The organism is Nonomuraea sp. C10 (assembly GCF_008017515.1).
In the GTDB taxonomy this organism is placed as follows: Bacteria; Actinomycetota; Actinomycetes; order Streptosporangiales; family Streptosporangiaceae; genus Nonomuraea; species Nonomuraea ferruginea.
The window spans coordinates 1,132,148-1,220,000 of record NZ_VPFF01000001.1 but is presented as its reverse complement, the minus strand read 5'-3'; the positions used below and the strand labels follow the sequence as shown (position 1 = coordinate 1,220,000).

General features: G+C 71.3%; 96 protein-coding genes, 2 tRNA genes, 1 pseudogene and 1 riboswitch (2 of these 100 cut by a window edge). Of the genes and pseudogenes, 49 read left to right on the top strand and 50 right to left on the bottom strand.

All coding sequences use genetic code 11. The features are described from left to right. The 6 genes from FR742_RS05750 to FR742_RS05725 form a co-directional block, all read right to left on the bottom strand. Positions 1-2,485, bottom strand: the 5' portion of a protein-coding gene (locus FR742_RS05750) for a valine--tRNA ligase (protein WP_148029966.1). It extends 89 nt beyond the left edge of the window; 2,485 of the gene's 2,574 nt are visible here — the first part of the coding sequence; the start codon lies at positions 2,483-2,485; its stop codon lies beyond the left edge, outside the window. A gap of 70 nt (positions 2,486-2,555) precedes the next feature. Then, positions 2,556-3,839 (bottom strand): ATP-dependent Clp protease ATP-binding subunit ClpX, encoded by a 1,284-nt coding sequence (gene clpX, locus FR742_RS05745; protein ID WP_148029965.1) that lies wholly within the window; start codon positions 3,837-3,839, stop codon positions 2,556-2,558. Positions 3,840-4,015: 176 nt separating this feature from the next. Then, positions 4,016-4,639 carry an ATP-dependent Clp protease proteolytic subunit gene (locus FR742_RS05740; RefSeq protein WP_148029964.1) on the bottom strand — a complete coding sequence of 208 codons (624 nt, stop codon included), beginning with the start codon at positions 4,637-4,639 and terminating at the stop codon, positions 4,016-4,018. 9 nt (positions 4,640-4,648) lie between these two features. Further along, positions 4,649-5,281 (bottom strand): ClpP family protease, encoded by a 633-nt coding sequence (locus tag FR742_RS05735; RefSeq protein ID WP_148029963.1) that lies wholly within the window; start codon positions 5,279-5,281, stop codon positions 4,649-4,651. Positions 5,282-5,464: 183 nt separating this feature from the next. Next, positions 5,465-6,847, bottom strand: a complete 1,383-nt coding sequence (gene tig, locus FR742_RS05730) for a trigger factor (protein WP_148029962.1) — start codon at positions 6,845-6,847, stop codon at positions 5,465-5,467. A gap of 149 nt (positions 6,848-6,996) precedes the next feature. After that, positions 6,997-7,863 (bottom strand): helix-turn-helix transcriptional regulator, encoded by an 867-nt coding sequence (locus FR742_RS05725; RefSeq protein ID WP_148029961.1) that lies wholly within the window; start codon positions 7,861-7,863, stop codon positions 6,997-6,999. A gap of 233 nt (positions 7,864-8,096) precedes the next feature. On the opposite strand from FR742_RS05725, the gene FR742_RS05720 reads away from it, so the two are divergent. Further along, positions 8,097-8,573 (top strand): ATP-binding protein, encoded by a 477-nt coding sequence (locus FR742_RS05720; RefSeq protein ID WP_148029960.1) that lies wholly within the window; start codon positions 8,097-8,099, stop codon positions 8,571-8,573. Positions 8,574-8,583: 10 nt separating this feature from the next. On the opposite strand, the gene FR742_RS44340 is transcribed toward FR742_RS05720, so the two are convergent. Continuing rightward, complete coding sequence (locus tag FR742_RS44340; protein WP_187281012.1) at positions 8,584-8,736, bottom strand: hypothetical protein; 153 nt, start codon at positions 8,734-8,736, stop codon at positions 8,584-8,586. Positions 8,737-8,989: 253 nt separating this feature from the next. Further along, positions 8,990-9,691: a hypothetical protein gene (locus FR742_RS05715; protein ID WP_148029959.1), complete on the bottom strand. Its 702-nt coding sequence runs from the start codon at positions 9,689-9,691 to the stop codon at positions 8,990-8,992. Positions 9,692-9,816: 125 nt separating this feature from the next. Here FR742_RS05715 and FR742_RS05710 point away from each other — a divergent pair, with 125 nt between their 5' ends. Continuing rightward, positions 9,817-10,218: a tyrosine-type recombinase/integrase gene (locus FR742_RS05710; RefSeq protein ID WP_315970594.1), complete on the top strand. Its 402-nt coding sequence runs from the start codon at positions 9,817-9,819 to the stop codon at positions 10,216-10,218. A 54-nt stretch (positions 10,219-10,272) separates the two neighbouring features. Here FR742_RS05710 and FR742_RS05705 read toward each other — a convergent pair. After that, positions 10,273-10,349: transfer RNA gene (locus FR742_RS05705), tRNA-Pro, on the bottom strand. A 90-nt stretch (positions 10,350-10,439) separates the two neighbouring features. Here FR742_RS05705 and FR742_RS05700 point away from each other — a divergent pair. From FR742_RS05700 to FR742_RS05685, 5 genes are all read left to right on the top strand, one after another. After that, positions 10,440-10,513: transfer RNA gene (locus FR742_RS05700), tRNA-Gly, on the top strand. A gap of 103 nt (positions 10,514-10,616) precedes the next feature. Then, a complete protein-coding gene (locus tag FR742_RS44335; protein WP_187281011.1) occupies positions 10,617-10,772 on the top strand; it encodes a hypothetical protein in 156 nt (51 codons plus the stop codon). Between the two features lie 89 nt (positions 10,773-10,861). After that, the gene (locus tag FR742_RS05695) at positions 10,862-11,494 is read left to right on the top strand and encodes a uridine kinase (RefSeq protein ID WP_148029957.1); all 633 of its coding nucleotides are present in this window, start codon (positions 10,862-10,864) and stop codon (positions 11,492-11,494) included. 9 nt (positions 11,495-11,503) lie between these two features. After that, positions 11,504-12,394 carry an LLM class flavin-dependent oxidoreductase gene (locus tag FR742_RS05690; RefSeq protein ID WP_148029956.1) on the top strand — a complete coding sequence of 297 codons (891 nt, stop codon included), beginning with the start codon at positions 11,504-11,506 and terminating at the stop codon, positions 12,392-12,394. A gap of 41 nt (positions 12,395-12,435) precedes the next feature. Next, positions 12,436-13,746: a TrpB-like pyridoxal phosphate-dependent enzyme gene (locus FR742_RS05685; protein WP_148029955.1), complete on the top strand. Its 1,311-nt coding sequence runs from the start codon at positions 12,436-12,438 to the stop codon at positions 13,744-13,746. Between the two features lie 39 nt (positions 13,747-13,785). On the opposite strand, the gene FR742_RS46490 is transcribed toward FR742_RS05685, so the two are convergent. Next, positions 13,786-13,863, bottom strand: a complete 78-nt coding sequence (locus FR742_RS46490; protein ID WP_371252575.1) for a 50S ribosomal protein bL37 — start codon at positions 13,861-13,863, stop codon at positions 13,786-13,788. A 142-nt stretch (positions 13,864-14,005) separates the two neighbouring features. On the opposite strand from FR742_RS46490, the gene FR742_RS05680 reads away from it, so the two are divergent. The 3 genes from FR742_RS05680 to FR742_RS05670 all read left to right on the top strand — a co-directional run bounded on the left by FR742_RS05680 (position 14,006) and on the right by FR742_RS05670 (position 17,042). Beyond that, positions 14,006-14,785, top strand: a complete 780-nt coding sequence (locus tag FR742_RS05680) for a DeoR/GlpR family DNA-binding transcription regulator (RefSeq protein WP_148029954.1) — start codon at positions 14,006-14,008, stop codon at positions 14,783-14,785. Continuing rightward, the gene (gene galT / locus FR742_RS05675; protein ID WP_148029953.1) at positions 14,782-15,864 is read left to right on the top strand and encodes a galactose-1-phosphate uridylyltransferase; all 1,083 of its coding nucleotides are present in this window, start codon (positions 14,782-14,784) and stop codon (positions 15,862-15,864) included. The genes FR742_RS05680 and galT overlap by 4 nt, the downstream gene beginning before the upstream one ends. Before the next feature lie 70 nt (positions 15,865-15,934). Next, positions 15,935-16,074: riboswitch (cyclic di-AMP (ydaO/yuaA leader) on the top strand. 5 nt (positions 16,075-16,079) lie between these two features. Further along, the gene (locus FR742_RS05670) at positions 16,080-17,042 is read left to right on the top strand and encodes a hypothetical protein (RefSeq protein ID WP_148029952.1); all 963 of its coding nucleotides are present in this window, start codon (positions 16,080-16,082) and stop codon (positions 17,040-17,042) included. A gap of 17 nt (positions 17,043-17,059) precedes the next feature. On the opposite strand, the gene FR742_RS05665 is transcribed toward FR742_RS05670, so the two are convergent. The 5 genes from FR742_RS05665 to FR742_RS05645 all read right to left on the bottom strand — a co-directional run bounded on the left by FR742_RS05665 (position 17,060) and on the right by FR742_RS05645 (position 21,180). Then, positions 17,060-17,704, bottom strand: coding sequence for a response regulator transcription factor (locus FR742_RS05665; RefSeq protein ID WP_148029951.1), 645 nt, complete (start codon positions 17,702-17,704; stop codon positions 17,060-17,062). Continuing rightward, positions 17,701-18,957, bottom strand: coding sequence for a sensor histidine kinase (locus tag FR742_RS05660; RefSeq protein ID WP_222708847.1), 1,257 nt, complete (start codon positions 18,955-18,957; stop codon positions 17,701-17,703). The genes FR742_RS05665 and FR742_RS05660 overlap by 4 nt, the downstream gene beginning before the upstream one ends. Before the next feature lie 36 nt (positions 18,958-18,993). Beyond that, positions 18,994-19,767, bottom strand: a complete 774-nt coding sequence (locus FR742_RS05655; protein WP_148029950.1) for an ABC transporter permease — start codon at positions 19,765-19,767, stop codon at positions 18,994-18,996. 20 nt (positions 19,768-19,787) lie between these two features. Next, positions 19,788-20,702: an ABC transporter ATP-binding protein gene (locus tag FR742_RS05650; protein WP_148029949.1), complete on the bottom strand. Its 915-nt coding sequence runs from the start codon at positions 20,700-20,702 to the stop codon at positions 19,788-19,790. Positions 20,703-20,856: 154 nt separating this feature from the next. Further along, positions 20,857-21,180 (bottom strand): hypothetical protein, encoded by a 324-nt coding sequence (locus FR742_RS05645; RefSeq protein WP_148029948.1) that lies wholly within the window; start codon positions 21,178-21,180, stop codon positions 20,857-20,859. Between the two features lie 115 nt (positions 21,181-21,295). Between FR742_RS05645 and FR742_RS05640 the strand changes: the two genes are divergently transcribed. Next, positions 21,296-21,949 carry a response regulator transcription factor gene (locus tag FR742_RS05640; protein WP_148029947.1) on the top strand — a complete coding sequence of 218 codons (654 nt, stop codon included), beginning with the start codon at positions 21,296-21,298 and terminating at the stop codon, positions 21,947-21,949. After that, entirely contained in the window at positions 21,946-23,043 is a 1,098-nt protein-coding gene (locus tag FR742_RS05635) for a cell wall metabolism sensor histidine kinase WalK (protein ID WP_148029946.1), read from the top strand. The genes FR742_RS05640 and FR742_RS05635 overlap by 4 nt, the downstream gene beginning before the upstream one ends. A gap of 9 nt (positions 23,044-23,052) precedes the next feature. Here FR742_RS05635 and FR742_RS05630 read toward each other — a convergent pair whose 3' ends face one another. From FR742_RS05630 to FR742_RS05620, 3 genes are all read right to left on the bottom strand, one after another. After that, the gene (locus FR742_RS05630; RefSeq protein WP_148029945.1) at positions 23,053-23,406 is read right to left on the bottom strand and encodes an MmcQ/YjbR family DNA-binding protein; all 354 of its coding nucleotides are present in this window, start codon (positions 23,404-23,406) and stop codon (positions 23,053-23,055) included. Positions 23,407-23,411: 5 nt separating this feature from the next. Continuing rightward, complete coding sequence (locus FR742_RS05625) at positions 23,412-24,716, bottom strand: RIP metalloprotease (protein ID WP_148029944.1); 1,305 nt, start codon at positions 24,714-24,716, stop codon at positions 23,412-23,414. Positions 24,717-24,813: 97 nt separating this feature from the next. After that, on the bottom strand, positions 24,814-25,926 hold the full coding sequence (locus tag FR742_RS05620) for a PP2C family protein-serine/threonine phosphatase (RefSeq protein WP_148029943.1): 1,113 nt from the start codon (positions 25,924-25,926) through the stop codon (positions 24,814-24,816). A 117-nt stretch (positions 25,927-26,043) separates the two neighbouring features. On the opposite strand from FR742_RS05620, the gene FR742_RS05615 reads away from it, so the two are divergent. Then, positions 26,044-27,273, top strand: a complete 1,230-nt coding sequence (locus FR742_RS05615; protein ID WP_148029942.1) for a GNAT family N-acetyltransferase — start codon at positions 26,044-26,046, stop codon at positions 27,271-27,273. Between the two features lie 14 nt (positions 27,274-27,287). Then, the gene (locus tag FR742_RS44330; RefSeq protein WP_187281010.1) at positions 27,288-27,434 is read left to right on the top strand and encodes a hypothetical protein; all 147 of its coding nucleotides are present in this window, start codon (positions 27,288-27,290) and stop codon (positions 27,432-27,434) included. On the opposite strand, the gene FR742_RS05610 is transcribed toward FR742_RS44330, so the two are convergent. After that, on the bottom strand, positions 27,431-27,901 hold the full coding sequence (locus FR742_RS05610) for a ribose-5-phosphate isomerase (protein WP_148029941.1): 471 nt from the start codon (positions 27,899-27,901) through the stop codon (positions 27,431-27,433). The genes FR742_RS44330 and FR742_RS05610 overlap by 4 nt on opposite strands. A gap of 105 nt (positions 27,902-28,006) precedes the next feature. Between FR742_RS05610 and def the strand changes: the two genes are divergently transcribed. After that, complete coding sequence (gene def / locus FR742_RS05605; RefSeq protein WP_148029940.1) at positions 28,007-28,492, top strand: peptide deformylase; 486 nt, start codon at positions 28,007-28,009, stop codon at positions 28,490-28,492. Positions 28,493-28,501: 9 nt separating this feature from the next. Beyond that, entirely contained in the window at positions 28,502-29,230 is a 729-nt protein-coding gene (locus FR742_RS05600) for an SDR family oxidoreductase (RefSeq protein WP_148029939.1), read from the top strand. Positions 29,231-29,233: 3 nt separating this feature from the next. Here the strand turns inward: FR742_RS05600 and FR742_RS05595 are convergent, their stop codons facing one another. Both FR742_RS05595 and FR742_RS05590 read right to left on the bottom strand, forming a co-directional pair. Beyond that, the gene (locus FR742_RS05595) at positions 29,234-30,637 is read right to left on the bottom strand and encodes an aldehyde dehydrogenase family protein (protein WP_148029938.1); all 1,404 of its coding nucleotides are present in this window, start codon (positions 30,635-30,637) and stop codon (positions 29,234-29,236) included. 106 nt (positions 30,638-30,743) lie between these two features. Continuing rightward, a complete protein-coding gene (locus FR742_RS05590) occupies positions 30,744-31,364 on the bottom strand; it encodes a DsbA family protein (protein ID WP_148029937.1) in 621 nt (206 codons plus the stop codon). A gap of 81 nt (positions 31,365-31,445) precedes the next feature. Between FR742_RS05590 and pepN the strand changes: the two genes are divergently transcribed. The 9 genes from pepN to FR742_RS05545 all read left to right on the top strand — a co-directional run bounded on the left by pepN (position 31,446) and on the right by FR742_RS05545 (position 44,082). Further along, positions 31,446-33,974: an aminopeptidase N gene (gene pepN, locus FR742_RS05585; protein ID WP_148029936.1), complete on the top strand. Its 2,529-nt coding sequence runs from the start codon at positions 31,446-31,448 to the stop codon at positions 33,972-33,974. A 202-nt stretch (positions 33,975-34,176) separates the two neighbouring features. Next, positions 34,177-35,400, top strand: coding sequence for an ROK family transcriptional regulator (locus FR742_RS05580; protein WP_148029935.1), 1,224 nt, complete (start codon positions 34,177-34,179; stop codon positions 35,398-35,400). Then, positions 35,397-36,344 (top strand): carbohydrate ABC transporter permease, encoded by a 948-nt coding sequence (locus tag FR742_RS05575; RefSeq protein WP_222708846.1) that lies wholly within the window; start codon positions 35,397-35,399, stop codon positions 36,342-36,344. The genes FR742_RS05580 and FR742_RS05575 overlap by 4 nt, the downstream gene beginning before the upstream one ends. Further along, positions 36,337-37,143, top strand: a complete 807-nt coding sequence (locus tag FR742_RS05570) for a carbohydrate ABC transporter permease (RefSeq protein WP_148029934.1) — start codon at positions 36,337-36,339, stop codon at positions 37,141-37,143. Before FR742_RS05575 ends, FR742_RS05570 begins: the two co-directional genes overlap by 8 nt. A 12-nt stretch (positions 37,144-37,155) precedes the next feature. Then, complete coding sequence (locus tag FR742_RS05565; protein WP_148029933.1) at positions 37,156-38,415, top strand: sugar ABC transporter substrate-binding protein; 1,260 nt, start codon at positions 37,156-37,158, stop codon at positions 38,413-38,415. A gap of 28 nt (positions 38,416-38,443) precedes the next feature. Then, positions 38,444-39,541, top strand: coding sequence for a glycoside hydrolase family 15 protein (locus tag FR742_RS05560; protein WP_222708845.1), 1,098 nt, complete (start codon positions 38,444-38,446; stop codon positions 39,539-39,541). After that, positions 39,538-41,748 (top strand): TIM-barrel domain-containing protein, encoded by a 2,211-nt coding sequence (locus FR742_RS05555; protein WP_148029931.1) that lies wholly within the window; start codon positions 39,538-39,540, stop codon positions 41,746-41,748. Before FR742_RS05560 ends, FR742_RS05555 begins: the two co-directional genes overlap by 4 nt. A 104-nt stretch (positions 41,749-41,852) precedes the next feature. Next, positions 41,853-43,145: a serine/threonine-protein kinase gene (locus FR742_RS05550; RefSeq protein WP_148029930.1), complete on the top strand. Its 1,293-nt coding sequence runs from the start codon at positions 41,853-41,855 to the stop codon at positions 43,143-43,145. 73 nt (positions 43,146-43,218) lie between these two features. Beyond that, the gene (locus FR742_RS05545; protein WP_148029929.1) at positions 43,219-44,082 is read left to right on the top strand and encodes a hypothetical protein; all 864 of its coding nucleotides are present in this window, start codon (positions 43,219-43,221) and stop codon (positions 44,080-44,082) included. On the opposite strand, the gene rarD is transcribed toward FR742_RS05545, so the two are convergent. Further along, entirely contained in the window at positions 43,976-44,938 is a 963-nt protein-coding gene (rarD, locus tag FR742_RS05540) for an EamA family transporter RarD (RefSeq protein ID WP_148029928.1), read from the bottom strand. The two genes, FR742_RS05545 and rarD, sit on opposite strands and share 107 nt — an antisense overlap. 69 nt (positions 44,939-45,007) lie before the next feature. Between rarD and FR742_RS05535 the strand changes: the two genes are divergently transcribed. Then, on the top strand, positions 45,008-45,955 hold the full coding sequence (locus tag FR742_RS05535; RefSeq protein ID WP_148029927.1) for a hypothetical protein: 948 nt from the start codon (positions 45,008-45,010) through the stop codon (positions 45,953-45,955). Here FR742_RS05535 and FR742_RS05530 read toward each other — a convergent pair. Together FR742_RS05530 and FR742_RS05525 are read right to left on the bottom strand one after the other, a co-directional pair. Further along, a complete protein-coding gene (locus FR742_RS05530) occupies positions 45,952-46,314 on the bottom strand; it encodes a DUF5130 family protein (protein ID WP_187281009.1) in 363 nt (120 codons plus the stop codon). The genes FR742_RS05535 and FR742_RS05530 overlap by 4 nt on opposite strands. Positions 46,315-46,319: 5 nt before the next feature. Continuing rightward, on the bottom strand, positions 46,320-46,610 hold the full coding sequence (locus FR742_RS05525; protein WP_148029925.1) for a hypothetical protein: 291 nt from the start codon (positions 46,608-46,610) through the stop codon (positions 46,320-46,322). 257 nt (positions 46,611-46,867) lie between these two features. Between FR742_RS05525 and FR742_RS05520 the strand changes: the two genes are divergently transcribed. The 3 genes and pseudogenes from FR742_RS05520 to FR742_RS46485 form a co-directional block, all read left to right on the top strand. Further along, positions 46,868-47,689: a nuclease-related domain-containing protein gene (locus FR742_RS05520; protein WP_148029924.1), complete on the top strand. Its 822-nt coding sequence runs from the start codon at positions 46,868-46,870 to the stop codon at positions 47,687-47,689. A gap of 187 nt (positions 47,690-47,876) precedes the next feature. Beyond that, on the top strand, positions 47,877-48,845 hold the full coding sequence (locus FR742_RS05515) for a TIGR03885 family FMN-dependent LLM class oxidoreductase (protein WP_148029923.1): 969 nt from the start codon (positions 47,877-47,879) through the stop codon (positions 48,843-48,845). 35 nt (positions 48,846-48,880) lie between these two features. Then, positions 48,881-49,072: pseudogene (locus FR742_RS46485) on the top strand (trehalase-like domain-containing protein); the annotation flags it as partial. Here FR742_RS46485 and FR742_RS45590 read toward each other — a convergent pair. Next, positions 49,045-49,167, bottom strand: coding sequence for a hypothetical protein (locus FR742_RS45590; RefSeq protein WP_261808371.1), 123 nt, complete (start codon positions 49,165-49,167; stop codon positions 49,045-49,047). The pseudogene FR742_RS46485 and the gene FR742_RS45590 sit on opposite strands and share 28 nt — an antisense overlap. 12 nt (positions 49,168-49,179) lie before the next feature. Between FR742_RS45590 and FR742_RS45585 the strand changes: the two genes are divergently transcribed. Together FR742_RS45585 and FR742_RS45580 are read left to right on the top strand one after the other, a co-directional pair. Beyond that, positions 49,180-49,311, top strand: coding sequence for a hypothetical protein (locus FR742_RS45585; protein WP_261808370.1), 132 nt, complete (start codon positions 49,180-49,182; stop codon positions 49,309-49,311). Positions 49,312-49,566: 255 nt separating this feature from the next. Next, positions 49,567-49,794: a hypothetical protein gene (locus FR742_RS45580; RefSeq protein WP_148029922.1), complete on the top strand. Its 228-nt coding sequence runs from the start codon at positions 49,567-49,569 to the stop codon at positions 49,792-49,794. Here the strand turns inward: FR742_RS45580 and FR742_RS05505 are convergent. Then, positions 49,773-50,462: a TetR/AcrR family transcriptional regulator gene (locus FR742_RS05505; RefSeq protein WP_148029921.1), complete on the bottom strand. Its 690-nt coding sequence runs from the start codon at positions 50,460-50,462 to the stop codon at positions 49,773-49,775. The two genes, FR742_RS45580 and FR742_RS05505, sit on opposite strands and share 22 nt — an antisense overlap. Before the next feature lie 61 nt (positions 50,463-50,523). Between FR742_RS05505 and FR742_RS05500 the strand changes: the two genes are divergently transcribed. The 4 genes from FR742_RS05500 (at position 50,524) to FR742_RS05485 (ending at position 54,321) form a co-directional block, all read left to right on the top strand. Further along, positions 50,524-51,333 (top strand): thioesterase family protein, encoded by an 810-nt coding sequence (locus FR742_RS05500; protein ID WP_148029920.1) that lies wholly within the window; start codon positions 50,524-50,526, stop codon positions 51,331-51,333. Positions 51,334-51,418: 85 nt separating this feature from the next. Then, positions 51,419-53,257: a dihydroxy-acid dehydratase gene (ilvD, locus tag FR742_RS05495; protein WP_148029919.1), complete on the top strand. Its 1,839-nt coding sequence runs from the start codon at positions 51,419-51,421 to the stop codon at positions 53,255-53,257. 79 nt (positions 53,258-53,336) lie between these two features. After that, positions 53,337-53,831: a YafY family protein gene (locus tag FR742_RS05490; protein WP_148029918.1), complete on the top strand. Its 495-nt coding sequence runs from the start codon at positions 53,337-53,339 to the stop codon at positions 53,829-53,831. A gap of 151 nt (positions 53,832-53,982) precedes the next feature. Then, a complete protein-coding gene (locus FR742_RS05485; RefSeq protein ID WP_148029917.1) occupies positions 53,983-54,321 on the top strand; it encodes a hypothetical protein in 339 nt (112 codons plus the stop codon). Here the strand turns inward: FR742_RS05485 and FR742_RS05480 are convergent. Both FR742_RS05480 and FR742_RS05475 read right to left on the bottom strand, forming a co-directional pair. Further along, a complete protein-coding gene (locus FR742_RS05480; protein ID WP_148029916.1) occupies positions 54,318-54,524 on the bottom strand; it encodes a zinc ribbon domain-containing protein in 207 nt (68 codons plus the stop codon). The genes FR742_RS05485 and FR742_RS05480 overlap by 4 nt on opposite strands. A gap of 141 nt (positions 54,525-54,665) precedes the next feature. Beyond that, positions 54,666-55,172 carry an HNH endonuclease gene (locus FR742_RS05475; protein WP_148034362.1) on the bottom strand — a complete coding sequence of 169 codons (507 nt, stop codon included), beginning with the start codon at positions 55,170-55,172 and terminating at the stop codon, positions 54,666-54,668. A gap of 294 nt (positions 55,173-55,466) precedes the next feature. Here FR742_RS05475 and FR742_RS05470 point away from each other — a divergent pair, with 294 nt between their 5' ends. The 3 genes from FR742_RS05470 to FR742_RS05460 are packed head-to-tail and all read left to right on the top strand — an operon-like array spanning position 55,467 to position 58,680. After that, positions 55,467-57,530 carry a prolyl oligopeptidase family protein gene (locus FR742_RS05470; protein WP_148029915.1) on the top strand — a complete coding sequence of 688 codons (2,064 nt, stop codon included), beginning with the start codon at positions 55,467-55,469 and terminating at the stop codon, positions 57,528-57,530. Positions 57,531-57,538: 8 nt separating this feature from the next. Then, positions 57,539-58,339 carry an AraC family transcriptional regulator gene (locus tag FR742_RS05465; RefSeq protein WP_148029914.1) on the top strand — a complete coding sequence of 267 codons (801 nt, stop codon included), beginning with the start codon at positions 57,539-57,541 and terminating at the stop codon, positions 58,337-58,339. After that, positions 58,336-58,680 carry a VOC family protein gene (locus FR742_RS05460; RefSeq protein ID WP_148029913.1) on the top strand — a complete coding sequence of 115 codons (345 nt, stop codon included), beginning with the start codon at positions 58,336-58,338 and terminating at the stop codon, positions 58,678-58,680. Before FR742_RS05465 ends, FR742_RS05460 begins: the two co-directional genes overlap by 4 nt. Before the next feature lie 237 nt (positions 58,681-58,917). Here FR742_RS05460 and FR742_RS05455 read toward each other — a convergent pair whose 3' ends face one another. The 9 genes from FR742_RS05455 to purU form a co-directional block, all read right to left on the bottom strand. Next, complete coding sequence (locus FR742_RS05455) at positions 58,918-59,718, bottom strand: polyphosphate polymerase domain-containing protein (RefSeq protein WP_148029912.1); 801 nt, start codon at positions 59,716-59,718, stop codon at positions 58,918-58,920. Then, positions 59,715-60,260 (bottom strand): DUF4956 domain-containing protein, encoded by a 546-nt coding sequence (locus FR742_RS05450; protein WP_148034361.1) that lies wholly within the window; start codon positions 60,258-60,260, stop codon positions 59,715-59,717. The genes FR742_RS05455 and FR742_RS05450 overlap by 4 nt, the downstream gene beginning before the upstream one ends. A 155-nt stretch (positions 60,261-60,415) precedes the next feature. Continuing rightward, on the bottom strand, positions 60,416-60,904 hold the full coding sequence (locus tag FR742_RS05445; RefSeq protein WP_261808369.1) for a class F sortase: 489 nt from the start codon (positions 60,902-60,904) through the stop codon (positions 60,416-60,418). Between the two features lie 113 nt (positions 60,905-61,017). Then, complete coding sequence (locus tag FR742_RS05440) at positions 61,018-61,659, bottom strand: hypothetical protein (RefSeq protein ID WP_148029910.1); 642 nt, start codon at positions 61,657-61,659, stop codon at positions 61,018-61,020. 95 nt (positions 61,660-61,754) lie between these two features. Then, positions 61,755-62,429, bottom strand: coding sequence for a response regulator transcription factor (locus tag FR742_RS05435; RefSeq protein ID WP_148029909.1), 675 nt, complete (start codon positions 62,427-62,429; stop codon positions 61,755-61,757). Further along, positions 62,426-63,808 carry a HAMP domain-containing sensor histidine kinase gene (locus FR742_RS05430; protein ID WP_222708843.1) on the bottom strand — a complete coding sequence of 461 codons (1,383 nt, stop codon included), beginning with the start codon at positions 63,806-63,808 and terminating at the stop codon, positions 62,426-62,428. The genes FR742_RS05435 and FR742_RS05430 overlap by 4 nt, the downstream gene beginning before the upstream one ends. Before the next feature lie 12 nt (positions 63,809-63,820). Beyond that, positions 63,821-64,168, bottom strand: coding sequence for a hypothetical protein (locus tag FR742_RS05425; protein WP_148029908.1), 348 nt, complete (start codon positions 64,166-64,168; stop codon positions 63,821-63,823). A gap of 70 nt (positions 64,169-64,238) precedes the next feature. After that, the gene (locus tag FR742_RS05420; protein WP_148029907.1) at positions 64,239-65,102 is read right to left on the bottom strand and encodes an SDR family oxidoreductase; all 864 of its coding nucleotides are present in this window, start codon (positions 65,100-65,102) and stop codon (positions 64,239-64,241) included. Between the two features lie 41 nt (positions 65,103-65,143). Next, positions 65,144-65,995 (bottom strand): formyltetrahydrofolate deformylase, encoded by an 852-nt coding sequence (gene purU, locus FR742_RS05415; RefSeq protein ID WP_148029906.1) that lies wholly within the window; start codon positions 65,993-65,995, stop codon positions 65,144-65,146. A gap of 133 nt (positions 65,996-66,128) precedes the next feature. Here purU and FR742_RS05410 point away from each other — a divergent pair, with 133 nt between their 5' ends. Beyond that, positions 66,129-67,073, top strand: coding sequence for an inorganic phosphate transporter (locus FR742_RS05410; protein WP_148029905.1), 945 nt, complete (start codon positions 66,129-66,131; stop codon positions 67,071-67,073). Beyond that, positions 67,070-67,720 carry a DUF47 domain-containing protein gene (locus tag FR742_RS05405; RefSeq protein ID WP_261808368.1) on the top strand — a complete coding sequence of 217 codons (651 nt, stop codon included), beginning with the start codon at positions 67,070-67,072 and terminating at the stop codon, positions 67,718-67,720. The genes FR742_RS05410 and FR742_RS05405 overlap by 4 nt, the downstream gene beginning before the upstream one ends. 61 nt (positions 67,721-67,781) lie before the next feature. Here FR742_RS05405 and FR742_RS05400 read toward each other — a convergent pair whose 3' ends face one another. After that, the gene (locus FR742_RS05400; protein ID WP_148029904.1) at positions 67,782-68,666 is read right to left on the bottom strand and encodes a TIGR03620 family F420-dependent LLM class oxidoreductase; all 885 of its coding nucleotides are present in this window, start codon (positions 68,664-68,666) and stop codon (positions 67,782-67,784) included. 34 nt (positions 68,667-68,700) lie between these two features. Here FR742_RS05400 and FR742_RS05395 point away from each other — a divergent pair, with 34 nt between their 5' ends. Both FR742_RS05395 and FR742_RS05390 read left to right on the top strand, forming a co-directional pair. Then, positions 68,701-69,054 carry a helix-turn-helix transcriptional regulator gene (locus FR742_RS05395; protein WP_148029903.1) on the top strand — a complete coding sequence of 118 codons (354 nt, stop codon included), beginning with the start codon at positions 68,701-68,703 and terminating at the stop codon, positions 69,052-69,054. Beyond that, a complete protein-coding gene (locus FR742_RS05390; protein ID WP_148029902.1) occupies positions 69,051-69,515 on the top strand; it encodes an NUDIX hydrolase in 465 nt (154 codons plus the stop codon). Before FR742_RS05395 ends, FR742_RS05390 begins: the two co-directional genes overlap by 4 nt. Here the strand turns inward: FR742_RS05390 and FR742_RS05385 are convergent. Together FR742_RS05385 and FR742_RS05380 are read right to left on the bottom strand one after the other, a co-directional pair. After that, entirely contained in the window at positions 69,503-70,279 is a 777-nt protein-coding gene (locus FR742_RS05385) for a hypothetical protein (RefSeq protein ID WP_148029901.1), read from the bottom strand. The genes FR742_RS05390 and FR742_RS05385 overlap by 13 nt on opposite strands. A 49-nt stretch (positions 70,280-70,328) precedes the next feature. Next, positions 70,329-70,958: a TetR/AcrR family transcriptional regulator gene (locus FR742_RS05380; protein ID WP_261808367.1), complete on the bottom strand. Its 630-nt coding sequence runs from the start codon at positions 70,956-70,958 to the stop codon at positions 70,329-70,331. 89 nt (positions 70,959-71,047) lie between these two features. On the opposite strand from FR742_RS05380, the gene FR742_RS05375 reads away from it, so the two are divergent. Beyond that, entirely contained in the window at positions 71,048-71,992 is a 945-nt protein-coding gene (locus FR742_RS05375; RefSeq protein WP_148029900.1) for a zinc-binding dehydrogenase, read from the top strand. Positions 71,993-72,059: 67 nt separating this feature from the next. Here FR742_RS05375 and FR742_RS05370 read toward each other — a convergent pair whose 3' ends face one another. The 4 genes from FR742_RS05370 to FR742_RS05355 form a co-directional block, all read right to left on the bottom strand. After that, complete coding sequence (locus FR742_RS05370; RefSeq protein WP_261808366.1) at positions 72,060-73,766, bottom strand: tetratricopeptide repeat protein; 1,707 nt, start codon at positions 73,764-73,766, stop codon at positions 72,060-72,062. Between the two features lie 193 nt (positions 73,767-73,959). Beyond that, complete coding sequence (locus FR742_RS05365; protein ID WP_187281008.1) at positions 73,960-75,183, bottom strand: DMT family transporter; 1,224 nt, start codon at positions 75,181-75,183, stop codon at positions 73,960-73,962. 279 nt (positions 75,184-75,462) lie between these two features. Further along, on the bottom strand, positions 75,463-75,942 hold the full coding sequence (locus FR742_RS05360; RefSeq protein WP_148029898.1) for a GNAT family N-acetyltransferase: 480 nt from the start codon (positions 75,940-75,942) through the stop codon (positions 75,463-75,465). Next, complete coding sequence (locus FR742_RS05355) at positions 75,939-77,483, bottom strand: XRE family transcriptional regulator (RefSeq protein ID WP_261808365.1); 1,545 nt, start codon at positions 77,481-77,483, stop codon at positions 75,939-75,941. Before FR742_RS05355 ends, FR742_RS05360 begins: the two co-directional genes overlap by 4 nt. A 306-nt stretch (positions 77,484-77,789) precedes the next feature. Here FR742_RS05355 and FR742_RS05350 point away from each other — a divergent pair, with 306 nt between their 5' ends. The 4 genes from FR742_RS05350 (at position 77,790) to FR742_RS05335 (ending at position 81,372) form a co-directional block, all read left to right on the top strand. Next, positions 77,790-78,068, top strand: coding sequence for a hypothetical protein (locus FR742_RS05350; RefSeq protein WP_148029896.1), 279 nt, complete (start codon positions 77,790-77,792; stop codon positions 78,066-78,068). Positions 78,069-78,472: 404 nt separating this feature from the next. Next, the gene (locus tag FR742_RS05345) at positions 78,473-79,450 is read left to right on the top strand and encodes a mechanosensitive ion channel family protein (protein ID WP_148029895.1); all 978 of its coding nucleotides are present in this window, start codon (positions 78,473-78,475) and stop codon (positions 79,448-79,450) included. A 15-nt stretch (positions 79,451-79,465) separates the two neighbouring features. Continuing rightward, a complete protein-coding gene (locus FR742_RS05340; protein ID WP_148029894.1) occupies positions 79,466-79,846 on the top strand; it encodes a globin in 381 nt (126 codons plus the stop codon). Between the two features lie 5 nt (positions 79,847-79,851). Then, positions 79,852-81,372 carry a glycoside hydrolase family 13 protein gene (locus FR742_RS05335; RefSeq protein WP_261808364.1) on the top strand — a complete coding sequence of 507 codons (1,521 nt, stop codon included), beginning with the start codon at positions 79,852-79,854 and terminating at the stop codon, positions 81,370-81,372. Here the strand turns inward: FR742_RS05335 and FR742_RS05330 are convergent. Next, complete coding sequence (locus tag FR742_RS05330) at positions 81,365-82,546, bottom strand: MFS transporter (RefSeq protein ID WP_148029893.1); 1,182 nt, start codon at positions 82,544-82,546, stop codon at positions 81,365-81,367. The genes FR742_RS05335 and FR742_RS05330 overlap by 8 nt on opposite strands. Then, on the bottom strand, positions 82,543-82,959 hold the full coding sequence (locus tag FR742_RS05325; protein ID WP_261808363.1) for a thioesterase family protein: 417 nt from the start codon (positions 82,957-82,959) through the stop codon (positions 82,543-82,545). Before FR742_RS05325 ends, FR742_RS05330 begins: the two co-directional genes overlap by 4 nt. A gap of 109 nt (positions 82,960-83,068) precedes the next feature. On the opposite strand from FR742_RS05325, the gene FR742_RS05320 reads away from it, so the two are divergent. Beyond that, positions 83,069-83,974 (top strand): SDR family oxidoreductase, encoded by a 906-nt coding sequence (locus FR742_RS05320; protein WP_148029891.1) that lies wholly within the window; start codon positions 83,069-83,071, stop codon positions 83,972-83,974. Here the strand turns inward: FR742_RS05320 and FR742_RS05315 are convergent. Continuing rightward, positions 83,961-84,563 (bottom strand): TetR/AcrR family transcriptional regulator, encoded by a 603-nt coding sequence (locus FR742_RS05315; RefSeq protein WP_148029890.1) that lies wholly within the window; start codon positions 84,561-84,563, stop codon positions 83,961-83,963. The genes FR742_RS05320 and FR742_RS05315 overlap by 14 nt on opposite strands. 104 nt (positions 84,564-84,667) lie before the next feature. Between FR742_RS05315 and FR742_RS05310 the strand changes: the two genes are divergently transcribed. After that, a complete protein-coding gene (locus FR742_RS05310) occupies positions 84,668-85,822 on the top strand; it encodes an acyl-CoA dehydrogenase family protein (protein ID WP_148029889.1) in 1,155 nt (384 codons plus the stop codon). A gap of 43 nt (positions 85,823-85,865) precedes the next feature. On the opposite strand, the gene FR742_RS05305 is transcribed toward FR742_RS05310, so the two are convergent. The 3 genes in view from FR742_RS05305 to FR742_RS05295 are tightly spaced (at most 56 nt apart) and all read right to left on the bottom strand, a layout consistent with a single transcriptional unit that may run on beyond the window. Continuing rightward, positions 85,866-86,996, bottom strand: a complete 1,131-nt coding sequence (locus FR742_RS05305; protein WP_148029888.1) for a thiolase C-terminal domain-containing protein — start codon at positions 86,994-86,996, stop codon at positions 85,866-85,868. Next, on the bottom strand, positions 86,993-87,394 hold the full coding sequence (locus FR742_RS05300; RefSeq protein WP_148029887.1) for a Zn-ribbon domain-containing OB-fold protein: 402 nt from the start codon (positions 87,392-87,394) through the stop codon (positions 86,993-86,995). Before FR742_RS05300 ends, FR742_RS05305 begins: the two co-directional genes overlap by 4 nt. A gap of 56 nt (positions 87,395-87,450) precedes the next feature. Further along, positions 87,451-87,853, bottom strand: partial view of a VOC family protein gene (locus tag FR742_RS05295; protein WP_148029886.1) — the 3' portion only. Its footprint extends 107 nt past the window's final position; the window shows 403 of its 510 coding nt (coding positions 108-510); its start codon lies off the right edge, out of view; its stop codon occupies positions 87,451-87,453.

Here is an 87,853-nt window from a genome sequence, read left to right as displayed (position 1 = left end):
CGTCGGGCGCCTTGGCCATGAATTGCTCGTTGCCCAGCTTGGCGGCCGCCTGAGCAGCCTCTTTGCGCGCGACCGCGAGGTCCTTCTCCAGGCGCTTGCGCTCGGCGGCCACGTCGATGGCGCCGGCGGTGTCGATCTCCACGGTCACGCCGCCCACGGTCAGCCGGGCCGTCGCCGAGAACGTCTCAGCCGGCTCGGTGAGGCGGAGCAGCGAGCGGATCGCCGCCTCCTGCCGCTCCACGGCGCTGCCGGCCAGCCCCAGCCTGGCGGCCACCTTCTGGCCGGGCTTGAGACCCTGGTCGGAGCGGAACCTGCGGACCTCCGTGACGACCTCCTGGAGGGCGGCGACCTCCGCCTCCGCCCGCGGATCGGCGTAGCGGGGGTCGGCCTGGGGCCAGGGGGCGACGACGATGGACTCGGCGCCGGTCAAGGCCCGCCACAGCTCCTCGGAGACGAACGGCACCAGCGGATGGAGCAGCCGCAGCAGCGCGTCGAGCACCTGGCCGAGCACCAGCCGGGTGTGGTCGAGGCCCTCACCGAGCTGGATCTTGGCCAACTCCAGGTACCAGTCGCAGACCTCGTCCCAGGCGAAGTGGTAGAGCAGCTCGGAGGCCTTGGCGAACTCGTAGTCCTCCAGGGCGGCGTCGGCCGCCGTGATGACGCTCTGCAGCCGGGAGAGGATCCACCGGTCCGCCGCGGTGAGCTCGGCGTCGTCGAGCGGGCCCACGGCCGCGCCGTTCATCAGCGCGAAGCGGGTCGCATTCCAGATTTTGTTGCAGAAGTTGCGCGAGCCGGCCGCCCATTCCTCGCTGATCGCCACGTCGGCGCCGGGGTTGGCGCCGCGCAGGAGCGTGAAGCGGGTGGCGTCGGCGCCGAAGCGCTCGATCCAGTCGAGCGGGTCGACGACGTTGCCGAACGACTTCGACATCTTCTTGCCGTACTGGTCGCGCACCATGCCGTGCAGGGCGACGACGCGGAACGGCGGCTCGCCGTCCATCGCGTACAGGCCGAACATCATCATCCGGGCGACCCAGAAGAACAGGATGTCGTAGCCCGTCACCAGGACGGAGGTCGGGTAGAAGCGCTCCAGCTCGGGGGTGCGCTCGGGCCAGCCCAGGGTGGAGAACGGCCACAGCCCGGAGGAGAACCAGGTGTCGAGGACGTCAGGATCCTGGATGTAGCCCTCGGGCGGCGTCTCGTCGGGGCCGACGCAGACGACCTCGCCGTTGGGGCCGTACCAGACCGGGATGCGGTGGCCCCACCAGAGCTGGCGGGAGATGCACCAGTCGTGCATGTCGTCGACCCAGTCGAAGTAGCGCTTGGCCATCTCCGGCGGGTGGATGCTGGTGCGACCGTCACGCACCGCGTCGCCGGCCTCCTTGGCCAGCGGGCCCACGTTGACGAACCACTGCAGCGACAGCCTCGGCTCGACCACGGTCTTGCAGCGCGAGCAGTGGCCGACCGAGTGGACGTACGGGCGCTTCTCCTCGACGATGCGGCCCTCGGCGCGCAGCGCGGCGACCACGGCCGGGCGCGCCTCGAACCGGTCGAGGCCCTGGAACGGGCCGTGGGCGGTGATGACGCCGCGCTCGTCCATGACGGTCATGGACGGCAGCGAGTGGCGGCGGCCGATCTCGAAGTCGTTGGGGTCGTGGGCGGGGGTCACCTTGACCGCGCCGGTGCCGAACTCGGGGTCGACGTGCTCGTCGGCCACGACGGGGATGCGGCGGCCGGTCAGCGGCAGCTCGACGGTCGTGCCGACGAGGTGCGCGTAGCGCTCGTCGGACGGGTGGACGGCCACGGCGGTGTCGCCGAGCATCGTCTCGGCCCGGGTGGTGGCCACCACGATCTCGTCGGAGTAGCGGATCGAGACCAGCTCGCCGTCGTCCTCGCTGTGCTCCACCTCGATGTCGGACAGCGCCGTCAGGCAGCGCGGGCACCAGTTGATGATGCGCTCGGCGCGGTAGACCAGCCCGTCGTCGTACAGCTTCTTGAACATGGTGAGGACGGCCCGCGACAGGCCCTCGTCCATGGTGAAGCGCTCGCGCGACCAGTCGACGCCGTCGCCGAGCTTGCGCATCTGGCCGAGGATCTTGCCGCCGGACTCTTCCTTCCACTCCCAGACCCGCTCGACGAACGCCTCGCGGCCCAGGTCGTGGCGCGACATGCCCTGCTTGGCGAGCTCACGCTCGACGACGTTCTGGGTGGCGATGCCGGCGTGGTCCATGCCGGGCAGCCAGAGCGTCTCGTGGCCGCGCATCCGGGCGCGGCGGGTCAGCGCGTCCTGGACCGAGTGGTCGAGCGCGTGGCCGATGTGGAGCGAGCCGGTGACGTTGGGCGGCGGCAGGACGATGCTGTAAGGCGTGCGCGAGCTGCCCGGGTCGGCGTGGAAGTAGCCTTCGGTTACCCACCGCTCGTAGCTGCGGGTCTCGACGTCGGCCGGGGTGTACTGGGTGGGCAGCTCTGGCGTTGTCACGGTGACCAATTCTAGGGAGACGGGAAAGGGAAACGCCCCATGGAGGGTGTCCACGGGGCGCTGGCCTTGCTTGGGAGGCTCAGGCCGACTTCTCTCGTGGAGTGCGTTGCTGCTTGGCGGCGAGCTGGTCGCGGGGTACGAGGGTCGGGATCGCGTGTTCGAGCACGGACTCGCGGGTGATGACGACCCGGGCGACGTCCTGCCTGGAGGGCACCTCGTACATGACGGACTGGAGCACCTCCTCCAGGATCGCGCGCAGCCCGCGGGCGCCGGTGCCGCGCAGGATGGCCTGGTCGGCGATGGCCTCCAGGGCGCCGTCGGTGAACTCCAGCTCCACCCCGTCGAGTTCGAGCAGCTTGCGGTACTGCTTGACCAGCGCGTTGCGCGGCTCGGTGAGGATCTGGATGAGGGCCTCGCGGTCGAGGTTGTGGACCGAGGTGATGACCGGCAGGCGCCCGACGAACTCGGGGATCATGCCGAACTTCAGCAGGTCCTCGGGCATCACGTCGGCGAAGATGTCGGCCGTGTCGGCCTCTTCCTTCGACCGGATGATGGCGTTGAAGCCGATGCCCTTCTGGCCGACCCGCGACTCGATGATCTTTTCGAGGCCGGCGAACGCGCCACCGCAGATGAACAGCACGTTGGTGGTGTCGATCTGGATGAACTCCTGGTGCGGGTGCTTACGGCCGCCCTGCGGCGGCACCGAGGCCGTCGTGCCTTCGAGGATCTTCAGCAGCGCCTGCTGCACGCCCTCGCCGGAGACGTCACGCGTTATCGACGGGTTTTCGCTCTTGCGGGCGATCTTGTCGACCTCGTCGATGTAGATGATGCCGGTCTCGGCCTTCTTGACGTCGTAGTCGGCGGCCTGGATGAGCTTCAGAAGGATGTTCTCGACATCCTCGCCGACGTAGCCGGCCTCGGTGAGGGCCGTCGCGTCGGCGATGGCGAAGGGCACGTTGAGCATCTTCGCCAGGGTCTGCGCGAGCAGCGTCTTGCCCGAGCCTGTCGGTCCGAGCAGCAAGATGTTGCTCTTGGCCAGCTCAAGGCCGTCGTCTCTGCCCCGGTCGCCGGACTGCACCCGCTTGTAGTGGTTGTAGACCGCCACCGAGAGCGCCTTCTTCGCCTTGTCCTGACCGATGACGTAGGCGTCGAGGAACTCGTAGATCTCCCTCGGCTTGGGCAGGTTGTCCCACTTGAGCTCGGAGGACTCGGAGAGCTCCTCCTCGATGATCTCGTTGCAGAGATCGATGCACTCATCGCAGATGTAGACGCCTGGACCGGCGATGAGCTTCTTGACTTGCTTCTGGCTCTTTCCACAGAACGAGCACTTCAGCAGGTCTCCCCCGTCGCCGATGCGTGCCACCCCAGATACTCCTTTGCGTGGGACCGCCCTGCTCTCCGCGATCCGTATCCTCCGGACCCGGTCCGAACCGCTCAGGTTTCGACGTTACCGTCTTCTGGGCCCTCAGTGAGCCCCCTAGCGGCGAGTCGCACCGGAACGTGCCCTCTTGGGCAGCGCTCCGGTGCCTCACGTCTCGTCTAGGAAGCTACGGGCTGAGCTCGCTTCTTCCTTGACGGGATTATGTCATCGATCAGACCATACGCCTTCGCCTCATCGGCGTTGAGAATTTTGTCGCGTTCGATGTCCTTTCGGACCTCGGCGGCGGACCGTCCGGCATGCCGCGCCACGATCTCCTCGAGGAGCGAGCGCATGCGGAGGATCTCCCTGGCCTGGATCTCGATGTCACTGCCCTGGCCGCCGCCCTCGGTGGACGGCTGGTGGATCAGCATCCGGGCGTTGGGCAGCGCGAACCGCTTGCCCGGCGTGCCGCCGGCCAGCAGCACAGCCGCGGCGGAGGCGGCCTGGCCGAGGCAGACGGTCTGGATTTCCGGCCGGACGAACTGCATCGTGTCGTAGATCGCCGTCATGGCGGTGAAGGACCCGCCGGGCGAGTTGATGTAGATGCTGATGTCACGGTCGGGATCGAGCGACTCCAGCGTCAGCAGCTGGGCCATGACGTCGTTGGCCGACGCGTCGTCGATCTGCACTCCGAGGAAGATGATGCGGTCCTCGAAGAGCTTGTTGTACGGGTTCATCTCCTTCACGCCGTAGGACGTGCGTTCGACGAAGGAGGGGAGAACGTAACGGCTCTGGATGTTCACTTGCTCCCCCTAGGAGACGGGGCCCTGCGAGGGCACCTGCCGAGCGCTGCGCACGACGTGGTCGATGAAGCCGTAGTCCTTGGCCTCGTCGGCCGTGAACCAGCGGTCGCGATCGGAGTCGCGCTCGATGACCTCGAGCGGCTGCCCGGTGTGGGCGGCGATCCGCTCGGCCAGCATCTTCTTCACGTAGAGCATCTGCTCGGCCTGGATGGCGATGTCGGCGGCCGTGCCGCCGATGCCGCCGGACGGCTGGTGCATCATGACCCGCGCGTGCGGCAGCGAGTAGCGCTTGCCCCTGGCGCCCGCCGACAGCAGGAACTGCCCCATCGAGGCGGCCATGCCCATGACGACCGTGGAGACGTCGTTGGGCACGTATTCCATCATGTCATAGATCGCCATGCCGGCGCTGACAGAGCCGCCCGGCGAGTTGATGTAGAGAGTGATGTCGCGCTCCGGATCGTCAGCGGCCAGGAGCAGCAGCTCGGCGCAGATCCGGTTGGCGATCTCGTCGTTGACCTCCTGACCGAGCACGATGATGCGCTCGCGCAGCAGGCGCTGGTAAAGCTGATCCTCAAGCCGGAAGGCCGAGCCGTTTTCACGGCCTCGCGACTCAGGCTGGAAGAAGGTCGGCGGGCTGCTCACAGCTTCACCTTCCGATGCGTCGTAATCGATGGGCTTTGCTTGTGACCCTAACGCGCGCCGCCCACAGGTCATGCCCGGTCCACGGGGTGTTCGCTGACGGCGCATGCCGCCGGGAACGCACGGAGCCTCCGGCCCGCCCGCGACATCGGGCCGGCCGGAGGCTCCGGACGGGCGTGTGCGTGGCTACGCCTCGGCCTTCTGCTCCTCGGACTCCTCAGCCGGCTCCTCGGAGGCCTCTTCGCCGTTGATCTCGGTGTAGATGGCCTTGAGGTCGACCTCGCCGCCCTCGCTGTCGACGACTTTGGCGGCATCGCCGAGCACGGCCTTGGCCTTGTCGCGGACGATCTCGACCATGGCCAGCGTCAGCTGGTCGTTGTCGGCGAGGTGCTGGGCCAGCTGGTTGGGCTGGACGCCCATCTCCATGGCGCGGCGGACCACGAAGTTGGTGAGCTCCTGCTCGGAGACGCCGAGCTCCTCCGCCTTGACGATCTTGTCGAGCACGAAGCCGACCTTGATGGCGCGGGCCGAGGCGGTCTCGAACTCGGCGAAGCGCTCCTCCTCGGTCGTCTGGTAGAGCCGGAAGTAGGCGTCGCGGCTCAGGCCGCTCTCGGCGATCTGGTGCTCGAGGTTGTGCTTGCGGGCGTCGATCTCGGCCTTGAGCGCGCTCTCGGGGATCGGGACGTCGATCTTCTCCAGGAGCGTGTCGAGCGCCTTGTCGCGGGCCTGCACCACCTGGTCGATGAGCTTGGTGCGGCGGACCTGCTCGCGGATGCTGCCCTTGAGCTCGTCGAGCGTGTCGAACTCGCTGGCGAGCTGCGCGAACTCGTCGTCGAGCTCCGGAAGCACCTTCTCCTTGACCGACTTGACGTTGATGATGACGTCGGCCTCCTGGCCGGCGTTCTCACCGCCGACGAGCTCGGTGCGGAAGCTCTTCTCCTCGTCGGCGGACATGCCCACGAGGGCGTCGTCGAGGCCCTGGAGCACGGAACCGGCGCCCACCTCGTAGGAGACCTCGCTGGCCTGCTGCTCCTCGATGTTCTCGCCGTCGATCTCGGCCCGCAGGTCCATGACGACGTAGTCGCCGACGGCGGCCGGGCGCTCGACGCCGGTCAGCGTGGCGAAACGCTGGCGGAGCGCGTCGAGCTGCTCGTCGACGTCGGAGTCGGCGACCTCGGCGGAGTCGACGGTGATCTCGACGCCCTGGTAGTCGGGGACGTCGAAGTTGGGACGGATGTCGACCTCGGCGGTGAACTCGATCTGCTCACCGTCCTCGATCTTCGTGACCTCGATGTCCGGCTGGCTGACCGGGAACACGTCGACCTCGTCGACGGCCTGGCCGTAGAGCTTGGGCACCGCTTCGTTGAGGGTCTCCTCCAGGACGACCGCCCGGCCGAAGCGCTGCTCGATGATGCGCGCCGGGACCTTGCCAGGGCGGAACCCGGGGACCCGCACCTGCTGCGCGACCTTCTTGTACGCCGCATCCATGCTCGGGCGCAGCTCGTCGAACGGCACCTCGACAGTGAGCTTCACCCGGGTCGGGCTGAGCTCCTCGACAGCGGTCTTCACGGGGTGGTCTCCTTGATCAAGCTTCGAGTGTTCGCAGGCGCGTCCATTCGGTACGGCTCGCGCGCCGCGCCCACGTAATCGGTGCTGGGCATGCTCCGCAACGGCGGCATCCAAGCGCCACGGTCAGTCTAGGGCAGACCCAGCAGCTCTCAGAACTCATCCGCGATGGCGCGCAGCAGCTCCACAGTCTCGTCAGGCGTGGTGCTGACGGCGCACAACCGTTCCATGACCTCGGTGTAACGATCGACGTCCTCACGCTTGTCCAGGTAGAGGGCGCCGGCGAGCTGCTCGACGTAGATGACGTCGGGCAGGTCGTTGTCCGGGAAGCGCAAGATGGCGAACGCGCCGCCCTCCGCGCTGTGACCGCCGAAGCTGAACGGCATGACCTGAATCGTGATGCTCGGCTGGCGCATCAGATCGATCAGATGCTCGATCTGGGCGCGCATGACCTCGGCGCCGCCGATGGGCCGGCGCAGCGCCGCCTCGTCGATGACCGCCCAGAACACCGGGCCGTCGGGCTTGTCGAACAGCCGCTGACGTTCCAGCCGGAGGTCGACGCGCCGGGAGATCTCGTCGGGGCTGAGCCCGGCGGAACCGGCGGTGACGACCGCGCGCGCGTACTCCTTGGTCTGGAGGAGGCCGGGGACGAACTGGACCTCGTACGTCCTGATCCGGGCGGCCGCCTCTTCGAGGCCGACGTACGCCTGGAACCAGGTGGGGAGGATGTCGTTGAAGCGGTGCCACCAGCCCGGCTCGTTGGCCGTGGCCACCAGGTCGAGCACGGCGCCGCGCGCCTGGTCGTCGGTCACCCCGTACAGCGTCAGCAGGTCGGCGACGTCGCGCTCCTTGAAGCCGACCCGGCCGAGCTCCATGCGGCTGATCTTGGATTCGGAGCCTCTGATGAGGTGCCCCGCCTCCTCGCGGGTGACGCCCTTGCTCTCCCTGAGCTTGCGGAGTTGGGAGCCCAGAAGGATGCGCAGCGCCGTAGGGCCGGAACCCGGCTGGTTCTGCGTCACTTTGCCTCCTATCAAGGTCCGCACCACACAGTGACACCACATCGCCGGGTATGACAAGGTCTCAGCTCGGTGTCCGATTCGGATATGTTCCGGTACATCGACCATGCTGCTGCACCTTGCGAATGCACGTGCATTCGGGTCTTGCAGCGACGCCCGGTCGTGACCCATGATGGCTTAGTGCATTTTGGGCCAAACATGCACTAAGCCGATGGCAACTGGGAGGTAACGGCGGGATGGTGGAGGATCCTCTGGCCACTGCCGACTGCCTCCAGATCACCCGTGAAGTGGGGTTCGACCAGTTGCTCACGTCGGCCAAGCCGTACACCACCGCGTGCCCCCTCCCGTTCCAGGCCGACTCGGTCAAGACGGCCAGAGACGTCACCCGCTCCACCCTCGCCCGCTGGGGCCTGTCCGAGCTGGGCGACGACGCCGCCCTCGTGGTCTCCGAGCTCGTCACGAACGCCGTCAGGTACGGCATGTACGCGCACGGCAGCAACGAGATCACCCTGCTGCTGATGAGGGTGGCGCCGCACGTGCTGCTGGCGGTCGCCGACCCCAGCGACGACGTGCCGCGGCGCAAGGAGCCCGACTTCATCTCGGAGAACGGCCGCGGGCTCTACATCGTGGAGACGTACAGCCAGTGCTGGGGCTGGGACCCGCTGAGGCGCGGCGGCAAGGCCGTCTGGGCGCTCTTCCACGCCGGCCCCTGACAGACCGGCCCTAGGAGCCGCGGCGGTCCAGGAAGAACCACGCGCCCAGGCAGAGCAGCGCCATCACGCAGAGGAACGCCACCAGCCCTCGCCCTTCCACGACGAAGGCGGTCACCACGAACACCGCGGCCGCGCCGGCGGCCAAGGAGGAAGTGCGTATCACAGGGGCATTGTGCCGCACCGGGCGAACCATGCGACCCCCCGCACCGCTCCACCGGTCACCCGGGAGGCTGCTCCCGGTCTCGGGAAGCGGCTTTCACGCTGGTCGGGGCGACAGGATTCGAACCTGCGACTTCTTGCTCCCAAACCACCTCGAACACCCGCCTTGAGGGTGAAAGGCCAGTTCAACGGGCTGGCGACGTCCGCTGACGTACGCCTGCGTTCGAGATCATTCACTGCGATCGTCAAGCAGAGCCTCAAGCAGGAGAGGGACCGCTACCAGGGCTGTTTGGAGCTTCGCCCGCCGATTCAGGCCGTGCTTCGCACGGGAGAGGCGCTGCAACATGTTTCAGCAGCTCTCCCAGGCTCACCGAGCGTGGACGAGGCCGCTCCGAGTCAGTCCTTCTACGCGTTATGCAGGTGTGTTCTCGCGCCAGCCACTGCTCATCCATGGGCGCGCCCATGATGGCCTCCGCCGTCCTCAGCGACGCTATGCCGTAATTGGCCCGCCACGCCTCCAGCCCGCCGGGGGTGGTGCTCATCCATCGCTCCACCGTCTCCTGGTCGGGCGTGGCGTCGTACTCCCACCCGGTGCCCTCGAAGCTCACCACGACCTGCCCCTTCTCCCTGTACGTGACGAAGGGCGGACCGAAGTCACTCCAGCCGACGTCCAGGCACACACCTGCCTGAGAGAGGCGAACCCGTTCGTCGGTCCACACGAAGGGCAGCCCTGGCTCCAGAAGGACGACGCCATGGCCGAGCGCACCGGCGAGGAGCAGCGGTATGTCCTCATCGAGATAGAAGTGCGCGTCCTTATGGGCCTCGCTGAGCGTGGCGGCCGTCACCAGGTGATGGCTCCCGCCGTAGAGGGCGAGGACATCGGCCAGGGTCACGCCCGTGCACCAGGTGATCCAGGTGGTGTTCCTCAAGGCGTCGGCCACCTGCTTGTGGTCAGTCACGGCGTGATCTTGCCGTTCACGACCAGGGTCATCAAGAGCTGGGCCTTCATCGAGGGACATCGGGGACAACCTTCATCCCATTTATCCCTCATCATCGCCCACGTCTGTGCAGGTCAACATGGGGGGTGGGACAGCGGAGACAGCTGAGACACCCCTCGGTCCTCTCCTGGATCACACAGGAGCCCACCGCCGCGCCGGCTCTCCGCCATGTGATCTTCGTTTCCATGAGCGCTCAGCGATTGTCTTCGCTACACCAGCACCGCCAGCCGACCTTCCATCGCAGGAGGACCGTGATCAACCATGTAGCGAGGCACACTGGCACCGAAGACTGGACTCCCCGGGAGTTGCGGCACAGCTTCGTGTCCCTGCTCTCGGACAACGGGCTACCTCTGGAAGAGATCTCCCGGCTCGTGGGCCACAGCAGCACGGCGACGACCGGGGCCGTCTACCGGAAGCAGATCCGTCCCGTCGTTCAGTCCGGGGCCGTGGCCATGGATCGCATCTTTGGGACGCTCCGGGCGTCATAGACAAGCAGATAGACAAGCAGAAGGCCCCACCCGGATCGGGAGGGACCTTTGAGCTGGTCGGGGCGACAGGATTTGAACCTGCGACTTCTTGCTCCCAAAGCAAGCGCGCTGCCAAGCTGCGCCACGCCCCGTGGCGCCGGGGTACGCACGCGCTCCGGGACTCCGGTACGCTTACGCCCTGACGACCGGATGCAGTCTAGACCAGACTTCGACCGGTTCGCGCGGACGTAGCTCAATGGTAGAGCCCTAGTCTTCCAAACTAGCTACGCGGGTTCGATTCCCGTCGTCCGCTCCACCTACGAAGGCCCAGGCCAGGGAGACGATCCCGCCGCCTGGGCCTTGCTGTTGTCTGATGGAACCTCGGGTCGCCTATGATCAGCACGACGGCAGGAGGCCCCGTGATCTTCCATCCGTACGCGCTCTGCGCCCTCGTCATCATGCTCGGCGGAGTCGCCCTGTTCGTCGTGATGAGCATCCATCTCTGGAAGCTGTTCTGCGGAAGCGCCCCCGGCGGGGACACCCGGCTCTCGGACGATCGCGAAGACTCCGGGTAGTCAGTGGCCGGGGTGAAGCCAGTGCGATCTATCACAAGGCACTCGGTGAGGCCCGCCGTCCTGGAGCGGGCGGCTCGTAGGCTCGGGTGATGGGTGTACGACCGATCTCGGCCGAGGGGCTGGCCGAGGAGCTCGCCGACAGGGTCGCGGGGTGGCCGCGCGAGGCGTGGGTGCGGGTGGTGGTCGACGGGGCGCCGGCGGCCGGGCCGGGTGAGCTGGCCGATCGGCTCGCGGGGCCGTTGCGGGTGCGCGGGCGGGAGGTGCTGCGGGTGTCCGCGGACGACTTCCTGCGGCCCGCGTCGCTGCGGCTGGAGTTCGGGCGCACGGATCCGGACGTGTTCTACGACGAGTGGCTCGACACCGGGGCGCTGCTGCGCGAGGTGCTGGAGCCGCTGGGGCCGGGGCGGTCGGGGAGGGTGCTGCCCGCGCTGTGGGACAGCGGGGCCGACCGCGCCTACCGCGTGCCGTACCGGACGCTGCCGCCCGGCGGGGTGCTGCTGCTCGACGGCACGCTGCTGCTGGGCCGGGGGCTGCCGGTCGAGCTGGCCGTGCACGTGTGGCTGTCCCGGGGCGCGCTGGAGCGCCGCACGCCCGCGGAGGAGCGGTGGCGGTTGCCGGCGTACGAGCGGTACGAGCGCGAGGTGCGGCCGCAGGAGGCCGCGGATGTGGTGGTACGGGCGGACCATCCGGATCGGCTGGCGATCCGGGCCGTGAACGGGTAGGTGACGGTTATGGCTGATTATGGACGTCCGCTGGAGTTCGGCTACTTCCTGGTGCCCTATGCCGATGATCCGCTGGTCGAGTACGCGCGGCTGGCCGACGGACTGGGGCTGGACCTGATCGGCGTGCAGGATCACCCGTACCAGCGGCGCTACGTGGAGACCTGGACGCTGCTGAGCGTGATCGCCACGGCCACCGAGCGGGTGCGGGTGTTCCCTGACGTGGCCAGCCTGCCGATGCGGCAGCCGGCCGTGCTCGCCAAGGCGGCGGCCAGCCTCGACCTGCTCAGCGGCGGCCGGGTGGAGCTCGGGCTGGGCGCCGGGGCGTTCTGGGACGCGATCGAGGCGTACGGAGGAGCGCGGCGCACGCCCGGGCAGGCGATCGGCGCGCTGGAGGAGGCCGTCGCGGTCGTCAGGGCGATCTGGAGCGGCGAGCGCAACCGGCGGTTCGACGGCGAGCACTACCGGCTCAGCGGCGCCCAGGCGGGGCCTGAGCCCGCGCACCCGATGGAGATCTGGCTCGGCGTCGGCGGGCCGCGGGCGCTCGCGCTCACCGGCAGGGCCGCCGACGGGTGGCTGCCGTCCTCGTCGTGGGCGCCGCCGGAGCGGCTGCCCGAGCTGCAGGCGCGCATCGACGAGGCCGCGGAGAAGGCGGATCGCCGGCCGCGGGACGTGCGCAGGCTCTACAACGTCAACGGCACCATCACCGGAGGCCCGAGCGAGGGCTTCCTCAAGGGCCCGGCCGGGCAGTGGGTGGACGAGCTGACCGACCTGGCGGTGGCCTACGGGATGGACACGTTCATCCTGTGGCCGGAGGGCGACCAGCGGGAGCAGCTGACCAGGTTCGCCGAGGAGGTCGTGCCGGAGGTGCGCCGCCAGGTCGACGCGGAGCGACGCGCCTGACGGGACTGGATCGTGACCGGCGGCGGGAGCAGACTGGGACGATGATCCCCAGCAACTGGTACAACATCGTTCCCGATCTGCCCGTCCCGCCTCCTCCGCCGCTGCACCCGGCGACCAGGCAGCCGATCGGTCCCGATGACCTGGCGCCGCTGTTCCCGATGGAGCTCATCCGTCAGGAGGTCGGCCAGGAGCGGTTCGTGCCCATTCCCCAGGAAGTGCTCGACGTCTACCGGCTGTGGCGGCCGACCCCGCTCATGCGGGCCCGCAACCTGGAGAAGTCGCTGGGCACGCCGGCGCGCATCTACTACAAGTACGAGGGCGTCTCCCCGGCCGGCTCGCACAAGCCGAACACGGCCGTCCCGCAGGCGTTCTACAACGCCCAGGAGGGCGTGCGCAGGCTCACCACCGAGACGGGCGCCGGGCAGTGGGGCAGCTCGCTGGCCTTCGCCTGCGCCCAGTTCGGCCTCGACTGCGAGATCTGGATGGTGCGGGCCTCCTACGACCAGAAGCCGTACCGTTCGGCGCTGATGCGCGTGTACGGGGCGAGCGTGCACGCCAGCCCGTCGCCCGTGACGCAGGCCGGCAGCAAGGTGCTGGCCGAGTACCCCGGCTCCCCCGGCAGCCTGGGCATCGCGATCAGCGAGGCGGTCGAGGTCGCCGCGTCGGCCGACGACACCCGGTACGCGCTCGGGTCGGTGCTCAACCACGTGCTCATGCACCAGACGGTGATCGGCGAGGAGGCGCTGGGGCAGCTGGAGGAGATGCCGGACGTCATCGTCGGCTGCACCGGCGGCGGGTCGAACTTCGGCGGCCTGGTCTTCCCGTTCCTGCGCGAGAAGCTGGCCGGGAAGATCGACCCGGTCATCCGGGCCGTCGAGCCGGAGGCGTGCCCGTCGTTCACGCGCGGCCGCTACGCGTACGACTTCGGCGACACGGCGGGCCTGACCCCGCTGATGAAGATGCACACGCTGGGCCACGACTTCGTGCCCGACCCCATCCACGCGGGCGGGCTGCGCTACCACGGCATGTCGCCGCTGCTGTCGCACATGTACGAGCTGGGGATGTTCGAGGCGGTCACCCGCTCGCAGAGGGAGTGTTTCGAGGCGGGGGTGCGCTTCGCCAGGACGGAGGGCATCCTGCCCGCGCCGGAGCCGACGCACGCGCTGGCCGAGACCATCGCGGAGGCGCTGCGCTGCAAGGAGAGCGGGGAGGAGAAGATGATCCTGACCGCGCTGTGCGGGCACGGCCACTTCGACCTGGCCGCCTACGAGCGCTACCTGTCGGGCGAGATGGAGGACTTCGCGCTGCCGCAGGAGCGCATCGACGAGGCGCTGAGCGGGCTGCCGGCGTGAACGAGGACCCGCCGCCCGCCGGGCGGGCGGCGGTGTCCGTCAGCGCGCGGTGGGGCGCTTGCCGTGGTTGGCCTTCTTCTTCTTGCGTGCCTTGCCTTTGCGTGCGCGCCTGGCCATATGGTCACCTCCCGGTGGTCGGGGTACGGGATCCGACCCAACGTCCCTCTTCACCGGCTTCCCGGCAAGGCCTGGGGTTACCTAACATTCCCCAACATATTCGTGTCATAATTTGGTGGAATCTGTTGGAAGGAGCGGGGGCGTGCTCGCACAGCAGCGCCAGCAGGCGATCCTCGAACGCGTGCGCAGCAAGGGCGGTGTCCGGGTGGCCGACCTCGTGCGCGAGCTCGGCGTCTCCGACATGACCATCCGCCGGGACCTGGAGGTGCTCGCCGACCGGGGGCTGCTGGAGAAGGTCCACGGCGGCGCCACCGCGGTCGGTCCCGGCTCCACCGAGGAGCCCGGCTTCACCGCCAAGTCGGCCAGGCAGCAGCAGGAGAAGGAGGCCATCGCGCGCCGCGCGGCCCAGCTCGTGCGCCCCGGCACCGCGGTCGCCCTGTCCGCCGGCACCACCACCTGGGCGCTGGCCCACCATCTGATCGGCGTGCCCGAGCTCACCGTGATCACCAACTCGATCCCGGTGGCCGACGTCTTCCACCGCAACGCCCGCGCCGACCGCACGGTCGTGCTCACCGGCGGCGTGCGCACCCCCTCCGACGCGCTCGTCGGCCCGGTCGCGGTGGCCGCGATCCGCCGCCTGCACGTCGACACGCTCTTCCTCGGGGTGCACGGGATGAGCCTGCGCGCCGGGTTCACCACTCCCAACCTGCTGGAGTCCGAGACCGACCGTGAGCTGGTCAGCGCCGCGCACCGGCTCGTGGTGCCGGCCGACCACACCAAGTGGAACACGGTCGGCATCAGCACCATCGCCGAGCTGACGGAGGCCGACGTGGTCATCAGCGACGCGGGGCTGCCCGAGGAGGCACGCAGGGAGCTGGCCGACAGGGCCGGAGAGTTGATCATCGCAGAGGGGGCGGCGTGAAGCGCACCATCACCGAGCTGGCCGACGGCCGGGAGCTCATCTACTTCGACCGGAGCGACGGCGCCGACCGCAGCGCGATCGACCGGCGGCCGCTGGACCCGCGGCCGGTGGCGTCGGAGCTGCGCTACGACCCGCTGACCGAGGAGTGGATCGCGATGGCGGGCCACCGGCAGACCCGGACGTTCCTGCCGCCGCCCGACGAGTGCCCGCTGTGCCCGTCGTCCGACACGCGGGCGTCGGAGATCCCGGCGTACGACTACGACGTGGTCGTGTTCGAGAACCGCTTCCCCTCCTTCTCCGGCAATCTCGGGACATATCAGGATGTCGGAGGGCTGAGCGAGGTCCGGCCGGGCATGGGGCGGTGCGAGGTGGTGTGCTTCACCTCGACGCACGACTCGTCCTTCTCCCGGCTCTCCGACGACCGGGTGGAGCTGGTCATGGAGGCCTGGGCCGACCGTACGGCCGAGCTGTCCGCGCTGGAGGGCGTCGAGCAGGTCTTCTGCTTCGAGAACCGGGGCGAGGAGATCGGCATCACGCTCTTCCACCCGCACGGGCAGATCTACGCGTACCCGTACGTGACGCCGCGCACCAAGCTGCAGCTCGGGGCGGCCCGGCGGTACGCGGAGCGGCGACAGGGCCGCAACCTGTACGCGGACGTGCTGGCCGCCGAGCGGGAGGCCGGGGTCCGGGTGGTGGCGGCCAACGAGCTGTGGACGGCGTTCGTGCCGGCGGCCGCGCGCTGGCCGTTCGAGGTGCACCTCTACCCGCACCGGCAGGTGCCCGACCTGGCGGCGCTGTCGGAGGCCGAGCGGTCCGCGTTCGCCCCGCTCTACACCTCGGTGCTGCGCGCCCTGGACGGGCTGTTCGGGGTGCCGATGCCGTACATCTCGGCCTGGCACCAGGCGCCGGTCCGGCAGGACCGCGAGCTGGGCTACCTGCACCTGGAGCTGTTCTCCATCAGGCGGGCCCCGGGCAAGCTGAAGTATCTGGCAGGATCCGAGTCGGCCATGGGCGCGTTCGTCAACGACGTGCTCCCCGAAGAAGCCGCACGCATGCTTCGATCACAGGTAGATCACTAAGAGATTTCCGTTTGACTCGCATTACTTGTGATCTACCACTACTATCCCTTCCAGCACGACCGTAAAGCGCCGTGTGAACATGCCTAATCCTGGGCGAGGTGCCCAGGAGCCGGGGACCCAATTGCACTTGGGGTGAATCCACTTCGGTGGTAGGGAGCGCTCCCGTACCCGAACCCGTCAGCTAACCCGGCCGGCAGAGGGAGAGGACCCATCACGTGGCGGCAGCGTCCCCCGCGCACCTTGCCATCGGTTTCGTCACCGCCGCGGCGGTGCTTTTCACCCCGGCCCTGACCACGTCCGCGGCGGCGGACCCCAAGCCCGGCGAGCAGCAGCTCCGCAAGGAGCTGAAGCAGCTCAACGCCAAGGTCGACAAGCTGATCGAGCGCTACAACCTCAAGCGCGTCGAGCTGGCCGAGGCCCGCAAGGCGGCGGAGGAGGCCGACAAACGGCTGGCCACCGCCGAGCAGACCCTGAGCTCCGCCGAGGACCGGGTCGCCGAGCTGGCCCTGCTGCAGTACCAGAGCGGTGGCATGCAGCTGCCGAGCCTGATCCAGTTGCCCGACGGCCGCAACGCCGCCCTGCTGGCGCAGCTCACGGCCGAGCAGCAGGCGCTGGTCGACAAGGTGGCCGAGGCCCGCGACGAGACGAAGAAGGCGGCCGACGAGGCCACGGCGCTGACCAAGGAGATCGAGTCCGACGCCGCCGAGGTGGCCGGCCAGCGCGAGGAGGCCGAGGGCGTCATCAAGGACATCGAGAAGAAGCTGGAAGATCTGGTGCCGATCGCCACCGGCCGCCGTTCCGACGGCACCTGGGCGCCGCAGCTCCCGTCGGGCGCCGACAACATCACGCCCCGCACCCGGCTGATGAAGACCGAGATCGCGAAGAACTTCGCCCTGCCGTTCAGCGTGGGCTGCTTCCGCTCCGGGTCGAGCGGCGAGCATCCGCTGGGCCGGGCCTGCGACTTCATGATGAGCACCGGCGGCTCGATGCCGTCAGGGACCAACACGGCCCTCGGCGACCGCATCGCCGAATGGGCCGTGCAGAACCGCGGCAAGCTGGGCGTGAAGTACGTGATCTGGAAGCAGCGGATCAACCACGGCTCGGGCTGGAGCGGCATGTCCGACCGGGGCAGCATCACCGAGAACCACTTCGACCACGTGCACATCTCGATGCACTGAGAAGGGGATCTCCAGCGTCATCGCGGGACGAGCAGCCCTCGGTGGAACGCCTCGGTGACGGCGGCGGCGCGGTCCCCCACGCCCAGCTTGGCGTAGATGTTCAGAAGGTGACTCTTGACCGTGGCCTCGGTGATGAACAGCCGGGCGGCCGCCTCACGGTTGGTGTTCCCGGCCGCCACGAGTTCGAGGACCTCGAGCTCACGACGGCTGAGCAGTTGCGGCGCGGGGGTCCTGACCCGGTTCATCAGCCGTGCCGCCACCGAGGGGGACAGCACGCTCTCGCCCTTGGCGGCGGCCCGCGCGCCTCGCAGCAACTCCTCCCGGGGAGAGTCCTTGAGCAGGTAGCCGGTCGCCCCCGCCTCGATCGCCGGGAGGACATGGGTGTCGGTGTCGTAGGTCGTCAGGACCAGCACGCGCGCGGTGACGCCCAGCCTGGTCAGCTCGTTGATCGCGGTCAACCCGTCCATGCCCGGCATGCGCAGGTCCATCAGGATCACGTCGGGCCGGAGCTCCTGGGCGAGCCGTACGGCCGCGGCGCCGTCCGCCGCTTCGCCCAGCACCTCGAATCCCGGCGCGGAGGCGAACATGCTGCTCAGCCCGTCCCTGACGACGGGATGGTCGTCCGCGATCAACAACCGGACCGTGGCCGCGTGATCGGTCATGCGTGGCTCCCGGCCGGCAGGGTGGGGACGCAGGCCGAGATCCCGGTGCCGGCTCCGGGCTCGGACTCGATCCGCAGCGTGCCGGACAGTCCTTCGACGCGCTGACGCATGATGGTCAGGCCGAATCCGCCGCCGCGGGGCGGCGGTGACCCGCCGTCCGTGTCGAGACCCGCGGGGTCGAAGCCCCTGCCGTCGTCACGTACGTCCAGCGCGACCTCGTGGTCCAGGTAGGACAGGGTCACGCCGACCCTGGTGGCGTGCGCGTGCTTGGCCACGTTGGCCAGTGCCTCCTGGGCCGTGCGCAGCAGCGCGAACTCGGCCTCCGGTGTCATCGGCAGCGCCGTGCCGGTCGTCGTGACCTGAACGGCGAGCCCGTGCAGCCTCGACCACCGGCCGGCGACGTCGGCGAGGGCGTCGCTCAGGCGCGCGGTCCGCAGCGGCTCGGGCCGGAGCGCGTCGACCGAGCGCCGCGCCTCGGCCAGGCTCTCCCTCGCCAGGTTCTTGACGGCGTCGAAGGGCCGGCGCCACGGCGCCGGGACCTCGTGCATCTGCTCGGCCGCCTGGAGCTGCGCGATGATGCCGGTGAGCCCCTGCGCCAGGGTGTCATGGATCTCGCGGGCCATCCGCCGGCGCTCGTCGAGCACGCCCGCCTCCCTCGCCTGGGCGAGCAGCTGGGCGTGCAGGCCGGCGTTCTCGGCGAGCGACGCCTCCAGCAGCCGGTTCGTCCGGCTCAGCTCTCCGAGGGTCTGCTCGCGCCGCTCCTCCTCCTTCTCGGCGAGCCACAGGCCCCAGGCGCAGGCGCACATCATGGCGATGTTGAAGGCGATGACGATCACGGCCAGCGTCAGGCCGAGGACGTCGGTCGTGGGGATGTTGGACGCCTGCGCCGTACCGGCCAGGACCGCGGTGGCGGCCACCCCCAGCAGTCGCCACGGCCAGCGCAGGACCGTGAAGGAGTAGATGTAGGCGGCGGGGGTGAAGAGCCCGAAGAGGGGATGACGGATCACCAGGACCGCGGTGATCACGAGCAGCCCCGCGACGAACACCCCCATGGTCCGTGGCCGGCCCCACCAGCCGGGACGCAGGGTGAACATGCCGAGCATCCACGCGGCGGCCAGGGCGCACAGGCCGAGGTCGACGAGCAAGGAGCCCGTCCAGTCCTCCACGACCAGCAGGATCGCGACGAGGAGCGCCAGCAGCGCGTAGGGCACCACGTTGACCAGAAGGAACGGCGGCTGTGGCGAAGTCTTCAAGGCTCCCTCTCCCTTGCGGGATTCTATTCCGGGCGGCTATTCCCAGCGGAACCAGCGGATCGCGACGGACGCGCACACCACCGCGTAGGCCGCCAGGGTCAGCAGCGGCACGGCGGACGGGAAGTGACCCTGGTACGCGTCCTGGAACGCCCCCATGCCCGCGCCGAGCGGGGTGTAGTGGGCGATGTCCCGCAGCAGCGGCGGCATCTGCGAGATCGGCACCCACAGTCCGGCGAAGAACATCATCGGGAAGAACAGCACCGTGCCGATCGCCGTGGCCGGGCCGCGCCCGGGCGCGAGCGCGGTGATCAACAGGCCGATCGCGAGCAGCGCGGCCGCCGCGAGCAGCCAGGCGAGGGCGAAACCGGGAAGGTGCTCCGGCAGGCCGACGCCGAAGCCGAACCCGGCCACCGCGAGGAACAGGACCATCGCGACGACCGCGATGGCGAAGTTGGCCACGAGCTGGGCGGCGAGCACGCGGGCCGGGCCGACCGGCGTGGTGCGCATGCGCCGCAGCACGCCGTTCTCCCGGTATCCCGCGAGCGTGGTCGGCAGGGAGGCCGTGGCCAGGATGGCCAGGTTGAACAGAACCAGAACAGGGACGTAAAGGTCGAAGTACGTCAGGCCGCCGCCGCCTTCCACGGGCGTCCGCAGATCGGAGACGCTGCCGAGGATGACCAGCAGGATCAGCGGGAAGCCGATGCCCCACAGGGGGCCGACCTTGTCCCGGACGCACAGCGTGCTCTCGGCCTTGATGAGCCGCCAGGTCGCGGAACCCCGCTCGGCGGTCTTCGATGCTGACATGGGCATGGGGGCCTCTCTCTGATGTGTCACCGGGGGTCGGGGCGCTTGCCGGTCAGCCGGACGAACGCGTCCTCCAGGCTCGCCTGCTCGACGCGCAGTTGATGGGCCACGATCCGGTTACGGGCCAGCACGGTGGTGACGGCGTTGAGCGCGTTGTCGTTGCCGTTGACGATGACCAGGTCTCCCCGGCGGGTGACGCCGGAGACGTCGGGCAGGCTCGTCAGCAGGCGGTCGTCCATCGGCCTGGACGGGCGGAACTGGATCCGCTGCCCGGCGCACGCCCGCTCGGTCAGACCGGCCGGGGTGTCCACCATGACGACGCGGCCGGCGTCGATCAGCGCGAGCCGGTCGCACAGCCGCTCGGCCTCCTCCATGAAGTGGGTGACCAGCACGATCGTCACCCCGCGAGAGCGCACGCCCTCGATCAGGTCCCAGGTGTCGCGCCGGGCCTGCGGGTCGAGGCCGGTGGTGAGCTCGTCGAGGATCGCCACCCTGGGGCTGCCGACGAGCGCCAGCGCGATCGAGAGCCGTTGTTTCTGGCCGCCGGACAGCTTGGCGTACTTGGTCTTCGCCTTGTCCGCCAGGCCGAGGCCGTCCAGCAGTCCGCGCCAGTCGGCGGGCTCGGGATAGAAGGAGCTGTAGAGCTCCAGGGCCTCGGCGACCTGGAGCCGCTCGGGGAGGTGGCCGGCCTGCAACTGGACGCCGAGCCGCCGGGTCAGCTCGGTGCGGTCACGGAGAGGGTCCAGCCCGAGCACCTTGATCTCACCGCGATCCGGGGTGCGGAGGCCCTCGACGCACTCCACGGTCGTCGTCTTGCCGGCGCCGTTCGGGCCGAGGATCCCGAAGATCTCACCCTCCTGGACGGTGAGCGAGACGTCGTCGACCGCGATCTTGTCGTCATAGCGTTTGTGGAGGTCGCGTACCTCGATCACTGGTGGCATGCGCGCGTCCCTTCGGTGGTTGGCGCATTCAGCCTGCTACGACCGGCACTTCCGCCGACACCGACCAGGAGACGGGACCTGGCCGCCGGACGGTGGAGGCGGCGATCCACCGATCGGTGGATCGCCGCCCGGACGTAGCCCAGTGCCCTGCGGGTCAGGACGGGAACGGCGGCGCTGTCGGCGCTGCCGGCGCGCCCGGCAACCGGGAACCCGCGGGCAGCAGTGAATCGCACGCTTCGACCGCCGCCCCGTACTTCCCCGACAGGACGTCGACGCGCTCACCCTTGATGTCGAGGTTGACCAGCCCGTCCGAGGAGAGCGCGACCTCGGGGAAGCCGGGCAGCCCGTGAGCGCGCATGCACGCGGTGAACTGCTCGCCGTCCCTGACGGGCTCCTCTTCCGAGCCGGCCATCCAGCCCACGCCGGCGGCGAGGACGACGGCGGCCAGGACCAACCTGCTGATCTTCGAGCCGAACATGATGTCTCCGTTTCGGTCGGCCGTGTGTGCCTCCAGAAAAGCCGGGGGCCGGTTACAGGGCCGGAACGGTGACGGTTACCCCGCTGTAACCGGCGATGGGGGCATTCTGGGGATCATGAGGGTGTTGGTGGTCGAAGATCATGAGGAGCTGGCCCTGACGGTCGCGGCGGGGCTGCGCCGCGAGGGCATGGCCGTCGACGTGGTCCTGGACGGCCGGAGCGCGCTCGACCGCACCTCGGTGACCCGTTACGACGTGATCGTGCTCGACCGGGATCTGCCTGGCCTGCACGGTGACGAGGTGTGCGGGTCGCTGGCCGGCGCCGGCTATCCGGCGCGGGTGCTGATGCTCACCGCCGCCGGGACGATCGACGACAGGGTGACGGGGCTCGGCGCGGGCGCCGACGACTACCTGCCCAAGCCGTTCGCCTTCGCCGAGCTGGTCGCCCGGATCAGGGCGCTGGCCAGGCGGTCGCACCGCGCTCTCCCGCCGGTGCTCGTCCACGGCGACCTGCGGCTCGACCCGTCCACCCGGATCGCCGTCCGCGACGGGCGCCGGCTGCCGCTGAGTCCCAAGGAGTTCGCCGTCCTGGAACTGCTGCTGACCGCTGGGGGCGCGGTGGTCTCCGCCGAGGAGTTGCTGGAGCGCGGCTGGGACGAGTTCGCCGACCCGTTCACCCACACCGTGAAGGTCACGATCAGCCGGCTGCGCCGCAAGCTCGGCGATCCGCCGCTGATCGAGACGGTCCCGCAGGCGGGATATCGCATATGAGGCGGACCGTACGGCTTCGCCTGACCCTGCTCTACGGTGGCCTGTTCGCGCTGGCCGGGGTCGTGCTGGTCGCGCTCATCTACCTGCTGGTCCAGTACTCGCCCTTCCCTGCACCGCCCGCCGCGCCGGCGCCGCCCGGCGGGTTCGACGTGTCCGTCCGGACGCCCACGGTGGAGCGGGCGGCGGACCCGCTCCGGCTGCTGGTCAACTCCCTGATCGCGCTGGCCTTCATGACGTGCGCGGCGATGGTGCTCGGCTGGCTCATGGCCGGGCGGGTGCTGCGGCCGCTGGGCGAGATGACGGACACCGTCAGGCGCATCACGGCCGACCGGCTCGACCGGCGGCTGGCCGCCTCCGGGCCCGACGACGAGCTGAAAAGGCTGGCCGACACCTTCGACGCGCTGCTGGACCGGCTGGAGGCGGCCTTCACCGCGCAGCGCCGGTTCGTCGCCAACGCCTCCCACGAGCTGCGCACGCCGCTGACGCTGCAGCGCGCCATGGCCGAGGTCGCGCTCGCCGACCCGGAGGCCGACGCCCGGGCTCTGCGGACCGTGCTGGAACGCGTCGTCGCCGCGGGGAAGCATCAGGAACGGCTCATCGAGGCTCTGCTCGTGCTGGCCCGCAGCCAGCAGGGGCTGGACCACCGCCGCCCCCTCGACCTGGCCGCGATCACCGGACAGGCACTCGGGCGATACGAGGACGCGGAGATCCGCGTCGACTCCTCCCTCCGCCCGGCGCCCGCCTCCGGTGACCCCGCCCTGATCGAGCGCCTGGTCACGAACCTGCTGGACAACGCCGTACGCTACAACGTGCCCGATGGGTGGATCACGGTGGAGACGGCCGGGCGTTCCGGCCGCTCCACCCTCCGGGTCTCCAACAGCGGCCCGCTGATCCCGCCCGAACGGGCACACCTGCTCACGCGGCCCTTCCAGCGCCTGGAGAGCGGCAGGAAGGCCGGCGGCGACGGGTCGGGGCTCGGGCTGTCGATCGTGGCCGCCGTCGTCGAGGCCCACCGCGGCACGCTGGAGGTCCGGCCGCTGCCGGACGGCGGGCTCGACGTCACCGTCACCTTGGTGACACCCGGCCCAGCATGAGGGCCGCCGTCAGGGCAGGCGGGCGAGGAGCGACTTGGGCGCCGTCTGCCGGTAGGCGTCGGTGACGAGTTCGGCGATCTCGTCCCAGTCGACGCCCTCGACGTCCAGGTAGACGCCCAGCCAGCCGCGGTGTCCCACGTACGGCGGGCGGAAGAAACGGGCCGGGTCGTGCGCCACCAGCTCCTCCTGGGCGCCGGGCGGGGCCGCGCACCAGAAGGCCAGCCGGTCGTCGTGGTGGTGGTCGGCGTACATGACGAACGTCTTCTTGCCGCGCACGAACCAGGTGGGCTCGCCGTGGCTGAGCCGCTCGGTGACCTCGGGCAGGGCCAGGCAGACGGCGCGCAGCCGCTCCAGCGGGTCCATGCGGGTCAGCCGGTGAGGCGCAGCGGGTTGATCAGGTCGGCGTAGACGAGCAGCCCGGCCATGACGATCATGACGATGGCCAGCGCGTACGTCAGCGGCAGCACCTTGGCGATGTCGACGTAGGACGGCTCGGGGCGGCGCAGGATGCGCGCCCAGGCGCGCTTGAGGCCCTCCCACAGCCCGCCGGCGATGTGGCCGCCGTCGAGCGGCAGCAGCGGGATCAGGTTGAACATGCCGATCGCCAGGTTGAAGCCGGCCAGCAGGTTGACGAACACGAACAGCTTCTGCACGCCGGTCAGGTCGGAGGCGAGGATCTCGCCGCCCATGCGGCCCGCGCCGACGACGCCCACCGGGCCCTCGGGATCGCGTTCGGCCCCGGAGAACGCGGCGTCCCAGACGCCGACCATCTTCTCCGGCAGGTTGACCAGCGAGACCGCGACGCGGCCGGTCAGTTCGGCCATGTAGGGGAACACCGCGCCGAAGCTCTGCTGCTGCATGACCTCGGTCGGCAGCACGCCGAGGAAGCCGACGTTCTTCTCGATCACGTCGGGCTCGCCGGGCTTGGGCCGGTCCTGGGCGATGAGCGTGGTCTGCAGCGTCATGGGACGGCCGTCGCGAATGATGGCCAGCTCGGCGGGGCCGGCGCCGTGGGAGCGGATGACCCGGGTGGCGTCCTCCCACGTCTCGATCTTGTGGCCGTCGAGGGCGACGAGCTTGTCACCGGCCTTGAGCCCGGCCTGCGAGGCGGGCGTGGGCTGGTCGCCGGGACGGCACTCGGTGCGGTGCTCGCTGATCGGGATGACGCAGGTGTTGGTGTCGGGCGAGACCACCGGCGCGTAGGTGGGCACGCCGATGCCGACCAGCAGGAGGGCGTAAAGGATGAAGGCCAGCACGAAGTTCATCGCGGGGCCGCCGGACATGACGATGACCTTCTGCCACCACTTCTTGCGGTAGAAGACGCGGTTCTCGTCGCCGGGCCTGACCTCCTCCAGGGCCACTTCCCTGGCCTGCTCGATCAGGGCCTGGAACGGCCCGGTGGAGCCGCCGCGCAGCTTGCCGGGATCCTCGCCCGGCTTGGGCGGCAGCATGCCGATCATCCGGATGTAGCCGCCGAGCGGGATCCACTTGACGCCGTACTCGGTCTCGCCCTTGCGGCGGGACCACATCGTGGGCCCGAAGCCGACCATGTACTGGGTCACCTTGATGCCGAAGAGCTTGGCGGGCACCAGGTGGCCGATCTCGTGCAACCCGATGGACGCCATCAGCCCGATGAAGAAGATGGCGATCCCCAGGAGGAAGAGCCAGTCCATATACGCGCGCTCCAGACCGGACGATTCGACGTCCCAAGCGTAGTCGAACTCGACGGGCCCGGACGCTTACGTGACATACGGGGTATGCGAAGGACGGCTACGGGCGCCAGATCAGCACCAGCGCGCAGTCGTCGCTGTGGCCCGAGGCCATGGCGTTGACCAGGGCGCGCGCCCCGTCGCGGAACCCGGAGGGCAGCAGCCGCTCGGCCTCGCCGAGCAGCCGGTCGAGCCCGGCGTCGATGTCGCGCCCCGGCTGCTCGATCAGGCCGTCGGTGTAGAGCAGCAGCGCGTCGCCCTTGTGGAGGGTGCCGGTCTCGGGCTCGCAGTGGAGGTCGGGCACCACGCCGAGGACCACGCCCTTGGCGGAGGCGACCTCCCAGTTGCCGGTGCCGGCGTCGAACTTCACGACCGGCGGGTGGCCGGCGGAGGTGATGGTGTAGTCGCCGGTGGCCAGGTCGAGCCGGACGTGCACGGCGGTGACGAACCCCTCGTCGCCGCGCTGGCGGTGGAGGTAGGCGTTGCAGGCGGGCAGGAAGTCGTCGACGGAGCCGAGCAGCCCGCCGAACGTGCCCGACAGCAGCAGCGCTCTGGTGCCGGCGTCGACGCCCTTGCCCGAGACGTCGACCAGCGCGATGTCGACCCGGTCGCCGTCGCGCATGGACACCAGGAAGTCGCCGCCGAAGGAGGAGCCGCCGGCCTGCTTGAGCACGACCTTGCCGCCCCAGTCCTTGGGCAGCGGGGGCAGCTCGCCCTGGCTCTTGAGCCGGTCGCGCAGCTCCAGCAGCATGGCGTCGCCGCGCAGCCCCTGGACGCCGAGCTTGCCGCGGGTGCGGGCCATGAGCAGCGCCAGCACGGCGGTGAACCCGATCGTCACGGCGAGGCCGACGCCGACCCTGCCCGCGCCGAGCGTGACGGCGATGTAGCCCAGCGAGACGGCCACCGCGACCAGCAGCGTGACCAGGCTGCGCACCCGCAGCTGCAGGCCGCCGACCAGGGTGACGAGGATGAGCAGCGAGGGCGAGAACCACTCGGTGGAGACCTGGGCCGCGAGCAGCCCGACGACGAGCGTGACCACGGTCAGCGCGACCAGCAGGTTGCGGTCCCTGGCCGCCCCGCGCCTGAGGAACCGGACGAGCTGCACCAGGAACGGCACCCGCACCAGGATCGCGCGGAGCCGTGGCGGGATCAGCGGCGCCGGTCGGGTACTCATGATGCGCTCGACTGTATCGGTCTGGCTCGCGTTTGGGCAGCCGACTTGACCAGAGCCTTGATCGTCTACCAGGGATATTCGGTGGCCCCGGCGAGGGCTCGCTCGTACCGTGGACGGATGACGTATCCGATCCGTCCGATCGCCGAGAGCGAATGGCCGGCGTTCGCCGGCGTGCTCTCCGAGGGCTTCAACTGGACGCCGCATCCGCGGCAGACCGAGCGGTGGAAGGCGCAGACGGAGTTCGACCGCACGCTCGCCGTCTTCGACGGTGACACGATGGTGGCCTCCACGTCGGTGCACAGCTTCACCATGACGGTGCCGGGCGGGCGGCTTCCCGTCGCGGGCGTGACGGCCGTCGCCGTGCTCTCCTCGCATCGCCGCCGCGGCATCCTGTCGTCGCTGATGCGCAGGCAGCTCGCCGACGTGCGCGAGCGCGGCGAGCCTGTGGCGGCGCTGTACGCGTCCGAGGCGCCGATCTACGGGCGGTTCGGTTACGGGCGCGCGGCGGGGCAGATGTCGTTCACGATCGCCAGGCACGGCGCGGCGTTCGTCCCCGGCGCCCCGGTGGACCCGTCGCTGCGGCTGCGGGTGGTCAGGCCGGCCGAGGTCCGCGGCGAGTACGAGCGGCTGTTCGGCTCCGTCGCCGGCTCGCGGCCCGGCCTGTACGACCGGAACGCGGCGTTCTGGGACGCCATCCTGGCCGACGAGGAGTTCGACCAGAACGGCGCCGGCCCGCTGCGGTCGCTGCTGGCCGAGGACGACGACGGGGTGCGCGGTTACGCGCTGTTCCGGATCAAGAGCGGCTGGGACGGCGACGGCATGCCCGACGGCGAGGTGCGGCTGCAGGAGCTGTTCGCCGCCGATCCGGCCGCGTACGCGCTGCTGTGGCGCGGGGTGCTCGACCGTGACCTGGTGACGCGGATCGTGGCCCACGCCAGGCCGGTGGACGACCCGCTGTTCGCGCTGATGGCCAACCCCCGCCAGCTCCGCCCCAGCTGGTCGGACGAGCTGTGGGTACGCCTCGTGGAGGTCGACAGGGCGCTGGAGTCGCGCGCCTACGCGGCGCCGGTGGACCTGGTGCTGGAGGTCGCCGACGAGGTGTGCCCGTGGAACGCGGGCCGCCGGCGCCTGCGCGCCGACACCACGGGGGCGGAGTGCAAGCGGGTGGACGAGGAGCCGGACGTCACGCTGGACGTGGCGGCGCTGGGCTCGGCCTACCTCGGCGACGGCGATCTGGGCGCGCTGCACGCGGCCGGGATGCTGGGCGAGCGGACGCCCGGCTCGGTGCGGGCGCTGGCCACGGCCATGGCCTGGCAGCCGAAGCCGTTCGCCGGTCTCGTCTTCTGACGTACAGTCGCCGTATGGCCCTGCAGAGCTTGCAGATCACCGCGATCACGGCGATGCGCGCGCGTGACGTGTCGCGCCCGTCGAAGGAACAGCAGGAGACCGCCGACCGGCGGCCCCTGCGTGACGAGACGCCCAGGCGCGAGGGCAAACGGCGGGGTTAGCCCGGGAGCGAGGGCAGCTGCCCTATGGTCTCGTAGGCCTCGACCTGGGCGATGCGGCGGCTGTGGCGCTCGCTGCCGGAGAACGCGGTGGTGAGGAAGACCTCGACGAACCTCGTCGCGTCCTCGGTGGAGTGCATGCGCGCGCCGATGGAGACGACGTTGGCGTTGTTGTGCTCGCGGGCCAGGGAGGCGGTCTCCTCGCTCCAGGCCAGCGCGGCCCGGATGCCGCGCACCTTGTTGGCGGCCATCTGCTCGCCGTTGCCGGAGCCGCCGATGACCACGCCGAGGCTGCCGGGGTCGCCCGCGACGCCCTCGGCGGCGCGCAGGCAGAAGACGGGATAGTCGTCCTCGGCGTCGTAGACGAAGGGACCGCAGTCGGTCACCTCGTGACCGTGGTCCTTCAGCCACGACGCCAGGTGGTTCTTCAGCTCATAGCCGGCATGGTCGGCACCGATGTAGACACGCACCTCACCAGTCTTCCACAGCGGGGCCGAGGCGGCTCCGACCGCGGCCCCGATCGCTAGAGTAAGGAACTCCTATGGCCACTGGTCCTTACTGAGAGGGGAGCCTCCATGCGCGAGATCCGCGTGCTCGGCGATCCGGTCCTGCGCACGCCCGCCGAGCCCGTCGGGAGCTTCGACCGCGAGCTGCGCCGGCTGATCGACGAGATGTTCGAGGCGATGTACGCGGTCGGCGGGGTGGGCCTGGCGGGCCCGCAGATCGGGGTCGCGCGGCGGCTGTTCGTCTACGACATCAGCGGGCGCAAGGGCCACGTGGTCAACCCGGTGCTGACCGTCGACGACCCCGCGGAGGTCGTCGACGAGGAGGGCTGCCTGTCGGTGCCCGACCGGCGGACGAAGCTGCCGGCCTACGCGCCGGTGGCCCGCGCCGCGGGGGTGACGGTCGCGGGCGTCGACCGGCTGGAGCGGCCCGTACGGATCAGCGCGCGCGGCTCGCTGGCCCGCTGCTTCCAGCACGAGACCGACCACCTCGACGGCCGGCTGTTCGTGGACCGGCTGCCGAAGAACGACGCGCGCGAGATCATGCTCCGAACCTAGGGTGGGCGCATGACTGTGCTTACCGGAAAGGGCGCTCTGGTGACCGGGGGCTCGCGCGGCATCGGCAGAGCCGTGGTGGAGCGGCTGACGTCCGACGGGGCCGAGGTGGTCTTCAGCTACCGGCAGGACGCGGCGGCCGCCGAGCGGGTCGCCAAGGAGACGGGCGCCCTCGCCGTGCGCTGCGACCAGGGCAGCGAGGACGACCTCGCCCGGCTGCTCGCCACGGCCGAGGACCGGCTGCCGGGCATCGACATCCTGGTCAGCAACGCCGCCGAGACCGGGCCGGCGCTGATCGCCGACGTGACGCCGGAGCTGTACGAGCGGATGTTCGCGGTCAACACCCGGGCCGTCTTCCTGGCCGTCCAGTGGGCGGGCAGGGTGATGCGCGACGGCGGCCGGATCATCAACGTCTCGACGCTCAACACCGAGGTCCCCGCGCCCGCCATCGCGCTCTACGCCGCCACCAAGGCCGCTGTGGAGCAGTTCGCCAAGGTGGCGGCGCGGGAGCTGGGCGGGCGCGGCATCACGGCCAACAACGTGCTGCCGGGCGCGACCGACACCGACATGCTGCGCGCCGCCAACCCGCCGGAGGCGCTGGAGCAGGCGCCGCAGTTCACCGCGCTGCGTCGGCTGGGCACGCCCGGCGACGTGGCGGCCGTGGTGGCGTTCCTGGCCGGCCCCGACGGGCGATGGATCACCGGGCAGAGCATCCGGGCCACCGGCGGGATGGTGCTGTAGCGGCTAGAGCTGCAGCGCCTTGATCTCGAAGAACTCCTCCAGCCCGTACTCCCCCAGCTCGCGGCCGACGCCGGAGCGCTTGTAGCCGCCGAAGGGGGCCATCGGGTTGAAGTTGCCGCCGTTGACGGCGACCTGCCCGGTGCGCAGCCTGCGCGCCACCGCGACGGCGCGCTCCTCGGTGGCCGCCCACACCGCGCCCGCGAGCCCGTACGGGGTGCCGTTGGCGATCTCGACGGCCTGGTCCTCGGTGGTGTAGGGGATGATCGACAGCACCGGGCCGAAGATCTCCTCCTGCTCGATCACCATGCCGGGCTCGACCCCGGCGAACACGGTCGGCTCGACGTAGTAGCCGCGCGGCAGCGGCCGGTCGGTGCCGCCGGCCACGAGCCTGGCGCCCTCCTCCTGGCCGCGGTTGATGTAGCGGACCACCCGGTCGCGCTGCGCCGCCGACACCAGCGGGCCGACCCTGGTCGTCTCGTCGAACGGGTCGCCGACGGTGTACTTGGCGGTCGCCTCGACGGCCAGGCGGACGGCCTCGTCGTAGCGGTCGCGGTGCACGATCATGCGGGTCAGCGCAGAGCAGGTCTGGCCGGCGTTGATGAAGCAGTTGGCGACGCCCACCTTGACGGCCGCGCCGAGGTCGGCGTCGGGCAGGATGACGTTCGCGGACTTGCCGCCGAGCTCCAGCGCGACCCGCTTGACGCCGTCGGAGGCCAGGGCGGCGACCCGCCGCCCGGCGACGGTGGAGCCGGTGAAGGAGACCAGGTCGACGTCGGAGTGGCCGGCCATGGCCTCGCCGACGACCGGGCCGCGCCCGCTGACCAGGTTGAACACCCCGGCGGGCAGGCCCACCTCGTGGAAGATCTCGGCCAGCGCGTACGCGGCCAGCGGCGCCACCTCGCTGGGCTTGAGCACGACCGTGCAGCCGGCGGCGAGCGCGGGGGCCACCTTGGCGACGATCTGGTGCAGCGGGTAGTTCCACGGCGTGATCGCGGCCACCACGCCCACCGGCTCCTTGACCACCAGCGAGTTGCCCACGCGGGTCTCGAGCGGATGGCTGTCGGCCAGCTGGGCGTAGGAGGCCAGCACCCCGGCGGGCATGAGCGTCTGCACCTTCAGCGCGAACCCGAGCGGCGAGCCCATGTCGGTGGCGATCGTCCTGGCCACCTCGTCGGCCCGCTGCTTCAGCAGCTCGGCGGCGGCGGCCAGCAGCTTGCCCCGCTCGGCGGGCGGCATGGCCGACCAGCCGGGGAAGGCGCGCCGCGCGGCCGCCACCGCGGCCTGGACGTCGGCCGGCGCACCCGCCGGCACCCGGTCGATGATCTCCTCGGTGGCCGGATTGACGACATCGATGGCCTCTCCCGAGGCGGAGGCGGCCCACGAACCGCCGATGTATAGCTGACGCATGACTTCATCCTGGCGTGCCGCGGGTCACATGGCGAGACCGCGGCTCACCACGGAGTGAGCTGTATCAACCGGCTTGTCACGTTCTCCTACCGAGTGGAGTCGAAAATCAGTCGAAGCGGGGCTCGCTCGTACGGGAGCGCTTGAGCTCGAAGAACTCGTCGAAGCCGGTGACGAGCAGGACGCCGTCCCACATGCGTCCGGCGTCCTCGCCGCGCGGGATGGAGGTGATGACGGGGCCGAAGAACGCGTTGTCGCCGACGCGGATGACGGGCGTGCCGACCTCCTGGCCGACGAGGCCGATGCCCTCGTCGTGGGAGCGGCGCACGGCCTCGTCGTGTTCGGTGGAGTCCATGGCGTCGGCGAGGGCGGTGTCGAGGCCGGCGGCGGCGAGAGCGTCCTGGACCGTGTCGCGCAGGTCGCCGAGGCGCCTGATCGCGCGCTGGTTGTGGAAGCGGGTGCCGAGCTCGGTGTAGAGGGGGCCGACGACGTGGTCGCCGTACTTGGCGGCGGCCGCGGCCACCACCCGGACCGGGCCGATGGCGCGGACGATCTGCTCGCGGTAGGCCTCGGGGACGTCCTTGCCCTCGTTGAGCACGTTGAGGCTCATGATGTGCCAGCGCGGCTCGATGGGGCGAACCTTCTCCACTTCGAGAAGCCATCGTGACGTCACCCAGGCGAACGGGCAGAAAGGATCGAACCACAAATCCACAGGAGTCTTCTCGCTCATGTGGGCCATAACCTGGGGAGGCTCGAATCCTATTCCAGGGATCCGGCTGACCCCGACGAAGTGGTTGAAAAGGAGCGCAACTTGGCAGGCAACCTGACCCGGGACGAGGCACGCGAGCGGGCCCGCCTGTTGAAGGTCGAATCTTACGCGGTGGCGCTCGACCTGACAGCGGGCGAGGAGCGCTTCGACAGCGTGACCACGGTGCGTTTCGCCTGTACCAGGCCTGGCGCCGACACGTTCATCGACCTGCACGGCGCGCGCGTGCGCAAGGTGACGCTCAACGGCGCGGACCTCGACGTGTCCGCCTACGACGCCGACCAGGGCCGCTTCCCGCTGCCCTCGCTGGCCGAGTCCAACGAGCTGGTCGTCGACGCCGACTGCGTCTACATGCGCACCGGCGAGGGCCTGCACCGTTTCGTCGACCCGGTCGACCAGAAGGTCTACCTGCACAGCCAGTTCGAGACGGCCGACGCCCACCGCATGTACGCCTGCTTCGACCAGCCGGACCTCAAGGCGGCCTTCCAGCTGACGGTGCTCGCGCCGGGCGACTGGGAGGTGGTCTCCAACGCGGCGGCCTCCGCCGTGGACGAGCAGGGCGCCACCAAGCGGTGGACGTTCCCGCCCACAGCGGTGATGTCCACCTACATCACCGCCCTGGTGGCCGGGCCGTACCACAAGGTGACGTCCGAGCACGACGGCATCCCGCTGGGCGTCTACTGCCGGGCCTCGCTGGCCGAGCACCTCGACGCGGACAACATCCTGGAGGTCACCCGCCAGGGGTTCGACTTCTTCCACAAGGTGTTCGGGGTCCGTTACCCGTTCGGCAAGTACGACCAGCTGTTCGTGCCGGAGTTCAACGCGGGCGCGATGGAGAACGCGGGCTGCGTGACGTTCCTGGAGGACTACGTCTTCCGGTCCCGGGTCACCGACGCGGTGGTGGAGCGGCGCGCCGAGACGATCCTGCACGAGATGGCCCACATGTGGTTCGGCGATTTGGTCACCATGCGCTGGTGGGACGACCTGTGGCTGAACGAGTCGTTCGCCACCTACATGTCCGTGCTCGCCCAGGCCGAGGCCACCCGGTGGGGCAAGGGCGCGTGGACCACGTTCGCGAACGTCGAGAAGGCCTGGGCCTACCGGCAGGACCAGCTCCCGTCCACCCACCCGATCGCCGCCGACATCCCCGACATGCAGGCGGTCGAGGTCAACTTCGACGGCATCACGTACGCCAAGGGCGCCTCGGTGCTCAAGCAGCTCGTCGCCTACGTCGGGCTGGACAACTTCCTGGCGGGCGTGCGCGACTACTTCAACGAGCACGCCTGGGGCAACACCGAGCTGAAGGACCTGCTCACCGCCCTGGAGCGGACCTCGGGGCGTGACCTGTCCGCGTGGTCGAAGGAGTGGCTGGAGACCGCCTGGGTCAACACGCTGCGGCCGTCGTTCGAGGTGGCCGACGGCAGGTTCACCCGGTTCGAGGTGCTCCAGGAAGCGCCGGCCGACTACCCGACGCTGCGCTCCCACCGGGTCGCGATCGGCCTCTACTCGCTGGCCGGCGGGGAGCTGACCCGGACCAAGCGGGTCGAGCTGGACGTGGTGGGCGCCCGCACCGTCGTGGCCGAGCTGGCCGGCGAGGAGCAGCCCGACCTCGTGCTGATCAACGACGACGATCTCACGTACGCGAAGATCCGGCTGGACGAGCGGTCGCTGCGCACGCTCGTCGACGGCGGCATCGCGAAATTCACCGAGTCGCTGCCGCGGGCGCTGTGCTGGTCGGCGGCGTGGGACATGACGCGCGACGGCGAGATGTCCACCCGCGACTACGTCAAGCTGGTGGCCTCCGGCGTGGGCACGGTCAAGGACCTGACCGTCCTCCAGACCGTGCTGCGGCAGGCGCGGCAGGCCGTCCAGCAGTACGCCGACCCGGCGTGGCGGCCCGAGGGGATGGCGCTGCTGGCCCGCGAGCTGCGCGCGCTGCTGGCGGCGGCCGAGCCCGGCTCCGACCACCAGCTCGCCTACCTGCAGGCGTTCGCGCCCGTCGCTACCTCGGCCGAGGACCTGGCCGTGCTGCGGGCCATCCTCGACGGCACCGACGTGCCCGACGGGCTGAGCGTCGACGCCGACCTGCGCTGGACCCTCACCTCCGCGCTGGTCAGCGGCGGCGAGCTGGGCCCGGACGACATCGAGGCCGAGCTGCGGCGCGACCCCACGGCCACCGGCGAGCGGTCGGCGGCGCTGTGCCGGGCCGTCGTGCCCACGGCCGAGGCCAAGGCCGCGGCGTGGGAGCGGATCGTCGGCGGCGAGCTGCCCAACCACATCGCCCGCACCACGATCACCGGGTTCCAGGACCCGCACCACCCCGAGCTCCTGGCGCCCTACCGGGAGAAGTACTTCGCCGAGGTGGGGCGGATCTACCGGGAGTGGACGTTCGACCAGGCCTCCACGTTCGCGGTCGGGTGCTTCCCGTCGCTGCTGATCGAGGAGGAGACGGTCCGGGCGGCGCAGGCGTACCTGGACGCGGAGCGGCCGCCGCAGGCGCTGCGCCGGCTCATACTGGAGGGCGCCGACGGCGTGAGCCGCGCGCTGCGCAACCGCGCGCGCGACGCGGCCTAGCGACCCTCCGTAACGGCCCTCTCCCCCACCGGGAGGGGGCCGTCACTCTTGCGCCCAGCCCCTCCCGGCGAGTGGCTGGGCCTCACATGTCTCGCCCCTTTCCCTGATGGGAGAGGGGCTTTCGTGTTTCCGGGGGTTGACAGGGGTGTTGCGCGGGGCTCATATTTTCAGCACTAACTTTATTGCTGAAGAAAGTGAGCTCATGGCCGGTAGCGACCGCGGAGATCTCACCCGTACGGCGATCCTCGCCCTGCTCGGCACGGTGGGGCCGCTCAGCCGCAGCGAGATCGCCCGCGAGCTGGACGTCAGCCCGGCGACCGTCACGCAGCTGACGCGCGAGCTGATGGGACACGGCATGGTCGAGGAGCTCGACCTCAAGCCGTCGCGCGGCGGACGGCCCGCCCAGCGGCTGGGGCTCGTCGGCGGCGCCGGGCACGCGCTGGGCGTGAAGGTGACCGCCGACCACCTCGTGCTGGTGGACGTGCGGCTGGACGGCGAGGTGCTCGGGTCGTGGGTGCGGCCGTTCGACCCCGGCGCGGCCGACGCGCCCGGCGACCTGGCGGACGCCATCGAGTCGGTGCTGTCGGCGATCACCGACGGGCCGCCGCTGCTCGGGGTGGGCGTCGGGGTGCCCGGCGGGGTGGACGACCAGGGCGTGGGCACGGTCAACGCGCCCACGCTGGGATGGCAGGCCATGCCCGTCGGGGAGCGGCTGCGGCGGCGGCTCAACCTGCCGGTGCTGGTGGAGAACGACGTGAACGCGCTGGCGGCGGCCCAGCGGCTGTACGGCAGGGGGCGTACGCACCGGGACTTCCTCGTCCTGACCATCGGGCGCGGGGTCGGCGCGGCGATCGTGGCCGACGGGCGGGTGTACCGGGGGGCGCGCGGCGGCGCGGGCGAGTTCGGCCACCTGTGCGTGGACCCGCGGGGGCCGGCGTGCGGGTGCGGGGCCCGCGGATGCCTGGAGGCGTTCGTGGGGTCCGCGGGGCTGCTGGCGGCGGCCCGCGCCCGGTCGGGTGACGCGCCGGCCCCGGACGGCGTGGCGGATCCGCTGGGGGCCGTGGCCGCGCTGGGCCGGGCGGCCGTGGGCGGTGACCCGGTGGCGTGCGAGGTGTTCGCCGAGGCCGGGGAGATCCTGGGACGGGCCACCGCCGGGCTGGTCAACGTGGTGGATCCGGAGGTCGTGGTGGTGCTCGGCGAGGGCACCGCCGACTGGCCGTTCTGGCAGGTGGGGTTCGACCGGGCGCTGCGGGCCCAGCTCTACCCGGGGCGGCGCGACATCTCGGTCGAGGTCGAGAGCTGGGACGAGACGAGCTGGGCGCAGGGGGCGGCGGCGCTGGTGCTGGCGACCCCGTTCGACGCGGCGGGGGCGGCCGGTGAGCAGGGCCGCCTGGTCCGCGCCCGCCTGATCGGGACGACACCGTGACCGCAAGGTCCCCCGCCACGGGCGTGACGCTGACGGCGAGCCCGCCGGAGGTGGAGACACGGCGGGAGCCGCGGCGGCGGTGGCGGTACGCCGCGACCGTGGCCGTGTTCCTGCTGCCCAGCCTGGTCCCGCTGACGCTCTACACGCTGGTGCCGATGGTCGCGTCGCTGTGGACGAGCCTGCACGAGTGGGACCTGATCACCGAGATGCGCTGGGTCGGCCTGGACAACTACGCCGAGCTGCTGGGCGACCCGGGGACGAGGGCGGCGTTCGGCCACACGCTGTACTTCATCGCGGGCTACCTGCCGCTCGTCTACGCGGGCGGTCTCGGCCTGGCGCTGCTGCTCAACAGGGCCATGCCCGCCAGGAGCCTGCTGCGCGGCGTCTACTTCCTGCCGGTGATCACGAGCTGGGTCGTGGTCGCGCTGATGTGGAAGTGGCTGCTCAACCCGGCCTCCGGCATCGTCAACTGGGTGCTCGGGCTGGTCGGGGTCAGCGGGCCCGGCTGGTGGACCGACCCGGACTGGGCGATGCCGTCGATCATCCTCGCCTCGGCCTGGAAGGACCTGGGCTTCGTGATGATCATCCTGCTGGCGGGCCTGCAGGCGATCCCCCGCGAGTACCAGGAGGCCGCCATGGTCGACGGGGCGGGGGCGGTGCGCCGGTTCCGGCACATCACGCTGCCGCTGTTGTCGCCCTCGACGTTCTTCGTCGTGGTGATCTCGCTGATCAACGGCTTCCAGGTGTTCGACCAGGTGCAGATCATGACCGGCGGCGGGCCCGGCGGGGCGACGCAGGTGGTGGTGTCGCAGATCTACGACCTGACCTTCCGGTACGGGCGCGCGGGGGCGGCCTCGGCGCTGTCGTGGCTGCTGTTCGCGCTCGTCCTGCTGGTGACGATCGTCCAGATCCGCGGCCAGAAGCGGTGGGTGACCTATGGGTAAGGCGCTGCGTCACCTGGTGGTCGGGCTGGGCGCGGTGGTGATGCTGTTCCCGTTCGCGTGGGCGGTGATCACCTCGCTGACGCCCGGCGACGCCGTGCTGGCCGTGCCGCCCGACCTCACCCCCGAAGGGGCGAGCCTGGACGCGTACGGGAAGCTGCTGGAGACGCTGCCGTTCTGGCGGATCGTGGCCAACAGCGCGTGGATCGGCGCCGCGTCCACGACGATGCAGCTGGTCACCAGCGCGATGGCCGCCTACGCGTTCGCGCGGCTGCCGTTCCCCGGCCGGGGCGCGCTGTTCGCCGTCTATCTCGCGACGCTGATGATGCCGCTGCCCGTGCTGGTGGTGCCGCTCTTCATCGAGATGCGGATGTTCAACCTGGTCGACACCTACTTCGCGCTGCTGGCGCCGACGATCGCCTCGGCTTTCGGGGTGTTCCTGCTGCGGCAGGCGATCAACCAGGTGCCGAAGGAGTTCGACGAGGCCGCCGTGCTCGACGGCGCCGGACATTTCAGGATTTTTCTGTACGTGGTGCTCCCGCTGATCAGGCCGGCCCTCGCGACCTTCGCCATCTTCGGCTTCATGGCCAGCTGGAACAGCTACCTGTGGCCGCTGATCATCATCCGCTCCCCCGAGTTCATGACGCTCCCGCTGGGCCTGGCCACGCTGCACGGCCAGTTCACCACCGAGTGGGACGTCGTCATGGCGGGCTCGGTGATCAGCGTCGTCCCGATCCTCATCCTCTACGTCTTCGCACAGAAACACGTGATCGCCAGCGTCGCGCAAAGCGGGCTCAAGTAAAGGAATCCCCCCATGCTCAGTAGAACCAAGGTCGCCGCCCTCTTCGCGACCGCGCTGCTCGCCTCCGCCTGCTCCCAGGGCTCGGCCACCCGGGCCCCCGCCGCCGGTGACGACAGGACGACGCTGCGGTACTTCACGTTCTCGGCGGCGCCGGACCACGTGGAGGACCTGGACGCCATCGTGGCCGCGTTCGAGAAGGAGAACCCGAAGATCGACGTGGTGGTGGAGACCGCGCCGTTCGACGAGTACTTCACCAAACTGCAGACCAGCATCGCGGGCGGCACCGCGCCCGACACCTTCGAGCTGAACTACGAGAACTTCGTCACGTACGCGAGCGCCGGGTCGCTGCTCGATCTCGGCACGGTCGCGGGCGACGGCGACACCTCGGTGTACGCCGGGGAGTCGCTCGCCGCCTTCCAGCGCGACGGCAAGCAGTACGCGCTGCCGGCCTCGTTCTCGACCGTGGTGCTCTTCTACAACAAGGACCTGTTCGAGGCCGCCGGGGTCGAACCGCCCACGAGCGACTGGACGTGGGCCGACGAGAAGGCGGCCGCGGCCAAGCTGACGGACCGGAAGAAGGGCGTGTTCGGCGACTTCCAGCCGGTGCAGTTCTTCGAGTTCTACAAGACGCTCAAGCAGGCGGGCGGCGAGTTCCTGTCGGCGGACGGCAAGAAAGCCGCGTTCGACAGCCCCGAGGGCGCGCGGGCGGCCGAGTGGCTGGTGTCCAAGGTGGGCGAGGTCATGCCGACCGAGGCCGAGATCGGCGGCACCGCCGACTACGACACGAACCTGTTCAAGTCCGGCAAGCTCGCCATGTGGCACAACGGCATCTGGCAGTTCGCGGGCATGAAGGACGCGCCGTTCCAGTGGGACGTGGTCGTCGAACCCGGTGACAAGGCCAAGGCCAGCGCCGTCTTCCACAACGCGGTCGCGGTCTCGGCCGGCGCCAAGGCGGGCAAGGAGGCGTACGCCTGGGCCCGGTTCCTGTCGTCGTCGGACGTCGCGGCGCGGACCCGTATCAAGAGCTCGTGGGAGCTCCCGCCGGTGTCCGACCAGCAGCTCCTGTCCGGCTATCTGCAGGACCCGGTGCCGGCCAACCGGCAGGCGGTGTTCGACTCGCTGGAGTCGATCGCGCTGCCGCCGGTCATCGAGCGCCAGCAGGAGATGCAGGACGCGGTGACCAAGGAGCTGACCGAGGCCGCGTCCGGCCGCAAGTCCGTGGCGGACGCGCTCAAGGCGGCCGCCGCCGAGGTCGACGCCCTGCTCGGCTGAACCACTCAACATCCAGGAGACAGATCCCGTGACGCTCGTGTCGCACAGCCTCGACCTCATCCGCCGGCTGCAGGCTCCCACCGGGGCCTACCCGGCCTCGCCCACCTTCTCCGCCTACCGGGGTTACTCCTGGCTGCGTGACGGCGCGTTCATCGCCGAAGGAGTGAGCAGGCACGGGGACGCGTCCGGCGCGGACGCCTTCCACGCGTGGTGCGCCCGCGTGGTGGGCGACCGGGCCGGGCAGGTGGACGCCCTGGTCTCCCGCGCCGCCCGGGGTGAGACCGTCTCGCCGGCGGAGATGCTGCCGACCCGGTTCACTCTGGAGGGGGCGGACGGGACCGAGGAGTGGTGGGACTTCCAGCTCGACGGGTACGGGACGTGGCTGTGGGCGCTGCTGGAGCACGCGCGCAGGCACGGGCGGACGGTGGCGGGGACCGACAAGGGGGTGCGGGCGGCGGCCCGCTACCTGACGGCGTTCTGGCACCTGCCCTGTTACGACTGGTGGGAGGAGCACCTCGACCGGCGGCACGTCGCCACCCTGGGCTCGGTGCACGCGGGCCTGCGCGCGGCGATCGGCCTGGGCGTGCTGAGCCGGCCGGAGACGGAGGCGGCCGAGGGCGCGGTGGCGGGCATCGCCGCCCTGGTCGCCGCCGAAGGCGTCACCCGGCCGGTGGAGGGTCGCCCGCATCTCACCAAGTGGCTCGGCACGGACGCCGTGGACGCCAGTCTGCTGGCGTGCGTGACGCCGTTCGGGCTGTACGGGACCGACGACCCGGTGGGCGCGGGCACCGTGGCCGAGGTGGAGCGGCGGCTCGCCAGGGACGGCGGGGTGTACCGCTACCTGGACGACACCTTCTACGGCGGCGGCCGGTGGGTGCTGCTGGCCGGGTTCCTCGGCTGGAACCACGCGCGGGCCGGGCGGCCCGGGGAGGCGCGGCGGTATCTGCGGTGGATGGAGGCGCAGGCGACCCCCGCGGGCGACCTGCCGGAGCAGGTGTCCGACCTGCTGCTCGATCCCGGGCGGCGGCAGGAGTGGCTGGACCGGTGGGGGCCGGTGGCGACGCCGCTGCTCTGGTCGCACGGCATGTACCTGATCCTCGCGGACGAGCTGGAGGTGGGGGCATGATCCGGCACCGCCCCTTCGGGTCCGGGCACCCGTACGCGGAGACCGAGGACCAGCGCGTCCCGGCGCGGCCCCTGGACGGCGAGCCGGTGGAGCTGCGCGTCCGGGCGGCGCCGGGGGTGACGTCGGTGGTGTGCGAGTGGGTGACGGACGGCGGCCCGCCCGTGGAGCTCCCGCTCACCAGAGCAGGGTCCGCCGGGGCGGAGGCGTCCGTCGGGGACGGCGGGCATCTGGCGGCGGCGCACGCGCGGGCGACGAGGGCCGCCGCCGGTGCGTGGGCCGTCAGGACTCCCGCGCTGGAAGCGGGCCGCCGGTACTCCTACCGGTTCCGGGCCGCCGACGGGCGGGGCGGGATCCGTACCGGCAGGTGGTTCCACGTGACGGCGGCGCGGTGGTCCGGCGGCGGCGGGAAGCTGGTCGTGCGCGGGAGGGACCGGGTGGTGCCGGGGAGCGTGCGGTGGCTGGCCGACGGGGACGGGCCGCTGCGGGTCCGGTTCGCGCTGGAGCTCGGCCGGGAGGCGCACGTGGTCGGGTTCGGGGAGCGGTTCGACGCGGTGGACCAGCGCGGGCGCACGCTCGACGCGGTCGTGTTCGAGCAGTACAAGAGCCAGGGCGCGCACGGCAGGACGTATCTGCCGATGCCGTTCGCCCTGGTGGTGGACGCCGGGGCGGCCTGGGGGTTCCGGATCGACACCTCGCGCAGGACCTGGTACGACGTCGGCGCGTCCGAGAGCGACCGGATCGCGGTCGAGGCCGAGGTGGGGCCGGACGGCGAGGTGGCGGTCGACCTGTACGACGAGGGGACGCCGGCCGGCGTGCTGCGGCGGTTCCTGGACGACGTGGGGAGGGCTGAGGAGCTGCCCGCGTGGGTGTTCAGGCTGTGGGCCAGCGGCAACGAGTGGAACACCCAGGCCAGGGTAATGGCCGAGATGGACCGGCACCGCGAGCACGGCGTCCCGGTCGGCGCGGTGGTGATCGAGGCGTGGAGCGACGAGACCACGTTCACCGCCTTCCGAGGGGCGGAGTACGAACCGTCCGAGGAGCCGCACCGGCTGGCCGACTACACCTTCCCGGCGGACGGCCCGTGGCCGGACCCCAAGGGCATGGTGGACGAGCTGCACGAGCGCGGGATCAAGGTGCTGCTCTGGCAGATACCGCTGCAGAAGACGCGCCCGCACCCGAGGCACCAGGCCGCCGTGGACGCCCGTCAGCTCGTGGAGCGCGGCTACGGGGTCAAGGAGGCCGACGGCCGGCCGTACCGGAACCGGGGCTGGTGGTTCCCGCTGGCGCTGATGCCGGACCTGTCGTCGCGTGAGGTGCGCGACTGGTGGACGGCCAAGCGCGCCTACCTGGTGGCGGAGGTCGGCGTCGACGGGTTCAAGACCGACGGCGGCGAGCACGCGTGGGGCCACGACCTGCGCTACGCCGACGGCCGCCGGGGCGCGGACGGCAACAACCTGTTCCCCGTCCACTACGCGCGCGCGTTCGGTGACCTGCTGCGGCGGCACGGGAAGGCGCCGGTGACGTTCAGCCGGGCCGGGTTCGCCGGGTCACAGCCGCACGGCGCCTACTGGGCGGGGGACGAGGACTCGACCTGGGAGGCGTTCCGGGCCTCGATCAGGGCCGGGATCACCGCCTCGGCCTGCGGGGTCGTGTACTGGGGGTGGGATCTGGCCGGGTTCTCCGGTGACGTGCCGGGCGCGGAGCTGTATCTGCGGGCGGCGGGCGCGGCCGCGTTCATGCCGATCATGCAGTACCACTCCGAGTTCAACCACCACCGCGAGCCGCTCCGGGACCGCACGCCGTGGAACGTCGCGGAGCGGACCGGCGACGAGCGGGTGGTCCCGGTCTTCAGGCGGCTCGCCGAGCTGCGCGAACGGCTGGTGCCCTACCTGGCCGAGCAGGCCGGGCGGGCGCTGGACGGGCCGCCGCTGATGCGCGGGCTGTTCTTCGACCACCCGGACGACCCGGCCGTCTGGCGGTATCCGCTGCAGTTCAAGCTGGGCGACGCGCTGCTGGTCGCCCCGGTGACCGATCCCGATGTCCCGGAGATGCCGGTCTACCTGCCCGGGGGCGACTGGGTGGACGTCTGGACCGGCCGCCCGCTGCGCGGCGGCCGCGAGGTCGTGCTGCCCGCCCCGCTCGACCGCCCCCCGGTGGTCTGCACGGCGGCGCACTGGCCCGGTCTGTCCCCCGTTTTCACGACCTGAGCCGACGACCCGTGGCAGGACCGCTCCTGCCTCGGGAAACGGTGGTGTGACGACCGGATCGTTCCGAGCGCGGGCACCTCCGAGCCGGTGTTAGCGTGGATGACGTGCTGGGTGCCGGAACCACGCTGAACGACCGCTACCTGCTGACCGAGCGGGTCGGCGGTGGCGGCATGGGCGAGGTGTGGCGTGCCACCGACACGGTGCTCGGCCGCACGGTCGCCGTCAAGGTGCTCATGCCCGCGCTGAGCGAGGACGCCGCCTTCCTCCAGCGGTTCCAGAACGAAGCCAGGGCCATGGCCACGCTGCGCCATCCGGGCGTGGTCGACGTCTACGACTACGGGAGCTGCGAGGTCGGCGGCCGCCAGGTGACGTTCCTGGTGATGGAGTTCGTCGAGGGCGAGTCGCTCGACAAGCACCTGCGCCGGGCCGCGCTCGACCCGGTGGCCACCATGCGGCTGGTCGCCGAGGTGGCCGACGCGCTGGCCGCGGCCCACGCGCAGGGCATCGTGCACCGCGACGTCAAGCCCGCCAACCTCGTCGTGCGGGCCGGCGGCTCGGTGGCGCTGACCGACTTCGGCATCGCCCACTCGGCCTCGGCCGCCCAGCTCACCGCCACCGGGTCGATGCTCTGCTCGGCCGGCTACTGCGCGCCCGAGATGGCGACCTCCAGCGAGATCACCCCGGCGGTCGACGTCTACGCGCTCGGCGTGGTGGCCTACGAGTGCCTGACCGGCCGCCTGCCCTACGAGGGCGACACCCCGGTCCAGATCATCTACAAACACCTGCACGCGTCCGTCCCGCCGCTGCCGCCCGAGGTGCCGCGCGGGCCGCGCGAGGTGGTGGCCAGGGCGCTGGAGAAGGCGCCCGACCGGCGCTACGCCTCCGCCGAGGACATGGCGCGGGCCGCCCGCACGGCCATGACCTCCCCGGGCGCCGCCCCCGCGCCCCGGCGCAGGCGCGCGATGTCCGCCATGCTCGCGACGGTGCTCGCGATGCTGGTCACCGCGGGCGTCGCGGCCATGGTGTGGATGCGCCCGGCCGAGACCGCCCAGCAGAACCCCGTCCTCCCGCCCGCGAGCTCGTCCGAGCCGCACACCTCGGCGACGGCGACCGGGCGGCCGACCGAGGCGGGCAACCAGGCGTCCGACGGCAGGCCGACGCGGGTCCCGCCGCCGGCCGTCACCGGCAGGCCCAGCCCGACCGGCACCCCCACGGTGTCCCCCTCCCCGACGGACCCGCCGACGACCCCCTCCCCCGACCCGACCACCGAGCCGGAGCCCGACCCCACCGGCGAGCCGACCGACGAGCCGTCCGAGCCCGACCCGCACGAGCCGACCCAGGAGCCCACGGCCAAGCCGACCGGCGACATCCAGTGCATCACGACACCCTGTCCTTGACGGTCCGGGTGACAGCGGTCAAGATCGGCTATCGTCGCGTCTGACCACCGTCGCTCACCCCCTGGAGCCCTTGGTGAAGAGGCCCGCCAAGCAGAAGTCGGTCATCGTCGATCCGGTCCTGATCATCGGCACGGTCCTCTCGGTCCTGCTGGCGGTGATCTTCTACGTGCGTGAGGACACCGCGCAGGCCCTCGGCACCGTGGCAGGCCTCCTCGGCGGCGTCATCACCCTCCAGGTCCAGACGCTGCTGCGGGAGCGGCGCCGGGTCGACCACGAGACCCGGGTCGGCGCCCTGGTGTCCACGATCGAGAAGATCCCCTGGCTGCCCGACCTCATGGAGCCGATGCTGCGCGCCGCCAAGCACGTCGAGCTCCAGTACAAGGGCACGCCCGCCGACGACGCCTGCCGCGACGCCTTCGAGGAGTGCCTGCGCACGCTCGCCGACCTGGAGCGCGGCCACTTCCGCGCCCCTTATGGCGACAACGGGGTGTTCCTGCGGCTCATCCGGCAGGCGAAGCGGCAGATCTGCGTCACCAGCGTGCCCTCCGTCGACCTGGAGTGGTGGCTGGAGCCGGTCGGCCGCGAATACTGGCGGGCGCAGGCCGACGCGCTGGCCAGGGGCGTGGTGATCAGGCGGGTGTTCATCTACCGCGAGTGGAGCGACGCCCTCGACGCGCTGGCCCGCGAGCAGGCCGAGGCGGGCGTGAAGGTGCGGCGCATCCACGCCGACCGGCTGTCGCCGGCGTTGCGGGTGATCAGCGGCCTGTGGGACGACGCCTGCGGCCACGAGCTAAGCTACACGGCCGGGGGCGAGGCGGTGTACGACACGTTCACCGTGTCTCCTCCTGATCTCGAACGGCTGATGCGGCAGTTCGAGATGATCGAGCGGATCGCGGTGGAGCTCGACGATCCGCGCTCTCCCGAGCCCGTCGCCTGAGGCCGTCGGCCGCCAGCAGCGCGAGCGCCGCCCACAGCACCGCGAACGCGAGCCACCGGGTGGCCGGCATCGGCTCACGGAAGACCAGCAGCCCGACGAGGAACTGCACGATCGGCTCGATGTACTGCAGCATGCCGGTCACGCTCAGCGGGATCTTGGTGGCCGCGGCGCTGAACAGCAGCATCGGCACGATCATCACGAACCCCGACCCGACGCCCAGCAGCGTGTTGGCGGCCGACACGTGCCCGAACGTCGCCTGCCCGCTCGCCTGCAGCACCACCGTGTACGCCAGCGCGAACGGGAACAGCACGGCGGTCTCCACCATCAGCCCCTCCACGGCGCCGACGGCCACCCTCTTCTTGATCAGCCCGTAGGTGCCGAACGTCACGGCCAGGCCCAGCGCGATCCACGGCGGCCCCCCGTACTCGATCGTGAGCACCACCACGGTGACGGCCGCGAGGCCGATCGCCGCCCACTGGGCGGGGCGCAGCCGCTCCCTGAACAGCACCACCCCGAAGGCGATGCTGACCAGAGGGGTGATGAAGTAGCCGAGCGAGGCGTCGACGACGTGGCCGTTCATGGTCGCCCAGATGAACAGCGCCCAGTTGACCGAGGTCAGCACGCTGGCGACGCTCAGCAGGGCCACGTCGCGGGGCCTGCGCAGGATCGCCGCCACCTTGCGGCGCCTGCCGAGAGCGAGCACCAGCAGGCCGATCGCGACCGGCGACCACAGCACCCGCAGCGCCAGGATCTCCACCGGCCCCGTGGGCTCCACCAGCGGCCAGTAGAGGGCGGACAGCCCCCACAGCACGTACGCCGCCGCGCCCAGCAGGACCCCGCGCCGCGCGACAGACATCGCCCCACCCTAACCCGGGGATTCCTCGCCGAGGGACCCGCCGGTGTCCGGTCTGAGTAGGGTGATCCGGTGGAGACGACTCGTGATCTTTTCGTGGCGCTGGCGCGCCGCTACGCGTTCGCCGACCTCGGGGCGCTGTCGCCCGACCCCCGGATCGCGGAGGCCTGCGAGTTCGGGCAGCGGTTGCTGTCGCTCGACGCCGAGGACTTCGCCGTCGACACCAAGGCGGTGCCCTCGTCGCTCAGGCGGCAGGCCCGGGCGTGCCACATGCCGCAGACCCCGCGCGAGCAGCCGCGCGGCGCGCTGGAGTCGCTGCGCCCCGCCTACGGCCTGCTGCTGGAGGTCATCGCGATCCGCTGGCACCGCCGCGAGCTGAGCCCGATGATCGCCGCGGTGCACATCGCCGCCGAATACCTGCCGCTGCTGGCGTTCGAGCCGCACCTGGGCCACGCGGGCGACCCCGCCCGCTGGCCGGAGGGCCTGAGCGCGACCGGCAGCCGGTTCGGCGTGATCGGCGACCGCGACTGCGACCACACCAAGGCGGAGCAGTCGGCCACCAACCGGACGCTGAGGGTGGCGGGAGAGCCGTCCGAGGGCTGGCGCGCGTACTTCGACCGGCAGCACAGCCAGGTGGCGGGCGCGCTCGCGGTGTGCGTGGCCACCTGCCGCAACCCCTGCACGGCGATGGATTGGATCGCTCCCGAGCCGCGCGCCGGCCTTCAGGAGCGCGCCCGCGTCGCGCTCGCGTTCGCGGAGACCCCGCTGGTACGCCTGCGCCACGCGGCGCCGGTGGGCCACGGCTTCGGCGTGCCGTCGCCGGAGGAGGTGCTCGACGCGTGGGAGCGCAGCCGGAGCACGCTCGGCAAGAGCCCGGTGGGCGCGGCCGCGGCCCGCGACGACGGTTTCCCGCTGCCGGGCCTGCCGTCGTTCTTCGCCGCCGTCGCCGCGGCGCCGATCGAGCCGTCCACGCTGCTCAGGGGCGTGAGCGAGCACATCGCCGCGCTGATCGACGGCTAGCGGCGGGCGCCGGCCTGCTCGGCCAGGGCGCCGATCCCGTACAGCAGGCCGCCCACCAGGTCGCCCGCGCTGAACGCGGTGGCCATGGACATCGCCGTCAGCCGGCACGACGCGTCGGAGAGCCGGCGCCTGGCGTTCTCGCCGGTGACGATCTCCAGGGCGCGGCCCCGTACGTCGACCATGATCACGACGGCGTCGTCCGCCTCCTCGTCGAGCGCGGCGTGCAGCCGCTCGGCGAAGTGGCGCCGGCCGCCGACGGGCGAGCCGAGGAAGAGCGCGAAGCGCAGGGCGCAGCGCCGCTCCGCGGCCCGCAGGGCCTGCCGGACGTCGTCGGCCTGGGCCGCGGAGAGAGTTCGCATCCCGATCACCATCCCGCCGACGCGCCACCGACCCGCATGCCGGGCTCGGCGGTCTCCGCCGCCGCGACCCAGTCGGCCTCTCCCGGCGGCGCCCACTGCGGCGGCCGGTCGACCAGCACGAGCCCCGACGTGCTCACGCCGCGGTCGCCGCGGCCGGGGCCGCCGATCCACACCGGCCCCGCCTCCGCCTTGCGCGCGGCACCGCGCCCCGGCATCAGCACGAGCAGGCTGATCAGCACGAACAGTCCCAGCGACACCCCGATGAGGAAGAGCAGGATCTCCAGCGCGCTGTTCACATCACGAACGTAATCCCGGTCCGCCGGTCCGGCCAGACCCAGGTACGAGAGTCTCGACAGGAGATGCCAAAGACCCGGTCAACATGATCGCGAGGCCCTCCGGCAGGGCTAGGATCGCCTCGGGCTCTCCCTACCTCTCTAGAGAGGAACGTAATAAGTACCCGGAAACCGGGCGTAGGACACGGTGAGCCGGGCCATAAAACTATGGACAAGGCAGCACTAGGAATGCATCAGAACCCCGGGCTACGGTGAATCACGTGGACTCCGACCCTCAGCGTGAAGACGGTCACAACACGTCCCCGATCTGGGTGAGCGACAGACCGGAAAACGAGCAGACCGCCAAACCTGCGGCGCCCACCACCACCTATGCGCCGGTCGAGCGGGCCTCCATGCGCGAGCTGCTCCAGCAGCCTCGCTTCCGCCGCATGCGCAACCGCGCGCTGCTGGCCCTCGCCGTCGGCGTCGCCGTGGGTCTCCTGGTCATGGACTGGCGGGTGGGCGTGACCGCGGGCGTGCTCGCCGCCATCGGCGAGGCGATCTACCGCGCGCGTTCCAACTCGACGGTGCCGGCCTGGCGGCGCTCCTCGGTGGCCGAGCGCCGCACCGAGGCGCAGCTGCGCCAGCTTGAGCGCCGCGGCTACCGCACCCTCCACGCCCGCGCCATCCCCGGCACCGAAGCGCAGATCGACCACCTGGTCGTCGGGCCGACGGGCGTGTACGCGGTCGACTCGGAGAAGTGGGACAAGCGGCTTCCCGTGCGGGTGCAGATGGGCAAGAAGCTCTTCCACGGCCCCTTCGACAAGAAGGACCGCCTCGTCGAGGCCAGGGGCGAGGCGACCCGGGCCGCCGAGCTGATCAGCAAGGCCTACGGCCACCAGGTGTCGGTGGTGCCGTCGCTGGCGATCTACGGCCCGCCGGTGCCCTGGAAGATCATGACGATCAAGGGCGTGGACGTCTACGAGGGCGTCCGGGCCCGCCGGTGGATCACCAAGCGGGAGCGCGCGCTCACCGACACGGAGATCGACAAGATCTACGAGATCGCGGCCCAGGTGCTGCCCCCGCGCTACGGCGAGGGCTGACAGGCAGGCGGAGAGGCCTCACTGGCACACCTGTGCCTCTCCGCGGCGGCCTTCCTTCTCGCGGATACGTCCCCGTACGCGTCGCGCCCACATAAGCGGGCCCCGGCGGGGAAGCGGAAACCGGAACACCGGGGCGGCGCGTGCCGCCCCGGATGACCGTCCGGACCCGCAGAAGGAGTGTCTCCCCATGGCCAGACTCGGTTTCCACGCCTCGCACGAACAGCTCGCGCCGAGCGCCCTGCTGGAGGCAGTGCGCCGGGCCGAGGAGGCGGGTTTCACCACCGCGATGTGCTCCGACCACTTCGCGCCCTGGAGCCACGCCCAGGGCCACTCCGGCTACGCCTGGTCCTGGCTGGGAGCCGCGCTGGCCGGCACCGGCCTGCCGTTCGGCGTCGTCACCGCGCCCGGTCAGCGTTACCACCCCGCGGTGGCCGCGCAGAAGGCCGCCACGCTCTGCGAGATGTTCCCCGGCCGGTTCTGGATGGCGCTGGGCAGCGGCCAGGCGCTCAACGAGCACATCACCGGCGACAGGTGGCCGGCCAAGCCGGAGCGCAAGGCGCGGCTGCGGGAGTGCGTCGACGTCATGCGGGCGCTGTTCGCCGGGGAGTGCGTGTCGCACCGCGGGCTCGTCACGGTGGACCGCGCCCAGCTCTACACCCTGCCCGAGACCCCGCCCCCGCTGATCGGCGCCGCCGTCAGCGCCGAGACCGCCCGATGGGCCGGCTCGTGGGCCGACGGGCTCATCACCGTCAACCAGGACGTGCCGCAGCTGCGCCGGGTCGTCGAGGCGTTCCGCGAGGGAGGCGGCGCGGGCAAGCCGGTCTACCTCCAGGTCCACCTGTCGTGGGCCGAGGACGAGCAGACCGCGCTGCGGATCGCGCACGAGCAGTGGCGCACGGGCGTGCTCGGCGGCGACGTGCCCTGGAACCTGTCGACGCCGGAGGAGTACGAGCAGGCCTCCGCCACCGTCAGGCCCGACGACGTGCGGCGGGCCGTGCTGGTCTCCGCCGACCTGGAACGCCATGCCGGCTGGCTCGCCGAGTACGCCGACCTCGGCTTCGACACGCTCTTCCTGCACCACGTGGGCCAGGAGCAGCGCGGTTTCATCGACGCCTTCGGCCAGAAGGTGCTGCCGCGGCTGCGGGAACCGGCTTGAGCGCACGCTTCCCGCCGATCGACGGATAAGCGTTCCTGTCGGACACCCACACCGCCGCGCTCGTCGCCCCGGGCGGGGCGGTCGAGTGGTTCTGCGTGCCGGCCTTCGACGGCGAGAGCGTGTTCGCGCGCCTGCTCGACCGCGACCGCGGCGGCGCCCTCGACATCGAGGTGGCGGGCGCGGGAGCGCCGGAGCGCCGCTATCTCGGCGACACCCTGGTGCTGGAGAGCGTCCACCGCACCGGCGACGCGACCGTGACGGTGACGGATTCCTGGCCGTCGCCGACGACGGCGACCCGGCCGGCCCGCTCGCCGCCCGGCACCTACTCGTCCGCGTGGTGCGGGCTACCGGCGGGACCGCCGACGTCCGGATCGGGATCGACGCCCGGCCCGGCTACACGCGGGAGACGGCCCGGTGGCGGCCGGACGGCGACGGGACGTGGGTGCACGAGGAGCCCCGGCTGTGAGCCGCCGCCGACCGGCCGCTGCTCCGCTCCGGCTCCGTCCTCGGGATCGAGACGTCGCTGGGGCCCGGTGAGGGGTTCGCCGTCGTGCTGGGGTACGCGGACGCGCCACGGCGTGCCGACGACGTCCGCAGGGCCGACGCACTGCTGCGCGCGACCGTACCGCGTGGGAGACGTGGTCGAGCCGGGGCGACGACATCGGGACCGGGCGGGCGCACGTCCGGCGCAGCGCGCTGGTGCTGCGCGGGCTGATGTTGGGTGTGCCTGGACCGGGGTGTGCGGCTGGCCGGGCTGCTCGGTGACGAGAGCGCGCCGGCGCACCGCTGGCGGCGGGCCGCCGACGAGGTGCGCGTGCTGGGCACCGTCGACCGCGTGATCGAGGAGCTCTGCGACGGCGACCTGGTGCACCGCTACAGCCCCGCGGAGGTCGACGACGGGCTGCCCGGCGAGGAGGGCAGCAGGAGTCAGGGCCGCTCCGGGAGCTGACCACCGAGGCGGGCCTCGAAGGCGTCCAGCGCGGCGGCGAGCTCCCGGCTGGGCGGCAGGGCGCCCGCCATGCGCGGGCCGAGCGCGGCGCCGAACCCGCTGATCCGGACGATCAGGTCGATCATCGCGTCCCGGTCCGGCCAGGGGAACGACGGCTGCGCGATGAGCAGCGCGGCGCAGCCGTGCGCCGCCGACCACAGGGCCAGGGCGAGCCGTTCGGGCTCGCCGCGCATCACCCCCGCCTCGACGCACGCGCGGACGGCGTCCACCATGTAGCCGAAGCACGCCTGCGCGGCGGGCGGCACCCCCTCCCCCGCCGAGGGGGTCATCATCAGCACCCGGTACTGCACCGGGTGGTCCAGCGCGAAACGGATGTAGGCCCGGCCGCACCGGCCCAGCCGCAGGAACGGGTCGGGGTCCCGGCACTCGGCCACGAGCCTGCCGAGCTCGTCCCACACCCGCAGGCACACCGCCTCCAGCAGTTCCTCCTTGTCGGCGAAGTGCAGGTAGACCGAGGGCGTGGAGACTCCCGCGCGGGCGGCGACCGCGCGGACGGTGAGCGCCTCCTCGGTGCCGGTCTCGTCCAGCAGCTCCTCGGCCGCGCGCAGGAGCTCCTCGCGCAGCAGCGCGCCGTCGCCGCGCCGGGCGCGGACCCGTTTCTCCGTCACCTCCCTAGGTTGACGCCGTTAGGTTAACGATGTCAATCTGATCCTCTGCGAAGGGGAGCACATGACGCGATTCGACGAGGCGACGGCGGTCAAGACCACCGGCCAGGGCACGTACGAGGCCAGGCTGGACGCGACGTGGAGCGTCGGCGACAAGCTGCACGGCGGCTACCTGATGGCGGTGCTGGCCAGGGCGGCGCTCGAAAGCGCGGCGGGCCCCGGGCACCCGCACGTGACCGCCGTGAGCGCGTCGTTCGCCGAGCCGCCGGAGCCGGGGCCGGCCGAGGTCCTGGTCGAGGTGCTGCGCGCCGGGAGGACCGTGACCCAGGTCAGGGCGGAGCTCACGCAGCAGGGCAGGCCGCGGGTGGCCGCGCTGGTGACGCTCGGCCTGCTGGACGACGCCGATCCGCGCTGGACGTCGGCGCCGGCGGTCGAGATGCCCCCGGAGGAGTCCTGCTTCCTGGCGCCGAGAGAGGTGCCGGGCAACGCCTTCCCGGTGCCGCTCATGGACGTGCTGGAGCTGCGGCTCCACCCCGAGCAGGTGGGTTTCGTGTTCGGCGAGCCGTCCCTGCGCGGGCGGCTCGACACCTGGCAGCGGCTCAAGGACGGCGCCGCGTGGGACCCGCTCAGCCTGCTGCTGGCCCTGGACCCGGTGCCCCCGGCCTCCTACGACCTGGGCCTGCCGGGCTGGGCGCCGACGATCCAGCTCACCGCGCACGTGCTGCGCCTGCCGGCCCCCGGCCCGGTCAAGGTGCGCCTGTCGGTCACCGAGGTGGGCGGCGGGAGGATGGACGAGACGGCCATGGTGTGGGACTCGCGGGACCGCCTGGTGGCGCAGGCGACCCAGCTCGCCGCGATCCGCGTCCCCGCCTGACGCCGTATCGGGTCGTGGACATCCGTCTCAGTTACCGGGCGGCTGGCCGTACCATGGATGGACGCTCGACGATGGGAGAAGCTCCATGCCCGCCCTCAGGTCTCGTACCGTCACCCACGGCAGGAACATGGTCGGTGCCCGGGCCCTGCTCCGGGCGACCGGCGTAGCCGGGAGCGACTTCGGCAAGCCGATCATCGCGGTGGCCAACAGCTTCACCCAGTTCGTGCCCGGCCACGTCCACCTGCGCGACGTCGGCGACGTGGTGTCCGGGGCGATCCGCGAGGCGGGTGCCATCCCCCGCGAGTTCAACACGATCGCGGTCGACGACGGCATCGCCATGGGCCACGGCGGCATGCTCTACTCGCTGCCGTCGCGCGAGCTCATCGCCGACGCCGTCGAGTACATGGTCAACGCCCACTGCGCCGACGCGATGATCTGCGTCTCCAACTGCGACAAGATCACCCCGGGCATGCTGCTGGCCGCGTTCCGGCTCAACATCCCGACGGTCTTCGTCTCCGGCGGTCCGATGGAGGCCGGCAAGACGCCCGGCCGCAAGCTCGATCTGATCGACCCGATGATCGCCTCCGCCGACGACTCCGTCACCGACGCCGAGCTGCTGGAGATGGAGGAGAGCGCCTGCCCGACCTGCGGCTCGTGCTCCGGCATGTTCACCGCCAACTCCATGAACTGCCTGGCCGAGGCCATCGGCCTGGCGCTGCCCGGCAACGGCACGATCCTGGCCACCCACAAGGCGCGCAAGGACCTCTTCGAGGAGGCCGGCCGCACGCTCGTCGAGATCACCCGGCGCTACTACGAGGAGGGCGACGAGTCGGTGCTGCCGCGCTCGATCGCCACCCGCGAGGCGTTCGAGAACGCGATGACGCTCGACGTCGCCATGGGCGGATCCACCAACACGATCCTCCACATCCTGGCCGCGGCCCGCGAGGCCGAGGTCGACTTCGGGCTCAAGGAGATCAACGAGATCTCCCTGCGGGTGCCGTGCCTGTGCAAGGTCGCCCCGGCGACCAGCAAGTACCACGTCGAGGACGTCCACCGGGCCGGCGGCATCCCCGCCATCCTGGGCGAGCTCGACCGGGCCGGGCTGCTCCACCGCGACGTCCCGACGGTCAACGGCGGCACGCTCGGCGACCTGCTGGCCGCCTGGGACCCGATGTCGCCCTCGGTCAGGCCCGAGGCGACGGAGCTGTGGCACGCCGCGCCCGGCAACGTCCGCACCGTCAAGCCCTACTCGCAGGACAACCGGTGGGACTCCCTCGACCTCGACCGCGCCGACGGGTGCGTGCGCGACCTCGAGCACGCCTACACCGCCGACGGCGGCCTCGCCGTGCTCTACGGCAACATCTCCCGCGACGGCGCCGTGGTGAAGACCGCCGGCGTCGACGAGTCGATCTGGAAGTTCATCGGGCCGGCCGTCGTGTTCGAGTCGCAGGAGCAGGCGGTCGAGGGCATCCTCAACGACCGGGTCAAGGAGGGCGACGTGGTGATCGTCCGCTACGAAGGCCCCAAGGGCGGCCCCGGCATGCAGGAGATGCTCTACCCGACCTCGTTCCTCAAGGGCAAGGGCCTGGGCAAGGCGTGCGCGCTGATCACCGACGGCCGCTTCTCCGGCGGCACGTCCGGGCTGTCGATCGGCCACGCCTCCCCCGAGGCGGCCGAGGGCGGCACGATCGCGCTCGTCGAGGACGGCGACCTCGTCGAGATCGACATCCCCGCCCGCAAGCTGGAGCTGCACGTCCCCGAGGCCGAGCTGGCGGCCCGCCGCGAGCGGCTGCTGGCCGAGCTGGGCGGGTTCCGGCCGCGCGACCGCGACCGGCCGGTGAGCGCGGCGCTGCAGGCGTACGCGGCCATGACGACCTCGGCCTCCACCGGCGCCTCGCGCGACCTGTCGCAGCTGTCCAAGTGACCCTGTACGGCAGGCGACACTCCTGTCGCCTGCCGTACACACTTTCGAAAATGTCAGTGGCTTTACCTATGCTTGGGGTATGGCTGAAGTCGTGAAGCCCCAGACGCAACCGCTGACGACCGCCGAGATCGCCGCCCTCGCTCTGTCCCTGGCTCACCTGGGGTCGGGCCCGCAAGCCGTCACCGCCCGGCGCGGCCTGCAGCACGCCCTCGATCATCTCGACCTCGACGACGACGTCATCGCCGCCACCCTCGACACCCTCGTCGAGCCGCTGCCCGCCGAGGTGGCCGCGCGGGCCCGGCTCATCGCCGACGCCATCACCGGCCGCATGATGGTCCGCCTCCACTACCGCGACGCCGCCGGCACCGTCACCAGCCGCGAGGTCGAGCCGGTGACCTGCCTGGTCCACCGCGACTTCTGGTATCTCGTGGGAGTGTGCCGGATGCGCCGCGCGATCCGCGCCTTCCGCTTCGACCGCATCCTCGCCGTCGAGCCCACCCTCACCCCGTCCCGCCCCCACCTGGCCGACCGCTTCCTGCCGTTCCAGCGCCGCAAGCGCACCAGGGCCGCCTGACCTCCCCACGGGCGGCGTGCCCATCCCACCAGGCACGCCGCCCACCCTTGGGGATGTTCGCGGGGGCCCAGTCTTCTACAAAATCACGGTGTCGATCCCCCTCCGGCCTGGGCGAAGCTGGTTAGGGTGCTTCTCGATCAAGTGGCGATGCTTGTTCACCGCCCGCGTCGGCGGGCGGGCGCCGGTGGCGATCCGGCTGTCCGCCCACACGGCCCAGCTCATCCGCGGCCGGAGCGGGGGGCGCGTCCTCGACGAGCAGCCGCTCTCACCCGGTGCCGCCCACCACGTGCTGCTCACGGTGCGAGGAAGCAGGATCGTCGCGCTGGTCGACGGAGCGGTCCGGCTCAGCGCGCCGAGCCGCCACGGCGCCGGCGACACCGGCGGCATCGCGCTGTCGATCGTTCGCGACCGCGCCGACCGGCGCTGGCCGGTCTTCACCGGCCTGCGCGTGACTCCGAGGGGAAACCCGCCGGCATCCGCCGAGAGCTAGCCGCAGCAACCGCCGCCGCAGCAGCCACCGCCCGAGGCAGGGGGCGGGGTGGCGGCGGAGCCGGTCATGGCGACGGTGGAGAGCAGTTTGACCGTGTCGTCGTGGCCCTCCGGGCAGGCGGCCGGGTCGCTGGACGCCGACATCGGCCGGGACACCTCGAACGTGGAGCCGCAGGCGCGGCAGCGGTAGTCGTAACGCGGCATGCCATCAGAGTAGCCCGGAACGCCGTCAGGGCTGGAAAGTCACCCGGGCGTAGCCTGCCGGTTCGGTGAAGAGCACGAGCCGGCCCCACACCTGGGAGTAGCCCGAAGGTCACGGGCCCGGCACGAGGTGCCGGGCCCGGGTCAGGCAGCCGCTTCAAGGTAGGGCGCCCATTGGGGGTCGCCGACGAGCGAGGCGCCGATCAACCGCCAGTGAGCGCCCCGTGGCACGGACGGGGCGACACTCAGGGTCCACCCCAGCTCCTCCAGGTACTTGTCGGCCTTCCTGTGGTTGCACGGCGAGCACGAGGCGACGCAGTTCTCCCACGTGTGGGCGCCGCCCCTGGAGCGGGGGACGACGTGGTCGATGGTCTCGGCCCGCTGCCCGCAGTAGGCGCACCGGTAGTCGTCGCGCCGCATGAGGGCGGCTCTGGTCAGGGGGATACGGGATCGGTACGGGATGCGGACGTATCTCCTGAGCCGGATGACCGACGGCACGTCGAGCGTCCGGCTGGTGGAGCGCAGCACGGCTCCGCGGCCGTCACGGTGGATGATGTCGGCCTTCTCCCGCAGCACGAGCACGATGGCGCGGTGCAGGGAAAGCGTGGTCAGGGGCTCGTAGGTGGCGTTGAGCAGCAGGACTTGGCGCATCATCGGGCCTCTCCCCGCCGCACCCAATTCGAAGGAGACATGCCGTGGCATGTCCCGGCTATTCGCCCCTCCTGGGGCTTCGGCACAACCATCACGTGGACCTCCGCCGGACGGCCCAGCGGATGGACACCACGGCACCGTCCTGTCAGCAAGTCTGGCGTTCACCGCAGCGTCCCCGCCACCCCTTAACGTCCGGCCCGGAATGACCAGAGGGACGCACGTTACGGTTTATTCCCGTATCACCAGGCCTTTACGCCAACCTCCGGGCCTCGTGCTTTGCCGTAGGGTTCGAGCATGACGCGAGAGTCCTATCCGGCGGCGCCACGCGAGGAAACCGCCGACGTCCTGCACGGCATCACCGTTCCCGACCCGTACCGCTGGCTGGAGGATCCCGAGAGCCCGGAGACGGAGCGGTGGCTGGTCGCGCAGGCCGAGCTGTTCAAGCGGGAGAGCGAGCCGCAGCGGTTCAAGTCGCGGATCGCCGAGCTGCTGAAGTCGGGGTCGGTGGGCGCGCCCGCGTGGCGCGGCGACCGCTACTTCTTCAGCCGCCGCACGCCGGAGCAGGAGCACGCGGTCTACTACGTGGTGGAGCCCGACGGGGCCGGCGGCACCGAGCGGGCGCTGGTCGACCCGATGGCGCTCGACCCGTCGGGGCTGACGACGCTGGACGCGGTGCAGCCCGACAAGGAAGGGCGGCTGCTGGCCTACCAGATCTCGGTGGGCGGCGACGAGGAGTCGGTGCTCTACGTGATCGACGTGGCGACGGGCACGCGGATCGAGGGGCCGATCGACCGCTGCCGCTACTCGCCGATCGCGTGGCTGCCGGGCGGCGAGGCTTTCTACTACGTACGCAGGCTGCCGAGCACGGAAGTGCCCGAGGACGAGCGTCAGTTCCACCGCCGCGTCTATCTGCACCGGGTCGGCACGTCCACCGAGGACGACGTGATGATCTTCGGTGACGGCATGAAGATGACCAACTACTACGGCGTGTCGGTGTCGCGCGACGGTCACTGGCTGCAGATCTCGGCCAGCGAGGGCACCGCCCCGCGCAACGACCTGTGGGTCGCCGACCTGACCGCCTCCCCCGCCGACCGGCCGGAGCTGCGGGTGGTGCAGGAGGACGTCGACGCGCAGACCGGGCTGGTGTTCGGCCGCGACGGCAGGCTGTACGTCCACACCGACCGTGACGCGCCCCGGGCCCGGGTGTGCGTCACCGACCCGTCCCGGCCGGAGTTCGAGGCGTGGCGCGACCTGATCCCGCAGGACCCGGAGGCGGTGCTGTCCGACTTCGCGATCCTCGACGACCTCGACAGCCCGGTGATGCTGGTGGGCTGGACCCGCCACGCGATCAGCGAGATCACCGTGCACGACCTGGCGACGGGCGAGCGGATCGGCCAGGTGCCGACGCCCGGCCTGGGCAGCATCGGCGGCATCTCGGAGCGGCCGGAGGGCGGCCACGAGGCGTGGTTCGGCTACACCGACAACACCACCCCGCCGACCATCCAGCGCTATGACGCGCGCACGGGCGAGACCACGCTCTGGGCGGCCTCGCCGGGCGCGGTGGACGTGCCGGAGGTGCGCACCGAACAGGTGGTCTACCGCTCCGGCGACGGCACCGACGTGCGCATGCTCATCATCTCGCCGGCCTCCGGCGAGGGCCCGCGCCCGACGATCCTCTACGGGTACGGCGGGTTCGGCATCTCGATGACCCCCGGCTACTCGGCGTCGATCCTGAGCTGGGTCGAGGCGGGCGGCGTGTACGCGATCGCCAACCTGCGCGGCGGCGGCGAGGAGGGCGAGGACTGGCACCGGGCGGGCATGCTCGCCCACAAGCAGAACGTGTTCGACGACTTCCACGCGGCGGCCGAGCACCTCATCGAGACCGGGGTGACCACGGCCGGGCAGCTCGGCATCTCGGGCGGCTCCAACGGCGGCCTGCTGGTGGGCGCGGCGCTCACCCAACGCCCCGAGCTCTACCGGGCCGTGGTGTGCTCGGCGCCGCTGCTCGACATGATCCGTTACGAGAAGTTCAGGCTGGGCGCGACCTGGAACGTCGAGTACGGTTCGGCCGACGATCCCGAGCAGTTCGGCTGGCTGCGCTCCTACTCGCCCTACCACCACGTCGAGGAGGGGGTGCGCTACCCCGCGACGCTGTTCACGGTGTTCCAGTCCGACACGCGGGTGCATCCGCTGCACGCGTGGAAGATGTGCGCCGCGCTGCAGCACGCCACCGCCGGCGACGGGCCGATCCTGCTGCGCAACGAGACCGAGGTGGGCCACGGCGCCCGCTCGATCAGCCGGACCGTCGACCTGTCGGCGGACACGCTCACGTTCATGGCCAGGCAGCTCGGCCTATAGTCGAAAGCATGAGCGAGCGGGGGCTGACCATGACCGGGTCGGCCCCCGCTCCTGCCCTGCGGCCATACGTCCACCGCCTGGCCGCCTACCGCGAAGACCACGGCGAGCCGTTGACCCGGGCCGAGGCGGCGGTCACCGGCGGAGTGCTGATCCTGGGGTTCGCCGCGCCGATGGAGGTGGACGGCGAGCGGCTGACCTCGTTCGGGGCGGGGCCGTCCGACCGGTTCACGCTCACCCGGATGACCAGGCCGACCGAGGGGGTCGAGGTCGCTCTGACCCCGTTCGGGGCCAGGCGGCTGTTCGGGATGCCGCTGCGGCTCCTGGTCAACCTGGCGGTGCCGGCGGAGGAGCTGCTCGGCCCGTGGGCGGCGGAGGCGGCCGGTCGGCTGGCCGCGGCGCCGTCCGCGCCTGAACGGCTGGCGCTGGCCGAGCGGCTGCTCACCGAGCGGTTCGCCGCCGGGCCCGAGCCCGATCCCGAGGTGCGGTGGGCGTGGGCGCGGCTGCTGGAGTCGGGCGGCGCGGTCCCGGTGGCGTCGCTGGCCGTGTCGCTGGAGCGCAGCCACCGCCACCTGGTGTCCCGCTTCCGCGACCAGGTCGGGCTGACGCCGAAGGCGGCGGCGCGGGTGATCCGCTTCCACCGGGCGGCGGCGCTGCTGCGCTCGGGCAGCGCGATCGCCGAGGCGGCGGCCGCGTGCGGCTTCTACGACCAGGCCCACATGAACCGCGAGTTCCGCACGCTCGCGGCGGTCACGCCCGGTCAGATTTCTCCAAGACCCCAGGCCGGCGGCCGTCCGACACTGGGCCCATGAAGGTTTACGCACTCGCCCGCTACCACGACTGCGCGGCCGCGGTCGACTTCCTCACCGGCGCCTTCGGCTTCGAGGTGCGCGAGGTGTCCAAGAACGACGAAGGCGTGGTCAGCCATGCCGAACTCCTGGTCGGCGACGACGTCATCATGCTCGGCCTGGGCAGCCCGGGCGGCCCGGGCGTCTACATCGCGGTCGACGACGCCGACGCCCACCACGACCGTGCCAGGAAGGCCGGCGCCCGGATCACCATGGAGCTGGTGGACCAGCCGTACGGGTCGCGCGAGTACGCCGCCGCGGACCCGGAGGGCAACATCTGGTTCTTCGGCACCTATCGCCCGTGATCCGGCCCGGGGCAGTGATCACGCATGCGCGTGCTCACCATGAACCTCCGGGCCCGCCACGGCGGCGGGGGACTTCGACGCCACGCCCGAGTCGGCGAGGAATACGTGCTGGTGCGCTGCGGGCCGCACGGCCCGCAGCTGCGGCTGGAGGCGTATTTCCGGGAGTTCGACCGGTGTGGGCGAGCGATCACTCCGGGGTGGTGGCCGGCTTCGGGAGGATGCCGTAGACCCGTGAGATCAGGTGGTCGGCGTTGCGTACCGTCCTCTGAAGTAGTGGCGCAGCACCCGGTGCCAGGGGTTGGCGCGGACGTCCAGCAGGGCGGCGACGCCGAGGCAGTACTTGCTGACGCTCACCGGGCGGACGCCCAGGCGGCGCAGCACGCGGTCGGCGGCGGCGTCGCCGTCGGCGGACTTCGACTCCAGCAGGACCCGGTCGCGCCGGGCCGGGAGCGCGCGCCGGCCGTCGTGGCAGACGAGGCCGCTGTCGCAGGTCAGCCGCGCGGCCCCGGACCGGTCGACCAGCGTGACCCGGCGGTAGTCGGTGGACAGCACCGGACCGAGCGACGCCGGGCGGGGCAGCCGCAGGCCGGTGGCCAGGGTGGTCGACAGGTAGTCGAGCGCCTCGGGGGTGAGCGCGTGCGCGGGCGCGCCGTCGTACGGGACGCGGTGCTTGTCGGTGCCGCCGCCCGCGCCCTTCAGCTTCACTTCCAGCCAGCGCCCGCCGCCGTCCAGGTACGTCCGCGTACGGATCTTGAAGCGGCGGCGGCGCTGCTGGCGGTGCTGACGGAACGTGAGCAGGTCCGGCGTGTCGAAGTAGGTGGAGGTGTAGCGGAACTGTCGCCGCCCGCCGATCTCCAGCACCTCGAACCGGTCCCCCAACTCTCCGGCCAGGCGGGTCATGACCGAGGCGGGCACCAGATACTTGTGGTCCACCCGGGTCATCAGCTTGGCGCGGGCGCTGACCTCCTCCAGCGTGACCGGGTCGAGGCCGGCCGCCACCCCGGCGAGCAGGACTCCCGCGTCGGGCCACTCGGTCATCGCCACGCCTCCGCCCGCCGCTCCGCCGGGACCTCGTAGCGGACGTCCACCACGGTGACGTCCCGTACGTAGTCGACCTGGCTCACCACGCACTGCAGCACCCGCCCGCCGAGCCGGCTCTCCAGGTCGGCGCGGAGCAGCGCGGGGTCGGTGTGCACCACGTCCAGCGTCACCAGCTGCTGATGGGTACGGCCCAGCAGGCGGGGATGGTCGGCCACATACATCACCGCCAGCAGCACCACGTCGAGGAAGAGCGCGGTCAGCGGCCAGCTCGCGGCGATGCCGTTGACCAGGCCGAGCGCGATGGCGACGAAGTAGTATGCGATCTCCTGCTGGGTGATCTCCGAGGAGCGGAGCCGGATGATGGCCAGCACGCCGAACAGGCCGAAGCCGACCGCCAGGTCCACCCGCTGGACCAGCATGAGCGAAACCACGGCGAAGATGCCCGTGTTCAGCGCCACGTAGGCGAAGAGCAGGTCGCGCCGGTGGTGGCGGCGGTAGTACAGGCCGTAAGCGAGCGTGACGATCGCGGCCAGGTCCATCGCGAGGGCGAGGAGCGTGGTCAGTCTCAAGAGGTCCTCCCGGGTCTTTCGCTGTCATGAACAGCGTCTCGCCCGGCGGTGAAGCGCCTGTGAGCCGATCGTGAGGACGTTCTCATCGAAGAAGTGCCGCCGGGGGCCCGGCGGCACTTCCGTTGTCAGCGGGCGAACACCACGACGTTGTCGCGGTAGCTGCGGCGGGCGCGGTCGAACGTGCCGCCGCAGGTGATGAGGCGGAGCTGGGCGCCCTCGCCCGAGCCGTACACCTCGTCGGGCACGCGGTCCTTGGGGTAGCGGGCCAGGCGTGACACGGTGAAGGTGACGGTGCTGCCGTCCGCCCTGTCCACGTGCACGCGGGCGCCCTTGCGCAGGTCGCGCAGGCGGAAGAACACGGCGGGGCCCGTCCTGGAGTCGACGTGGCCGGCGATGACGGCCACTCCCCGTTCCCCGGGCTCGGGGCCGCCCTCGTGCCATCCCACCCGGTCGAACGGCTCGGGTGCGATCAGGCGGCCCGCCTTGTCGAGTTTGAGCGGGATCACCTTGGTCGAGACGCCGATGGACGGGATCCGCAACCGCACGGGGTTCGCCGCCTCGACGGTGACACTCGCCGCCTGCGGGACGACCGCACCGTCAAGGGCACCCGCCACCTGTGGGGCAGCCGCACCGGCCAGGACACCCGCCGCTCGCGGGGCGCCGGGGGCGCACGCGACCGTCGCAACGAGAGCACCCGCCACCAGGGCGAGACTCCGGCGCCGCACGCTCACCGCCTGACCAGCCTGCGGCCGGCCCACGCGCCACCGGCGATCAGCACCGCTCCCACGCCCGAGGCGAGCGCGAGCGGCAACGCCGCCCCCTCCTCCCCACCCATCACCAGCGCCGCCCCACCGGCCCCGGTCTCGACCCCACCAGTCGGCCGATCGTCGTCATCGTCGGCCGCCCCACCGACCCCCGTCTCCACCCCACCCCTCGGACGATCGTCATCATCGTCGGCCACGCCACCGACCCCGGTCTCCACCCTGCCCTGCGGACGATCGTCGTCATCGTCGGCCGCCCCACCGACCCCCGTCTCCACCCCACCCCTCGGACGGTCATCATCATCGTCGTCGGCCGCCCCACCGACCCCCGTCTCCACCCCACCCCTCGGACGGTCATCATCATCGTCGTCGGCCGCCCCACCGACCCCCGTCTCCACCCCACCCCTCGGACGGTCATCATCATCGTCGTCGGCCGCCCCACCGACCCCCGTCTCCACCCCACCCCTCGGACGGTCATCATCGTCGGCGGTCGTTGTGACGGTTGACGGGGTGGTGGCGGTCGCCGGGGTGGCGAGGGTGGTAGCGGTGACGCCCATGCCCAGCACGATCCCGATGGCCGCGAGCGCGCGCCGCAGTTCCTGGCTCATCTCGTCCTCCTGGATTCCTCCGCACTCCCCGTGCGGACGACTCCAAGTCTGGGATCCACCGGTTGGCCCCCCATGAGCACGTGATGAGAGTCCCTTCACCCAGGGGCGCCCTCGGCCTTCAGCCGGTAGCCGGTCCCCCGTACCGTCTCGATACGGTCGGCGCCGAGCTTGCGGCGCAGGTAGCGCACGTACACGTCCACCACGTTCGAGCCCGGGTCGAAGTCGAACCCCCACACGTGGCTGAGCAGCTGCTCCCGCGTCAGCACCTGGTCGGGATGGCGGCAGAACACCTCCGCGAGCGCGAACTCCCGCGTCGACAGATCCACCGACCGCTCCCCCACGTACGCGCGCCGGGTCCGCAGGTCGAGCGCGAGGTCGGCGACCCGCAGCACGGTCACCTCGGGGCTGCGGTCGGCGCGCAGCCGCAGCCGCACCCGCGCCAGCAGCTCCTCGAAGGCGAACGGCTTGGCGATGTAGTCGTCGGCCCCGCCCTCCAGCCCCGCCACCTTGTCGGTGACGCTGTCACGGGCCGTCAGGATGATCACGGGGATGCCGACCTTGGACTCCCTGAGCCGCCGCAGCACCGTGAACCCGTCGCTCAGCGGCAGCCCGATGTCCAGGATGAGCAGGTCGAAAGCGCCGCTTCCCGCCATGTCGTAGGCGGCCAGGCCGTCGCTGACCACGGCGGTGACGAAGCCGTTGCCGCGCAGCCCTTTCTCCACGAAGGAGGCGATCCGCGCCTCGTCCTCGGCGATCAGGATCCGGTTCACCGCAACTCCCGCATCGGAATGGTCATCACGAAGCACGCCCCGCCTCCGGGGGCGTCCTCCACCCGGACGGTGCCGCCGTGGGCCTCGGCGATGGACCTGACGATGGCCAGGCCGAGCCCGGCGCCCTCGTGCGTACCGGAACGCTCGCCGGCGCGCATGAACCGCCGGAAGATCCGCTCCCGGTCGGCCGGCGGCACTCCCGGCCCGTCGTCGCGCACCCACAGCCGTACGAAGCCGTCCTGGACGGCGGAGCCGACGGCGATCTGGCCGTCGTCGGCGGTGTGGCGCACGGCGTTGGCCGCGAGCTGCATGAGCGCCTGTGTGAGCCGCTGCCGGTCGGCGGGGATGCGCGCCTCGGCGACCTCGTCGACCCGCCAGCGCCGTTCGCCGAGCGCCCGCGCCTTGGCGACGACGCTGACGGTCAGGTCGGCCAGCTCGACCTCGTCGATGTCGAGGAAGCCGGGCTGTTCGGCCTTGGCGAGCGTGAGCAGGTCGTCGACCATGCGGTTCATCCGGTCCAGCTCGTCGGTGACCAGGGCGAGGGTCTCGGCCCTGTCGTCGGGGTCGTCGCCCATCAGCTCCAGGTGGCCGCGGATCACCGTGATGGGGGTGCGCAGCTCGTGACCGGCGTCGTCGACGAAGTCCCGCTGCACGGCGAAGGCGTGCTCCAGCCGGTCGAGCATCCGGTTGAAGGTGCCGGCCAGCTCGGACACGTCGTCGTCGCCCGGCACGTCGAGCCGTCTGGTGAGGTCGGAGGAGCCGCTGATCCGTTCGGCGGTCTGCCCCACCAGCCGGATCGGCGCCAGCACCCGCCCCGCCACGAACCAACCGGCCGCGCCGGCCAGCGCGAGCGCGGCCAGCGAGGCGAGGGCGAGCACGCGGATGGCGTTCAGCACCTCCTCGCGGTAGTGGTCGTAGAAGACGGCGATGACCAGCTGGCCCCGGCGGGCGTCGCCGTTCACCTGGACCGGGATGACGGCGTAGCGGACGGTGCCGGCGGCGCTCTCGGTCTCGCCGCTCGCCGGCTCGGTGACCTGCCCCAGACGCGCCACCAGCGCGTCGTCGGTGTCGAGCCGGGCCAGCGGCGGAATCCCGGTGATCTTGTGCGGCCGGTCGTCGAGGATCGTGAAGAACGTCTCCCATTCGTCGGGCGGGTTGTAGGAGAGGTATCCGCTGAGCAGGGTGTCCACGTCCCGGACGTCGACGGCGGTCGCGGCGTAGCGGCGCAGCTTCTCCGCCTCGTTGCCGAACTCGGCGTCGATCCGGTCGTCGATCAGGCGGTCGAGGATCGCCCAGGTCGCGAAGATCGCGATGAACAGGGCGAGGGAGACGACCGCGAGCATCCAGCCGACGATCCGGCCGCGCGCGGTCACCCGCATGCCGGCGAGCCGTCAGTCGTCGTCATCGTCATCATCGTCGTCGTCATCGTCGTCGCCGCCCGGCCTGGGTGACGGGGGCCTGACGGGCTCGGCCTTCGTCTCGCGCGGCGACGGAGACGCTGACGGCGTCTTCTCGGCGGTGGCGGGCGTGGCCGTCTCAGCGGCGGCGGACGTCTCGGTCCCGGCGTCCGGCGTCGCGGCGCCGTCCCCGGTCTCCGTGGCCCCCGGCGGCTCGTTCGAGACCACGACGGGCCCGCCGAGCTCGGGGCCGCCGGCCGCGACCCGCATGAACCCGATCGTCACGGCCACGGCCACGAGCAGCCCGGCCAGGATGGCGAGGAGAGGTGCTCGGCTCTTCATACGCTCCAGCATGCCGGGACATGAGGAGAGAGACCTGAGTCTGAGATGAGAGAACTCTCATCTGACGTGGTCAGCCGGGCAGCGTCTCCCCGCCGATCGGGGCCAGCACCTCGCCCGTGTAGTACGACGACATCAGGTCCGAGGCGAAGAACACGTACGAAGGAGCGATCTCGTCGGGGTCGGCCGCCCGCTTCATCGGCACCTGCTTGCCGAACTGCTCGACCTTCTCCTCGGGGAAGGTGGCGGGGATGAGCGGTGTCCAGACCGGCCCAGGCGCCACCGCGTTGACCCTGATGCCCCGGTCGACCAGGTTCTGCGCCATCGCGTAGGTGAAGGCGTTGATCGCGCCCTTCGTCGCGGAGTAGTCGAGGAGTGTCTTGTTGCCGCGCAGGCCGTTGATCGAGGAGGTGTTGACGATGGCCGAGCCCTCCCCGAGGTGGGGCAGCGCGGCCTTGGTGACGCGGTAGTAGCTGTGGATGTTGACCGCGAACGTGTGCTCCCACTGCTCGTCGGTCAGCTCCTCCAGCGAGTCGACCGGCTGCTGGTAGGCGACGTTGTTCACGACGACGTCCAGGCCGCCCAGCTCGGAGACGGCGCGCTCGACGACCTGGACGCAGTGGTCGCGGTCCGCCAGGTCGCCGGGGAGCAGCACGCAGCGCCGCCCTTCGGCCTCCACCAGCTTCCTGGTGTGGTCGGCGTCGTCGTGCTCGCTCAGGTAGGCGATCGCGACGTCGGCGCCCTCCTTGGCGAAGGCTACGGAGACGGCGCGGCCGATGCCGGAGTCGCCGCCGGTGACGAGCGCCCGTTTGCCGGACAGCAGGCCCCGGCCCTCGTAGCGGCGCATCTCGTCGCGTGGCTCCGGAGCCATCTCGCCGGTGCCGCCCGGGTACTGCTGGGTCTGCGGCGGTGGTGTGGAGTTCGGTTCTTCAGGCATGTCCAGCGCGTGCCCCGGCTGGGGCACGGCTAACACCGGGGTCAGCGGGGGAACACGATGGTCTTGTGGCCGTCGAGCAGGACCCGCTGCTCGGTGTGCCATTTGACCGCCCTGGCCAGGGTCAGGCTCTCGACGTCGCGCCCGATGGCGGCCAGGTCTTCCGGTGAGTGGCTGTGGTTGACCCGGGCGACCTCCTGCTCGATGATCGGCCCCTCGTCGAGGTGGGACGTCACGTAGTGGGCGGTCGCGCCGATCAGCTTGACGCCGCGGTCGTGGGCCTGGTGGTAGGGCTTGGCGCCCTTGAAGGACGGCAGGAACGAGTGGTGGATGTTGATCGCCCGCCCGCTCAGCTTCGCGCACAGCTCCTCGGACAGCACCTGCATGTAGCGGGCCAGCACGACCAGGTCGACCTGGTAGCGCTCGACCAGCGCCAGCACCTCGGCCTCCTGCTTCGGCTTGGTCTCGGGCGTGACCGGCAGGTGGTGGTAGTCGATGCCGTGGGACTGGGTGAGCGGGCGCAGGTCGGGATGGTTGGACACGACCGCGACGACCTCGAGGTCGAGCGCGCCGCTGCGGACGCGGTAGAGCAGGTCGTTGAGGCAGTGGTCGAACCGGCTCACCATGATGAGCACCTTGGGCTTCCTCGCCAGGTCGCGGAGCTGGAACTCCATGCGGAGGTCCGAAGCCAGGGCGGCGAAGGCGGCCCGCACCTCGTCCTCGCCGACCGGCGAGGTGAACTGCACCCGCATGAAGAACCGCTCGCTCTCGCGGTCACCGAACTGCTGGCTCTCGGTGATGTTGCAGCCGTGCCTGGACAGCAGGCTCGACACGGCGGCCACGACTCCGGGCCGGTCGGGACAGGACAACGTGAGGACGTACTCGGCAACGCTCATGGATCGCTCTCGGTGAGGTCTGCGCGACTGAATCCATCGAGGTTACCGCCCCCGGGAAGCGCGGTCTCCCCTGCCTTATGCGCCCGATCTTGGGTAGATATCCGCTATACACAGCTTTTGCAGGAGGTTGCCCATGCCCGCGGACGTCGTCGTGCTCGTCGCGGTCGCAGGGCTGTTCGCGATCGTGTCCGGCATGAACGACGGCGGGGCGCTCCTGGCGACCGGGCTCAAGCTGCCGGCGATGCGACCGGCGACCGGGATCCTCGCCATGGTCGTGGTGATCGCGCTGGTTCCGCTGGCCACCCACCAGGTGGCGCTGACGTTCGTGAACCGGCTGGCCTCCTTCGACGGGCCCGGCGGGCGGGCGGCGACCTCGATCGCCGTGCTGAGCGCGATGGCCGTGGTCACCTTCCTGACCATGAAGGGCCGCCCGACCAGCCTCACGCTGGCCCTCGTCGGCGGGCTCACCGGGGCGGGCCTGGGCTGGGGCCTGCCCGTCTCGGGGCCGTACGTGGCGCTGGTGCTGGCCTTCGGCCTGGCCGCGCCGATCGTGGGCGGCCTGGTGGCGTGGGCGGTGACGACGCTGGTGGTGCGGTTCGCCAGCGCCGACCGGCTGAGCGGCCTGCACCGCGCCGGGTTCGTGGTGCAGATCATCGCGTACGCTGCCAACGACGGACAGAAGATGCTCGCCATCTTCATGATCGCGCTGAGCTTCTCCGACGCGCCGCTGCCGTACACGACCCTGACGGCCGTGCTGTTCGGGCTCGGAGCGATGTACGGGCTCCCGAAGGCGGGCCGCACGCTCAGCCGCGAGATCATCGCCTTCCGCCCGCTGCACGGCGTGGCGGCGGAGCTGTCGGCAGGGTCGGCCGTGCTCGGCTGCTCCGCCGTGGGCATGCCGGTCAGCATGACGCAGGCGATCGCCGGCGGGCTGATCGGCGCGGGGGTGGTGCGCGGCAGCGGCCGGGTCCGCTGGTACGCGGCCGTGAAGATCGTGGTCGCCTGGCTGCTGACGCTGCCGGCCAGCGGCGTGCTGGGCGCGGTGGCGGCCTACGCCGGAAAGGGAGTGATGATGTGAAGGGCGGCAGGCTGGTGAGGCGGCTGCGCAGGATCCGTGACCTGCTGACGGGGCACATGGACACCGCGCTGTCGGACGCGCTGCTCGGGCAGTTGAAGGCCACCAAGGAGGGCGCGTGGCTGGCCATGGCGATGATCGGCGGCGAGGTGGGCAGGACGGGCGCGCACGAGCAGATGCGCACCATCGAGCACCTCGGCGACGAGGAGCGCCGCCAGCTCGTCGAGGAGCTGGAGTCGGCCCTGATCACGCCCATCGACCGGGAGGACCTGTTCAGGCTGTCGCGCTCGATCGACGACGTGCTGGACTCGCTGCGCGACTTCGTCCGCGAGTCGCACCTCTATCGCGTGCCCGACCAGATCCGCTTCACCCCGCTGCTCGACCAGGTGATCGTCGGCATCGACGCGCTGGAGACCGCCGTCCGCGACCTCGTCTCCAGCCCGTCGGCCGTGCCGCACGACGCGCTGGAGGCCAAGAAGGCCGGCAGCGCGATCCGGCGGATGTACCAGTATGAGATCTCGCGCATCTTCTCCGGCGAGCTCACGAACGACCGCATGAAGGAGCGCGAGCTCGTGCGCCGTCTGGAGATCGTGGGCATCGCCATCGGCGAGGCGGCCGACGCGATCGCCGACGGCGCGATGAAACGCTGAGTCATGCCGGGCCGCCCGGCGCCCACGCTCCCCGGACCGTCTTCAGGACGTCACAGGCCCCTCACCGCAGGCCGAGCGCGGGGGCGAGGAGCTCCAGCTGGCGCAGGGCGTCGTCGAGGTCGGGGCCGCCGGGCGACAGCGGCTGGATCGCCACGTGGTCGGCGCCCGCGCCGAGGTGCGCCCGCACCCGCTCGGCCACCGCGTCCGGGCTCCCCCAGCCCACGATCGCGTCCACCAGCCGGTCGCTGCCGCCGCCGGCGAAGTCGTCGTCGGTGTAGCCGAGATCGCGCAGGTTGTTGAGGTAGTTGGGCAGGGAGAGGTAGACGGACATGTGGTCGCGGGCGATCTCGCGGGCCCGCGTCGGATCGGTCTCGACGAGCACCGCCTGCTCGGGCATGAGCAGCTTGCCCGGCCCCAGGATCTCCCTGGCCCGCTCGCTGTGCTCGGGCGGCACGAAGTAGGGGTGGGCGCCGTCGGCGCGGTCTCTGGCCAGCTCCAGCATGCCGGGGCGGAGCGCGGCGAGCAGCCGGGGCGCGTCGACCTCCCGGTGGTGCTTCGCCGTCTCGTCCATGCCGTCCAGATAGCGGCGCATCGCGGTGAGCGGCTTGGCGTAGTCGTGGCCGCGCGCGTTGACCAGCGGCGCGTGGCTGACGCCGAGCCCGGCGATGAAGCGGCCGGGGAAGGCTTCGCCCAGCGCGAACCTGCTGCCCGCCATGGCCGCCGCGTCGCGTGACCAGATGCTGGCGATGCCGGTGCCGACGGCGATCCGGCGGGTGGCCGCCAGGAGGATCGCCGCGGACACGAGCGGGTCCTTGCTGCCTGGGCCCTCGCCCACCCAGACGGACCCGTACCCGAGCTCCTCGGCCCGGGCGGCCGCCCGGCCGCCGGTCTCGCCCGGCGCGTTGCCGAAGAGGGGATGCCAGACCCCGACATGTCCGATGTTCACCGCGCGCTCCTCGCGACTAAGATGTTCGATCGAGATGGAACACTACACCGACGTTCGATCCCCATCGAACACGACACGCGGCCCCGTCCACGTCTCCCCCGCCGAGGCGACCCTCCAGGCGGCCCTCGACGCGCTCGGCGACCCCGTCCGCCGTCGCATCGTCCGCGAGCTGGCCGGGGTGCCCGACTGGAGCCGCGCCTGCGCCGCCTTCCACCACCTGCCGGTCGCCAAGTCCACGCTCAGCCACCACTTCGCGGTGCTGCGCGGCGTGGGGCTGCTGGAGCAGCGCGAACAGGGCGCGCGCCGGCTCAACCGGCTGCGCCGGCCCGAGTTCGACGCCCGCTTCCCCGGCCTCCTGGCCCTGGTCCTCGACGAGGACGAGACGTGACGGCCGTCAGCGCCCGCCCGGCCGCCAGGGTGGTCTGCCTCGACCGCGACGGCCGGGTGCTGCTGCTCCACTGGCACGACAAGGTCAGCGGCGCCGACCTGTGGGAGCCGCCGGGCGGCGGCCTCGACCCCGGCGAGACGCCCCTGCAGGCCGCCCGGCGCGAGCTGACCGAGGAGACGGGCCTGCCGGGCTCGGCCGTCGAGGACCGCTGGGTCGCCGTCGACCGCGACTTCCCGTGGCTGGGGGTACGTTACGTCAAGAGCGAGCGGTTCTACCTCGCCCGCTTCCCCGAGGCCCGCCCGCCGGTGGACCCCGGCGAGCTCACGGAGGAGGAGCGCGAGGCCTACCTGGGCTGCGTCTGGGCGGAAGACCTGCCGGACAGCGTGCAACCGCCGAACCTGGCCGAGGTGATCGAGGAGCTCACCGGGCGGTGCGACCGTCCGGACGGTCACGCCTGGTAGCCCAGTTCGGTCAGCGACATGGTCAGGAGCGAGCGCAGGAGGGGCCCCGCCACACGCTCGTGCTCGGCCTCGACGGACAGCCCGGCCAGCACGTCGGCGCGGTAGGCGTCGCGTTCGCCCGCGTCCGCGTAGGGCTGCGCGGTCAGCGCGACCACCACCGTCGCGCGGGTGTCCTCCGACGGCAGCACCGCCACGGCGTGGGTGCGCAGGCAGGTCTCGTCGGGCTCGCCGAACCAGCCGCACTTCACCCCCGACCCGGGCGCGGCCAGCGCCTCCCTGACGCCGAACGCCTGCTGACCCTCCACCTGCCGCATCCACTCCAGCACGTCGCCGGCCACCGGGTCGCCGGCCAGCGCCGCCTGGGCGAGCGCCGCGTACGCCGTCGCCACCTCGTCGGCGGCCACCTCGATGGACCCGAACCTGGACGGGTCGCCGTTGTGCATCGGCCAGGAGACCCCGGTGCGCTGGTAGATGTCGTCCAGGATGACCAGCGGCCCGACGGCCAGCCACAGGCTGCGGGTGTCGGCGTTGGACGAGATGACCACGGCCGGCTCGGCGTGGCGTCGCCATCGCTCGGCGTCGGGGATGCGACCCGCGGTGACCCACGCGTACAGCGGCTTGAGCAGGGAGGCGCAGCGCAGCCGGTGCGGGCCGGAGCGGACGGCGAGGGTCCGGGCGGGCGGGCCGCCGTGCCCTCGGCTGATGCCCGCCGTCTGCGCGCTCGCGCCCGGCTGGAGATCGCGTAGCAGCTCGTTGAAGCCCACGCACCCACGGTAGTCCCCAAGGCCCGTCCGGGCAGGGCATTCCGATGCCTCACGAAGTGTCGGGGGTCCAGCGGCCTTCGTACCAGTCGAGTGACGGCGGGTCGCCGGGCAGGGGCGTGGCGCCGGGGGCGCGCAGGCCGTCGAGCGCGATGGCCAGGAGCCGCTGCTTGAACCGGTCCTGCAGCTCGTCCGGTGGCCCAGGAGCCGGCCTGCTGAACTGCTCGATCAGCAGCGACACGTCCAGCTCCGTCACGTCAGCCCGCAGCGCCCCGGCCTCGCGGGCCCGCGCGACGAGCCGGCCGGCCAGCTCGGTGGCCTGTCTCGCGGTGCGCGACATCTCGCCGGTGACCTCGATGGTGCCCGCCACCGGCGCCAGCGCCCCGGACCCGAAACCGACGCAGGCCCGCACGTACCCGGCGAACCCCTCCCACGGGTCGTCCTCCGCGAGCCCGGCCGAGGCCGCCTCCACCACCCGATCCATGGCGATCAGGCACAGCCGCTGCAGCAGCTCCTCCTTGGTGCGGTAGCGGCGGTAGAGGCTGCCCATGCCCAGCCCGGCGCGCTTGGCGATGGCCGACACGGGGGCGTCGAAGCCCTGGGTGGTGAACACCTCGTGCGCGGCCCGCAGCAGCCGCAGGTCGTTGCGCGCCGCCTCGGCCTGCCTGCCGCGCCTGCTCATGCCGTACAGGATAGCCGCCTTGCGGAGCGCAGCGCTCCGATATACCGTCGCGATCGGAGCGGAGCGCTCCGGTTGAGGAGAGGTGTGTCATGCGTGCGGTGATGTTGAGGAAGTTCGGCGGCCCGGAGGCGCTGGTCGCCGAGGAGGTGCCCGATCCGGTGCCCGGGCCCGGGCAGGCGCTGATCGAGGTGGCGGTCGCCGGTGTGACGTTCGTGGAGACGCAGGTACGGGCCGACCGGGGGCCGCGCACCGCCGAGCTGCCCGCGATCCTCGGCAACGGCGTGGCGGGCACCGTGCGGGCGGTGGGCGAAGGCGTGACGGGGTCGCTGGTGGGCGCCCTGGTGGTGAGCACGCTGGGCGGCTACGGCGGTTACGCGGAGCTGGCCGTGGCGGGCGCCGGCGACCTGATCCCGATCCCCGGCGGCGTCTCGCCGGAGCACGCGGTGGCGTTGCTGGCCGACGGCCGCACCGCCATCGGCCTGGCCCGCGCCGCCGGGCCGAAGCCGGGCGAGTGGGTGCTGGTGGAGGCGGCGGGCGGCGGCGTCGGCAGCCTCCTGGTCCAGCTCGCGGTGGCCGCCGGCGCCCGGGTGATCGGTGCGGCGAGCAGCGCGGCCAAGCGCGGGCTCGCCGCCGAGCTGGGCGCCGAGCTGACCGTGGACTACACCGAGCCGGGCTGGGCCGACCGGGTCCGCGACGCGACAGGTGCGCTGGACGTGGTCTTCGACGGGGTGGGCGGCGAGATCGGCGCCACCGCCGAGACGCTGCTGCGCGACGGCGGCCGGATGAGCGTCTACGGCATGGCGGGCGGCCCGATGACCACTCCGGGCCCGCGCGTGACGGCGGTCCCCTGGCCCGCCACCGACCTGCGCGAGCTGTCCAGGGCCGCGCTGGAGGAGGCCGCGGCGGGACGGCTCCGCCCCACGATCGGCCTGGTGCTCCCGCTGGAGTCAGCCGCCGAAGCACACGCCGCCATCGAGGCCCGCCAGGTAACCGGCAAAACCCTCCTCACTACCGCACCCTCCGCCGACGCCTGACCACGCGGCGGGCAACCGGGGACGCTTTCCCTCGGCGAGGGGACGTGGCAGTGGAGCCGGGGTTGGGTCAGTGGTGGGTCGCGCGGGCTTCGTCGGCTTCGGCCTCTTCGGTGCGGCCGAGTGCGCGCAGGGCGACCGCGCGGTTGGCGTACAGGTCGGGCTGGGGGCCCAGCTCGATCGCCCGGGTCAGGTCGGCGACCGCCCCGGCCGGATCGCCGGCCTCGTACCGGAGCACCCCCCGGTTGCCCCAGGCGGCCACCAGCGAGGGCGCCCGGTCGATCGCCAGGTCCAGCGCCCGGCGCGCCTCCCGCAGCCGTCCCGCCGCGGTCTCCAGCTGGCCGAGCACCGTGAGCAGGTGCGGGTTCCCGGGCGCGCAGGCGAGCCCGGCCTCGACGTCCGCCCGCGCCTCCGCGTCCCGCTCCAGCGCGGCGAGCAGCCCGGCCCGGTTGATGTACGCGTCCACGTAGGCGGGATCGAGCTCGATCACCCTGGCCAGGTCGGCCAGCGCGCCCGTCACGTCGTCCTGGGCGATGCGGAGCTCCGCCCGGTTGTAGTGCGCCTCGGGCAGCGGCGGCCCGGCCGCCAGCGCCGACTCGTAGTCCGCCAGCGCCTCGGCGTGCCGGCCCAGCTTGAACAGCAGGTTGCCGCGGTCCACGTAGTAGTCGGGGAACATCGGGTCGACGGCGATGGCGGCGGAGAAGTCCTCCAGCGCCTCCTTGGTCCGCCCCAGCCCGGCCAGCAGCTGGGCCCGGTTGGCCAGCAGCACCATCCGGTGCACCGGGTGCCGCTCCCCCAGCTCCCCGGCCAGCTCGATGGCCGACTCGACCAGCGCCAGCGCCTCGGACAGGCGGCCCTCGCGCAGCTCGACGAGCGCCAGCCCGTTGCGGTCGAAGCCGAGCTTGAACGCCCGCTGCCCGGGGTCGGGCAGCAGCGTCGAGATGGCGATCGCCTGGTTGATCCACCCGCGCGCCCTGCCTAGGTCGCGCCGCGCCCGGTCGGGGTCGCGGGCGTCCAGCATGGCCAGCCCGTACGCGGTCGCGGCGTGCACGGCCGGGTCCTGGCTGGACCGGCGCGCCCCCTCCCACACGACGCGCGCCTCGGCCCGCCGGTCGAGGCCGCCGAGCGCGGTCGCGGTGCGCTGGGCGAGGCGCCACCACGGCTCGCCGCCGGGCCCGGCCAGCGTCAGCGCGCGCTGCCCCAGCTCGGCCACCGCGTGCAGGAAACCCTCTCGTACGCACCGGTCCACGAGCGTCCACAGCTCGGCGGCGTCCCGCGTGTCCGGCGGCGGCTCCGGGCCGTCCGCGTACACGGTGATCGCCAGGACGGCCGGCGGGATCCTGCGCATGAGCACGTCGAGCAGCTCGGTGTCGGTGGGGTCGGCGTGGTCCCCGTTGCAGACGGCCAGGGCGAGGCCGGGCTCCACGACCTGCCGGACGAACTCGGCGACTCCGTTGGCCAGCCGGAGCGTGCGGCGGGGCGCGGGGACGAGGATGCGCTCCTCGTCGGACAGCCGCGCGTCGAGGGTCACCCGCCTGGCGGGCACGAGATCCGCGAGCGCGGGCGCGACGGCCCTGATCTCGATGTCATGCTCGGCCACCAGCTCGGGGCGCCGGTCGAGGGCCTCCGGCACCAGTCCCCCCAGAAGCGCCGCGCCGACGGTGTAGGGGCCGAGCGGCTGCCGATGACCGTCGATCACGGGCATCAGCAGCCGCGCGTTCCCGAACCGTACGGGCGGACCGCCCGGAGCTCTGAGGTGGGACCGTTCCTCTGTCACCCCTTGTGAATGACGCTGGAGGTCCCACCGAGCCGCGCGGTTCCGGGCTTGCGGACGACGATGCGCTTCATCATGCACCTCTTCACTGGAGTAATATTCATTATTCGGACACTCCAGCGAATATCAAGATATATACCCAATAAGTCAGAGTATAATTACTGAGAAGCGTTCATTATTTCTCCCGCCTATACCCCTATTGTGGCCGAAACCGGCAGGGGTACGTCGCCCCCGATCTTTTGTCGCCGGGTTCGTTCATGAGCTCACACAGGCAACGGCCCAGCCGCGGCTCCGAATCGCAGCACCCCTCCGCGTTCTCGTTCCTGGCCCGGACGATGCGGCTGGCCCGCTCGATGAGCCGCTCCAGGCTCGGCTCCCCCGTCCCCTTGGCCGCACGGCCAGGCCACAGGCACGCGTCGGCGCCCCCGCACGGACCGGGCGGGAGCGCCGGCGGCACCTTGCCGTTCAGCATCAGCGGGTCCCCCCGCTTGACCTTCAGCTCGCCCAGCACCCGGGACGCCCGCCGCGAGACCATGAGCAGGTCACGGCGGCGCGACTGGGGCTCGTCCAGCGCGGCCCCGGGCGACGGCACCGCCAGCAGCATCGCCGCCGCCATCAGCCCGCCCCCGAGCAGCATGCTCCAGCCCAGCTGCTCGCCGAACCAGATCACCGCGATGGCCGCCACCCAGAAGGGCTGCGACGACATCAGCACGGCACTGGGCACCGCCGACACGTACGCCTGCCCGTACGAGCGAGCCAGGAAGCCGAGCGCGCACGACACGACGGACAGGTGGCCGAGCACCACCCAGTCGGACGTCTCGCCAGGCAGCGTGATCCCGTCGCGCACGGCCAGCCCGCCGGTCAGCAGGCCGATGACCCCGAGCTGGATGACCGTCAGCGCGTACGCGTCGAACTGCTCGCCCTTCCTGGACAGGCGGCCCAGCAGCAGCGTGTGACCCGAGTACAGCGCCGCGGCGCAGAGCGTCACCCCGAGGGCCAGGAGCGAGAAGCCGCCGTCCTCGATGCCGCGCAGCAGCGTGAACACGGTCATGCCGGCCATCGCCAGCACCACCCCGATCCACACCCGGTACGGCACCTTGGCCTTGAACAGCGCCAGCGCCATGACCGGTGTGATCACGACACTGCACCCGACGGCGAACCCCGAGACCGCCGCGGGCAGGCTGTAGAGGGCCACGGCCTGCGCGCTCTGCCCCACCCCGAACATGACCCCCAGGATGACCCCGTTGATCCACGTCCGCCGCGACAGCCCCCACAGGCACCTGGGACGGATGAGGAGCAGCGTCAGAGCCGCCAGCGTGTAGCGCTCGGCGAGCAGATCCTCGACTGGTAAGCGGTGGATGAGATCCTGCATCAGCGGGAAGGCCGACCCCCATGCGGCGCTGACGAACAACAGAAGCACGGCTCCCATGAGGGGTCGGGGAGCGGGCACGACTGCCATGTTCGGAAGCATCTCACTACGGATCACGGCGGCCGGATCGCCGATGGTCTGCGGTGATGTTCCTCTACCACCGGGAGTGAAGAGCCTCACTCGAAGGACCGGACATCCTTATCCTCTAAATCCGGAGATCCGGCAATTCCCCACATACCACCGCCCCCTCTTCGGCCGTATCTGCCAACCGCCCAGCGCGTACATCAAAAGGAGAAAGCGCCCGAAACGGGCGCTTTCTCCGACATATCCTTAAATTTCAGCAGGTGCGGGTGCCAGTCGCTTCTCCCCGTAGACGACCGTGAGCTCGCCCACCTGCTCCCGCGCGACCTCCCGCCACCCGTGCCGCTCGTACAGCACCAGCGCGGCCCCCTGGTTGAGCGTGGTGTCGCCGCTCAGCCGGCGGAAACCCAGCTCGGCCGCGCGCTGTTCGAGCGCGGAGAGCATGGCGGAGCCGAGGCCGCGCCCCTGGAACGCCGGGTGCACGCGCAGCCGGCACACCTCGGCGGTCGCGCTGTCGACCGGTTTCAGCCCGCCCATGGCGACGACCCTCCCGTCGGCCTCGCCGACCAGGAAGTCGCCCCCGCACGCCAGGTAGATCTCCTGGATGCGGGGGAAGTCGTCGTCGTAGTAGACCCCGTCGCCCGGCACCAGCCCCACCTCGGCGAGGCAGATCTGATGGAGGGCGAGGATGGCGTCGAGGTCAGACCACCGGTAGCGGCGGATCCTCATGCACCGCCGGTCCCTTCTCCCCCGACGGGCTGCGGGGACCGCACCTGCTCCTCGTAGGCGGCCAGGCCCGGGTGGCCGGGCTCACGGGCCCGGATCGCCTGCAGCAGCGCGAGGGCCGGACGCATGATGAAGTCGGTGCGATATTCGGGCCCGAGCAGGCGCAGCGCCTCGGTGCCGATCCGCAGCGCCTCGCCCGTCTCGCCCTCGATCAGCCGGCACTGCGCCTGGTCCAGCCTGATCAGCGTCTGGTCCAGGATGTGGTCCTGGTACTGGTGCAGCGCCTGGTCGAGCACGAGGTCGGCCTCCAGCGTCTGCCCCAGCTTGGTCAGCACGTCACCCTGGTAGAAGTAGAGCTGCTTCTCCGTGTAGCCGAAGGCCATGTCCTCGCGCTCCTTCCCCTTGATGTGGGAGAAGGCGTTGCGCGCCCGCGCGAGCGCGCGCTTGGCCTGGTCGACGACCTCCTTGCGGCTGTCGGTGCCCGAGAGCATGGCCAGCGCCCTGGCCTCCACGACCGGGGCCATGGCCTGCGCCGCGCACGGCGTCTGGCCTGCCAGGTCGCGGCTCTTCTTGGCGAGGTTGAGCGCCTCGCGGGCGTCGCCGTAGTAGAGCGGGACGAGCGCCTCACGTGCGGTCACCCACGCGCGCAGGGCCCGGTCGCCGGTCTCGTCGGCGGCGGTGCGGCCGGTGCGGAAGAACGACCGGGCGAGCCGGTGGTCGCCCAGGTTGATCATGATCATGCCGCTCAGCCCGGAGAGCTGGGCGGCCATCCGGCACAGCCGCTCCTGCAGGTCGATGGGCTGGCGCCGGGTCATCGCGTTGCGTACCGCGCTCAGCTCCAGCAGCACGTCGCAGAGCAGCCGGAGCGGCGCCGTGGTCGTGTACTGCCGGCCGAACGCGAGCGTGGCCTCCTCCCACTGGTCGAGCATGGCGGGAGAGACGGTGGACGACACGAGCGTGTAGTCCATCCGCCGGCGGATGCCCTCGCAGGCGCCCAGCACCGGGCCGGTGAGCTTGGTGGCCCCTGCGTCGTTGTTGGTCAGCAGGTTGAGGAGCGCACGCCGGAGGATGTTCTCGTCCTCCTCGCTGTCGACGTTCTTGTCGGGGTGCAGCGAGGGGGTGCGCAGCTCGGTCGGCTCGGGCAGCGCCGCGCCGTGACGGCCGTTCACGTCGGCGCCGCCCGCGAGGACGCCGGGCATCCGGTGGCCATGGCCGCAGATGCACGGCCCGTCGTAGCCGAGCGAGGGGGGCTCGACGCGGTAGACGGTGCACAGATAGTGGAGGTATTCGGGGCCGGGGCGTTTCAGCCCGCTCTCGTACGCCGACAGCAGGGTCTCCCCGATGCCCGGGGCCGGCTTCTCGTCGCGTTCGAACAGCGCTCTGACCTGTTCGATGACGTCGGCGAGCGCGATGCCGTGGGCCAGGCGGTGACCCTTGATCTTGGTTGTGCCGAACTGCGCGCCACAGGTTTCGTGGATCTCTTCAGCGATCTGGGCAGCGGTGCGGCCGACGGCAAGGCCCTTGGCCCTGATCCGACGAGCCATTTCCGTTTCCCTGTGCTGTCTGCCGGACATCCCGGCCCCTCTCACGCATGTGTCCCGACCGGCTCATCACCCTAGTCACTGAGAGTAGCGTCCAGGTTGCGGTCCGCCTAGCCTCGACTATGGCCTAATGATGGCGTGTTGAAAACGCCTCCTTGAAGGCTAGGGATAAGGATCGTCCTCCGGCGGACTGTTTCTTACATTCCGGGAGTGACAAGGCGACTCCCCGTGAGCATGTATGTCGCGTTGCGCAACCAGCCGACATGAGTCATCTTTGGCCCACCGCAACGATTCGAGGGAGGACGAAAGGTGGGGGACGACAACTTCGGGCATCTTGAGCGCCTGGTGTCGGAGCTCGACGCCCGCGGGTTGCTCGCGCGAGTGGTCCGGACCCAGAGTGGCAGGGTCTTCGTCAGGGTCATCAATCCGAAGGCGACGAGCCTGTCCGAGAACGTCACCTGTCGCGTCGCGACCGACATTCCCGACTGGTGGTACTGCTGGTCCTGGGGGGAACGGCTGCACACCGTCGACGACCCGGCCGGTGCGGCGACCAAGGTCGCCCGCGTGCTCGCCGCGGTGGGAGAGTGACCGGGCGGTGAACCGGGTGGAGCGCAGCCACCGCGGCTCACCGTCATCACCGCGGCTCCACGGAGCCGGCGGGACGGCCGGTGCGGAGAGCCGCGCACCAGCGCGGACTCTGGCCGTCCCGCCGACTCCGGTTACTCTGCGTAACTATCGAGACCCGCTTTTCGGCCTGGCCGGAAAGCGCTCGGGGCCCCCTCCCCGGAGACGGCACGGGACACGCTTCCGGGTGCGTGACCCGTCCGAGCCGACCGTCATCGGAGCGTCAGGTTCCTCCCTCCGCGGCCCAGGGCCTGATGACCCCGTCTTCCCCGGCGTGATGTGACGGCGGCCGGTTCGACCGGCGGTAAATTTGGGGCGTATCCGGCCCCGTACCGCCGGTCGAATCGTTTTCCGAGGAGGACCCTTCAGTGTTCCTGCTGTCGCCGCCGTCGCCCGAACCGACCACCTCCATGGTCCCGGACCTCGACGAGGTGAGCACCAAGATGGCGGAGATCTGCGAGGGGGACACACTCCTCTGCTCAGTGCTGGCCGGCTGGATGGACAACGCGAGCTGGGCGCCGCTGGTGGCCAGCGCGATCACGATCGTGCTGATCCTGATCATCGGCTTCCTGGTGCGCAACATCGTCAACCGCGTCATCACGCGGGTCATCAACCGGGCCGCCAACCGCCCGGTGGGCCGCTTCCGCAAGGGCACGGTCACGGCGGGCGTGGACGCCCTGCTGCACGAGCGCCGCAAACAGCGGGCCGAGACCATGGGCTCGGTGCTCCGGCACATCGCCACCATCGTCATCATCGGCACGACCCTGCTGACCGTGCTGGACCGGCTGACGATCCCCATCGCGCCGCTGCTCACCAGCGTCGGCATCCTCGGCGTGGCCATCGGCTTCGGCGCCCAGGAACTGGTCAAGGACTTCATCGCGGGCATGTTCATGCTGCTGGAGGACCAGTACGGAGTGGGTGACGTGATCGACGCGGGCGCCGCCATCGGCACCGTCGAGGCGGTCACCCTGCGCGTCACCCGGCTGCGCGACGAGGACGGCCGGGTGTGGTACGTGCGCAACGGCACCATCACCCGCGTCGGCAACGAGTCGCAGGGCTGGTCGCGCGCCTACGTGGACGTGCCGGTCCCCTACGACAGCGACATCACCACCGTGCGGGTGGTGCTGGAGAACGTCGCCGAGGAGATGTGGGCCGACGCCGAGCTGCGCGAGGCGGCCGTCGTGGAGCCCCCGCAGGTGTTCGGCGTGGAGCAGCTCTCCGACAGCAGCATGGTCTTCCGCCTGTCGGCCAAGACCCTGCCGGCCAGGCAGGGAGAGGTGGCGCGGGAGCTGCGGCTGCGGGTCAAGGCGGCGCTCGACGCGGCGGACATTGCGATGGTCGGCTGAGCATAGGCTGGGGTCGTGACTGAAACCTCCTTCTACGAGGCCGTCGGGGGCGAGGAGACGTTCCGGCGGCTCGTGCGCCGTTTCTACGAAGGGGTGGCGGAAGATCCCCTGCTGCGCCCGATGTATCCCGAGGCCGACCTCGCCGGCGCGGAGGAGCGGCTGCGCATGTTCCTCGTCCAATACTGGGGCGGCCCCGGCACCTACAGCCAGCAGCGCGGGCACCCGCGGCTGCGGATGCGCCACGTGCCGTTCGTGATCGGCCAGCAGGAGCGCGACGCCTGGCTCAAGCACATGCGTGACGCCGTCGACGACCTCGGCCTGACCGAGGAGCAGGAGAGCCGGCTCTGGACCTATCTGGTCAACGCCGCCCACAGCCTGGTGAACTCTCCGACGTAGCGGGCATGACACGCCACATGGACATCCCCTGGTGGCGTGATGCCGTCGTCTATGAGATCTACGTCCGCAGCTTCGCCGACGCCTCCGGAGACGGCGTCGGCGATCTCGCGGGGATACGTGAACGCCTGCCCTACCTGAGAGACCTGGGGGTCGACGCCGTCTGGCTGACCCCCTTCTACCCCTCCCCCATGGCCGACGGCGGCTACGACGTGGCCGACTATCGCGGTGTCGACCCGCTGTTCGGCACGCTGGCCGACTTCGACGCGCTGGTGGCCGACGCGCACGCGCTCGGCCTGCGGGTGCTGGTGGACGTCGTGCCCAACCACAGCTCCTCCGAGCATCCCTGGTTCCAGGCCGCGCTGCGGGGCGAGGGCCGCGACCGTTACATCTTCCGCGACCGGCCCAACAACTGGCAGTCCACCTTCAGCGGCCCGGCCTGGACCCAGGTGGACGACGGGTCGTGGTACCTCCACCTGTTCGCGCCCGAACAGCCGGACTTCAACTGGCGCAACCCCGAGGTCCGGGAGGAGTTCCTGGACATCCTGCGGTTCTGGCTGGACAAGGGCGTCGACGGGTTCCGCATCGACGTGGCGATGGGGCTGTTCAAGGCGGAGGACCTGCCGGACGTGCGCGACCAGTCGTTCATGTCCAAGTCCCCGGTCTGGGGTCAGCCGGAGGTCCACGACGTCTACCGCGACTGGCGGGCGCTGCTCGACACCTACCCGGACGAGCGGATGGCGGTGGGCGAGGTGTGGACCGACACGCTGGAGGACCTCGCGCTGTACGTGCGCCCGGACGAGCTCCACCAGAGCTTCAACTTCGCCTGGCTGCAGGCGCCCTGGTCGGCGACCGCGTTCAGGAAGGTGATCGACGACACGGTGGCGACGGTCCCGTTCGCCACCTGGGTGCTGTCCAACCACGACGTGGTACGCCACCGCACCCGTTACGGCACGGCCGACCCCGGCACCGGCATGGCGCGGGCGCGGGCCGCTCTCCTGGCGACACTTGCCCTCCCCGGGTCGGCATATCTCTACCAAGGGGAGGAACTCGGACTCCCTGAGGTAGAGAATCTTCCTCCGGAGGCGCGGCAGGACCCGGTCTTCAAGCGCTCGAAGGGCGAGCTGCCGGGCCGCGACGGCTGCCGCGTGCCGATCCCGTGGTCCGCTCGGGGCGACTCGTACGGGTTCTCGCCCGAGGGGGTAAAACCGTGGCTGCCGCAGCCCGACGAGTTCGCCGAGCTGAGCGTGGCCCGGCAGACCGGCGATCCTGATTCGATGCTGGAGTTCTACCGGCGCGCCCTGGCCTGCCGGCGGGAGCTGGCCCGGACCGTACCGTACGGGCTGGAATGGCTGGAGTCGTCCGAGGACGTGCTCGTATTCGCGCGCGGGCCGCTGGTGTGCGCGATCAACTGCGGCACCGAGCCGGCGCCGCTGCCGCCGCACGAGAGCGTGCTGCTGTCCAGCGGCCCGGTCGGCGGCAGCCTGCCGCCCGACACGGCGGTCTGGCTCCGGCGCGCCGTCAGCTAGCCCGGGTGGCGCGCTCGTCGCGGACCGGGATGACCGGTAGCGAGACCAGCGCGCACGCCAGACCCGCGGCGAAGGCGGCCCAGTAGCCCGACTGGGTGATCAGCAGTCCGGCGAGGGGGGTGACGGCCAGCGCCACCGTGTTCTGCACCGTGTTGTGGACGCCGAGCACCCGGCCGGCCGCCGCGGGCCCGGCCAGCTCGCCGGCGGCGAGGTAGGCCAGCCCGTTCCCGGCCACGGTGATCACCGCGGCCAGCGCCAGCATGGCCACGCCCAGCCCGGATCCCGCGTACGTGCCGAGCACCAGCAGGCCGAGGGCGGCGAGCGCGGTGAGGGTGAGCAGGCGCAGCGGCGCCATCCGCAGTCCGGTCACGTCGGACCAGCGGCCCGCCGCGACCCGCGTGGCGGCCCCGGCGACGGCCGCCCCCGCGAACAGCTGCCCGGCCGCCACGCCGTCCCACCCGTACACCTCGACCAGGCAGGCGACCCCGTACGTGCCGACGACGACCTGCGGCACCACGTGCAGCCCGCTCGTGGCGTGCACGCGCCAGAGCGCGGGCTGCCGGTACGGGGACCCGGCGGGCTTCCTGGCGGCCCCGGCGACGGCGTGCGGCGGTTCGGCCAGGAACACGCCCGCCAGCACGGCGGCCAGCAGGCTCACGCCCGCGCAGACCAGCATGACGCCGGAGATGCCGTACGCCCGCGCCACGGGCGGCAGCGTGAACCCGGCCACGGCCATGCCGAGCGTGTACGAGACCTGCCGCACTCCCATGGCCACGCCGCGCTCGGGCGGCTCGAACCAGCGCAGCACGATGCGTCCGCCGCCCACCATCGCGGCGCAGCCCGCCGCCCCGGCCCCGGCGAGCAGCGCGACCACCGCCCAGGCGTTCCCCGCGAAGGAGGCTGCGGCTAAGAGGAGGGCGGCACCGCCGACGCCCAGGCCGAGGATCAGCCGCTCGCCGTACCGGTCGGCCAGCGCGCCCCAGGCGACCAGGGCGAGCAGGATGCCGATGCCGGGCGCGTTGGCGATGATCCCGGCCACCGGCAGGGAGACGCCGAAATGACGCTGGATGTCGGGGATGACCAGGGGCAGTCCGGCCAGGCCGAGGGTGACGCCGGCGTGCGCGTTGACCCCGAGGGCCAGCATGAGCCAGCGCCGTCGGTGCGGGGCGCTCACGCGAAGCGTTTGAGGTACGCCATCTCGTCCTCGGTGAGCCGGCGCGGTGCCGCCCGCTCGGCGTCGTAGGCCACCAGCTTGGAGGTGGCCGTGACGTACAGCTCGTCGTCGTCGAGGATCTCGTACTTCAGCGTGAAGCGCACCGGGCTGATCTCGGTCACCCACGACTCGACCCGGACCGGCTCCGCGCGGAGGCCGAGCGGCCGCAGGTAGTCGATCTCGTGGCGGGTCACGACCAGGCCCTTGAAGGGGGGTTCGCCCGCCTTGTACGGGTCGACGTGGAGCATTCCCCAGCGGGCGTCCTCAAGGTAGTCGAAGAAGCGGACGTTGTTCACATGTCCTTGCGAGTCGATGTCCGCGAATCGCACCATTCGGAGGAAGACGTGCCGTTGCGCCAGGGAGTGTTCAACCACGAGGCAACGGTACCGGTTCGCCGTCAAGACCCCTACAGGGCCTACCATTTCTAGATTTGCTTACTAGAATTTTGTTCGCATCAGTCAGCCGAGGGATCGAGGTGTCGAGATGAGCGGGATCGCCGAGGGCCGCGTGGTGATCGTCACGGGCGCGGCCAGGGGCATCGGCCGGGGGCACGCGCTGGAGTTCGCCCGGCAGGGCGCCAAGGTGGTGGTGAACGACCTGGGCGCCGAGGTGGACGGCACCGGCTCGTCCGGGGCGGCGGCGGAGGTCGTCGCGGAGATCGAGGCCATGGGCGGGGAGGCGATCGTCAACGGCGAGGACGTCGCCGACTTCGACGGCGCCCGGCGGCTGGTCGAGGCCGCTGTCGAGCGCTTCGGCGACCTGCACGTGCTGGTCAACAACGCCGGCATCCTGCGCGACCGAATGCTGTTCAACATGAGCGCCGAGGAGTGGGACGCGGTGGTCCGGGTGCACCTGGGCGGCACGTTCGCCCCGCTGCGCCACGCCGCCGCCTACTGGCGTGAGCAGGCCAAGGCCGGCCGGCCCGTCGACGCCCGGATCATCAACACCACCTCGTCCTCCGGCATCTACGGCAACCCGGGCCAGGGCAACTACGGCGCGGCCAAGGCGGGCATCGCGGGCCTGACCGTCATCGCCGCCAGGGAGCTGGAGCGCTACGGCGTCACGGTCAACGCCATCGCGCCGACCGCGCTGACCCGGATGACCGACGGGATCATCCCGGGCGACGCCGACGCGGACCCCGACGACGTGGCGCCGCTCGTGGTCTGGCTGGGCAGCGCCGAGTCGCGCGGCGTCACCGGCCGGGTGTTTAACGTGCGGGCCGGGCGGATCAGCGTGGCCGAGGGCTGGCACGCGGGCCCGGAGGTGGACAAGGGCTCCCGCTGGGACCCGGCGGAGCTGGGCGCGGTGATCCCGGCGCTGGTGGACAAGGCCGCGCCGAACGCGCTGACCAACGGGAAGATCCCCGGCCGGGAGGCTAGCGGATCCTGAGCGGGTCGAGGCGGCGGATCAGCGTCATCGCCGCCTCGGCCACCTCGCGCGCGTCCTCCTCGGAGTCGCTGGTGGCCACCTCGCGGGCGGCCTCGCCGATGATGCTGGTCAGCACCGTCACGGTGAACCGGTCGAGCGGGTCGCCGCCGGAGCCGAGCAGCACGGCGTTCTGCCGTACCCACTCGCGGTTGCGCGTGCGGCGGATCAGCTCGAAGCCGGGCGGCCCGTCGCCGTCGATGAACAGCCGGACCAGGTCGCGCCGCTCCCACGCGCCGTCGAGGTAGGCGCGGGCGCCGGCGATGAGCAGCTCGACCGGGTCGGTGACCCCCTCCTGCTTGGCCCGCGCCACGCTGGCGCCCGCGGCCTGCTCGTGGGCCGCCTGATGGTCCTCGTAGAGGGCGAGGAACAGCTCGGTCTTGCCGCCGAAGTGGTGGTAGAGGCTGCCGACGCTGGAGCCGGCGCGGGCGACGACCTCGGAGACTCCGGCCTCGGCGAAGCCGTGCTCGCCGAACACCTCCCGCGCCGCCTGGAGCATGCTCTTGCGGGTCTGCGCCGTACGGCTCCATTCCCACGAGGTCTTGCGTGCCATGCGAACATCTTAGAGGCGAGAAATTCTAGAATCATATTCTTGACAGCCTGCCGCACGAGAGCCGAACCTTCTCCTAGAGGTTTGTTCTAGGAAGTGAGGCGGCCGTGGACTTCTCGCTCAGCACCGAGGAACGGCAGATCAGGGACACCGTCCGGGCCTTCGTGGAGAAGGAGATCATGCCGCTGGAGCCGGACGTGCTGCGCAACGAGCGCGCCGGCCACCCCGCGCTCGACCCCGGCGTCACCCAGGAGCTGCGGGACAAGGCGCGCAAGACCGGCCTGTGGGGCATCAACACCCCCGAGGAGTACGGCGGCGCCGCGCTCGGCCCCATCATGTCGGCGATCATCGCCATGGAGGTGGGCCGCACGTTCGTGCCGTTCACCTTCGGCGGCAGCGCCGACAACATCCTGTACGCCGGCACCGACGAGCAGAAGCGCCGCTACCTGATCCCCACCATCGAGGGCGAGCGCCGCTCCTGCTTCGCCATCACCGAGCCGGGCGCGGGCTCCGACGCCCGCAACATCAGCGCCAGGGCCGTACGCGACGGCGCCGAGTGGGTCATCAACGGTGAGAAGACGTTCATCACCGGCGGCAGCGAGGCCGACTTCGTCATGGTGTTCGCCGTCGCCGAGCCGTACGGGGTCACCTGCTTCCTCGTCGACCGCGACATGGGCTGGACGTCCGAGCCGATCCCCACGATGGGCGAGTGGGGGCCCGCGTCGCTGGTGTTCCAGGACGTCCGGGTGCCGGAGGAGAACATCCTGGGCGAGCTGGGCAAGGGCTTCGAGCTGGCCATGCAGTGGATCGGCCAGGGCCGTTACATGATCCCCGCCAGGGCCATCGGCTCGGCCGAGCGGATGCTGGGCATGGCCGTCGAGTACGCGAAGATCCGCAAGTCCATGGGCCAGGCGATCGCCGGATACCAGGCGATCCAGTGGATGATCGCCGACTCGCAGGTGGAGATCGAGGCGGCCAAGTGGCTGACGCTCTACGCGGCCTGGCGCGTCCAGCAGGGCATGGACGCCCGGCACGCCTCCTCGATCGCCAAGCTCAACGGCGCGGTCATGGCGAACCAGGTGGTCGACCGGGTGCTGCAGATCCACGGCGGCATGGGCTACACCAAGGAGCTGCCGATCGAGCGGTGGTACCGCGAGCTGCGGCTGCTGCGCATCTTCGAGGGCACCGACGAGATCCAGCGCCGCACGATCGCGCGCAACCTGATCAAGGGCCACGCCCGGCTCGGCACGATCGGGGAATGACCCCGGCTCAGGAAGCGGCGGTGTACCACCGCTTCCTGAAGCCTCACGGCAGCCGGTTCGACAGCACCAGCGTGGCGGCCGAGGCGAACATGCCGCCGTTCCCCAGCACGACGCTCACCTCCACCCCCGGCACCTGCGCGGCCGCCTCACCGCGCAGCTGCCGCACCGCCTCCTGGATGGCGAACATCCCGTACATCCCGGTATGCGTGTACGACAGGCCGCCGCCGTTCGTGTTCAGGGGCAGCCGGCCGCCGGGTGAGGTGTGACCCTCGGCGATGAACGCGCCGGCCTCGCCCCGCTTGACGAACCCCAGGTCCTCCAGCCCGTAGATCGGCACGTGCGCGAAGGCGTCGTACACCATCAGGTGGTCCACGTCGTCGTGCGAGATGCCCGCCTCGGCGAACGCGGCCTCCCCCGACAGGCGGAACCCCTTGGCCGTGGTGAAGTCCTCCATCTGCGAGATCATCGGCGAGTCCATCGCCTCGCCCGAGCCCAGCAGGTAGACCGGGTCGTCACGCCGGGCCAGGTCCGCGCTCGTGACGACCAGCGCGCCGCCGCCGTCGGTCACCAGGCAGCACTCCAGCAGGTGGAACGGGTAGGCGACGATCCGCGAGGCCAGCACGTCGTCCACCGTGATCAGGTCGCGGTGCATCGCCCGCGGGTTCAGGTGCGCCCAGCGCCGCTGCGCCACCGCGACCTCGGCGAGCTGCTCGTGGGTGAGGCCGAACTCCTTCATGTAGCGCAGCGCCGTCAGCGTGAACGTGGTCGTCGGGCCCATCACCCCGTACGGCATCTCGAACTGGCCCATCAGCGAGTCGGGCGCCATCGAGAACCGCGGCGCCCCGATCCGGGACCGGCCCGACTCGCCATGCGTGATCAGCACCGTACGGCAGAGCCCCGCCCGGATGGCGGCGGCCGCGTGGCGCACGTGGAACAGGAACGACGAGCCGCCGACCCCGGTGCCGTCGAGCCAGGACGGGGTGATGCCCAGCGCGTGGGCGACCTGGATGGGGCCCGGGGTGCCGACGGTGGCGATGCCGTCGATGTCGTCCTTGGTCATGCCCGCGTCGGCCAGCGCGTTGCGCGCGGCCTCCAGGTGGAGCTCCATCGTCGAGTGGCCGGGCAGCCTGCCGACCGCGTCGGTCTCGGCGGCGCCCGCGATCACCGGGTTCACTGGGCACCGCCCGCCGGCTCGAAGAGGGGCACGTGCACCTCGCCGCGTTCCTCGAACGTCACCCGCAGCGGCATGTCAAGCTCCAGGTTCTCGGGCGCGGGCTCGACGCCGACCAGGTTCGTCATCATCCGCACCCCCTCCTCCAGCTCCACCACCGCGATCGCGTACGGCCCCTCGAACCCGGGCGCCGGCCGGTGGTTGATCACGTACGAGTAGAGCGTGGCCCTGCCGCTGGCCCGCACCCACTCGACGGAGCCGGAGCCGCAGCGCGGGCAGCTCGGCCGGGGATAGAAGTAGTGACGCTCGCAGGCCAGGCAGCGCTGGATCCTGAGCTCTCCGGCCGCCGTCCCGTCCCAGAAGGGCTGGGTGTCGGGAGTGGGGCGTGGTACGGGCTTCATGGGGCTCCCGCCTCTCGGTTTTAGAACCCCACTCTAGATTTTTCTTCTGCGTTTGCTCAAGGGCTCGGGATCCCGTTCCCGTTCCTGCCCTCGCCGGCCAGCACCTGCTCCAGCGTCACCCTCGGCCCGTCCGGGCGCGGACCCACCTGGGCGAGCTGGATCAGCACCCCGTGCGCCTCCTTCGGGTGCAGGAACACCTCCCGCCAGCGGGGATCCGACAGGTTCAGCCCGTGCAGGCGGTAGCCCTTCCCCCTCAGCTCAGCCACGGCCGCGTCGATGTCGCTCACGTGGAAGTTGAGATGGTGCACGCCGCCCCTGCCCCGGGTCAGCTCGAAGAAGCTGTCGAAGAACGTCGAGCCGGGCAGCGGCTCCATCAGTTCGATCTTGCTCCCGTTGGTGTAGGTGAGCTGCAGGGTCCGGTATCCGGCCTGCCGGTTGTCGCCCCCGCCCCCGAGGTGC

Coding starts and splice junctions, on each gene's coding strand:
- FR742_RS05720 (WP_148029960.1), top strand. CDS start 8,097: ATGGTGGAGGATCCTCTGGCCACTGCCGACTGCCTCCAGATCACCCGT.
- FR742_RS05695 (WP_148029957.1), top strand. CDS start 10,862: ATGGGTGTACGACCGATCTCGGCCGAGGGGCTGGCCGAGGAGCTCGCC.
- FR742_RS05690 (WP_148029956.1), top strand. CDS start 11,504: ATGGCTGATTATGGACGTCCGCTGGAGTTCGGCTACTTCCTGGTGCCC.
- FR742_RS05685 (WP_148029955.1), top strand. CDS start 12,436: ATGATCCCCAGCAACTGGTACAACATCGTTCCCGATCTGCCCGTCCCG.
- FR742_RS46490 (WP_371252575.1), bottom strand. CDS start 13,863: ATGGCCAGGCGCGCACGCAAAGGCAAGGCACGCAAGAAGAAGAAGGCC.
- FR742_RS05665 (WP_148029951.1), bottom strand. CDS start 17,704: ATGACCGATCACGCGGCCACGGTCCGGTTGTTGATCGCGGACGACCAT.
- FR742_RS05655 (WP_148029950.1), bottom strand. CDS start 19,767: ATGCCCATGTCAGCATCGAAGACCGCCGAGCGGGGTTCCGCGACCTGG.
- FR742_RS05650 (WP_148029949.1), bottom strand. CDS start 20,702: ATGCCACCAGTGATCGAGGTACGCGACCTCCACAAACGCTATGACGAC.
- FR742_RS05645 (WP_148029948.1), bottom strand. CDS start 21,180: ATGTTCGGCTCGAAGATCAGCAGGTTGGTCCTGGCCGCCGTCGTCCTC.
- FR742_RS05640 (WP_148029947.1), top strand. CDS start 21,296: ATGAGGGTGTTGGTGGTCGAAGATCATGAGGAGCTGGCCCTGACGGTC.
- FR742_RS05635 (WP_148029946.1), top strand. CDS start 21,946: ATGAGGCGGACCGTACGGCTTCGCCTGACCCTGCTCTACGGTGGCCTG.
- FR742_RS05630 (WP_148029945.1), bottom strand. CDS start 23,406: ATGGACCCGCTGGAGCGGCTGCGCGCCGTCTGCCTGGCCCTGCCCGAG.
- FR742_RS05625 (WP_148029944.1), bottom strand. CDS start 24,716: ATGGACTGGCTCTTCCTCCTGGGGATCGCCATCTTCTTCATCGGGCTG.
- FR742_RS05620 (WP_148029943.1), bottom strand. CDS start 25,926: ATGAGTACCCGACCGGCGCCGCTGATCCCGCCACGGCTCCGCGCGATC.
- FR742_RS05615 (WP_148029942.1), top strand. CDS start 26,044: ATGACGTATCCGATCCGTCCGATCGCCGAGAGCGAATGGCCGGCGTTC.
- FR742_RS44330 (WP_187281010.1), top strand. CDS start 27,288: ATGGCCCTGCAGAGCTTGCAGATCACCGCGATCACGGCGATGCGCGCG.
- def (WP_148029940.1), top strand. CDS start 28,007: ATGCGCGAGATCCGCGTGCTCGGCGATCCGGTCCTGCGCACGCCCGCC.
- FR742_RS05600 (WP_148029939.1), top strand. CDS start 28,502: ATGACTGTGCTTACCGGAAAGGGCGCTCTGGTGACCGGGGGCTCGCGC.
- FR742_RS05595 (WP_148029938.1), bottom strand. CDS start 30,637: ATGCGTCAGCTATACATCGGCGGTTCGTGGGCCGCCTCCGCCTCGGGA.
- FR742_RS05590 (WP_148029937.1), bottom strand. CDS start 31,364: ATGAGCGAGAAGACTCCTGTGGATTTGTGGTTCGATCCTTTCTGCCCG.
- FR742_RS05580 (WP_148029935.1), top strand. CDS start 34,177: ATGGCCGGTAGCGACCGCGGAGATCTCACCCGTACGGCGATCCTCGCC.
- FR742_RS05570 (WP_148029934.1), top strand. CDS start 36,337: ATGGGTAAGGCGCTGCGTCACCTGGTGGTCGGGCTGGGCGCGGTGGTG.
- FR742_RS05565 (WP_148029933.1), top strand. CDS start 37,156: ATGCTCAGTAGAACCAAGGTCGCCGCCCTCTTCGCGACCGCGCTGCTC.
- FR742_RS05555 (WP_148029931.1), top strand. CDS start 39,538: ATGATCCGGCACCGCCCCTTCGGGTCCGGGCACCCGTACGCGGAGACC.
- rarD (WP_148029928.1), bottom strand. CDS start 44,938: ATGTCTGTCGCGCGGCGCGGGGTCCTGCTGGGCGCGGCGGCGTACGTG.
- FR742_RS05530 (WP_187281009.1), bottom strand. CDS start 46,314: ATGCGAACTCTCTCCGCGGCCCAGGCCGACGACGTCCGGCAGGCCCTG.
- FR742_RS05515 (WP_148029923.1), top strand. CDS start 47,877: ATGGCCAGACTCGGTTTCCACGCCTCGCACGAACAGCTCGCGCCGAGC.
- FR742_RS05500 (WP_148029920.1), top strand. CDS start 50,524: ATGACGCGATTCGACGAGGCGACGGCGGTCAAGACCACCGGCCAGGGC.
- ilvD (WP_148029919.1), top strand. CDS start 51,419: ATGCCCGCCCTCAGGTCTCGTACCGTCACCCACGGCAGGAACATGGTC.
- FR742_RS05490 (WP_148029918.1), top strand. CDS start 53,337: ATGGCTGAAGTCGTGAAGCCCCAGACGCAACCGCTGACGACCGCCGAG.
- FR742_RS05480 (WP_148029916.1), bottom strand. CDS start 54,524: ATGCCGCGTTACGACTACCGCTGCCGCGCCTGCGGCTCCACGTTCGAG.
- FR742_RS05475 (WP_148034362.1), bottom strand. CDS start 55,172: ATGCGCCAAGTCCTGCTGCTCAACGCCACCTACGAGCCCCTGACCACG.
- FR742_RS05470 (WP_148029915.1), top strand. CDS start 55,467: ATGACGCGAGAGTCCTATCCGGCGGCGCCACGCGAGGAAACCGCCGAC.
- FR742_RS05465 (WP_148029914.1), top strand. CDS start 57,539: ATGAGCGAGCGGGGGCTGACCATGACCGGGTCGGCCCCCGCTCCTGCC.
- FR742_RS05460 (WP_148029913.1), top strand. CDS start 58,336: ATGAAGGTTTACGCACTCGCCCGCTACCACGACTGCGCGGCCGCGGTC.
- FR742_RS05455 (WP_148029912.1), bottom strand. CDS start 59,718: ATGACCGAGTGGCCCGACGCGGGAGTCCTGCTCGCCGGGGTGGCGGCC.
- FR742_RS05450 (WP_148034361.1), bottom strand. CDS start 60,260: ATGGACCTGGCCGCGATCGTCACGCTCGCTTACGGCCTGTACTACCGC.
- FR742_RS05440 (WP_148029910.1), bottom strand. CDS start 61,659: ATGAGCCAGGAACTGCGGCGCGCGCTCGCGGCCATCGGGATCGTGCTG.
- FR742_RS05430 (WP_222708843.1), bottom strand. CDS start 63,808: ATGCGGGTGACCGCGCGCGGCCGGATCGTCGGCTGGATGCTCGCGGTC.
- FR742_RS05425 (WP_148029908.1), bottom strand. CDS start 64,168: ATGAAGAGCCGAGCACCTCTCCTCGCCATCCTGGCCGGGCTGCTCGTG.
- FR742_RS05420 (WP_148029907.1), bottom strand. CDS start 65,102: ATGCCTGAAGAACCGAACTCCACACCACCGCCGCAGACCCAGCAGTAC.
- purU (WP_148029906.1), bottom strand. CDS start 65,995: ATGAGCGTTGCCGAGTACGTCCTCACGTTGTCCTGTCCCGACCGGCCC.
- FR742_RS05410 (WP_148029905.1), top strand. CDS start 66,129: ATGCCCGCGGACGTCGTCGTGCTCGTCGCGGTCGCAGGGCTGTTCGCG.
- FR742_RS05395 (WP_148029903.1), top strand. CDS start 68,701: ATGGAACACTACACCGACGTTCGATCCCCATCGAACACGACACGCGGC.
- FR742_RS05380 (WP_261808367.1), bottom strand. CDS start 70,958: ATGAGCAGGCGCGGCAGGCAGGCCGAGGCGGCGCGCAACGACCTGCGG.
- FR742_RS05375 (WP_148029900.1), top strand. CDS start 71,048: ATGCGTGCGGTGATGTTGAGGAAGTTCGGCGGCCCGGAGGCGCTGGTC.
- FR742_RS05360 (WP_148029898.1), bottom strand. CDS start 75,942: ATGAGGATCCGCCGCTACCGGTGGTCTGACCTCGACGCCATCCTCGCC.
- FR742_RS05355 (WP_261808365.1), bottom strand. CDS start 77,483: ATGGCTCGTCGGATCAGGGCCAAGGGCCTTGCCGTCGGCCGCACCGCT.
- FR742_RS05335 (WP_261808364.1), top strand. CDS start 79,852: ATGACACGCCACATGGACATCCCCTGGTGGCGTGATGCCGTCGTCTAT.
- FR742_RS05320 (WP_148029891.1), top strand. CDS start 83,069: ATGAGCGGGATCGCCGAGGGCCGCGTGGTGATCGTCACGGGCGCGGCC.
- FR742_RS05315 (WP_148029890.1), bottom strand. CDS start 84,563: ATGGCACGCAAGACCTCGTGGGAATGGAGCCGTACGGCGCAGACCCGC.
- FR742_RS05300 (WP_148029887.1), bottom strand. CDS start 87,394: ATGAAGCCCGTACCACGCCCCACTCCCGACACCCAGCCCTTCTGGGAC.